Below are 115343 nucleotides of genomic sequence, written 5' to 3'. Positions count from 1 at the left end.
GGCGGCGTAGGCCTGGTACTGCGTGTTCGGTCCGGTCAGGTCGTCGAGGGTGACGGGCTTGACGGCCGTCGTCGTGGTCGAACTCTGCGTCCCGGACACCTGGACCGGGTTGCCGTGGATCGTTCCGCCGGACATCAGGCAGACGAAGCTGTACTGCCCCGGCCCCAGCGTGGCCGACATGTCGGCGCTCGTGGCCGGTCCGATGGTTTCGATCTCGGCGACCACGCCACCGGAGGAGTTGTCGAGGTTGATCTCGCCGGCCTCGGCGGACTTGTTGTCCACCTCGAACGTCTGGGTGCCCGTGTGCCCGGACGCCCACTCACGTCCGCAGCCGTCCTTCGTCACGGTGACCGCCGTCGTCGACGCGGACGCGCTGCCCGTCGGCAGCGCGATGATCACCAGCGCCGCGACCACGATGGGCACCACCACCAGCACGCCCGCCACCGGCCACGGCCGCCCCGCGGCGAGTCGCTCCCACCGGCCCGGACCTCGTGCCTCGCCGCCCTCCGAGGCCCCGGTCGGGGCAGTGCCGGGGTCCAGGTCGGTGCGGAGGAACACAGGGATCACGACGGCCAGGTAAGCGATCCATGCGACCACCTGCAGGACCGTCATTCTCGGCGCCAGGTCGGTGACCCCACTGAGGATCGAGACCCACCACGAGTTCGGGTCCACGCGCCCGGTCAGGTCGAAGGCGACCCAGCGCTGCCCCGAAAGCCAGCCCGCGTCCTGCAGATCGCCGAGCCCGTAGGACAGCACCCCGGCGGCGATCACGATCAGCGCGATCGCCGTCCGGTTGAAGAACTTCCCGAGATCGAGACGGATCGCCCGCTCGTACAGCAGCCGGCACAGCAGCACCGCTGCGGCCAATCCGACCGCGGCACCGATCACAGGTGCCACGGTGGACCCCGACGCCTTCACCGCCGTCCAGATGAAGAGAGTGGTCTCCAATCCCTCGCGCCCCACCGCGAGGAACGCGGTGACGGTCAACGCGCCTGCGCCGACCGCCACCGCGCGTGCGACCTCTCCCCGCAGCTGCGCCGTGAGCGTCCGCGCGGTGCGGCGCATCCACAGCACCATCCAGGTCACCAGGCCGACCGCCAGCACGCTCAGCAGGCCACCGACGGCCTCCTGGACCGAGGACGAGAGCACGTTCGTCGCGTAGGTCAACACCGTGGCGAAGCCGGCCGCGACCATGACTGCACCGAGCACGCCGAGCCATATTGCCGACGATGAGATCCGGCGGCGCCCGGACGTACCGGCGGCGTCGTTGGCCTGACGCAGCGCTGCCAGCAGAATGCTGACGACCAAACCCGCTTCCAGACCCTCTCGCAGCCCGATCAGCAGATTCGGAATAGCGTCGGCCCACATCACGATTTCAGGCTAGCCTCACCTAAATGATCAGCAGCCGCAGCGTCCGTGATGTCGCGCTCAATCCTGATGCCGCACGCAGGGAAAGATCCCGATCGAGCATATTGCATGAATGCGCTACAGAATGACGATTGATTCCGACTCGGCCTGTGCCGGAGGGTGGAGCGTCAGGCGAGGAACGTCCGTTGATCCGGCCCGCTCAGCTCCCCGCGAGGTCGGCCGCAGTCGCAGCCCTGGGCGCGCCGACGAGCCGATCGGAGATCTTGGCCGTGGTGACGAGGGAGATCGCGACCGCGGCGATCAGGACGAGCCCGACGGTGATCACGCCGCTGTCGACGACAGGTGTCGCGGAGCCGGTCTCGGCCCTGGCCGACCCGGTGAGGAATGCGAGCACGAACAGCACGCCGACGCCGAGGATCGATTCCACGGCCACGAGCCGCGGGAACACGCGCACGGCGAGTCGGAACACCGAGTCGCTCGCGCCGGCGGCGCGGGCTCTGGCGATCCGCGGCATCAGGAGAAACTCGTTGATTCCTCCGATTGCGACCATGGTGGATACCAGCGAGACCTTCAGCAGCAGGAGTCGTCCGAACTCGGTGGTGAAAAGGTCGCCGATGCTGCTGACGTACTTCCACGCCAGCCACGACCCGCTGACCACCATGCAGCCCACCGCCGTGAGGGCGACGACGCTGAACCGCGACCAGATCTGCCCCCACACGGCTCCCGCGTCCGGGGTGAGGCGGCGGTGGGCCGCGGCCAGGAGCGCGAGCGTCGCGATCCCGCCGACCCACGTGGATACCGCGAGCACGTGCACGTGGTTCATCACGCCGTCGAGGACGCTGTCGAACGTCTCCGCGGCGGGATCGGTGGGTAGCCACGTGACGGCATACGCGAGGAAGGCGACGACGTACGCCGCGCCGGCCACCCGGCCGGTGCGCGGATGCAGGCGACTGCGCCAGAGGAGGATGAGGAGCGCGGCCGCCACGGCCCATGTTGCGTACTGGGTCGCGGCCTGAGCGCCGACCGACATCCACTCGCCGGGCTGGGCGGGCTTCATCAGGTAGGCGAGGAGCTTCGGCGGGAGCACCGCTTCGGAGAACGGGATCTCCGCGCCCTTGACCCTGGCTGCTTTCCCGGCGAGCTGCAGGTAGAGCCCGATCAGGAACCACGTGCCGATCGTGGCCAGCGTCAGCGCGGCCCGGCGTCGCAGGACGTCGCGGTCGGCAGCGGCCACGGAAGGGCGGGCCAGTACGGGGCCAACCACCAGCACGTACACCAGGCTTCCGCCGAACGTCCCGAACAGGCCGATGAAGTAGACGACCATCGTGACGACCCGCCACGGCGCCGGCGTCGGGTTCGGATCGGCCGCTGCGAGTTGCGTCAACACCTGGGACAGCACCGCTTGCCTCCTCGGGAGTTCGGGTGGAGGCAAGGTAGCCGATGCTACGAAGATGCAACAGGAGTAGTGGCTACTACGAAATCCCCGGCTTCATCGGTGCCCTACGTCAGGGTCGTCACGGTGTCGTGTCCTTCGCTGCGCGCCGCGGACGGCGTGCCGGCCGCTTGCGCGGTTCGGATTGCGTCAGGGTGGAACGCAGTGAGTTGAGCAGCTCGGACGTGTTCGTGGATCGATCGCGATCCCGCGCGGCGACGGCGAGCGCCAGGCAGTCGGTGAGCAGGAGCGCGCTCAGCGCCTCACCGGTGAGGCCGGATCCGGAATGCACGGCGGTCAGGGTCAGTGAGACCCGATCGGCCAGGACCGGCAGCAGGGAGTCGGAGAACAGCATCACGGAGGCGCCCACCGCTTGTGCGTGATCGAGCAGCACGAAGACGTCGTTGATCAACCGGCCGGGCACGTAGAGGACCACGACATCGGACTCCTGGATGCCCAGCAGGTCGTCGGCCAACAGGAACCCCGTGGCGGTGATCTGCCGGGCCTGCCTGCCGAGCCTGCGCATCCGGAGGGTCAGGTACTGCGCGCTCATCTCCGACGGGCCGAGGCCGAAGCTGACGACCTCCCGGGCTCCCGTGAGCAGGTCGACGGCCGCGACGAAGTCGTCTTCCTCGATCAGCCTGCGGGTCTCGAGCAGTCGTTCGGTGGCTTCGCTGAACACGTGGTCCAGTAGGGACGTGGTCTCCTGGCCCGCCTTGTCGATCCGGCTCCTCAGCCGTGCCGACGGTCGGGTCTTGCCGATCGCTTGGCGACCGGCTTCCCGCTTGAGCTCGGGCAGCCCGGAGTAGCCCAGAGCCTTCGCCGTGCGGATGACGGTGGCGTCACTGGTGCCGGTCGCCGCACCGATCTCCTCCGCCGTCGCGAAGATGATCTCCTGTCCGTGATCCCGCAGGTACTCGGCGACCCGCTGCTCGGCGGGAGGCAGGTCGCCCATCTTGCTCGTGACTCGCTCCCGCAGGGGATCGTCGTCAGGCGGAGTGGTTCTCAAAGTGGAGGTTGATTTTCTTCTCGTTGTGGCTACGATCTCCGTAGTTTCCACTACGGACATCGCAACTTGTAGGACACACTACCGTCACCTGGCGGGCGACCGGCGGCGAGAGGATATCGCCCGACATGGCACAGAGATCGGTGCCGGTGCCGACCTCACGTGTGGTCTCACCACCGACTCCGACGATGACCCAGCCCCCCGCAAGGTCATCGCCGAGACGGTGAACGACCACGCGGGACTCCTGGACGACGTTCTGTTTCCGCGCCGACGTCAGTCGGCCCAGGGGAAGCGATCCCAGCGGGAACGACGACGAACTTCTGCCCTTTGTGCTCGCACAAAGGGCCGGTCGGCGATCGCAACAACCCCTGCACGAATGGCAACGAGGAAGACGACGAGGTACGACCTGCCATGACAAGACACCGCCATTCCCGCCGGTTCGCCGCCGGTGCGCTCGGGTGCGCGACGCTCGCGCTTCTCGCCGGTTGCGGCGGCGCGGGCGTCTCGCCGTCCCAGGTGAAGGAGAACGTGAAGCTCGTCGACAGCACGCCCGCTGCCTCCGGCCCGCTCGACAAGGCCACGTGGTTCATGCCCAAGGAACCGGCCACCCTCGACCAGGACAACGACGCCGCCGGCGCCACCACCGACACCGTCATGGGCAACGTGTGCGAACGCCTGGTCCAGTCGCAGCCGGACCTGACGATCGAGCCAGGGCTCGCCGAGAAGTACGAGTGGACGACCCCGAACACGCTGGTCTTCACCATTCGCCAGGGCGTTCACTTCCACAGCGGCAACGTCATGACGGCGGCCGACGTGGCGTGGAGCATGCAGCGGCACGCCGCCGACGGCGCCAACGAGTCCGATGAGTTCGTGAACGTGAGCGCCATCCAGGAGACCGGGCCCAACGAGGTCACGGTCACGATGACGCAGCCCGACGCGGTGTTCCTGAAGGCCCTGGCCGGCACGGGCGGGGTCGTCTTCGAGCGCAAGGCCGTGGAGGCGCAGGGCGACGCCTTCGGTACCCCCAGCGGTGACGACGCATGCACCGGACCACTGGAGGTGAAGGCGTGGGAGTCGGGACGGCAGATCGTCCTGACCAAGTTCGCGGACTACTGGAACAAGGACCGCGTGTCGAAGACCGGCGAGCTCACGATCCGGTGGGCCGATGACGACGCCGTCGTCAACTCACTGCTCACCGGCGAGGCGGACGGCGCGTACCTGGAGAACATCTCGTCCGCGGCGCCGCTGGCCGCTGGGCCGAGCACGACGGTCAGCCAGGGCCCGGACACCCGTGTGTGGAACTCGATGGTCACCGAACGGGGCGGGCTCGCCGACGCGCGGCTGCGCAAGGCACTCGCGCTCGCGCTCGACCGGGACGGCGTCTCACGGTCCGCGCTGGCAGGCCTCGGGGTACCGGCCGCTGAGCCGGTCGGTCCCGGCGCTTGGGGTTACGAGGCCGAGAAGTTCCGCGCGGCGTCGGAGACGCTGACCGCGGGCGCGCCGGCCAAGCCGACCGAACAGAACATCGAGGCGGCGAAGAAGCTCGTCGCCGAGGTCACCGACAAACAGCAGATCGTTGTCGCGAGCGACGGCACAACGGTGCGTGACGTGATCGCGAACGCGATCGTGGACGCAGCGAAGAAGATCGGGCTCGACGCCAGGATCATCCAGATCCCGCCCCAGCAATACGGCGACTACTACAGCGACCCGCAGTTCCGTCAGCAGGCCGACCTGTTCACCGATGACTACTTCATCTCGAAGAACGACCCGGTCGGCTTCTACAAGAACGGTGCCTCCGACTCGACCGTCCAATGGGTGCTCAAGGACCAGGACTACGACGCCCTCGTGAAGCAGGCAAGGGCCGAGCTGGACGACGCGAAGCGGGCTGACCTGGCCGTCGATCTCGCGCAGCGGTGGGCCGAGTCGATGCCGTGGCTCTCCGTGGTGCAGAGCCCGACCACGGTCGTGCTCGCGAGCGAGGTGACCGGCGTTCCTGCGTCCGGCGCGTTCCGGAACTACCCGTGGGCGGCCGACCTCGGAGCGAAGGGCAACTAGGCGTGGCGGCGGCGCTCGTGCGGCGGCTCGGGGCCATGGTCCTCACCCTGGCCCTCAGCTCGTTCATCATCTACGCAGGTATCTATGCCGCGCCGGGCGATCCGGTGACCTTCCTGATCGGCAACCCCGAGAACATCACACCGGAGCGGATCGCGGCGGTACGCGCGGAGTACCACCTGGATCAGCCGCTGGTGGGGCAGTACGCCTCGTGGGCGCAGGGCGTACTCCACGGTGACCTGGGAACGTCCTTCTTCTATCAGCAGCCCGTCTCGGACCTGCTGGCGTCGCGGCTACCGGTGACGCTGACGCTCGTGGCCATGGCCACGGTGCTGTTCGTCGTCATCGGCGTCGCGCTCGGCGTCGCCTCGGCGCTCGGCCGGGGCGGTCCGCTGGACTCGCTCATCACGAGCGCCACCACGTTCGTGAACTCCGTCCCCAACTTCGTGGTGGCGCTCGTGCTCGTGTCGGTGTTCGCGGTGCAGCTGCGCTGGTTCCCGGTGGCGGGTGACGGTGCCGGCTTCGCCGACACGCTGTACCACCTGACGCTGCCCGCGATCGCGCTCGCCCTCGGGTCGCTCGCGCTCATCAGCCGCGTGACCAGGCAGACCATGGTGGAACAGCAGGCGCTGGACCATGTCGAAGCGGCTCGCAGCTACGGGCTCGGCACGCGGCTGATCGTGTCCCGCCACATCCTGCGCAACTCGCTCGGTCCCGTGATCACCATGTGCGGGCTGACCGTCGCCGGAATGCTCGCGGGAACCACCGTGATCGAGAGCGTGTTCGGCCTCAACGGGATCGGCAGCCTGCTCGTCGAATCCATCAATACCCACGATTTCGCTGTGGTACAGGCGGTTCTGCTCTACATGGTGCTCGCGTACATGGTGGTCACGATCCTGGTCGATCTGCTCTATCCACTCCTCGACCCGCGCACAGTGACAAGGAGTGAGCGATCGTGACGATCGATGGCCTCCGCCCGCACTCGAAGTCCCCGGCCGGGATTCGGCTGCGTGGCTCTCGATGGCCCTTTCGGATCTGCGTCGCCATCCTGGGCGTCGCCGTCGTCGCGGCGGTGTTCGCCCCGCTCGTGGCACCGTACGAGCCCGATGCCACCGACTTCGCCGCCATCTGGGCGCCTCCCGGCCCGGCGCACTGGCTCGGCGCCGACCAGCTCGGCAGGGACATCCTGTCCAGGGTGATCTACGGTGCACGGCCGAGCCTGCTCGGAGCGATCGCCCTGCTTGCGTTCGCCACGGTGCTGGGCGTGCTCATCGGGGTGGTCGCCGCGTGGCGGCGTGGCTGGGTCGACACGGTGCTCGCCCGGGTCACCGACGTCATGTTCGCGTTTCCGGGATTGCTGTTCGTGGTGCTCATCATCGCGGTGTTCGATCGCGGGCCGGCCACGGCGATCATCGGAATGGGTCTGGCCTTCGCGCCCGTGATCGCCAAGTTCACCAGGGCGATTGCTCTCGAGGAGCTCGCCAGGCCCTACGTCGACGCCTACCGGCTGCAAGGGGTCGGCGGCGTCCAGCTGCTCGGCAGGTACGTGCTGCCGAACCTGCTGCCCACGCTGGTCGGCTACCTCGTGGTGTTGTTCGGGGAGGGGCTGATGAGCCTGGCCGCGCTCAACTTCCTCGGGTTCGGCGCCCAGCCGCCCAGCTCCGAATGGGGCCTGATGGTGCAGGAGGGCCGGGCCGGTGTGATTCAGGGCTTCTTCGGACCCGCCATCATCCCGGGCCTCACGATCGCGATCGTGGTCGTCGCGACCAATGTCGTCGGGGTGCGTCTCTCCGACAAGCTCACCGTGAGGACGTGACGCGCATGGTGTTGGCGATCGAAGATCTCCACCTGTCGGTACCCACTCCCGTGGGCTTCCGGGAGATCCTGCGCGGCGTATCCCTCGACGTCGCCGATGGCGAGACGGTGGGGCTCGTCGGTGAGTCCGGCTCCGGCAAGTCGACGACGGCGAGAGCGGCGCTGCGCCTGACGCCGGACCGCGCGTCCCTGTCGGGCACCGTGACGGTCTGCGGACACGAGATGGTGGCGGACGACCGTGCGGCGGTGCGGAAGGTCCGGTCGGAGCTGGCCGCGATGATCTTCCAGGAGCCGCGGGCGACTCTCAACCCGGTGCGCCGCATCGGCGACTCGGCCACCGAACGACTTGTCCAGGTGCACGGTATGGCCACGGCGAAGGCACGCGAGCGCATCGCGTCGCTGTTCGCCGAGGTCGGGCTCGACGACACGGACCGTGTGCTGCGGGCGTACCCGCACCAGCTCTCCGGCGGGATGCTGCAGCGGGTGGTGATCGCCGCGGCACTGAGCATCGAGCCCCGCCTCCTGCTCGCGGACGAGGCGACGAGCGCACTCGACGTGACGACGCAGGCGGAGGTGCTCGCGCTGCTGCGGCGGCTCCAGCGGGAGCGGCACATGGGAGTCCTGTTCATCACCCACGACCTGCAGCTCGCCGCCGCCTACTGCGACCGCGTCTACGTCATGAAGGACGGTTCCGTGGTGGACCACCAGCCGGCCGACACGATCTTCGTGAACCCGGCCAACCCGTACACGAAGGCTCTGGCCGACGCCGTTCCCCGGCTGCCGGAGCGAGAGTCCGCCGCACCTGCGGAGGCGCCGGCATGAACGCCGCCCTGAACGATGCTGTGCAGGTCAGCGGACTGACCAAGACCTTTCCGGGACGGCGCGGGGCGGCTCGCGTGGTCGCGGTGAAGGACGTGAGCTTCGGGCTCCGCAAGGGCGAGGCGCTCGGCCTGGTCGGCGAGTCCGGCTCCGGCAAGACCACGGTCGCCCGCATGCTGGTGGGTCTCGCCCGTCCCGACGAGGGCACGATCGTGATCGACGGACGGGCCAGGGAACGGAAGGGGCGCGGCAGGTCGGCGAGGCTGCGCCGGGCCAAGGACGTCCAGATGGTCTTCCAGGATCCCTACGGTTCGCTGGATCGCCGGCTGAGTGTCGAGGGGGCGTTGCGCGACGTCCTGCGCCGACACCTGCCCGAGCCCACCAAGGAGATCGTGCGCGCCCAGATCGCCGAGCTGATCGACTTCGTCGGCCTCTCCGAGCAGCACCTTGCATCGCGCCCCCACCAGCTCAGCGGTGGGCAGCGCCAGCGGGTCGCCATCGCGAAGGCACTCGCAGTGAACCCGTCCGTGCTCGTGCTCGACGAGGCGGTGTCCGCATTGGACGTCTCCGTTCAGGCGCAGATCCTGAGACTGCTGAACGAGATTCGAGCTGAAACCGGCGTGAGCGTTGTTTTCGTCACGCACGATCTCGCCGTGGTGGGTGAAGTGACGAGCGAGATTCTGGTGATGTACAAAGGAGAGGCCGTGGAACGCGGCGCCACGGCAGACGTGTTGCGTCGGCCGCAGCACCCCTATACGGAGATGCTGCTCTCCTCCGCGCCTGGGCCGAACTGGAAACCCGAGCGTGTCGCCGAACTGCGCGCCGCTTTCGCCGGCTCGCGGTGACGAATATTCGGAAAGAGATCTGATCGCCACGATGAAAGTACTCGTACTACCCGGGGACGGTATCGGGCCGGAGATCGTCGGGCCGACTGTGGACGTGCTCGAAGCGGCCGACGCCGCCTACGGTCTCGGCCTCGAGCTCGAGACCGCCGACATCGGCTTCGCCGGCCTGGCCCGGGAGGGCACGACGCTTCCGCAAGCCGTGCTGGACCGGATACCCGAGGTCGGGGGAGTGATTCTCGGTCCGGTGTCGCATTACGACTACCCGCCACGGCACGAGGGCGGCATCAACCCGTCCGCCGAGCTGCGCGTCCGGTTCGATCTGTTCGCGAACATCCGCCCGTGCCGGTCGCGGGCGGATCTGACCGTCCTGCGCGCCCCGATGGACCTGGTCCTGGTGCGGGAGAACACCGAGGGCTTCTACTCCGACCGGAACATGTACGCGGGAAGCGGCGAGTTCATGCCAGACCCCGACAATGCGTTCAGCATCAGGAAGATCAGTGCCCGGGGCTGCGAACGAGTGGCCCGTGCCGCGTTCGAGCTCGCCCGCCTGCGCCGCCGGAAGGTGACGGCGGTGCACAAGGCCAACGTGCTCAAGCTCTCCGACGGCCTCTTCCTCCGTGAGGTGCGCAAGGTCGCGGAGGCGTTCCCCGACGTGCAACTCGAAGAGCTGATCGTCGATGCAGCCGCGGCCGCGCTGATCCGGCGGCCGGACGCGTTCGACGTGATCGTCACCACCAACATGTTCGGCGACATCCTCTCGGACGAAGCGGCCGAGCTCTCGGGCAGCCTCGGCCTCGGCGGCTCGCTCAACGCGGGCCACGACGTGGGAGTCGCCCAGGCACAGCACGGTTCCGCGCCGGACATCGCGGGCCGGGGAATCGCCAACCCGACGTCGCTCATCCTCTCCGCGGCGATGTTGCTCGACTGGCGGGGCCGGCGTGACAGCAACGAGGCTCTGGTCGCGGCGGCGGCCGGCATCGAGTCGGCCGTGGAGACCGTGCTCGGCGAGCCTGGATCCCGCACCCGTGACCTGGGCGGACACCTCGGCACGGCCGAGTTCGCGGGTCATGTCGTGGCGAGGCTGACCAGTGACAGCCGAGCGGCCGCGAGCGGCAACTGACGTCGTTCTCCGCCGATCACCACCCATGAAAGGAGCGGGTGTGTCGTCCCTGCCTGTCCCCGGTGTCAACCAGCAGCCGTCGATCCTGCGTCCCGATCAACTTCCCGCCAAGGACCGCGGAGCGGGTGCGCGCACGGTGCCGCTGGTGACGAGTGCCCGGGGTGCGACGAGCTTCCTCAACGGCATCACGAGTTTTGCGCCCGGCGCTGTGATCGGCCATCACATCCACAACGTCGCCGAATCGGTGATCGTCCTGCAGGGCGACGCCGTCGTCGACATCGACGGGGTGCGGACGCCGCTGCACGTCTTCGACACGACCTTCGTGCCGGCCAACATCCCCCACCACTTCGAGAACGCCTCCGCCTCCGAGCCCATGAAGATCTTCTGGACGTATGCCTCCGTGGACGCGACCAGGACGCTCGTCGAGTCGGGGGAGCATTCCCGGATCGACGAGGAGCACCCGGGAGGGCCGGACGGATCCGTGCGCATCGTGCGTGAGACCGCGCGGATCACGGTGCTCCCGGGCAGGGAAGATGCGTTCGAGGCGGCGATCGCCGAGGCCGCCCCGCTGTTCCAGCGGGCGAAGGGTGCGCGCACGTTCGTGCTGGAGCGTTCGCACGAGAACCCACGGGAGTACCGGCTCGTCGTCGGCTGGGAATCGATCAGCGACCACACCGTGGGATTCCGCGGATCGGCGGACGTCGAGCGGTGGCGTGGGCTCGTCAGCGACTCGATCGCCGGGTTGCCGGAGGTCGCACACTTCCACCACGTCCTGACCGCCTTCTGACGGCGATCCGTATCGCCTTCGCCGAGTTGACCACAACCGGCCGGAGCACAAGAGGAGCACACGCAATGTCCACCACGGAACCCGATTCAGAGGGCGCCAACTTCATCGGCGGGACGCCGTTCTTCGCGTCGCGGCACGACCAGCGCCTTCAGTACGCCCTGTACGTGCCGAAGGACCACACGCCGGACGCGGCTCCGTTGCCGCTCATCGTCATCCAGCACGGCACCGGACGGTCCGCCGAGCTCTACCGCGACCGGTGGAAGAGCTTCGCGATCGAGCACCGCTGCGTCATCCTCACACCGCTGTTCCCCGCCGGGCTGGTGGAGCCACGGGAGCTGCACAGCTTCAAGTTCCTCGAGTACAAGGGCATCCGGTTCGACGAGGAGCTGCTGCACATCGTCGACGAGGTCGGCGAGGGGTTCAACACCGAAACCGAGACCTTCTACCTGCACGGATTCTCCGGTGGCGGGCAGTTCGCGCACCGCTTCTTCTACGCCCGTCCCGACCGGCTGGCCGCCGTCTCGATCGGTGCCCCGGGCCGGATCACGCAGCTCGACGACTCGCTGCCCTGGTGGCTCGGTACCGGAGGCTTCGAGGAGCGCTTCGGGATCGCGATCGACCTGGACGCACTTCGACGCGTGCCGGTGCAGATGATCGTCGGCGGCGACGACGTCGAGACCTGGGAGATCAACAACCCCGGTGGACCCAACTGGATGGACGGCGTCGAGAAGACCGGCGGCACCCGGATCGAGCGTCTCGAGACATTGCGGGCCAACTTCGAGGCCAACGGGATCGACGTGCGCTTCGATGTCGTTCCCGGTGTCGCTCACAAGGGCAGCGAGGTCATTCCCGTGGTCCAGGAGTTCATGGCGGATCAGTTGAGCCGGCGGTGATCCAGGACGCAGACCACACCGGCCGGCTCCGGCCCACCCACAACAGAACGGTGACCATGGCGGAAGACCTGGCGACCATGGGCATGCGGCCCGTCCACACGCTCCTTCAGGATCTGGCGAAACGGGGCATGCGCCTGCACTCGCTGCTCGTCCATTGGCAGGGACGGACACTGCTGGATCTGTGGCAATGGCCGCACGACCCGGACCTCAAGCACAAGCTGCATTCGGCGACCAAGAGCTTCACCGCCTCTGCTGTCGGATTCGCCGAGGCCGAGGGCCTGCTCGGGCTCGACGATCCGGTCGTGGCCTTCTTCGATGGCCGGCTGCCCGCGGTGCCCAGCGAGAACCTGCGCCGGATGCGGGTTCGCGACCTGTTGACGATGCAGACCGGCCACGGCCGCGGGCTGTCCGGTGCGACGACCCGGCTTCGGCGGACCGGGTGGGTCGGGGAGTTCCTCGAGGAGCCGGTGGTCGAACTGCCGGGACGCACCTTCATGTACAGCAGCTCGACGAGCCACGTCCTGTCCGCGATCGTGCAGGAGGTATCCGGTCAACCCGTCGACGAGTATCTGCGTCCGCGGTTGTTCGAACCGCTGGGCATCGTCGACTTCGACTGGGAGCGCGACCCGGAGGGGGTCGCCAGCGGTGGCAACGGCCTGTCGCTGCGACCGCGGGACCTGCTGTCCTTCGGCGTGCTCTACCTCCAGGACGGTGTGTGGGAGGGAAAGCGGATCCTGCCGAGCGGCTGGCCGCAGAAAGCCTCCGCGCTGCACGTGCGGCGCGCTGTCAGCGGCGACTGGAACGGCACGGAGCTCGTCCGGCCGCCTGCGGACGCTGTTGCCGACTCCGGCTACGGCTACCAGTTCTGGACGACGGAGGACCGCATCTACAACGCCTCCGGCATCTTCGGCCAGGAGTGCATGGTCTTCCCCGACCAGGGCGGGGTCGTGGTCGTGACGGGTGCGATGGGTGACGGCACCTACCACGACCTCCCGGAGATGCTCCGCGAGACCTTCCGGGACGCCTTCGACGAGACGATGCGGGACCCGATCGTCGACGCCGCCGAGGCCGAGGCGGTCAGCCACTGGGTTCGGCGTGCTCGCGAACCGGAGCTGCTGCGATCCTCGGCGCACCTGGTCGGCTTTCGGGAGACCTACGACTTCGCAACCAACGTGCACGGCCTGCGTTGCCTGTCGGTCGAGGTGAGAGCCGACGCCGTGGTGCTCGTTCTCGAGGACGACCGTGGCCGGCACACGATCGAGCACGGGATCGGGCAGTGGACTCAGCAATGCACCGGCGTGAGCGTCTGGCGGCTCCACCACTCCTACCAGGACGCTGTCGCCGCCATCCTGGCAGGTGCACGGTGGTCGGTTCCGGGTGAGGCCGGTGCCAGGGCCGACACCCTGTGCCTGACGTGGCATTTCCTCGAATCGCCGTTCATCGACCAGCTCACGCTCCGCTTCGACGCGGATGGCGTCACGGTCGGGCACGAGGTCAACGTCAACTCGGGCCCGACCGAACTCCCGCCTGTCCGGGGGATCCGGCGGTAGGGACGCCGGGGCGCGCCCCTACCGCGCGGCTCTCACGTTCTCCCGGCTCGCAGGTCCGACAGCGCTCGGCGGAGCCCGTCGATGAACACATCGACGTGGGCAGGCTCCCAGACCAACGGCGGGCGGACCTTCAGAACATCGCCGCGCGGGCCGGTCGAGCCCGCAAGCACGCCATGTGCGACGAGCAGGTCGAGCAGGGAACGGGTCAGGGCTCTGGAGGTCGTCTCGCCGTCGGAGCGGATATCGATGCCGGCGAGCAGACCGACTCCGCGAACGTCGCCGAGCAACGGCTCGTCGGCGGCGAGCTCCCGGAGCCGCCTGCGCAGCTGGTTGCCGACCTCCACCGCCTGCTCGGGCAGGCCGGTGAGGTGCAGCACGTCGAGGACGGCGTGGCCGGCGGCGGCCGCGGCCGCCGTGGCGGCGAAGGTGGAGAAGTACTCGTACTTCCGGGCAAGGGCGTCGGCGATCTCGCGCCGCGTGACGACCGCGCCGATGGGATAACCGGCGCCCATCGGCTTGCCCAGCGTCACGATGTCCGGCGTGATGCCGGCGAACGCGAAGCGCCACAGCAGCGGGCCGCTGCGCCCGTACCCCGACTGGACTTCGTCCGCGAGGTACAGGGCGCCGACGGCGTGAGCGCCGTCGACGAGGCCCGCGGCGAATTCCGCGGGCACGTCGAGGATGCCTTCGGAGGTGAACTGCGAGTCGGCCAGCACGAGTGCCGGGCTGTCACCCGCGGAGCGCAGCGCCTCCGCGGCCCGCTCGATGCGCTGTGCCGCGGCGGCTCTGGTCAGCTCGCCCGCGGGACCGTGGGGCGCCGGGAACGTGGCGACGTGGTGCGGCCGATATCCGGGCGGCCACTCGTTCGAGCTCAGGTCGGCCATCCACTTCGACGATCCGTGGTACGCGTGCTCCGCGATGACGGCCGCGGTGGCGCCCGTGTACTCGGTGGCCAGCCGCCAGGCGAGCTCGTTGGCTTCGGTGCCGGACGTGGTGAACAGGCAGGTGTCCAGCTCGGCGGGCATCGTGGCCAGGACCCGCTCGGCGAGGTCGACCACGCCGGCATGGAGGTATCGCGAGTGGGTGTTCAGCACGGCCAGCTGCCGGCCGATCGCGTTGGTGACCGCGGGATGCGCGTGCCCGACGACGGCGACGTTGTTGTACGCATCCAGGTAGCGCGTGCCGCCGGGGGAGAAGAGCCAGGGCCCCTCACCACGGACGAGCTCGAGCGGTTGCCGGTAGAAGAGGGGCGACAGTCCGCCGCCCATCGCCTCGGCTCGGCGGCCAGGAAGGCTGTGGCCCGGTATGGCGTACGCGAGGTCGCGGGTGCCGGCCAAGCGCTCCATCCGGTGCGCGAGCTGCTCCGGACCGAGCTCACCGAGCACCTCCAGGACGCGCTCGCTGCCCCGGTCGTACTGGGTGATGTACCGATGGTTCTCCTGGTGGGGTCCGCGCCGGGTCGCCGACACCGCCAGTGTCGTCACCAAGCGGGCGATGACGAGTTCCCCGAGCAGGGTCACCTCGGCCGGCAGCAGGGCATGATGACGTTGGTAGCCACGGAGCACGGCGTCGGTGAGGCGCCAGATCGTCTCCGTGCCGGCGTCGCCCGTCGTCCGCAGCACCGACGCCAGGGTGGCGGCGAGGTCGCAGGCGGCGGCGGTGTGGTGCATGTCGCCGAAGTCGATCACGGCGGTGACCGTGCCCGAGTCGGCGAGCACGTTGGTGAGGGTGACGTCGCCGTGCTGGACGCCGGACGGAAGGACGCTGGTCGCGTCCAAGGCCGGTGCGACCCGGGCGGCGAGGTCCTGCAACGGGCCCGCTCCGATACCCGAACCGGCCAGCACCGTCGGCATCCGCCTGATGTCCCACATCAGGTCCCGTCCCGCCGCCGGGTGGAAGAAGCCCTGCAGCGCGACGGAGACACGGCCCGCGACGGCGCCGACCTGCTCGGCGAGTGCGGTGTCGATGGGCCGGCCTTCGAGTGGGCTCCCGGGCAGCAGCGTGATCAGCCGGGCCAGACAGTCGCGGCCGGTGTCGTCGGCCAGATGCACAACGGGCGTACCGGACCGCGCGACGACCGTGGTCGGAACCGGCAGCCCGGGATCCGAGGAATGGACGTGCGCGAGCGCGCGGACCTCCATGTCGATGACGTCGGACTGCTCGGCGGGGTTGGAGACCTTGAGGACGAACCGGCCGTCGACGAGGACGTTGAGGTCGCGTTCGCTGTCGAGCGGACGCAGGTCCGGGTCGGTCAGGTTCCAGTGGTCGTGCAGCACGTTCCGGAGACTGTCGGGGGAGAGAATCGGTGGGGGCTCGGTGAAGACATCGGTCGCCGGTTCGTCCGGGACAGCCGTCTCGGTGGTCATGATGCTGCTTCCTTCTTGGTTTCGAGTCCGTGTGCCCGCGTGTTCCGTAGCTGTTCAGCGCCGCTGTTTACGCCGTTCTCGGGCCGCGTCTTCCGGAAGATGGCCATACGATATAACATCGGTGATGCGAGACCAACCGCCTCGCGGCGCGCCGTACCGCGAGAGCGACGACGAGGTCCGGTCGGCGGCAGATCGATTCACGAGCTGGCCGGGCCGCACGAAATTACGTTCCTTCATTCCGAGGAGTTCGAGCGTGGTCACTCTGTTCGAGAGAATAATGGATGCGCACCAAGGCATTCGGCCCGACATTCCCGTGACACCGCTCGAACACAGCAAGCTTCTCTCCCGCGAGGCGGGGTGCGACGTCTGGCTGAAGGCGGAGCATCTGATGCCCACCGGCTCGTTCAAGGTCCGCGGCTCCGCGAACAAGATCCGTGCGCTCGGTGCGGACGCGAAGGGGTCGGGCGTGATCACCGCGTCCACAGGCAACCACGGGCTCGGGGTTGCTCGGGCCGGTGCGCTGTCAGGCGTCGATGTCACGGTCTACGTCAGCAACACGGCGGCGAGGTCGAAGATGGTCGCGATCGAGGCGCTGGGTGCGAAGCTCATCGTGATGGAAGGATCTCCGCTCGACTCGGAGATCGAGGCGCGCCGGCAGTCTGAGCTGCAAGGAAAGCCCTACGTCGCCCCCTACAACGATCTCGACACGATGGCCGGGCAGGGCACCGTGGGTGTCGAGCTGGCCGAGCAGGCTCCCCATCTCGACGCCGTGTTCATGTGTGTCGGCGGGGGCGGGCTCATCGGCGGCACGGGCACCGCGCTCAAGGCGCTCAGCCCCGCAACCCGCGTGGTCGGCGTGTGGCCGAAGGCGTCGACCTGCATGCTCGACTCGCTGAATGCCGGCCACATCATCGAGACGCCGGAGTATGAAACCCTCTCCGACGGCTCGGCCGGCGCGGTGGAACCGGGTTCTGTCACCTTCCCCGTCTGCCAGGAAGTGATCGACGACACGGTGACCGTCAGCGAAGCGGAAATCGCCCAGGCCATGCGCATGGTGGCCGAAGGCGAGCGGTGGATGATCGAAGGTTCGGCCGGCGTCGCGGTCGCCGGGCTGCTCCAGAAATCCTCGCAATACCGCGGCAAGAAGGTGGCGGTCGTGCTATGTGGCCGCAACATCGGGCTCGATATGTTTCTCGCCGCGATGGAGCGCGCACGAAACTGAGGTTATAACCACGAGGTCGCCACACTGACGTGCCTGGCGGGGCGGTCGGGATCGGATCGATCCCGACCGCTTGCCGTATTCGTCACGAGCCGTTGTTCGCTTGCTGGAGCCGTCGCAGAACGAGCTTCATCACTCCGCCGTTGTGGTAGATCTCGCGTTCGCGCTCGGTGTCGAGACGAACGATCGCGTCGAACTCGAGGTCGTCCGCTCGCACCCTCACCGTCGTCGCAGAGCCCAGGCCTGCAACTCCCCGGATCTCGATCACCTCGTGTCCGGTGAGCCCCAGCCGTCGCGCGCTCTCGCCCGGACGGAACTGAAGGGGCAGCACACCCATCCCGATCAGGTTCGAGCGATGGATCCGCTCGAAGGACTCGGCCAGCACAGCGCGAACGCCCAGCAGTGCCGGTCCCTTCGCCGCCCAGTCCCGCGACGAGCCGCTCCCGTACTGCGCACCGCCCACGATCACGAGGGGGGTGCCGGCCTCGCGGTAGGCCATGGCGGCGTCATAGACCGGACGCATCCGGCCGTCCTCCGCGAAGCTTCGCGTGAACCCGCCCTCCACGCCCGGTACGAGCTCGTTGCGCAGCCGGACGTTGGCGAACGTGCCGCGCATCATCACGTCGTGGTTTCCCCGCCGCGAGGCGTAGGTGTTGAAGGCGAACCGGTCCACCCCGTGCTCGGCGAGGTAGCGGCCCGCGGGGGAGTCGAGCGGAATCGCCCCGGCCGGTGAGATGTGGTCGGTCGTGACCGAATCGCCGAGCATCACCAGGACCCGTGCGCCCACGACGTCCGGAACCGGTTCGGGCTCGGCCGACATCCCCTCGAAGTAGGGCGGGCGCCGGAGGTAGTCGCTGTCCGGATCCCAGCCGAACCGATCGCCCGTGACCTGGCCCACGTTCTCCCAGCGAGCGTCACCGGTGAAGATCCCCGCATACGCGGCGGTGAACATCCCGGGCGTGATCACGGTGTCCATGACCTCGGCGACCTCGCTCGAAGAGGGCCACACGTCACTCAGGAACACCGGGGTTCCGTCCGGTGCGTGGCCGAGTGGATCGGCCGCCAGATCGGTCTCCATCGTGCCCGCGAGCGCGTAGGCGACGACGAGTGGCGGCGACGCGAGGTAGTTCATCCGCACGTCCGGGTTGATCCGTCCGGCGAAGTTCCGGTTGCCGGACAGCACCGAGACCACCGTGAGCCCGTCGGTCCTCGCCGCGTCCTGCACCTGCCGGACGAGCGGGCCGGACGCACCGATGCATGTCATGCAGCCGTATCCGGCGAGGTGGAACCCCAGCTGTTCCAGGAACGGCGTGAGTCCGGCGGCAGCCAGGTAGTCGGTCACCACCCGCGATCCGGGTGACAGCGTCGTCTTGACCCACGGCTTGCTCAGGAGCCCGCGCTGCGCCGCGTTGCGCGCGAGCAGGGCGGCAGTCACCATCACCGAGGGGTTCGACGTGTTGGTGCACGACGTGATCGCCGCGATCCCCACGATGCCGTGGCGCAGCTCGCGTTCGGAGCCGTGCAGGATCACCGGGACAGCCATCGCCGGGTCCGCCCCGGGCGACGCCTCGGCGAGCGCCCCGCGGAATCGCGACGGGGCATCGGACAGCGGAACCCTGTCCTGCGGGCGGGACGGTCCGGCAAGCGACGGCCGCACGTCCGTCAGGTCGAGCTCGACGGTCTCCGAGTAGTCGGCCACGACGTCCGGCCGGTGCCAGAGCCCTTGAGCCTGCGCGTACGCCTCGGTGAGCGCCACCCGCTCCGCCGTGCGTCCGGTGAAGCGCAGGTACCGGATCGTCTCCTCGTCGATCGGGAAGTACGCGCACGTCGAGCCGAACTCCGGACTCATGTTCGCGATCGTCGCCCGGTCGGGAACGGACAGCCGCCGTACTCCCTCCCCGTAGAACTCGACGAACTTGCCCACCACCCCGTGCGCACGCAACATCTCGGTGATCGTCAGCACGAGATCGGTTGCGGTGGCTCCGTCCGGGAGGGCGCCGGTGAGCCGGACCCCGACGACCCGTGGCAGCAGCATGTTGACGGACTCGCCGAGCATGGCCGCCTCGGCGTCGATCCCGCCGATGCCCCAGCCCAGGACACCGATCCCGTTCACCATCGTGGTGTGGGAGTCGGTGCCCACGCAGATGTCGGGATACGCCCACCCCCGGTCGGCCACGACGACGCGGGCGAGGTGCTCCAGGTTGACCTGGTGCATGATCCCCTTGCCCGGAGGCACCACGTCGAAGTTGCGCAGTGAGGTCTGCCCCCAGCGCAGGAATCGGTAGCGCTCGGCATTGCGTTCGTACTCGATCTCGACGTTGCGCTCGAAGGCGTCCGGCGAGCCGAACACGTCCGCGATCACCGAGTGATCGACCACGAGCTCGACGGGAATCTGCGGGTTCACCGACGTGGCATCACCCCCGATCTCGTGCATCGCGTCGCGCATGGCCGCGATGTCGGCGATGCTCGGCACACCGTTGGTGTCGTGCATGAAGACGCGGGCCGGGTGGATGTCGACGGCGGCGGAGAACGCGTGCTCGGATCCCCACGCGAGCACGGCCTCCACCTGGTCGCGCGTCACGCGGCGGCCGTCCTCGTTGCGCAGCAGGTTCTCGAGCAGGACGCGGATGGTGTACGGCATCCGAGGGGGCGCGAGGTCGCCGATGCGGGCGATCCGATAGTGATTCGAGCCCACCCGGAGCTCGCCGAACGTGTCGAAGCTGTCGAGGCGGCCGGCGAGATTCCCACACGATGGTTCAGCCACGGGTGATCCGTCGGGACGCGGGTGACGCCCACATGCCGGAGTCGGCAGGGCGTCTCGGTAGGAGGGGACCGGGGGTCACCGGTTCACGACCTGCTCGAGCGCGTCCAGCCCGCGATCGAGCTCCGGCTCGGTGATCACCAGCGGGGGAGCGAGGCGGAGCGTGCGCTCGTGGGTCTCCTTGCACAGCACCCCGCGGCTCATGAGCGCCTCCGATGCGTCCCTGCCGCTCGGCCCGGCCGCCGGCAGGTCCACGCCGGCCCAGAGGCCGCGACAACGCACAGCCTCGACCCCGTTGCCCACCAGCGCGGTGAGCCGGTCGTGCAGGTGCGCGCCGAGCACCCTGGCCCGTTCCTGGAACTCGCCAGTGGCCAGCAGCCGGACGACCGAGCGGCCGACCGCGCAGGCCAGTGGGTTGCCGCCGAACGTCGAGCCGTGCTCGCCGGGGCGCAGGACATCCAGCACGTCGGCCCGGCCCACCAGCGCCGACACCGGCAGGATGCCACCGCCGAGTGCCTTGCCCAGCGTGTAGAGGTCGGCGCGGACGCCTTCGTGGTCGAGCGCGAGCACCCGCCCCGTTCGCGCCAGCCCGGACTGGATCTCGTCGGCGATCAGCAGCGCGCCCGCCTCGTCGCAGAGCCTTCGAGCTTCTGCGAGGTAGCCGGCAGGCGGGATGATCACGCCCGCCTCGCCCTGGATCGGTTCCAGCAGGACGGCCGCCGTCCGCTCCGAGATGGCCTTGGCCAGTGCGGCGGAGTCTCCGAACGGCACGACGACGAACCCTGGTGTGAACGGGCCGAAGTCCGCGCGGGCGGTGCGGTCGGTCGAGAACGACACGACCGTGGTGGTCCGGCCGTGGAAGTTCGACGCCGCGACGACGATCTCGGCCGTGCCGTCCGGGACCCCCTTCACGCGGTAGGCCCACTTGCGCGCGACCTTGATCGCGGACTCCACGGCCTCCGCGCCGGAGTTCATCGGCAGCACCTTCTCCGTGCCGGTCAGCGCGGCGAGCTCCTGACAGAACAGGCCGAACTGGTCGTGGTGGAACGCCCGCGAAGTGAGCGTGACGCGACCGAGCTGCTCGACGGCCGCCGCCACGAGCGCGGGGTGGCGGTGGCCGAAGTTCAGCGCCGAGTACCCGGACAGGAAGTCGAGGTGGCGCCTGCCCGCGACGTCGGTGACCCAGGCGCCCTCGGCGTGGGCGATCACCACCGGCAGGGGGTGGTAGTTGTGCGCGCTCCACCGCTCGTCGAGCGCGATGAGATCAGTGCTGGTCGTCGGCTGGCCGTCGGCGAACGTGGTCATGTCGCCAAGGTTATAACCTCGTTGCCGGGTTCGGCGTGAGCTGTGCGTCATGCGCTGTGGCTTCGCCGGCACATGGCTGCCCCTGCACCGGCGGCGCGATGGCGATCAACTCGGTCGTGGAAGAGACGTTGAACTGCGAGTACCGCCTAAGGAGGGCGTGTCGTCGCTCGCGACTCCGGTGTTCGAGCCGAGGCGAACGGTTCGGCGCGGTCCGGCGCCGAGGGACGAATCTTGTAACGACCCCGTTTCGATCTTCCGTGCCGGAGTCTGTGCTGTCTTAGGTTATAACCTTCCTGACCGACAGAGCGGTCACGACTCCCAGAGGTGTGAGATGTTCGAGCGAGCACGATGGTCCCGGCGGGTGGGCGTCGTCGCGGTGGCTGCGGCGTTGCTCGCGGTGGCCTCCTGCGCGAGCGCGCCCGCTGCGCCGCCCAACCCGATCGCCGTTGAGCAGGTGCCCGACTACTACCCCGCGGACTACCAGCAGATCATCGAGGGGTCCAAGGCCGAGGGCGGCGAGCTCGTGATCAACTCGGGCACCGCGAAGGAGAACTGGGCGCCGATCTTCCGCGACTTCCAGAAGAAGTACCCGTGGGTCGAGTCGATCCTGGCCAAGGAGAGCGGCGCGGAGGGGTACCAGCAGCTGCTCAACGAGATCGCCACCGACTCGGTGCAGACCGACCTCATGGTCGTGAGCTCGTCGCAGGGATGGAACGAGTTCGCCGCGCACGAGGGCGCCCTGGCCGAGTACCGGTCCCCCGAGCTGGGCCACCTGCCGGAGTTCGCCGAGCTCCTCCCGAACGTCTACGCCATGTCGCTCGATCCGATGGGCATGGTCTACAACACCGCGCTGATCAGCAACGACCTGACAAGCCTCGGCGATCTGGCCGACTATGCGGCCGCCCACCCGGGCGAGCTCGACGGGAAGGTCGTGGTCCGGGACGGATCGACCCCGTTCGGGTTCACCGTGGCCTACGCGTGGACGGAATTGAACCCGAAGAACCCCGATGCCAAGGCCACGTTCGAGAAACTCCTGCCGCTCTCGCGCGCGGAGACCTCGTCCGGCATCCAGATCGAGAAGATCCTCGCGGGCGAGTACGCGGCGGGCTTCCTGATCAGCAGCGCGCTCGGATACGAGCAGGAAGAGCGCAGCGGCGGCCTCGTCAAGTTCGTCCTGCCGAAGGACGGCACGCTCCTGCTCGGCCGCGGCGCCGGGATCATCGGGAAGGCGCCCCACCCGAACACGGCACGCCTCTTCCTGGACTTCGTGCTCTCCGACGAGGGGCAGCGCGCCGTGGCCGAAGGCGGCCTCACCGCCTACCGCGACGGCATCGCAGGCACGCAGGGCCTGCGGTCCTACCAGGACCTCGTCAAGGAGGCCGGCGAGGACTCGATCGTCGTGGTGCCGTTCGACATGGTCCCGCAGGCCGAGGTCGAGCAGTACATCGCCCGGTTCGACGAGCTGCTCCCGGGATGAGCCCGAACCAGACGGAGGAGGGTGTCCGGCCCGCGGCCGGGACGCGCCCCTCCTCGTCGCTCCCGCCGCCGCGGTACCGGCGCGTTCTCGGCGTCGACCGGAGCCGGCTGCTCCAGTACGCGACGCTCGTCGTCCTGGCGGTCCTCGTCGTCGCCCCGATCGCGCCGATCCTCTACCAGTCGGTGATCGACCGGCCCCTCCACGAGACCGGGCAGATCTTCACGCTCGGCAACTTCGCCGCCCTCTTCTCCGAGGCCGGATTCGGTGAGGTGATCCTCAACACGGCCGTGCTGGCCGTGCTGACCACGGTGCTGACACTGGTCATCGCGGTGCCGATGGCCGTGCTCGTGGTGCGGACCGCGCTGCCGTTCGGCCAGGTGCTGGGCCTGTCGATGCAGTGGCCGTTCTACATCTCGTCGCTGATCCTCGGGTTCGGCTGGATCACGATGTACGGGCCGGCCGGGTTCGTCAGCACCGAGGTCCGGGAACTGATCGGGTTCGTGCCGTGGAACCTCTACAGCCTGCCCGGCATGGCGTTGACCGAGGCTGTCGCCCTGGCGCCCGTCACGTACGTCTTCTGTGCGAACGCGCTGCGGCAGGCCGACGCCGCGCTCGAGAGCGCGGCTCAGGTGTGCGGCGCGAAGCCACTGAGGATCATCTTCACGGTCGTCGTGCCCATGCTCCGGCCGCCGGTCGTCTACGCAACGATCCTGACGTTCAGCACGTCCATCGAGTCCCTCAGCGTGCCGCTGCTGTACGGCACCTCGACCAACATCAGGGTCTTCTCGACGTTCCTCTACACCAACGGGCTCGAGTCGATCTCGCCCGACTACGGGGTGCTCGGCGCGGCGTCGATGATCATCCTGGTCGTGACGTTCGGGCTGGTCTTCCTGCAGGCCAGGGTCTTGACGAAGGCCCAGCGGTTCATCTCGGTCCGCGGCAAGGCAACGCGTCCGCGCCGCCTCGAGCTCGGGTGGGTGAAGTGGGCGGGGGCCGTGCTCGTCACGATCTATGTCCTCTTCGGCGCAGCGATACCGATCCTCGGGCTGGTGTTCCGGTCGTTCACCCTGGTCTTCACGCCGATGCAGAACCCGTTCCGGACACTGACGCTGGACAACTACGCCGACATCTTCAGCTTCGACGACTACGTCCGGTCCATCACGAACAGCCTGACGGTCGCGGTGGTCGGTGCCGTGGCGGTGAGCGCGCTCGCGCTGATCGCGGTGATCGTCGCCCGCCGATCGACGTTCCGGTTCCGGCGGGCCGTGGAGTACCTGGCGTTCGCGCCACAGGCGATCCCGGGAATCATCGTCGGGATCGGCTTCTTCTGGGCGTTCGCCCTGCTGCCCCACAGCGGACCGCTGGGGGCCATCGTCCAGGGCAGTCTCGTGGGCGTGGTCATCGTGTTCGGTTTCGGCGCGGTGCCCACCGCGTTCAGCTCGATCGCCTCGTCGATCACCCAGATCGGGTCGGAGCTGGACAATGCGGCGCGCACGTCCGGGGCGGACTGGGTGGGGGCGTTCGCCCGGATCCTGTGGAGGCTCCTGATACCCGCCTTCGTCGGCGCGATGATCCTGACGTTCGTCGCGCTTCTCAAGGCGTACGCGTCTGCGCTGTTCATCGCCTCTCCTGACTCCGAGGTCATCGGTACGACGATGCTCGTCCTCTGGACCGAGGGGCAGACCGGATCGGTTGCCGCGCTCGCCACCCTGCAGATCGCCATCACGGCGGCGGTCGTCGCGGTGGCGGGCCGGTTCATGAAGGGACACGCACATGCCTGAGGTACGTCTGTCCGGCGTATCGAAGTCCTTCGGCGACGTGGCCGCGCTGGACGCGGTCGACTTCACGATCCGCGAAGGCGAGTTCTTCACGCTGCTCGGCCCGAGTGGCTGCGGCAAGTCCACCACGCTGAACTGCATCGCCGGGCTCGAGCAGCCCAGTACGGGCAGCATCACGGTCGGCGGGACGCCGTTCGTCGACGTGCAGGGCGGCCTCTACGTCCCGCCGGAGGAGCGCAACCTCGGCATGGTCTTCCAGTCGTACGCGCTCTGGCCCCATATGACCGTCCGGCAGAACCTCGCCGTTCCCCTCTCCATCCGCAGGGTTACACGCCACGACAAGGCCGAGCTCATCCGCGAGGCGCTCGACAAGGTGGGCCTCGCGCACCTCGAGGACAGGTACCCGCACGAGCTCTCCGGCGGGCAGCAGCAGCGGGTCGCGCTCGCGCGAGCCCTCGTGTACTCGCCGTCGGTGCTCCTGCTGGACGAGCCGCTGTCGAACCTCGACGCGAAGCTGCGGGAACAGGCCCGAGCCTGGCTCAAGCGCCTTCAGGAGGATCTCGGCATCACCACGGTCTACGTGACGCACGACCAGGACGAGGCACTCTCGCTGAGCGACCGGATCGCGGTCATGTTCGACGGGCGGATGACGCAGATCGGCACCCCCACCGAGATCTACGACACGCCGGCCACCCCTCACGTGGCTGCTTTCGTCGGGAGCTGCAACTTCTTGATCGGGAAGGTCGTCGAATCGCGAGCCGGAGTCGTGCACGTGCGACTCGAGAGCTCGGGTTCGGTCGTCCACGTCGCGGCGTCGAACGTGTTCGAGCCGGGCCAGGACGTCACGCTGGCGATCCGGCCGGAGCGGCTGTCGATCATCCCGGGCCAGCGCGGGTCCACGGATGCCAACGTGCTCGACACCGATGTGCTCACCCGGTCATACGTCGGTTCCCGGTTCGAATACGACCTACGGCTCGGCCGGAACGTGGTCAAGGTCGTCACGCAGGACGGCACGTTGGCGGGCGACGTGCGACTGGTGTTCGGCCCGGACGACGCCCTGCTGTACCCGGACATCTCCATCCCGTCGGCCGAGGCGCAGCAGCTCTCGACCGTGTCCGCATGATCCATCTGCCACGACAGGAGCAGGCGATGACAGGCAGCGATCCCCGGAGTTCGGCCGAGCACTTCTTCACCGGCGCCACCACCACGATCGCGGCACAGGCGGACCAGCGATTCAGCTACAGCCTCTACATCCCGAAGCGCCAGGCCGGTGACGCCGAGCGGTACCGGCTCGTGGTGATGCAGCACGGCACCGCGCGCATTGCCACGCGGTACCGGGACGCGATGATCGGTTTCGCCGAGGAGCAGCGTGTCGTCGTTCTCGCGCCGTTGTTCCCTGCGGGGATCATCGACCCGGACGACCTGCACAACTTCAAGTTCCTGGAGTACCGCGGCATCCGGTTCGACCTCGTGCTCCTCGCGATGATCGACGAGGTGAGCCGCCGGGTACCGCTTCAGACCGAGCGGTTCCTGCTGCACGGGTTCTCCGGAGGCGGCCAGTTCGCACATCGCTTCCTGTACGCACATCCGCAGCGGCTCCTCGCCGCGTCGATCGGCGCACCTGGCCGCGTGACGTTGCTCGACGACACGACGCCGTGGTGGCTGGGGACCAAGGACTTCGTGAAGATCTTCGGCGCGGCACCCGACATCGCAGAGATCAGGAAGGTGCCGATCCAGCTCGTTGTCGGGGACCTCGACGTCGAGGGCTGGGAGATCAACAACCAGTACGACTCCAACTGGGTCCCGGGACTCGAGAAGCAGGGAAAGACCAGGATCGAGCGGCTGCAGACGCTGCAGAAGAACCTGGACGACCACGGCATCGCCACCCGGTTCGACCTCGTCCCCGGTGCGGCGCACCAAGGACTCAAGATGATCGACGTGGTGTGCGAGTTCTTCGCGTCCGTCCTCGCGAGGCAGTCCTGACCAGCACGGGGCCGGTTGCGGGCGGCACCGGCACGCCGGATGGTCCGCAGACGACGTGCGTGATGCTCTTCGGCGACAGCATGCTCGCCCGCTTCACGAAGCCGCGCATCCAGCATCTCGAACATGAGCTCGGCGGGGCCGCGACCGTCTACAACTGCGCCACGGGCGGCTGGGACAGCTCCGACGGCGCGGCACGGGCGGCGCTCCTCGGCCGGATCGGCTGGGACACCGTGGTGCTGTCGTTCGGTGGCAACGACTGCGCCCCGTGGAAGCGCGTGGCGACCGACCGTTTCGCCGCCAACATGGCCACGATCGCTGACGCCTTCGCCGGCACGCGCCTCGTGGCGTTCCTCCCGCCGGTGATCGAGGAGATCGAGAAGCCCGGGCTGGGTTCGAGGAGCAACCGCGAGCTCGACGAGTACCGCGAGATCCTGCGGTCCGTCGTCGGCGCCGATGCGTGCCTCGACACGGACCGGATCCTCGCGCCGGACGCCGGTGCCCGCGGCCTCGAACCGGACGGGCTGCACCTCACGGAGGACAGCTACACCCTCCTGATACCGACGCTCGCGCGCGTGATCGGGCGCGGGTTCGGCCAACCACAGTGAGACCAGAAAGCTGGACCATGACACGTCACTCGGCTCTCTCACGCGGACGCGGATCGATCGCCAGCCCGCACTATCTCGCCACGGAGGCGGGCGAGGGCGCCTTCCGTGCTGGGGGCAACGCCATCGACGCGGCGATTGCCGCGGCGGTGGTGCTGGACGTGGTGTATCCGAACCAGACGGCGTTGGGTGGCGACGCGGTGGCGCTGGTGCGGACTCCTGGTGGGGCGATCCACTGTGTGAACGCGACGGGTGGGGCGCCGGCGGCCCAGTCGGTGGAGCGGTTGCGGGCGGTTCACGGTGAGGAGATCCCGTTCCGTGGCATCGACACGGTCACGGTGCCGGGCGCGGTTCGCGGCTGGGAGGCGCTGAGGTCGTTCGGTGCCCGGCTGCCGTGGTCGGCATACTTCGATGCCGCCGTCGGGCTCGCGTCGGACGGTGCTCCGGTCGGCCGGTCGCTCGCCGCGGCGATCGCCGAGAAGCGCGATGTCCTGTCGCAGGATGCGGGCTGTCGGGAGGTGTTCCTTGCTGGGGGAACGCCGTTGGGGGAGGGTGACGTCTTCCGCCAGCCTGCGCTTGCGCGGTCGCTGGTGGAACTGCAGGCCGAGGGCCCGGACGCGCTGTATGGCGGGGGTGTGGGGCGGCGCCTGGTCGATGGTCTCGCGCAACGGGGCTGCGTCATGACGATTGATGATCTCGAAGGTTTCAGATCGGACCTGGTGGCACCGCTGACGGCGACCTTCCGTCGGTACGAGGTGATCACCAGTCCGCCCAACACGCAGGGGTTCATGCTGTTGCGGGCGTTGAAACGGCTGGAGCGGATCGGTGACCCGCAGGACGTCCTGGGTGAGCAGGCCGGCGCGCTCGCGGAGATCTTCGAGCACGGCAACGCGATTCGTGATCTCCTGCTGGCCGACCCGAGATTCGCCACGGTGGATGCCGGTGCGCTGATCGATCACGATCCGGCCGCGACTCATCGGCCATCGGAGGGGGCACGGGTCGGGGGCGACACCGTCGGTATCTCCGCGATCGACACGGACGGGTATGCGGTCTCGCTGCTGCAGAGCGTGTACAACGCGTTCGGGTCCGGGGTGCTGGAGCCGGTGACCGGCATCCTCATGCAGAACCGGGGACGGTCGTTCTCCCTGGATCCGCGGTCGCCCAACGTGGTGGCTCCCGGCAAGCGGCCCCGGCACACCCTGATGCCCGTCATGGTCACCGAGGGTGGGGACGTCAGGTGGGTCAGCTCGACCATGGGTGGGCACGGGCACCCGCAGATTCAGGCCCAGTTGCTGCTGCGCTGCATGGCGGGGGAGTCGCCGGCCGACGCGGTCGATGCGCCTCGCTGGATCGTCGGGGTGCAGGATGCCGGGGACACGAACATGACGGTCTACGTGGAGAGTGACCTGCCGGCCGCTGCCACGGACTCGTTGGTCGCTCGTGGATTCGTCCCGAAGGTGCTTCCCCAGCACGACGAATGGCTGGGTCATGCCAACCTGATCAAGGTCGGTGACGACGGCCGTTTCGACGCGGTGAGCGATCCCCGGTGCGACGGCTCGGGCGGCGAGGTCGAACTGCCGTCCCGATGAGGCGGGCCCGCGCCGACGTCAATCCGACTCGTGCGCGTCCGATCCGGCGGACTGCAACCTGGTGAGCCGGGAGGCCGCCTTCGCCCCGAGGCTGCCCCGGATGTGGCGGTGCATGATCGTCGACGCGGCGTCCGCGTCGCCGGCGATCACGGCGTCGAGCAACTGACGGTGCTCGTCCGCGGTGACGGCGCGGTCCCGTTCGTCGGTGCGATCGCGCAGACCGACGAGGCGATAGCGATCGGCCTTGTCCCACAAGTCGTCCAAGGTCGATATGAGGATCTCGTTGTGCGATGCGCGGTAGATGGCGCGGTGGAATCGCCGGTGCGCAACGAGATCGGCGATCGACGGGCGATCGGGTAATGCGTCGATCTGAAACGAAGCCCGCATCTCGGCGATGTCGTCCTTCGAGCGTCGTTCCGCCGCCAACGCGGCAGCGAGGGGATCGACGGCGAGCCGGATCTCGACCAGGTCGCGTGCTTCCTCCGGCGACAACGCGGTAGCTCGCGCATCGCGGTAGGCGTCCAGTTCGACGAGGCCTTCGGACTTGAGCCTGCGCAGGGCCTCCCGGAGGGGAGTGGTGCTGATGCCCAGCCGACGAGCGATCAACGCCTGGTTGAGTATCTCGCCAGGCGCGAATTCATGGCTCACGATCTTGTCGCGGAGCCAGGCGTAGGCGAACTCGCTCTTCGTCGAGTAGTCGTGTTCCGGGCCGACCACGCCTGCCTCCTCTCGTCGTCCGTTGGCTGGTGGCGCCTGCATGCGCAGGAATCTGTTTGCCCCGGGCATCAGGATCGTTGATAGATCACACTTTACTCATCGTGAGACGAGGTCGATGTGAGCGTCTGCGCCGAGCCCTCAGTCGCGCAACACCGTCAGATCCACAGTCCCGCGATCTCGTCGAGGAGCGCGGCCAGCTCGGCGGGACGGGACAGGAACGGGGAGTGGCTGGTCGGGACCCGGCGGATGGTCGTCGCGTGACGGGCCATCTGCTCCTGAATCCGGACCGGGATCGCGGCATCGTTTTCGGTGATGATGTAGGTGGACGGGACGGTGTGCCACGCGGCCCGGGTCACGCGGTCGGCGAACGGCTGGCGGCGCTGGTCGACGAGCCGGCTGACGGCGAGGTCGCCCACCGCCTCGGGGACGTCGGCGTAGAGCTGGGCCCGTGGGTCCGAGCTGATCGGGAACAGTTCCTCCGTCGAGTCGGGGTCGGGAGCGCCGTGCAGGCTGAACAGCGACTCGTCGATGTCGGGGACGTAGGCGGCCAGGTACACGAGCTGCCGAACGTCGGGCAGGCCGGTGAGGCCCTCGGTGGCGGGGATCCCGCCGTACGAGTGGGCCACGACGACGACCGGGCCGCCGATCGCCTCGGTCGCCGCGCGGACCGCCGCGGCGTCCTCCCGTAGGCCGCCTCGTGGGTCGGGGCCGGTGGTGGGCAGCTTCACCGCGCGGCTGGCGTAGCCGAGGGCGTCGAGCTCGCCGCGCAGCAGATCCCAAGTGGACGGGAGGTGCCAGGCGCCGGGGACAAGAACGAGTGTGGGCCGCTGAGCAGTCATGATTCTTTTCCCTGGAGTGGCCGGACAGGGTCTCGGAACCGAAGGTTACAGATCTTGACTGTAATGTATATCGAGTCGGCGACCAGGCCGTGGGCGCGAGCCTCTTTCCGCAGGTTCTGAGCTGTCCGCGGGTCGCTGGAGTAGCTGCGCTGTTGTCTCTCCTAGGGTCTGCCCAATGGGCTGTTCATCATCAGTGCGTCGTCCGGCCGATCTCGACATCGTTCGCGAGTCCTACGACCGCGTCGCGGACAACTATGTGGAGATGGTGGCGACGACCGGCCTCGGAGACGTCCGCACTCATCCGTGGCTACGGGCCGCAATGGACGTGTTCGCCGACGCGGTCGGCGGGCTGGGTCCGGTACTCGACGTCGGGTGTGGCCCAGGCACCGTGACGGCGTACCTGGTTGATCGCGGCGTGAACGCGTCAGGCGTGGACTTGTCGCCTCGCATGATCGAGCACGCACGCCGTCTGTACCCCCAGTGCAGCTTCAGCGTGGCGTCGTCGACCGATCTCGATCTGGCCGACTCGTCGTTGGGTGGAGTGATGGGGTGGTGGTCGTTGTTCAACCTGCCTCGGGACGTTCTGCCGCAGGTCTTGTCGTCGTTCGCCCGGGCCCTGGTGCCAGGCGGGCAACTGATCGTCGCGACGCACGTGGGGGACAACGATGTGGCTCGTACCGAGGCCTACGGCGGTGTCGCGGTCAACTGGACGACCTACCAATGGCGACCGGAACAGCTCGCCGCGCTGATCGAACAGACAGGACTACGACAGGTAGCTGAGCTGCGGCTTCCTGCGGAAGGACAGATCGGCCCGGGCGTGGTGCTCGTGGCTCAACGCGATCACAGTGATCTTCGACGGGTGTACGACGAAGCGCCTCAGGACGTCGATCGCGATCATCGCAGCATGTGACCGGGTCGCCCCGGCCTGGGTATTACGGTCGGAACCATGGACTTCTCCTTGTGGCCCCTGGGCGCGCAGCCGTGGCAGGACACCCTCGAGGTCACCGAGTACGCGGAGCGCACCGGCTGGCACGGCGTCTGGATCGCCGATCACTTCATGGCGAACGGCGCTGAGGGCGTCGGGGTCCCGATGAACGAGTGCATGGCGGTGCTGGCCGCGCTCGCGAGCCGGACCGAACGGGTCCGGCTGGGGTCGATGGTGCTGGGCAACACGTATCGGCACCCGGCCGTCGTGGCCAACCAGGCGGCGACCGTCGACCAGATCAGCGGCGGCCGTTTCGTGCTGGGAATCGGCGCGGGCTGGCAGGTCAACGAGCACGAGGCGTACGGCATCGAGCTGCCGCGCCCCCGTGTTCTGCTCGCCCGTCTCGACGAGGCCTGCCAGGTGTTCAAGGGCCTGCTCACCCAGGACCGCACGGACTTCGATGGGAAGTACTACCAGTTGACCGGTGCGCCGCTGGAGCCCAAGCCGGCCGCGATGCCGCTGCTGATCGGCGGCGCAGGGGAGAAGGTCACCCTCGGCATCGTCGCCAAGTACGCCGACGAGTGGAACCACTGGAGCCTGCCGGAGGTCGCTGTCCGCAAGGGCGAGGTGTTCCGCGAACACTGCGAGAAGATCGGCCGCGACCCGGGCACCGTCCGCCGGTCCACCCAGGCGCTGTTCGAGGTCATCGACCCGGGCGACACCGAGGCTGCGGAGCGCCGCGAACGGTTGGTGGCGTCCGGCCGGCCGGTGGTGATGGGCAGCGCCGAGGAGTTGCTCGACACGTTCGGCCGGTACGCCGAGGCGGGCATCGACGAGGTGCTGGTCCCGGACGTCACGCTCGGCAACGGCCAGCGGCGGATCGACGCGCTCGAACGGCTCCGCGAGGAAGTCTTCGTCAAGCTCGGTTGAGCTATCGGGGCCCGACCACTACCGGCCGGTCGTCAACGGACAGCCACCCGCCCAGGCGCGGGACCTCCTGGCGCTCGCCTTCCCTGCTGACGCCCGCTTCGCGTCCTACCCGGCCGGCCGGAAGACGGGGACGGCGGTGCCGTCGTGGTCCTCCCAGTCGAGCTGCACGCGCTGCCCGACGTGGAGGGTGCCGGGTTCGGCGATCACTTCGGTGAGGATGCGGAAGCCCTCGTCGAGGTCGACATAGGCGACCGTGTAGGGCGCGTGGGCGCGGAAGAACGGGTGGCCGTGCTGGCGCACCACGGTGAAGGTGTAGACGGTGCCGCGGCCGGTGGAGTCGAGTGTCTCCAGGTCGGGGTCGTCGTGGCCGCGGGGGTAGAACACCACCTCGCCGGTGCTGCGGTGGCGCTGGTAGGTGAGCCGGTGCTGGGCGCAGGCTTGCCAGAACGGGCCGGTGTCGGCCTCGTCGAGCACCGGCAGGGGCCGCGTGGGTGCGGAGTCGGTGGTGGCGTTCACGGTGCTCAGTCCTTTCCGAGGATGACGGTGGCGGCGGAGTGGCGGGTGCCCAGCTGTCCGCCGTTGCCGTGTGCGACGGCGAGGCGGGCGCCCTGCACCTGGGAGGTCGATTCGCCGCGCAGCTGTCGGGCGGCCTCGATGAGCAGGAAGATCCCGCGCATGCCCGGGTGGTTGGACGACAGGCCGCCGCCGTCGGTGTTCAGCGCGGGTGCTCCGGGGTGGTCCCAGCGCAGCCGGCCGCCTTCGACGTAGGAGCCGCCCTCGCCCTTCTTGGCGAAGCCGAGGTCCTCCAGCAGTGTCAGCACGGTGATGGTGAACGAGTCGTAGATCATCGCGATGTCGATGTCCTCGGGCCGCACCCCTGCTTCACCGAAGGCGAGCGGCGCGGACTGGGCCCCGGCGCTGGTGGTGAGGTCGCGGGTGTTGCCCGGGTAGCCCACCGCCTCACCGCTGCCGAGGATCCAGACCGGATCCTTGCGGATCCCCGCCGCGACATCGTCGCCGACGATCACGACGGCGCCGCCGCCGTCGGAGACGAGGCAGCATTCGAGCAGGTGCAGGGGGTCGGCGACCATCCGGGAGCCGAGCACGTCGTGGGTGGTGAGTTCGCCGGTGTTCTTGATGCCGAGGTCGCGCAGCCCGGCGATGGCGTCGGGGTTGCGCACGGCGTGGGCGCGGGTGGTGACGGCGATCTGGGCCAGTTGCGCGGGTGTGGTGCCGTACTCGTGCATGTGCCGCTGGGCGACCAGGGCGTAGTTCCCGATCAGCGGCAGCCCGTAGGGGGTCTCCATGTTCAGGCCGGGTGCCGGGTCGGGCGTGCTGCGGGCTCCGGTGCCGATGGCCCTGGCCTCGCTTTTGGCGGTGGAGCCGTAGGTCAGCAGCGCGACGTTCGCCCGCCCGGCTGCGATGTCACGGGCGGCGTGGGCGGCGTGGAACTCGTAGGAGCTACCACCCAGCGAGGTCGTGTCGATCACCCGCGGCGCGATACCCAGGTGCTCGGCGACAGTGATGCCGGACCACGCGCCGGTTTCGCCGGCGTCGTAGAGCGCGTCGACGTCGGCGAAGGTCAGCCCGGCGTCCTCCAGCGCCCGAGCCGCGGACTCGGCCTTGATCTGCATCTTGCTGCGGCCGGGCGCCCGGCGCAGAGGGTATTCATGGATGCCGGCGATCGCCGCCCGTCGCGGTGCCATGTGCATCTCTCCGTTCTCTCGGTGCAATCTCGGATGTGCGCGAAAGCGCGCCCCTCATCTGGCCGGAGCCGATCGACTCCGCCCTGCCGCGTAAGCGGCGATGTTCTCGGTGGTCGATGGGAGATCGAACATGTCGGCGAATACGTTCACGCTGATGTCGACGCTCTCCCGCAGTGAGCAGTTCAACCACGTCTCGAACAGGCCCTTCTGAGCGGTCAGGACCTCCGGTGAGTGTGCGATGATCCGCTCGATGAGCTCCCGGGCCGCGGATTCCAGCGCCTCGTGGGGCACGACACGGCTGACCAGACGGTCGACCCCGAGCTCTTCCAGCGCGTACATGTCTCCGGTGAGGATCAGCTCGCGCGCTTTCGACAGTCCGATGAAATGCGGGAGCAGTGCTGCGTCGACGACCGAGGGCACACCGAGTTTGACCTCGGGCAGGCCGAACCGGACTCCGGGTGCGGCGATCCGCAGGTCACAGGCGAGGACGAGTTCGAAGGCCGCGCCGACGCACGCACCGTTGACAACGGCGAGCGTCGGCACGGAGCAGGTTCGAACGGCTGCGATGCAGCGCCCGACAGTGGCGATGATGCGCTTGCTTTCCTCCCGACCCGCATCGCGGAAGGTATCGAGGTGCATTCCCGAGGAGAAGGCTCGCTCGCCCTGCCCGGTGATCACGACCGCCCGAATCCCTGCCAGCTCTGTGGTGACGGCATCCGCGATGACGTCGAGGTCCTGGACGCGGAGCGCGTTGGCCGCATCCGGCCGATTGAGTGTGATCCAGCGGATCTTTCTGTTGTCGCTGACAGTCGGTGCACTCATGTTCCGGTTCTCCTTGTGGCCTGTGTTCGGCGACCGAACCGATCAGGCGACGATTCCGTTGCGCCGCAGGGCGGCGCCGGCAGATGCGTCGAATCCCAGCTCGGCCAAGATCTCGTCGGTGTGCTGTCCAAGGGTGGGCGGCGCAGATCTCGGCCTGGCCCGCATGTCGTCGAATGACAGCGGGCTCGCGACCTGATCGATGAGTCCCGCCGTCGGGTGGGTCGTATTCGTCACGATTCCCAGCGCCGCGGTGTGCTCGCTCGAGTACACCTGCTCGATCGACAGGATCGGCGCAGCGGGAATCTGCGCACGATCGAGCCGCCCTACCCAATGGGACACCGACTCGGTCACGAACATGCCGTTGAGCAGCTCGGCCAGGTCGGCGCGGTGCTGCACCCGCCGGGAGTTGTCGGCGAATCGCGGATCGTCGAGCAGATCGATCCGGCCGATGGCACGGCAGAGTCGCTCCCAGAGTCGTTCGGTGGCGACGGCCACCACGAAGTCGCCGTCCCGCCCTGTGAACGCCTGATACGGCGCCAGATTCGGGTGCGCCGACCCGAGTGCGACGGGCTTGACGCCGGCGACGAACAGGTCCATCGCCAGGTTGACGTGCAGAGCGAGCTGCGCCTCGAAAAGGGACGTGGTGACCAGCCGCCCCTGCCCCGTTCGCTCCCGTTCCGCCAGCGCCGCGAGCGCACCGATCAGACCGAAGAGCCCGGTCGTGAGGTCGGCGATGGAGAATCCCGCTCGAACGGGCTTCCCGTCCGGATCTCCGGTCACCGACATGAGGCCACCGGTGGCTTGGGCGATCAGGTCGTAGCCGGGCCGGCCACTCCATGGCCCATTCGTGCCGAAGGCCGACAACTGCACGTGGACAGCCCGGGAGTTGACCTCCCGTACCCGGTCGTAGGCGAAGACGTCCCGTAGTTTGCTGCCCGGCCGGAAGTTGTCGACGACTACGTCGGCGTCGGCGATGAGGCGACGGGCCAGCCGGACCCCTTCCTCGGTGTGCAGATCCACGACCATCGACCGCTTGTTGCGGTTCGTCGACAGGAAGTAGGCGCTTTCGCCACCGCCTGCCCTCGGGCCCCAGCCGCGTGTCATGTCGCCACCGCCGGGGTTCTCGACCTTGACGACGCTCGCCCCCAGGTCACCGAAGACCATGCCCATGTACGGGCCGGAGAGGGAGCTGGCGAACTCGAGCACGCGCACTCCCTGGAGCGGGTTCACGTCCGGAACGTGCTGACCGTCGGTCCGGCGAGCCGGTTCCCTGATATCGGAGGTCATGATCACCCAACTAGTGGTCGGTTCTGCGTAATTGACGACAACCCGCGAAGTGCACGCGTCAGCGCCTCTGCGGGGCGTGCCCGACGAAAGCGCCGATTCCGGTCGCCGCGCGCCCGACGACCAGCGTGTTCATCTCCTTCGTGCCCTCGTACGAGTAGAGAGCCTCGGCGTCGTTGAAGAACCGGCCGACTTTGTTCTCCAGCAGAATCCCGTTGCCGCCGAACACCTCCCGCGCCCGGGCAACCGAGTCGCGGAGCATCAGCGTGGCCTGCCGCTTGGCGAGGGCCGCTTGCTCGTTGCGGAACGTGCCGGCGTCCTGCAGCTGCGCGACCCGTACGGCCATGCCGAGCGAGGCGGTGGCGTTGCCCAGGATCGAGACCAGGTGGTCCTGGACGAGCTGGTATGACGCAATCGGCGAGCCGAACTGGATCCGCGTGGCCGCGTAGTCGCGGGCCAGTTCGTAGACCGCGGCCATCGCGCCGACGGCGCCCCAGGCCACCCCGCCGCGCGACACCCGCAGCACTCGGTTGGTGTCGGCGAACGTCCGCGCGCCGGGCAGCCGGTTGGCCTCCGGCACCCGGACGCCGTCGAACGTGAGGTCCGCGTTCTGCACGGTGCGCAGCGCGAGCTTGCCCTCCATCTTCCTGGCGGTGAAGCCGGGCATGCCCTTCTCGACCACGAAGCCCTTCACCTGGTCGTCGGCCGCGTCCCGCGCCCAGACGACCACCAGATCGGCGAACGTGCCGTTGCCGATCCAGCGTTTGGCTCCGTCGATCACCCACTCGTCGCCCTCGCGACGGGCGGTGGTCTCCAGCCCGCCCGCGACGTCGGAGCCGCCGTGTGGCTCGGACAGCGCGAACGCGCCGATCTTCTCCATCCGGCGCATCGTCGGAAGCCAGCGCTCCTTCTGCTCGTCGGACCCGCACAGGTCGATCGAGGAGAGCACCAGCCCGGCGTGTACGGCGAAGAACGTCGCCATCGATGGGTCGACCCGGGACAGCTCCATCCTGATGAACGACGTCAGCAGCCGGGAGTGGGCAGGGCGATCCGGCCAGTCGCGGTCCAGGCCGACGATGTCGAGCTCGGCGAACCCGGGGATCAGTTCGTACGGGAACTCGGCGCGGGCCCAGTGGTCGTCGGCGACCGGCGCGATCTGCTGCTCGGCGAACTCGCGGACGCGGGCGAGGATCTTCCGGTCGGTGTCGTCGAGCAGATCGGCGTAGCCGTAGAAGTCGGCCGGCAGCGGTTCCAGGGTGTTCATGATGCGTCCTCCTGTGCAGCGGAATGCGCGGCCGGGACGGCCTTCTGGACGCGGTCGCGCGTGGTGGCGAGGGCAGGACGGCCGGGGCCGCGGGCGTCCTCGGTGGCGGTGCTGATGGCCCCGGCGGTCCTCACCACGCCGGCGTCGGTCAGGGCGCGGATCTGTGTCTCGGAGCGACCCAGCTCGCGCAGCACGTCGGCGCTGTCGGCGCCCAACCTCGGTGCCGGGGTGCGCAGGCCGGTAGGTGCGCCTGAGAACCGGACCGGGAATCCGATCGAGCGGTAGCGGCCCTCACTCGGGTGGTCGGCCTCGGTGAGCAGTCCGCCGGAGACCACGTACGGATCGGTCTCGGCGTCGTCCAACGACAGCACCGGTGCGAACGGGATCGAGTGCTCGGCACAGAGCCGCGCCCAATCATCGGTGGTCCGGGACGAGGCCAGTTCACTGATCAACGCGTACAGGTCGGGCTGGTGCCGGGACAGCGAGGCCGAGTCGGCGAACCGCTCGTCCGTCGCAAGGTCCTCGCGACCCACGGCACGGAAGAAGTCGGCGATGTCCGCCGGGGTGTAGGGGAGGATGCACGCCCAGCCGTCCTTCGTCGCGACGGCCTCGTGCATCTCCGCCATCGACCGGTTGAACCCGGTCGGCCCCTCCTCCGGGACGAAGGTGTGCCCGGACAGGTGCTCCACCAGGTTGAAGGCCAGCAGGGTGTCGGTCATCGGGACCTCGACCAGCTGGCCCTCGCCGGTGGCCCGCTGCTGGATCACCGCGGCGAGCACCGAGTAGACGATGGTCAGGGCACAGACCTTGTCGGCGAGGATCGTCGGCGCGTACGCCGGGGTGCCGGTGGCCCGGCGCATCAGGTCCACCATCCCGGATGAGGCCTGCACGATCTCGTCGTAGGCCGCCCGGTCAGCGAGCACGGAGTCGCTGCGGAAGCCCTGGGCGCGGACCTGAACCAGGCGCGGGAACCGCGCGGACACACTGTCCGGGTCCAGCCCCAGCCGGGCCAGCGCGCGGGGGCGCATGTTGGTGACGAGCACGTCGGCGGTGTCGAGCAGGTCGTCGAGTACCGCGCGGCCGTCGTCGGTCTTGAGGTCCAGCGCCAGCGACCGCTTGTTGCGGTTGACGTTCAGCGCAAGCGCGCCCATCCCGGCGTTGCGCTGCGGCCGGGTCCGCCGGGTCATGTCGCCCGCCGGTGGTTCCACCTTGATCACCTCGGCACCGAGGTCGCCGAGGATCTGGCAGGCGTAGGGGCCCATCACGACCGACGCCAGGTCGACCACCCGCAGCCCGGACAGGGCCCCTGCGGCGCTCGCGTCCCGAGTCACGTCCTCACGTCCTTCCGTAGCGCTTCAGGGAATGAGTATTGCTAACTACTTTCCATGATCGGGGCTAGAGTTACCCATATGCGTAACCATCACCGAACCGTGGATCGGGTGGCGGGACTGCTGGAGGCGGCCGCCCGCCGGCCCGGCGGCAGCACGTTGTCCGGCCTGGCCCGGGCGGTGGGTGCGCCGGTGTCGTCGGTGCAGAAGCTCGTCGACGGGCTGGTCGCCACCGGCTATCTGGACGAGCGCGAGCGCCACTACACGCTCGGCCCGGCGCCGTGGATGCTGGCGGCGCGGGCCGGGGCGCCGCCGGTGCCTGCCGTGCCGCACGAGGCGCTGACCCACCTGTCCGGGGTCATCGGCCTGCCGGTGCTGCTCGCTGTCCGGGTGGGGGATGACGTCGTCTACGTGGACTGGGCAGGTGCCGACGAGTCGTTCGACGTCGCAATATCCGCGCGGGTGCGCGCGCCGCTGCCGGACACCGCGGCCGGGCGGGTGCTGTTGGCGTTCCTGCCGGCCGCCGAGCGCAAGCGGATCGCGCTGGCCGTGTACGACGCGGACCCGGCTGCGGCTGCTGCGCTGCTCGACGCATGCGCCCGGATCCGGGACACGGGGGCCGAGCGCGGGGAGAGCGGCGCGGTGCTCCCCGGTGCGGTGGCGGCCGCCGTCCCGCTTCGGCATGACGGTGTGGTCACCGGCGCGCTCTCGGTGGCCGAACGCCGCGCCGAGCCGGGAGGGAGGATCCCGGACGCGGTCGTCGCCGCACTGTCCGACGTGACCGAGACCTGGTCGACCTGACCGGCGTGGATCGCCAGGATCCCACGCCGGAGCGTGGGTAGAGCTCCGCTGCTGATCGCGATCGCTCGACGGCGAACCTCCGCAGTACGACGCGTCCGGATTCGCCGCAGTCACTCGGCGCCGGGCAGCACCTCCACCGACGTGCGCAGGACACGGCGCAGGACGGGATCGTCGTCGCCCTGCCGCCAGAGCAGGTAGACGGAGATCGCGGGAGGACCGGCGATCTCGCAGATGTGGACGCCGTCGAGCGGAAGGTGGGCGACCGCGGTCGCCGTCGTGAAGTGCAGACCCACTCCGGCCGAGACCAGCGCGATGCTGGTCCACGAGTCCGGGGCGATCTGCACGAACCGCGGGTCGAACCCGGCAGCCTGGCACCCCGACACGAGGATGGCGCGAACCGACGAACCGAAGGACTCGGGGAATGCGACGAACGGTTCGTCGCGGAAATCGTCGAACCGCAGCTCCGCGGCCTGCGCGAGCCGGTGGCTCGTCGGCACCGCGACGACGCAGCGGTCGCGGGCGATAGCGCGGCTGGACACCCCCGCAGGTGGTTCGGCGAACCGCGCGAGCGCGAGGTCGCTCTCGTGGCGGAGCAGGTCCGACAAGACCGACGCACCGTAGCGCCCCGGCAGGAACACGAGGTCGATCAGCGGGTGCTGTTGCCGGACGGCCCGGGCGAGCTGCCCCACCGCGTCGTGCGCGGACGGCCCGGCGAAACCGATCCGCACCCGCCCGCTCCTCCCCTCGTGGGCCGCTGCGACCGAAGCGCGCGCTTCGTCCCCCATCGCAAGGATGGCCCGCGCACGATCCACGAGGGCCGCCCCCGCCGGCGTCAGCTCGACCCTGCGGGTGGTCCGACGGAACAGCGGGGCGCCGAGGTCCTCCTCGAGCGCGCGGATGGTGCGGCTCAGATACGGCTGGGCGATGTGCAGACGCTCGGCTGCTCGGCCGAAGTGCAGGTCCTCGGCGACGGCCACGAACGCGCGCAGCTGGAGCGGGTCCACCCGAACCTCCATTGATGCGGATCCGCCAACAATAACCAGCGAACTGGTCTTGGAATTGCATCAGCGCCGCGCACACCATCGGGCTATGACCGAGACACAGGTGTCGGGCGAGTACTTCGATTTCATCCGCCGGCGGGTCCGAACATGCATCCGCACGAAGGTGGTCACCCGCGGAGATCGAGATCGACTACGCCATCCCGAAGCCTGTTGCGAAGGAGCCCTCTGATGCCTGAAACCCGATCGACCGAAGGACGCGTCGCGATCGTCACCGGCGCTGCCCGCGGCATCGGCGCCGCCACCGTGCAGCGCCTGGCGGCTGACGGGCTCACCGTCGCCGTGCTGGACCTGGCGGAGTCCGCCGCGGAGAAGACCGCCGACGGTATCGGGGCGGCCGGCGGCACCGCGATCGCTGTCAGGTGCGACGTGACGAACGCCGGCGGCGTCGACGCCGCGGTATTACTCGTGGCGGACGAGCTCGGGCCCCCGACGGTGCTGGTGAACAACGCCGGGATCACACGCGACAACCTGCTCTTCAGGATGGACGAGTCGGACTGGGACGCCGTGATGGGTGTGCACCTGCGCGGGTCGTTCCTCATGACCCGGGCGGTGCAGAAACACATGGTCAGCGCCGGCTGGGGCCGGATCGTGAACCTCTCGTCGACCTCGGCGCTCGGCAACCGCGGTCAGGCGAACTACTCGACGGCCAAGGCCGGGCTCCAGGGGTTCACCAAGACCCTCGCCGTCGAACTGGGCAAGTTCGGGATCACCGCGAACTGCATCGCGCCCGGGTTCATCGCCAGCGACATGACACGCGCAACGGCGGATCGGATCGGCGTTCCGTGGGAGCAGTACGTCGAGGATCGCGCAAAGGCCATCCCCGTCCAGCGGGCCGGCCGGGTCGAGGACGTCGCCAATGCCGTGTCCTTCTTCGTCGACGAGCAATCGAGCTTCGTCTCCGGCCAAGTGCTCTACGTCGCCGGAGGCCCACGGGCTTGATGCGCCGACGGCGGTCGCAGGATCCTGTTTCGCGTCTCTGCGGCTGGGGCTCAGAGCCGCAGAGACGGGTGCCGGGCCGTCAGATCCGCCAGATAGCACGGCACCGACCTGCGCGCGGCGTCGACGAAAGCCGACAGGGTTGCGGACGCGTTGTCGGTCCGCCAGGCAAGGACCAGCGGCCGATCCGGGATCGAGCCGGTGAGCGGGACGAATCGCACCCCGCGTCGGCCGAGGTTCACGAACGACGTGGGCAGGAACGCGACGCCGAGACCGGCTGCGACCAGGGCCAGGACGGATTCGACCCGGGGGGATTCGTCGACGATGCAGGGATCGATCTGGTGACGCCGGAACAGTTCGACGACGTCGGCGTACACGGTGGGTGCCGTGGCCTGTGTCCACAGCAGGGTCGGTTGCCCCGACAACGCCGACGGGGGGAGCCGTTCCTCGCCGGCCAGAGGGTGATCGTCCCAGAGAACTGCCATCAAGGGATCGTCGAGCAGCGGTTCGACGGTCAGTGACCCGTCGTCGATGGGGCCGCGCAGGAAGCCGATGTCGAGCCGGTGCTCGACGAGTTGACGCACCTGCTCGACTGTCCCGAGGTCCACCACCTCCAGCGCGACGTCGGGATGGCTGCGCCTGTGCGCGCGGATGACGTGCGACAGGACGCCGGAGACAGCGGCCTGCATCGCACCGATGCGGACCTGACCCAGCTGGCCGGCGGCCGCCCGTCGCGCTGCGGCAAAGGCACGTTCGGCGTGCACGAGACACAGCCGCGCCTCGGTCAAGAACGCTTGCCCTGCTTCGGTCAAGGCGATCGGCCGGCAAGAGCGGTCGACGAGTTCGGCCCCCAGCTCCTGCTCGAGTTTGCGGATCTGCTGGCTCAGCGGTGGCTGGGCCATCCGCAGACGCTCAGCGGCCCGACCGAAATGGCGTTCTTCCGCCACGGTGACGAAGTAGCGAAGTAACCGTAGTTCGGAGCCCGACATATCTCCACGATATGACGAGGGCTGCAATCTGTCTTGGACGTAGATGTTTCCTGGTGCCTAGCGTGAGATCCACGGGAAACCGCAGCGCGCGCCGGCTCACGGCAGTAGGCGCGTTTGCCGGATTGAGGGAGATTGAATGAAACTCTACCAAGCGTTGGCCGACGCTTTGATCGAGCAGGACGGGGCGCCGGTATTCGGGCTGATGGGCGACGCGAACATGCTCTACGTCTCGGCGTTCCGTGAGCGGGGTGGCAGGTTCGTCGCTGCAGCCCACGAGACCGGCGCGGTAGCGATGGCGGACAGCTGGTCGCGGGCCACCGGCCGGATCGGCCTCTCGACCGTCACCCACGGGCCGGGTGTCACCAACGCCCTCACCGGCCTCGTGGAGGCGGTGCGCAGTCGCAGCCACGTGCTGCTGTTGACCGGCGCGACCCCGGGCGAGCCGACACACTTTCAGCGGCTCGACCTGTCGACCTTCGCAGCCGCGGCGGGGGCCGGGTACGAGCGTGTTCATCGGCCGGAGTCGCTGTACCGGGACGTGAGTCGTGCGTTGCAGAGAATCCTCGCCGAGGACCGGCCGGTACTGCTCGACGTGCCATACGATCTCCTGCTCGCGTCCGTCTCCGTCGATCCTGCGGCGGTGCGGGCGCCGTCCCACCGAGCGCGACTCGTCGCGGGGGAGATGCAGCTCGACTCCGCGCTGGGCCTGATCGCCTCGGCGACACGCCCGGTGATCCTGGCCGGGCGGGGCGCGGTGACCGCCGGGGCGGAGAGGTCGCTGGTCGAGCTGGCGGAGCTGATCGGCGCTCCGCTCGCGACATCGGTGCCGGCCAAGGACATGTTCGCCGGTCATCCGAGCAACCTCGGCATCTGCGGCAACCTCACGCACACTGCCGCATCGACCGTGCTTGCCGAGGCCGACTGCATCGTCGCCTTCGGGTCGAGCTTGAACCTCCACACGACGATGCGCGGCGAGCTCACCGCGGGGAAGAAGATCGTTCAGATCGACTCCGACCCGGGCAGGTTCGGCTGGTATCTGCGGCCCGACGAGGCTGTGGTGGGGGACGCCGACGACGTGGCGAGTGTGTTCATCGCCCGACTGCGCGAGGCAGGACACACGTCGCAGCGAGGATGGCTTGATCGGGCGCAGGGCCTCATCGCTGACTTCGATCCCCGGTCCGAGTTCCAAGACCGTTCGAACGGCAGCACCATCGATGTGCGTGTCGCGGCGGTCGAGCTCGACGAGCGTCTGCCCGCCAGGCGCAACGTCGTCAGCGACCTCGGCCGGTTCGTCCACGCCGCCTGGCCCTACATCCACACCGAGGACGCCTCCCGGTTCACGGCAATGGGTGGATTCGGCGCGATCGGACTCGGGTTGGCGGGAGCGATCGGCATGGCCGTGGCGCGCCCGGACGCCCCGACCGTCTGCCTCGTCGGCGACGGCGGATTCATGATGAATCCCGCCGAGCTGGCCACCGCGGTCCGCGAGCAGCTTCCCGTGATCGTGGTGGTCTTCAACGACGGGGCCTATGGCGCTGAGTACCACAAGTTCCTGGTCCACGGCGTCGATCCCGCGCACTCGTACATGAGCTGGCCGGACATCCAGCGGGTGGCGGAGGGCCTCGGCGCGGAGGCGATATCGGTTGCCAAGACATCCGACTTCGACGCCGTAGCGGAATTGCTCGTGGACCGCACCCGCCCGCTCGTGCTCGACATCCGCCTGGACCCGACCGTCGACATCGTCGCCTGACCATGCGATGGCCCAGGACGAGGTTGCCGTGACGAGCCCGGCGGAAGCTGGGGCGCCGGGCTGAAAGGTCGCCGTCAGAACGAACTCTCGAGCGAATACCGATAGAACGAGGCCGCTGCAGGCTCGAGGCGCCGCTTGTTCGACGTGATCAGCCCGATCTCGCGGTGGCGCTGCGGGCGGAGGCACAGTTCCGCTGCGCCGGCAAGGGGTCCGCCCTCACGGGCCGGCAGGACCGCCACTCCGAGACCGACCGCCACCAGGCCCCGGACGGTCTCCACGTCGTCGCCTTCGAACCCGTGAGCAGGACTGAATCCCGCCGAGGTGAACAGGCTGTCGACCAGGCTGCGGAGCCCGACGCCCGGCCGCAGGCTCACGAACGGCTCGTGGCGACACTCCTCCAGACGGACCTGCCGGCGCTTCGCCAGCCGATGATCGGCTTGCACGACCAGGACGAGAGGCTCCCGATACAACGCCACCGAATGCAGATCCGCCGGCACCGCCAGAGTGGAGCTCAAGGCGACATCGACCGTTCCCGCGGCAACCCGCTCGAGCAGCTCGTTGTGGCCGGCCTGCAGAAGGCTGAATCGCACATGAGGGTATTCGGACCGGAATCCGCGCAGCAGGGCGGGCACGCTGGTCGTGCCCAAGCTGCGGAGGAACCCGAAGACCACATGGCCTCGTGCCGGATCCGCGGCCTCCAGCGCCCGGGCCACCCCCATGGCCAAGCTCTGGTGCGAGGTGACGACCGCATCCGCGAGAGCGATTCCGGCCGCAGTCAGCTCCGATCGCCGCCCGACCCGCCGGGTCAACGCAACTCCGACGGTGCTGCTCAGGTCGCCGATCCAGCGGGTGGCAGTCGGCTGGGGTACACCGGCGGCTTCGGCGGCCGCGCTGAGATGACCGTGGGATCGCATTGCCCTCAACAGAGTGAGGCGTGGTGTGAGGTCTGCGGCAATGATTTCCGCCGTACCCGCCATGACCACATCGTACTCATTTCTGGATCGATTGGCATCCGAAAGCCCATAGGACGGATGGCTCGCGCGTGCCTAGCGTCAATATTGTGGTCAGCGCATCCGACAATCCGATCACGCGCGAGCCCGTGGCCGCCGGCGAGATCGGCCACCGCCGGGGAACCCGCGAGTTCCGTCGCGTCAACCTGGCGCTCGTGGCCGGGGCCTGCGCCACGTTCGCCGTGCTCTACAGCATGCAGGCGCTGTTCCCGGCGGTCGGTCGGCAGTTCGGAGTGAGCCCGGCGATCGCGAGCTTGACGCTGTCCGTACCGACAGCTGTGCTCGCGCTCTCGACGATCCCGCTCGCCGCAATTTCCAACACCCACGGGCGCACGAAGGTCATGTCGATCTCCATCGTCGCGACGGCCGTGATCGGCCTGGCTGTTCCGTTCGCACCGAGCTTTGCGATTCTGCTGGTGCTACGCGGGCTGGAGGGCTGTGCCCTGGCCGGGCTCCAGGCCACCGCGATGTCGTATCTGTCCGAGGAACTCCACCGCAGTTCCCTGGGCTCGGGGATGGGCATCTACGTCGCGGGTACCGCGTTCGGCGGCATGCTCGGACGCACGCTGGCCGGAGCGGTCGCCGATTTCGCCGGCTGGCGCGTAGCGCTCGCCGCGGTGAGCGTCCTGTCGGTGTTCGCGGCCGTGGTCTTCATTCCGACGGTCCTGCCGTCGCGGAACTTCCGCCCCGTCCCGCTGCGTTTCGCCGCAGCGCCAGGTGGCGGGTCGCGAACCTTCGGCGACCGGGGACTGACAGCGCTCTACGTGATCGGGTTCCTGGACATGGCCGGGTTCGTGACCGTCTACAACTATCTCGGGTACCGGCTGCTCTCCCCGGAGTTCGGGCTCTCGCAGGCGTTGGTCGGCGCCCTGTTCGTCATCTACCTCACGGGGGCGGGGGCGTCCGCGGTGGCCGGCCGGCTCGTCGGTTCGTTCAGCTACCGAGCAGCGCTGTGGCCCAGCGCGCTCGTAGCACTCGCCGGGGTGGCTCTGATGCTCAGCTCCCACGTCGTGGTGATCGTGCTCGGACTGGTGCTGGTCACGATCGGGTTCTTCGCCACCCACTCCGTGGCCAGCGGCTGGGTCGGCGCCCGATCAGGACGACTGCACGGCTCGGGCCCCGCGGTGTACCTGTTCTGCTATTACCTCGGTTCCTCGATCGGAGGCACCGCCGGCGGCGTCTGGTACGGCCGAGCAGGCTGGGATGGTCTCTCGATCTACCTTGCGGTCATCTTCGCCGCGATCATCGCCGTCGGAGTTTCCCTACGACACCTACCGCCAATCGCATCTCCGCCCGTCGCTGACAGATAGAAGGACCGCGGGATCACATCTCCTGCGGCAATCGAGCGATACTGATGAACCAGCTCGACGTGAGGGCGGACACGGCTTTCCATCGCCCATTACGGCGGAACCAGAGCGGAAATTCTGTGAGAACGGGGGAATGGATCAGATGAAATTCGAGCGCGATTACGCCGGTGGGCATGGTGACGTATTCGACAGACCGCAAGCCGCCGGCCAAGACTCGGCACGATGACGACGCGGGCTCGTTCCACACTCTTACCAGCCGTCGGCGTCATCTTGCTGGGAGCGAACCTGCGGCCGTTGGTGGTCGCCGTGTCCCCGCTGCTGGGCGCGATTCGCGCCGACACGGGGTTGTCGGTGTCCACCGCCGGGCTGCTGACCACTCTGCCGGTGCTGTGCTTCGGCGTGCTGGCGCCGCTCGCTCCTCGACTGGGTCGACGACTCGGCATCGAACTGACGTTGCTGCTCACCATGGTGCTGATCACGGCCGGCGCGGCGGTTCGCCTGCTGCAGCCACTGGCGGCGCTCCTCGGTGGCACAGTGCTGATCGGCGCCGGCATTGCGGTCGCCAACGTGCTGCTGCCGGGAGTGATCAAGCGCGACTTCGAGAGCAGGGTCGGCCTGATGACCGGGCTGTACACCATGACGATGTTCGCAAGCCCCGCCCTCGCCGCTGGGTTGAGCGTCCCGCTGGAGAGGGCTACCGGGCTGGGTTGGCGCCGCGTGCTCGCGTTGTGGGGCGTGCTGGCGGTCGCGGCGATCATCGTGTGGCTGCCACGGACTCGTCGGCGCACCCGAGTTTCGGCTGCCGACACGAAAGCGGCCGCGCATCCGGTGCGTGGACTCTGGCGCAACCCGCTTGCCTGGGCGGTCACCTGCTTCATGGGTCTGCAGGCGATGACCTTCTACATGGTTGCGGCCTGGCTGCCGACTCTGCTGGCCGACGCCGGAATGAGTGGCGTGACTGCGGGCGTGATGCTCTCGCTGAGCAGCGTCGTGGGCATCGTCGGGGCATTCCTGGCCCCCATGCTCACCGGGGGAGCGGCGCGGACTGCCGCGATCGTGGTGGCCGGGTCGGTGCTATACGTGATTGCCCTCGGTGGATTGTTGGTCGCGCCGATCGCCGGGGCGTATCTGTGGATGTCGTTGCTCGGACTCGGTCAGGGCGCGGCGATAAGCCTGGCCCTACTCTTCATCGTGCAGCGGGCACCGGACATTCGGCATGCGGCGCAGTTGTCCAGCATGTCGCAATGCTTCGGCTATGTGCTGGCAGCGGTCGGTCCACTCGCACTGGGTGTGGTCCATGAGGTGACCGGCGGCTGGACGATTCCGCTTCTTCTGGTCATCACGGTTCTCATACCGCAGACCCTCGCCGGCGTGCTCGCCGCCCGAGGCGGGCACGTCTCCGGCTACCCCGACGAGCCTCGTGCGGGGGCCGAACTGCTGGCCTTTCCCAGTTCAGGCCCACGACAGGGCGCAGGCCCGGCCAGGTAGCGCTGGTCCGGTCGTCATAGCCGAACAGGCATGGTTCAAGCCGGAAAAGGTTCTTGTGTGCACGGTCCTGCGGGCCGACCCTGGCTTCCTGCCCGGCTCACACTCGGCGGACCCGGTCACAAAGTGCGCTGGGAGCGTGCGTGCACATGTGAGGAGTAACCATTCGATGTCGGCGGTGGCGGGATGTCCGGTAGCCCACGGGTTCGATCCTCTTTCCGATGAATATCTGGCCGAGCCGTATTCGATCCTCAACGATCTACGGGAGAGCGGGCCGGTGCATTATGTGCCGTCGATCAACTATTGGGTGGTCACTCGATACGAGGATATCGCGGCCATCCTGTCCGACCCCGCCGCGTACTCCGCGACGGTTGCGCAAGCTCCGCTGTCATCACTGACGGACGAGGCTCAGGACATTCTGAGGCGGGGCCTGCGCAATGTGCCGGTTCTGTCCAACCTCGACCCACCGGCCCACAGTCGGATCCGCCTCCACCTCGCGCCGCTGTTCCTGCCGCGCAAGGTGGCGAAGCTGCAGCAGCGGATCGAGGAGTTCTCGAAGCGCCTGATCGATGACTTCGCGCAACTGGGCAGGGTGGACATCGTGCCCGCCCTGACATTCCCGCTGCCGGCACTCACGGTCTTCCGTCTGCTCGGATTCCCCGATGCGGACGTCGAGCAGCTCAAGCAGTGGTGCGGAGACAAGCTGGAGATCAACTGGGGCCGCCCTGACGCCGACTACCAGCTGCGCGCGGCCACGAACATGGTCAAGTTCTGGGACTACTGTGAGCGCTTCGTCGAGCAGCAGACGCAGGTGCCGGGCGACAACCTGACCAGCCAGTTGCTCCGGCAGCGGGAGTCCGACGACAGCGCGCTGAACGATCGGGAGATCGCGAGCGTCATCTTCGCGCTGAGCTTCGCGGGTCACGAGACGACGACGAACCTCATCGGCAACGCCCTCCGCAATCTTCTCTCCCGCCATGGTCTGTGGCAGCGATTGCACGCGGACCCGGCGTTGGTCGACTCCGCTGTCGAGGAGACGCTGCGGTTCGACTCCTCGGTGATCGCGTGGCGGCGGGTCACGACCAGGGCCGTCACCATCGGCGGTGTCGACATCCCCGGGAACACACGGTTGATGCTCGCTTTCGGCGCCGCCAACCACGATCCGAGTGTGTTCCCCGAGCCCGAGGTGTTCGACATCAACCGCGACAACGCGCGCGTGCAGCTCTCGTTCGGCAAGGGAACCCATTTCTGCCTGGGCCAGCATCTGGGCAGGGTCGAGGTGCGCACCGTGATCGGCATGTTGGCCCGCCGTTTCCCCGACCTCCGGTTGGCGGAGGGGCAGACCGTGACGTATCCCAGGAACATCTCCTTCCGCGGCCCCGAGAGCCTGATCGTCGAGTGGAGCCCGGAGGAGGCTGCGCAGTGGGCATGACCCTCAGCGTCGACCGGGATGGATGCACGAGCTGCGGCGACTGTGCGCTGGCAGCACCTGAGGTGTTCGACCTCGACGACGACGACGCCAAGGTGATCCTGTTGCTGGCGCAGCCGCCGGAGTCCGCGCGCGTGGCCGTCGAGCAGGCGATCCGTGACTGCCCGGCCGGTGTGCTCGCCATGGTCGAGACGTGATCGGTGCGGGCCGCGTCGTCGTGGTCGGGGCCTCTCGGGCCGGGACGACGGTGGTCGGCACGCTGCGCGCACGAGGGTTCACCGGGTCGATCACGCTGGTCAGTGACGAAGACGTCGTGCCGTACGACCGCACGCATCTGTCGAAGGAGGGCATCCGCAACGGGGCTTCGAGCGTCGCGGCCCCGCTGTGCGGCCCCGACGATCTCGTGGGTACCGACCTCCGCCTCGGCACCCGAGCGGTGGGTGTGGACAGCACGAGCCGAACCGTCCATCTCGACGACGGCGGGGAGCTGTCCTACGACGGCCTGTTCGTGGCCACCGGTGCCGCTCCTCGCCGGCCGCATGCTCTGAGCGGCTGCGCTGGCGTCTACGTGCTGAGGACCTTCGCCGACGCGCAACGCCTGCGCACGGCACTCGCTCGTGCCTCGACGGTGTTGATCGTGGGCGGCGGGTTCGTGGGCGCCGAGATCGCCGTGGCCGCCCGCGAGCGCGAGCTCCCCGTGACGATCGTCGAGGCCGGCCCGACACTTCTGGAACGGGGCCTGGGCGAGCAGGTCGGTGCCGAGTGGACCGAGCTGCACCGACGGCGAGGCGTCACGGTCCACTGCGGCAGGACGGTCGTGTCGCTGAGTCAGCGCGATGGGCGCGTCGACGGAGCCGTGCTGGACGACGGCCGGGTCGTCCCGGGGGATCTGGTCCTGGTGGGCGTGGGTGCCGCGCCCAGCACCGACTGGCTTTCCGGCGACGACGCGCTGAAGATCGACGACGGCCTCATCTGCAGCGAGACGCTCTGCGCCGCGCCGGGGATCTACGCAGTGGGTGACGTGGCCCGATGGCGCGACCGGGACACCGGCGAGTTGCGCCGCATCGAGCACTGGACGAACGCTCACGCGCAGGGTCGCGTGGCGGCCGGGAACTTCCTCGGGGACGACCAGCCCTTCGTGGCGGTGCCCTACGTCTGGTCCGACCAGTACGGGCACCGACTGCAGATATACGGGACGACCCGCAACCCCGACACCGTCCGAGTGCTCGATCCGGGCGCGGGTGTGTCTCGCCTCGTCGTGTACGAGGCGGATGGTCGGGTGGTGGGCGCCGTCGGAGTCGATGCTGCGAAGGAGTTGCTGCCCTGGCGCGGCGCCATCGCCCGACAACAGCCCCTGGACGACGCTCTCCGGAGCCTCACTCCGAAGTAGCACGCCCTGCCGCCCTGCATTCCCCGCCGCGCGTCCGATGTCCCCCGTTTCGTGTCGCATGCAGGAGCCATCTCTGATGAACGAGAACCTCGGCCGGGCCGTATCGGTCACCGACGCGCCGATGACTCCCCGCCGGCGCGCCGTATGGGCCGGTGCGATCGGCAACTTCACCGAGTTCTTCGACTGGACGATCTACGGCTACATGGCGCCGGTCTTCGCCGGCCAGTTCTTCCCGACGGGTAACCAGGCCGCGTCCCTGCTGCTCGCGTTCTCGACCTTCGCCCTCGGCTACCTGATGCGGCCGATCGGCGGTCTCGTCCTCGGTCGGCTGGCGGACGCAGGCGGTCGACGGAACGCACTGTCCCTGGCGATCCTGCTGATGGGTGTCGGCAGCCTCGTGATCGGTCTGCTCCCCACCTACGCCACCATCGGTCTCGCTGCGCCGATTCTGCTCGGCCTCATGCGACTGCTGCAGGGCTTCTCCGCAGGCGGTGAGGGCGGCGTGTCTGCCACCTTCCTCCTGGAGTTCGCCCCACCCGGCCGACGTGCCCTCGCCGGTAGCTGGCGGGACTTCAGCAGCGGTGTAAGCCTGTTCGCGGCCCTCGGAGTGTCGACGGTGGTCACGTCGTTGCTGCCCGCCGACGCGTTGTCCTCGTGGGGCTGGCGCATCCCGTTCCTGCTGGGTGCGGTACTCGCCCTCGTCGGGCTGGTGCTTCGCCGCAGCGTGACCGAGACGCCTGCCTTTGCCGCCCATCGCGACTCCCAGGACGACGCTCCCCGGCCGGTGCACGATCTGCTCCGGCGCGACCGCCGCTCCTTGGTGCGGGTGATGATCATCGGTGTACTGCCCAATGTCGCGTTTCTGACCTGGCAGATCTACCTTCCGACCTACATCTCGACGGTCACCGATATCCCGCTGGCCACGGCTCAGCAGATAAGTCTGCTGGGCGCTGTGGTCTACCTGCCGCTGATTCCGGTGATGGCGATGCTCGCCGACCGGTTCGGCCGACGGCCCATGATGATCGCGTTCGCGGTGGCGAGTGCGATCTGGGCGTACCCGACCTACGTCCTGCCCTCTAGCTCGGCCGGCTTCGTGCTGCTCGTGACGATCGTCGGCAACGTCATCGTCGCCATGATGGGTGGCTGTATCTCCGCCACGATGGCCGAGCAGTTCCCGACCGCCACCCGAGGATCGGGAGTGTCGCTCGCCTACGCGGTATCGGTGAGCCTGATCGGCGGGACCTTCCCGATTCTCGTCACCTACCTGGCATCGCAGGGATCGAAAATCATCATCTTCCTGATCGTGGTCGTGGCTGCCCTGATCAGTGGCATCGCCTGCTACCTGATGTCCGAGACCCGGGACACGCGGGTATGACGGGCCGTGCCATGTCTTCTCAGCACAGCGCGATGCCCGTTCATGCATAGGGCGGTGCGGAGCCGTGGCATCCCGTTCACGAGGGACTCGTCGGGCGCGGCGGAACTGGTTCAATGGCCGGCATGCCCGGCGATGACGCTAGCGCTACCGCGGCTGGTGGCAGCGCACCCGCGGGCACGGCGGCACCGGGCCGGTCGCGGGCCGTCGACAACCTGCCCATCGAGCTGACGACGTTCGTCGGCCGGCACAGCGAGCTGGCCGAGACCCGGAGGTTGCTGCGCACAGCCCGCCTGGTGACGCTGACCGGGATCGGTGGGGTGGGCAAGACCAGGCTGGCGCTGCGGGCGGCCGAGAAGGTCCGTGGGAGCTTCCCGGACGGGGTCTGGCTGGTCGAGCTCGGGGAGCTCTCGGACGCGTCGTTGCTGGTCAACGTGGTCGCCGGCACGCTCGGGGTCTTGGCGCCCGCCGACAAGCCACTCGAGGACGCGCTCGTCGACAAGCTCGCCGACGCCGACTGCCTCCTGGTGCTCGACAACTGCGAGCAGATCGTCGACGCCGTCGCAGCATTGTGCGATCGGGTGCTCCGCCGGTGCCGGCGCGTGCACATCCTGTGCACCAGCCGTGAGGCGCTGCGGGCCGCGGGTGAGGTGCTCCTGCGCGTCCCGCCGCTGGCGGTGCCCGGCGCCACCCACGACATCACGCCCGCCGGCCTGGTGGAGTCCGACGCGGTCGCGCTGTTCGTCGAACGAGGATCGGCCGCTGCCGGCGGGTTCGTCCTCACCGACGGCGTGGCCGGCGACGTCGCGGACATCTGCCGGCGACTCGACGGGCTGCCACTGGCCATCGAGCTCGCCGCGGCGCGGCTGCGGACGTTGTCGCCGTCGCAGATCCTCGAACGGCTCGTCGATCGGTTCGCGCTGCTGACCCACAGCGGCCGCGGAGTACCCACGCGTCAGCAGACACTGCGGCTCTGCATGGACTGGAGCCACGACCTCTGCAGCCCAGCCGAGCAACGGGTCTGGTCCCGCGTGGCGTTCTTCGCCGGCAGCATGGACATGGAGGCCGCCGCGGCGATCTGCGGGACGGACGGCCTGCTCGACATCGTGACGTCGTTGATCGAGAAGTCGATCCTCATGCGGGAGGACTCCGACGCCGCGCCGGCCCGCTTCCGGATGTTGGAGACGCTGCGGGAGTACGGGCAGGGGAAGGCGCGCGAGCAGGGGGACGCCGACGAGGTGGTCGAGCGGCTGACCCTCTGGTACAGCGACCTGGCCGGAACTGCCCACGACGAGTGGATCGGGCCCCGCCAGCTGGAGTGGATCGCTCGTCTCGAGCGGGAGCTGCCGAACTTCCGCGACGTCCTCGACCGCGGTGCGCTCCAGGATCCGCAGCGTGGGCTGCGAACGGCGGTCGCGCTGTTCCCGTTCTGGAACGCGCGGGGCCTCTTCAGCGAGGGGCGGTACTGGCTGGATCGAATGCTCGCGCAGGACGACGGGAAGGTCTCCGTCGAACTCGCCACCGGCATCTTCGCCGACTGTGTGCTCACCGCTTCGCAGGGCGATCTCGAGGCGGTTCTCGCACTGGTGGCCAGAGCCAGGGCGACCGGGACGGCGAGCGCGGATCCTCTCGTGCACGGCATCGTGGCGCTGACCGACGGGGTCGCGGCGCTCTTCTCCGCCGAGATCGACCGGGCCAGGGCGCAGCTCGAGGTCGCCGTCGCAGCGCTGGGTGGTCCCGGCGCCGAGGAGATCCTCCATCTCTCCGCGCTGACCATGCTGGCCTTCGCCTACGAGCTGGGGTCCGACAGCGAGCGAGCAGGGCGATGCTTCGAGCAGGCACTCGACATCACGGCGGCACGCGGCGAGTCGGTGTTCCGGTCCTACCTTTTGTGGGGGACGGGTGTCTCGCTCTGGCGCAGTGGCCGGGGGGAGGACGCCGCGGTCCGGCTGCGGGAGGGCCTGCGCGTGGCCGACGACGTCGGCCATCCGCTCGTCGCCGCGGTCTGCCTGGAGGCGCTCGCCTGGATAGCGGCAGGTGACGGGGACTCCAGCCGCGCTGCCGCGCTGCTCGGGGCGGCGGACGCGCTCAGCCACCGGACCGACAGCGTGCCGACCTTCCTGCCCGCGCTGCTGGTCCACCATCGCGAGGCCGAACAGGGCATCCGCGAGGCGGTGGGGAAGCGCACCTTCGCCCGGGCCTACCGCACGGGTGCCGAGCTCGCCGCCTCCGGTGACATGCGGTCGTTGCTGGAGCCGGCGCCGCCACCCCTCGTCGCGGCATCGCCTACGCCTGCGCTCACCACGCCCGCCGGCCCCCGGGCGAGCCCTCTGACCCGCCGTGAGCTGGAGGTCGCCGCCCTCATCGGCCGGGGTCTCACCAACCGGGCGATCGCCCGAGAGCTGGTCATCTCGCAGCGCACCGTCAGCGGACACGTCGAGCGCATCCTGGCCAAGCTCAACCTGTCGTCACGGGTGCAGGTAGCGGCCTGGGTGGTGCGTCACCAGTCCGTCTCCTGAGGCGGTCAGACGCGCAGGTCGTCCCACACGGCGCGCAGCGGTGCGTTGAGATCGCCGGTGGGAGCTGCCACCACGCCCTGCTCGCAGAACACCATGCCGTTCGGGGCGTCCGCTGTGAACGGGGCCCAACCCGCGGTCGCCCCGACAGCGGGATCGCCGTCGCGGGCATAGGCGAGCCATGCGGACCGCATGGCGTCCGTCGCCGTTCGTGAGGTGGCCGCGTCGACGTCGCGGGTCAGCACCGCGTCGCCGCGGCGCATCGCGTCGAACGTGCCGAATACGAACGGGATCTCGAGGCAGTGCGCCCCGCCGAACTCCTCCGTGCTGCCGGACAACGACAGGCCGAACTCGTAGGCGTGAACGGGGAGGCCCCCCGCGGAGAGCGCCGCCGCCCGGTCGAGGCACGGGATCCGGAACATCTCATCGCCCGCGTAGCGGGTGAGAAGCTCCTGCACCGAGTCCGTCCGGTAGAGGTCCCGGTAGCGGTCCAGGGCCTTGTCCGCGGCGTCGCCGAAGCTCCATCGCATCCGCTCGACGAGCCGGGCGGGCGGCGCGTCCTCCGGCCTCGGCTCCCGCCCGAAGAAGAACGCGAACTCCCTGCTCGTCCACCCGATCATGATCTCGGTGTGGGGGGAGTGCGTCGGCACGTCGTCCCAGACCGAGGCGTGCAGGTACCGGCCGTCGACGTGCGGTTGGAAGACCGGCAGGTAGCGGCCCCACTCCGCGGTGCGGCCGATCATCTCCGGCACGGCTGCGACCAGTGCGCCCGCCGGCAGCGCCCGCAGCGCGGCATCGTCACCGACGCCGAGGACGGACCGATAGAGCTCCCGGATCCGGGCCTCGTCGTCGGCGGTCCGCATCGGCGAGCCCAGCGGGGGGCTCTGCAGGATCGCGCGCCGCACCGGAGGTGCGTCCGGCATCCCGAGCAGGGTCAGGATCGACCACGCCCCGCCGGACTGGCCGACGGCGGTGACGTTCCCCGGGTCGCCGCCGAACGAAGCGACGTTGTCGGTGATCCACTGCAGGGCCAGCGCCTGGTCGGTCAGGCCTCGGTTGCCTGCTGACCGGTCGTCCGGGTGGCAGTCGAGGTAGCCGAAGGGACCGACCCGGTAGTTGATCGCCACGACGACCACATCGCCGTGCTCGGCCGGCGAGGACCCGGAGTAGAGGGGCAGGCTGCCGGCGCCGGTGAGGAACCCGCCGCCGTGGATCCAGACGACGACGGGCCGGCGGCGGTCGTCGGCCCCCGGGGTCCAGACGGTGAGGGTGAGGCAGTCCTCGGACATGGCGGCCGGGTCGATCGTGTAGCCGAGCAGGGACGGGACGGGCCCGCGTCCCGGCTGGGGGCAGACGGGGCCGTCGGCCGACGCATCGCGCACTCCGGACCAGGGGACGGCGGGTTCGGCGGGCAGCCAGCGCCGCTCACCGATGGGCGGGCGCGCGTAGGGGACGCCGCGGAAGACCTGCAACCCGTCCTCGGTCCGGCCGCGCACCACCCCCGCAGTCGTGCGGGCGGTCGGTTCGGTGTCGGTCATCGGGAGCCCCCGGAGTGTGGTCGGAACACGGACACCGGTCACGCGGCCGGCTGCGGGGACACGGGTCCGCATGGGCGCGACGGGTCGGGACCGCAGGCGGGCACGACATCCCTGCCGGGACGAAGGGCGCAGGCGGTGGACCGGACTGTAGCGGCGGCCCCGCGGCTCGACAACGCGCCCGGGAAGGCCCTTTTCGTCAAGGGGTAGACATACCTGTTTCGTAGCCGCGGGGGTACCTGATCCGGCCCGGGGGCGTCGGATTACCCGTGTTCTGCCGACGCCCTGTCGATATGGTTCGAAGCACAGGTATCCGGCGTCACCGTCGGGAAGATCGGCGATCGGCCGACGCCGATACCGGCGTCGCGGTCCGCGACCCGGTATCCGCGCACCGCTTCTCTCCAGGAGATATCCATGGCCAAGTACCTCGTGATCCTGCACGCGCCCGGCATCACCCTCGAGCAGTTCGGTGAGTCCGCCCGGGAGATCGTCAAGAACGAGCACGCGACATTCGTGCACGCCTACGCCAACCTCGTCGACGGGACGATCGTGAACATCTACGAGGCCGAGACCGCGGACCAGGTGGAGTTGGAGATGGAGCGGCTCGGCTGGCCGTTCGACGAGATCGCGAAGATCCAGTACGAGACGTCGCTCGCGGATCTGACCGCGAACGTCTGACCCGTTCCCGCTCGGGAGGAGATGACCGCATGACCGTGCAGACCGAAGCGCCCGTCGAGGAGACCCTGGAGTGGTTCGGCGAGGGTGGCCCCACGAAGGAGCCGCGCGCGGCGAACAGTTTCGAGCACATGCTGACTCACCAGGGGATGCAGCAGCAGAAGGAGATGTTCAACTTCTTCGGGCCGGGCGACATGGTGCCGGTCACCGCGTTCTCGTACTCGATTCCCGACATGCCGCGATTTCACTTCTACCATTACAACGACCAGCAGGAGGTCGTCATCAGCATGGCCTCCGAGGGTGCGCCGCTGAAGACGGGGCACGTCCACATCCAGGACACCACGCACGGTGTGACGATGTTCCTCAACAAGCCCAAGGCTCCGGTCATGCAGGCGTACCAGATGTGCATCATCGCCATCCGGATGCGCGACGCCGCGCCGCAGAACGAGGCCAAGATCTTCCGCTGCTCGGAGTGCAACGAGGTGATCTTCCGTCTCGACGTCGACATGCACGTCGGCCCGCCGCACCCGTACTACCAGGAGTTGCCGAACATCCGGCTGTACGCCGATGCGGTCGATGCGTTCAACGAGACCGACCGGATCTGCTCCGCGTGCGGACACCACAACGAGGAGTTCCCGAACTACATCGCCGGCTGGAGGCGATACACCCAGTACATCGAGCTGGCCAACCGGGCACGCGGCGATATCGAGAAGGCCGGCGCCGAGGCGGGCTTCGGCGGGGAGATCGCGCGATGACCGCCGCACGTGAGTATCCCATGCGCAAGAAGACGATCAACATCTTCAAGGAGGGGAAGAAGACCTGGGGCTCCTACGACGACTTCCCCCTCGCCGCGGTGGGCGTCGACCCGGCGCCGCATCTGAGCCGCAACAGCGTCGCCCAGCCCTTCCACCTGGTCACGGCCATGGACGAGCTGCTGGTGACGATGGCCGGCACGGGCACGGTCGAGTTCCGCACGCCGAGCGGCGTGAAGACCCTCGACTTCGAGGCCGGCACCGTCACCTACCTGCCCGCCCGGATGCCGTCACGGGTGCTGCCGGCCACCGAGGCGCTGCAGGTGCGGCTCAAGGCGCCCACTCCCAACCAGGAGGCCGCAGCATTCTTCTGCACCTCGTGCGACGCGCTGGTGCATTCCATCGAGTTCGTCGCGGACGTGCCGCAGCAGAAGTACTGGGACGCGGTCGTCGCGTTCAACGGCTCGGTCGAGCAACGGACCTGCACGAGGTGCGGCACGGTCGCCGATCCCGTCGACCTGTCCGGAGTGGCCTGGAACGACGTCGCCGACGTGCTGAAGGCATGACGCCGGCCGCGGTCGAGGTCGATATCGCGGCCGGATGAGCAGGAGAGGAGGCAGGCGATGCCTTACGTGATCTCTGAGCCCTGTGTCGACAAGATGGACCGCTCGTGTGTCGAGGAGTGTCCGGTCGACTGCATCTACCAGGGCGAGCGGAAGATGTACATCAACCCCGACGAGTGCATCGACTGCGGTCAGTGCGAGACGGTGTGCCCGGTCGACGCCATCACGCTCGACAAGCAGACGCCGGAGCAGCACGCAGCGCACGTCGCCGACAACATCCGTTTCTTCGCCGAGCCCCTCCCGGGCCGCGACGAGCCGATCGGCAGCCCGGGCGGGGCGGCGGACTTCGGTCCCGTGGGCGTGGACACCGAGCTCGTGGCCGCGCTCGAGCCGCGCGATCCCGTCGCCTGAGCATGGCCTATCGCGCGGTGCTGCCCGTACTGGTGATCACGGGGTTCCTGGGCAGCGGGAAGACGACTCTGGTGAACCGGGTGCTGGGCGGGGCCGACGGTGCCCGGCTCGGCGTGGTGGTCAACGACTTCGGCGAGATCGGCATCGACGGTGCCCTGATCGCGGAGAGCACCGACGACGTGATCGAGCTCGCCGACGGCTGCCTGTGCTGCCGCAACACCGGCGATCTCGAGGCGGCGCTGGCTGCGTTGACAGCGCAGGCGCACCGGTTGGACGGCATCGTCGTGGAGACCAGTGGCCTCGCCGATCCGACCGCGGTCGTGGAGGCCGTCGCGAACAACCGGACGGACACCCCGCTGGCGCTGGTCGGGGTCGTCACGGTGATCGACTGCCAGGAGTTCGACGCGAACCTGCGGCACGCGACCGTCGCCTACCGGCAGATCGTGGCCGCCGACCTGTTCGTGCTCTCCAAGACCGCGGTGGCGCCCGCCGCGGACGTCGAGTTGATCCCGTCGCGGCTCGCGCTGATCAATTCGGCCGCGCCCGCGGTCCGGGACGGTGAGGCGGTGGACGCCGTCGCGTCGCTGCTCGCTCCCCAGGCCGCCCCGGACCGCCGTCGCGTCGTGCCCGAACCCGAGGCCGGGGAGCACACGACGCTGCCGGTCGTGACGGTGACGGTGTCGGAGCCGCTCGACCGGATTCGGTTCACGAGCTGGATCGACGGGCTGGATTCGAGCGTCGTGCGGGTCAAGGGCTTGGTGACCTTCGACGGCGGTCCTCCGCTCGTGGTCGACCGGGTCGGGGCACGCACGACGTTCCGGCTCGCCCCGCAGGCGGCCGGGCGCGTGGTGCAGGACAACGACGCGGTTCTCGTGCTGTTCGGCACGGGAGCGGTCGGCGCCTCGAAGGCACTCATCGCCTGCACGACGCGGGCGAGCGGGAAGGACGTGGTGACGTGAAGATCGATTCAGGGCGGCTGGTCCCGGACACGGTCCTGCACGGCGGGAAGATCGTGACCGTGGACGCCGGGTCCTCCGTGGCCGAGGCGGTGGCCATCGCCGACGACCGGATCGTCGCGGTGGGCAGCGACCGCGAGATGCGGGCACTGGCCGGGCGCGGGACGCGGGAGGTCGATCTGCAGGGCGCTTCGGTGATCCCCGGCCTCATCGACAACCACACCCACCCGATGATGGCGGGGTTCGAGGCGGCGGAGGTCGGGGCCAAGGTCGACGTCGCGTCGGCGCGGTCGATCGGGGAGATCCTCGCGCTGATCCGCACCGCGGTGCGCGACGCGAAGCCGGGGGAGTGGGTGACGACGTCGTGCCTCTACCGCGGGGGCATCGAGGACGGACGCTTCCCGAACCGGCACGACCTCGACACGGTGGCGCCGGACAACCCGGTCTACATCGCCGACGGCGGCCGCAACGTCATCGTCAACACGCTGGCGCTGGAGATGGCCGGCATCGGGCCCGACACGCCGGACCCGGACGGCACCGACGAGCTGTCCGAAGGCCACATCGTGCGGGACGACAACGGGGTCCCGACCGGGCACCTGATCGTCGGGGCCGGGGACCTTGCGCGGCGGGCGTGGTGGGTGCGGCTCGGCCAGGAACCGCAGATGTGGGACCTGCTGCAGTACGACCGGGAGACCAGCAAGCGGGCGATCCTCGCGCAGATGCGCAAGCTCAGCGCGGCCGGGATCACCGGGACGCGGGACATGGGCACGTCGGTGGCGGACCTCGATGCGTACGTCGACGTGGCGCGCAGCGGCGACGCGACGGTCCGGATGGACCTGCTGCTCGGGCTACCGGTGCAGCACTGGAGCGTGGAGCGGATCACCGAGACCCTGCGTTCCTACTTCGGCCCCCGGCAGGGATTCGGCGACGAGTGGGTGCGCATCGGCGGGCTCAAGCTCGTCGCGCAGAACTACGGCTACTGGACGACGACCCCGCGCAAGCTCGAAAGCCTCGTCCGGGAGGGCAACCGGCTCGGATGGCGGTTCGCGATCCACGGGACACCCGGCGATCTCGGCGACGACATCACGGTGATCCTCGACGCGCTGGAGGCCGCCGACGCCGAGATCCCGCTGGCCGGGAAGCGCTGGAGCTACGAGCACGCCTTCGGCCTCATCGATCCCGCCCACCACGAACGGCTGCGCAAGCTCGGCGTCATCATCGCGGCGAACCCGATGCTCGCCTACTTCGGCGCGGGCCGGGCCATGGAGATGCACAAGACCATGGAGGCCCTGAAGCTGGTGGCGCACGACGAGGATCTGACGCCGCTGGAGCACACCGTGCGCGAGTGGGGTCAGCCTGTCCGCTCCTGGCTCGACGCCGGTCTGCTCGTGACGGGTGGGACGGACACCCCGGCCATCCCGTACGACCTGCAGCGACCGTTGCTCGGACTGTGGACGACCTTCTCGCAGGACACCCTTGCCGGGGAGCTCATGCCCGAGGAGAAGGTCAGCCGCATGGAGGCGCTGCGCATCTGGACCCTCAACAACGCCTATGCGACCTTCGAGGAGCACCTCAAGGGGTCCATCGAGCCGGGCAAGCTCGCCGACCTGGTGATCCTCTCCGGGGACGTCCTCGACGTGCCGGACAGCGAGTTCCTGGACCTGCGCGTGCTCGAGACCATCGTGGGCGGGCGGACGGTCCACGAGTACTCCACCGCCTCGGCCTGAGCCGTGTGCCCTGCGGACCCCGACCAGCCGGCCCGTCGATGAGCGGCCGGGAGAGCCATCTCCTCGACGGCCGGCTCAAGATCCGCCACCTGGTGCTCGTCCAGACCCTGACCCAACAGCAGAGCATCGTCGCTGCGGCCAACGCCTTGCACGTCACCCAGCCCGTGCTCACCCGGCGGCTGCGCGAGCTCGAGGAGATCCTCGGCGTCACGCTGTTCGAACGCACCTCGCGCGGGGTCACTCCGACCGAGTTCGGCGCGGCGTTCGCCGAGCACGCCCGTGCTGTCCTCGCCCAGATCAGCCAGGCGGCGCGGCACCTCGACGAGATCGCCGACGCGCGTCGCGGCCGGGTGATCGTGGGTTCGCACCTGGTGGGCGCCAACCTCCTCGTACCGCGGGCCATCGCCGCGTTCAAGGTGCAGAGCCCGCTCGTCACGGTCGTCACCCGCGAAGGGACACCGGAGTCGCTGCTGCTGGAGCTCGAATCCGGTCAGGTCGACCTCATCGTCGGACGGCTCACGTCGCCGCCTCCGGCCGGGATGACGCAGCGCCACCTATACCACGAGCCGATCACGGCCGTGGTCGGCGCGCAGCACACGCTGGCGGGCCGGGCTGCGGTGCGCTCGGAGGACCTGAGCGAGCACCCGTGGATCCTGCCCGGGCCCGAGACGGTGCTGCGCCACGAGCTGGAGGAGTACTTCTTCCGCCGCCGGATCAACGTGCCGCAGAACGTCGTCGAGTCGACGGCGTTCCTGACGGTCCGCCAGCTCCTCCTCGACGGGGACTTCGTCGCCTTCCTTCCGACGCTGATCGCCCAGGAGGACGAGCGGCTCACCGTCCTCGACGTCGGTCTCGCGGGGATCAGGCAGACCGTCGGCGCGACGATGAGCACGGGACGGCGCCTCAACCCGGCATCACTGGCGTTCATCTCCTGCCTGGTCGGGGCCGCCGGCCCGCTCGAGGCCGCCCGGGGGACGCAGGAACCCCGGACAGCCGAGGCCGGGGAGCGGATTTCTCCCTGACCTCGCCTGTCCGGGTCGCCGGTCATCCTGCCGGCGCGGCCGCCCGCCCCGACGAGGGCGCGAGCGTCGGGAGCCTGACCCCGAGGAACCGCTCGGCGTTTCCCCGCCGGATCAGCGCACGCTGCTCGTCGTCGAGGAAAGGTGATCGGTCCACCACGGCGCCCACCGGACGTTCTCCCAGCGGGTACGGGTAGTCGCTGCCGACCATCACCGAGCCCACCCCCAGCGTGTCGACCAGCAACCGCAGGGACTCCGGGCGGAAGACGACGCTGTCGACGCTGAACCTGCCCACATAGGACGACGGCGGTGCCTCCGACGTCGCGATGACGTCGGGTCGCTGGTGCCAGGCGTTGTCCATGCGCCCGAGCCAGTAGGCGAACGAGCCGCCGCCGTGGGCGAAGCAGATCCGCAGGTCCGCGCTGACGTCATCGAACACACCGCCGAGCACCAGCGCCAGCATCGACAGGTGGGTCTCGGCGGGCATGCCGACCAGCCACTGGGCCATCCACCGGTCCAGCCGTGGCGACTGCGGCATGTCCCACGGGTGCACGAACACGGGGACGCCGAGCCGCGCGCAGTGCTGGAGGAACGTCCGGATTCCGCCGGCGTCCAGATCCTGGTCGCCGACGTGGTTGCCGATCTCCACACCGACGTGCCCGTCGGCGAGGCTGCGTTCGAGCTCGGCGCACGCCGCGTCGATGTCCTGCAGAGGGACCTGGCAGAAGGGCACGAGCCGCGGGGTCGCGCTCGTGATCTCGAGCGCGAGCTCGTTGAAGATCCGGGCGATCTTCGTTGCTTCGCTCGGGCCCGCGTCGTAGGAGAAGAACACGGGGGTCGGCGAGAGCACCTGCACGGCGACGCCGTCGTCGTCCATGTCGGCGAGCCGGACCTGGGGATCCCAGGCATCGTCGCTGATGCGGCGGAACTCGCGGGTGCCCAGCATGATCATCGCGTCGCGCTCGCTGCGGATCTCCAAGCGCAGCCCGTCCGGTCCTCCGGGCAGCTGTGGCCAGCCGCGCGGGACGTAGTGGGAGTGGACGTCGACGATTCCCGCCGAATCCACCTCAGCCCTTCCCAGCGTGCAGCGCGCCGCACCCGTCGCAGGTGCGGGCCTTCTCGTCGGCGTAGAAGGCGCTGAAGACGGGCGGGAGGTCGGCCACGATGTCGCGGACCTGGAGCTCGACCTCGTGGACGAGCCCTCCGCACTCCGCGCAGTACCACTGGAACTTCTCCAGCGCGCCCTCCTCGCGGACCCGCTCGATCACCAGGCCGATCGACCCTGCCTGCGGGCGCTGCGGCGAGTGCGGGACGAAGCCCGGCAGGAGCCAGGTCTCACCCTCCCGGACGTGCATGGTCCGCGGCCCCTCGTCGGTGATCACGTCGATGTGCATGTCGCCCTTGATCTGATGGAACCATTCCTCGTAGGGGTCCACGTGGAAGTCGGTCCGCTGGTTGGGACCGCCGACCACCTGCACGATGAAGTCCTTGCCGGTGAAGAGCGCCTTGTTGTTGACCGGCGGCTTGAGCGAGGGCTCGTGCTCGGCGATCCACTGTGTGAAGTCCACGGCCGCACCGATGTCGGTCATGGTGTTCCTCCTGTCGGGGGGACGGGCGTCGGGTCGAGCCGGCCGGTGTACGCCACGGCCTGGATCTCGATGAGCAGGTGCGGATGCGGCAGCTGGTGGACCGCGACGGTGGTGCGCGCCGGACCGGTCTCGTCGAAGTAGCGGCCGTAGACCTCGTTGTAGCCACCGAAGTCGTTCATGGTGACGAGGTAGGTGGTGATCTGGACGAGATCGCTCAGATCGGCGCCGCCGGCGCGCAGGACGTCGCGGATGTTCTCGATCACCGCCGCGGTCTGTGCGCGGATGTCCAGGTCGACGGTGCCCATCGCGTCGACCCGAGCTCCGACGATCTCGTTGCCGGGCAGCCGGCTGCTCGTTCCGGACACGAACAGGAACGGGCCTGCTCTCCGGGCGTGTGGGAACCGTCCCCGTGGCCGCGCCTTGCCCGCCACGAGCAGGTGTGACTCGCTCATGTGCGCTCCCCGTCGTCCCGCGTGCCGGTGATCGTGAGCGCGACCCGCCCGAGCCCGGCGACCCGCGCCTCGACGTGCCCCGTGCCGACCGGAAATGCCTCGGTGGCCGCTCCGGCGAGCACGACGTCCCCGGCACGCAGCGGGATGGACTGCTCGGCGGCGATCCCCAGCAGGGCTGCGCCGATCCGGCGCGGGTCGCCGAGGATGGCAGCGGTGGACCCGAAGGCCACCGGCCGCCCTGCGATCGACAGCGTGACCGCTGCGTTCGCCAGGTGCGCCCACAGCCGGGCGTCGAGCGGCACCCAGTGCCCGACGGCGAACGCGGCGGCCGAGGTGTTGTCGGCCACGACGCGCGGCAGGTCGAACGCGAACCCGGAGAAGCGGGAGTCGATCAGCTCGACGGCGGGGGCGACCGCGTCGAGAGCGCTCACCAGATCGGCGCGCGGGTCGGCCGGGTCGAGGTCGCGGGAGAGCCGGAAGGCGATCTCCGGCTCGACGCGCGGGTGGATCAGCCGCGACCGGTCGATCCGGCCGCCCTCGCGCACCCGCATGCGGGCAGTGAGCACGCCGACGATGACGTCGTCCACGCCCATCTGCCGCATCTTGGCGGTGCTGGTGAACCCGAGCTTGACGCCGACGCGCGGGTCTCCGAGCGACTCGCGGTTCCCGACGAGGACTCGCTGCACGGCGTAGGCCTCGGTCAGGTCGAGGTCGGGCAGCTCGGCCCGGGGGGACAGCGGCGTCCGCGTGCGTGCCGCGTCCTCCAGGAGTCGTGCCACGTGCTGCACGTCCGGGACCGTCATTGCGTCGCCTCCCTGTGGCTCGGGCCGTCGTCGACCAGCAGGAGCTCGACGTGCCCCAGCCCGGACAGCTCCGCGCGATAGCGCCCGGGACGGGTGAGATCGGCCATCGGGCCGAGGGCACCGGAGAGCACGACCTCGCCCGCGCGCAGCGGACGTCCCCGGCGCGCTGACTCGCGCGCGAGCCAGGTCACGGCCCGGGCGGGAGAACCGAGGCACGCCGCCCCGACGCCGCTGGAGACGAGTTCGCCGTCGTGTTCGAGCGCGAGAGCCACCTCGGTGAGGTCCAGCCCACGTGGCGACACCGGTGTCGTGCCGAGGACCACGGCGCCGGAGGACGCATCGTCGGCGATCGTGTCGGTGATGGCGATGTCCCAGCCGGCGATGCGGGAGTCGACGATCTCGATGGCAGGCAACAGGAAGTCGGTCGCCCGCAGGACGTCGACCACGGTCGAGTGGGGGTCGTCGAGGTCGGCTCCCAGTACGAACGCCACCTCGCCCTCGACCCGGGGCTGCAGGAACTCCGCGCGATGCACGTGCTCGCCGTCGGCCCGCACCATCGTGTCGAGGATCGGTCCGAAGTCCGGCTGATCCACCCCGAGCTGGGCCTGCACGGCAGGCGTGGTCAGTCCGATCTTGCGGCCGACGAGGCGTCGGCCCGCTGCCGTCCGGCGCTCCAGCACGAGTTCTTGCACCGCGTACGCCGCATCGACGTCGGCGGCGCCGAGCACATCGCGGACGGGGGCGCACGGGGTCACACTCGCCCGCGCGTCCAACAGTCGTTCGGCGGCGACCAGGACGACGTCGCGACTGGTGGTTGTGTCGTAGGCAGTCACAGGGCAACACACACGTTCGTCGTCTCCGTGTAGAAGTCGAGGGAATGGCGGCCGCCCTCGCGGCCGATCCCGGACAGACCGGTCCCTCCGAACGGGGACCGCAGTTCGCGCAGGAACCAGGTGTTGACCCACGCGATCCCCACGTCCATCCGCTGTGCCACGCGGTGGCCGCGGCGCAGGTCACTGGTCCACACAGCCGCGGCCAGGCCGTAGTCGGTGTCGTTGGCCAGGCGGACGGCCTCGTCCTCGTCGTCGAACGGGATCAGCGCGGCGACCGGACCGAACACCTCGTCGCGCACGATGCGGTCGGCGTTGGTGAGTCCGGTCCAGAGCGTGGGCCGCAGCCACCAGCCGCCGCTCAGTGCGTCCGGCATGTCCGGGACGTCTCCGCCGGTGCGCACCTGCGCCCCCGACTCCTCCGCCAGCCGCAGGTAGCGCAGGACTTTCGCGCGGTGGGCGGCGGAGATCAGTGGCCCGGTCGTCGTGCGCTCGTCATCGGGAGAGCCCAGGTGCAGCGCTTCCGCGCGTTCCACGAGCCCGGCGCACACATCCTCGAAGACGCTGCGTTCGACGTACACGCGCTCCGTGCAGAGACAGACCTGGCCGGTGTTGGCGAACACCGACCGCGCGAGGCCGTCGAGCGTGGCGTCGAGGTCGGCGTCGGCGAACACCACGGCGGCGTTCTTGCCGCCGAGCTCGAACGACACGGGCCGCACCCGCGGCGCCACTGCTCGCATGATCGCGGCGCCGGTGGCCGAGGACCCGGTGAAGGTCACCCCGTCGACGGAGGGGTGACCGGTGAGGAACTCACCGGCCGAGCCGGCGCCGCGGCCGTGGACGACGTTGTAGACCCCGGCGGGGAAGCCCGCCTCCTCGACGAGCTCCGCGAGGAGCGTCGCCGATGCCGGGGTCTCGTCGGACGGCTTCACCACCACTGTGTTGCCGCACGCCAGGGCGGGTGCGAGCTTCCAGGTGAGCAGGAGCAGCGGGAGGTTCCACGGGACGATCACGGCGACCACCCCGAGCGGCTTGCGCATCGCGTAGTTCAGCGCCTGGCCCCCGGGGTGGTCGAGCAGGTAGGACTCCATGCCCTCGGCCGCGGCCATGTCGGCGAACGAGCGGAGGTTGGCCGCGGCGCGGGCGACGTCGAGGCTGCGCGCGACGGCCGCCGGCTTCCCCGTGTCCGTGACCTCCGCATGGACCAGGTACTCGGCCCTGGCATCGACGAGGTCGGCCAACTTGCGCAGGAGGCGGCAGCGATCGGCCACTGTGGTGCGTCCCCAGGGCCCCTCGTGAGCCGCTCGGGCTGACAGAACGGCCCGGTCGACGAGTGGGGCGTCTGCCTCATGCACCTCGGCGACGGTGGCGCCGGTGGCCGGGTCGACGTCGGGGAAGGTGCTCACCCCGTCGACGAACCGTCCGCCGACGTAGTTCTTGATCTGGAGCATCATCGCCTCTCGCCGGCTGCCGGGGGACTCGTCGGAGGCCCTTCCCACGCGGCGGAAGAGGTGTGGAGGGACCGACGACGTTCATCGTCGTGTCGACACGCGATGCGGGTCCAATGCGGATTCCGGGCGCGGCTATGCCTGTTCCGGCAAGTCGGCGGCAGGCGTCACGGGACCGGCGCGAGCTCACACGCTCGGCACCTGCGGCCGGGAACTGCCCGCCTGGGCACGCAGATGAACGCCTTTCGTGGTGAAGCCGCCGATGCCCCCGGGGGACCGGGGGCATCGGGCGGTGTCAGATGAGAACGACACGCGATGTGGATCGCCAGGGTCCACTCGACCCGGCCGGGTGGAACATCGCCCGATCTCGGCGGTGTCGTGCTCGTCGATGCCGTGCGTCCATGGCTCAGTGGCCGGCGCTCTGGCCGCCGTCGATGTGCAGGAACTCGCCGGTGACCAGCGGGGACTGCTCGAGGTAGATGACGCCCCTGGCGATGTCCTCGACGGTCCCGGTGCGCTTGTTGGGGTGGAACTGGGCGAGCTGTTCGGGCGTGGCTCCGCCCTGAATCGGGGTGTCGATGAAGCCCGGCGCGACGGCGTTGACGCGGATGCCGCGGGAGGCGTACTCGATGGCCAGGGACTTGGTCGCCGCAGCGAGGCCGCCTTTGGTGACCGAGGCGAGCACCGAGGGAACGTCCGAGCGGGCGGACTCGACGAGAGTGGTGGTCACGTTGACGATGTGGCCGCCGCCCTGCTTGAGCATCGGCTCGATCACGCGCTGGGTGAGGTGGAAGAAGCCACCGAGGTTCACGTCGATGTTGTTCGTGAAGTCCTCAGGCGTGAACTCGGTGAACGGCTTGGCGGTGAAGACGCCGGCGTTGTTGACCAGCGCGTCGATGCGGCCGAACCGGTCCAGGGCTGTGGAGACGATGTCCTGCGCGGTGGCAGGGTCGGCGATGTCGCCGGCCACTGTGACGACACCTGCGTCGTCGCTCGGCTTGATGGATCGGGAGTTCGCCACGACGGCGTACCCGATCTGTCGGTAGGCGGTCACCAGGCCTTCGCCGATTCCCTGGGACGCGCCGGTGATAATTGCAACCTTCTGCTCGCTCATGGGCGTGCTTCTCCTGTTCCGGTGTTGTGTTTCGTGATTTCGGGAGCTCAGCATTGGCGCCGGCTCCCACCTGGACCCGGCCCGCCGCAGTCGCGACGGCCGTGCGCCTGGTGCTTGGGGGCGGCCGTTTTGCCGCGGAGGAGGATGCGGGACGGACGGCTCAGAACGCCGCCGGATCGCCGATTGCGACTTCGCCCGCCCTGACGACTTCGGCGTAGGCGCCCAGGCATGGCTGCATGCCTGTGGCTGGGACGCGGTTGTGCTGCATGAGGGTGCGGACTGCATCGGTGCGGCGCGGAAGGTCGCCGTGGACGAGCGTCGGGACCGCGCATCGTTGGGTGGGCCCGAGGATCCGCAGTACGACCGGGCCTACGGCCAGTTCCCGAGCGGTCCAGTCGTTCTCGGGGTAGGGCGTCGTGCCGGGGAGGTCGAGCACGAGGTTCGGCCGGTATCGCACGAGCTCGGCCCCGACCTGGGCGATAGTCGCCGTGGTGAACACATGGATCGGCGCGAAGTCGACGAACGTCGTGCCGGGCGTTCCTCGGCCGATCTCGAGGTGTGCGTACGGTACGTCTGCATCGACGCCTGCTTCGATGACCGACTCGGGAGCCGGCCGCCCGACCGTTGCATGCTCCGGCCGGGTGGTGAGGAGTCGCACGCTGCGGCCCAACACCTGCGAGAGGGCCTCATCGGCGTCGTCGTCGTCGACGTGCAGCATCCTGCCGTCCGGCATCTGGATCTGCGTTGCCCCGTTGTTCCAGCGGGCGCCGAACTCGAGCAGTCCTCGCCACAGCCTCGGATGCTTGGCGCTGGCCACCATCCCGGTCGCCACGTCCATGACTGCCGTGGCCCGGTCGCCTTCGACACCTTCCTCGGTCACCGCCACTGCGTCGACGTCCTCGCCGAGCATCGACTTCACCGGGTAGCGGCGCAGTGCCACCACCGATCCGGCGCGCTCCATCATCGCTCTCGTTCTCCCCGATCGCCTTGGGCTCACGCCGTCGGCAGGTACCTGGCGACGAACTCGCGGACCAGCGCTGCGACCTCGTCGCCTGCGCTCTCCAGGAGGAAGCGTGAACGCCCTGCGCAGCGCCGCCTCGCTACCACCACACCCACCGTTCTAACCTCCATACGTATCTATGACAGTTACGATGAGAGCACAGACTCTGTAACCCGTCAACGTGCTGATGCGGGTTAGAAGCATGACTGCGGTCACGACGCGGCTCGGGGGGCGCTCGGGCGGAGGGCACCTCGATGACGACCTCGAGTCCCTCCACTCGACCCGCGACACGCTCCAGGTCGCCGCGGCCCGGCGGAGATCACGCGCCGCGTCATTCTGAAATGACCTCTCGGTCTCACGCGATCGAGCCTGGAATGGACGCTGCTGAGGCGGGGAGGTCTCCGACCCTCGCACGTTGACTTGGCCGCGACGGTCCGAACGCGGCGGATGATCGCCGCGCCCTTCGGTGATGTCGCGCGCCCGACGGCCGATCCCGGCCGGCATTGCCGAGGTCGCCCCCGCGGTGTGTCGGCGGACGCCGCCACGTCGGCACGCGCTGGCCGGACCGCGTCATCCGGCATGCCGTGGAAGAGCAGGAATCGGTCGCAGCGGGCCTTTCCGGCCACGTTTCGTTACAGACAAGTACTGTAAACTTCTGAGGGCGGCCCTACGGTGTGAGGAGAGTTCCAGAGTGCCTGTCCGCTCGATTCGCTCGCCGGACGTTGCGGCACGGAGGCTGCGCGCCGCAGGGGTTCGGTGCCATTCGGGGCCGATATCCGACTCGTGCCGATGGGGGGACGCGACGCCGGACGCGCAGGCGATCACGTTCTCCGGGGCCGATGGGTGGTCTCACCTGGGGCATCCATGACCATCCACCTTCGCCGACGGCTTTCTGAGCTGTTTCTGCGCTCCTGAGCGTCTCGTCCTTCGTTTCGAGCAATTCTGAAGGGGGCACTGCCATGTCCGCTGTACCCGAGAGCGGCGTCACTCCCGCGGCCAAGTCGTTTCGACGAATAGGAAGCCGCGCCACCCGGAAGGCGACGATCATCGCCTTCTTCGCCTGGCTTTTCGCGGTGTTCGACTTCATCATGTTCGGCACGCTGCTGCCGCAGATCTCGGCCGGTTTCGGCTGGGACAACACCACGGCGTCTCTCGTGTCGACGCTGGTCTCGGTGGCCACCGCGATAATCGCGCTGGCAGTCGGACCGATCACCGACCGCATCGGGCGCCGCAAGGGCATGATCCTCACCGTCTCGGGCGCCGCGGTGGCATCGGCCCTCTCGTCCGTGACCCCGAGCGCCGCGTATCTCATCGGTGTCCGGTCCCTCGGAGGTCTCGGTCTGGCCGAGCAGGCGGTCAACGCCACGTATCTCTCCGAGATCTACGCGGTCACCGATGACGAGAAGATCAAAAAGCGGCGCGGCCTGATCTACAGTTTCGTGCAGGGCGCCTTTCCGCTCGGTGTACTCCTGGCCTCCGCCTGGGTCGCGGTCTTCCTGCCGGTGCTCGGCTGGCGGGGCTGTTTCCTGCTCGCCGTGTTCCCCGCGGCGGTCATCGCCCTGATGCGACGTGGGCTGCGCGAGAGCCCGCAGTTCGAGCTGGAGCTGCAGTTGCGCAGTCTGCGCAAGCAGGGCCGCACCGCCGAGGCCACCGAGCTGGCCCGCTCCTACGGCGTCGACGAGCGGCCTGCCGCTCCGCTGGCGGCGATCTTCACGGGACGGGCGCGGCGCAACACGCTGGTGCTCGGGTTCGCGTGGTTCATCAACGCTGCCGGTATGCAGTTGTTCTCCGTGCTGGGCACCACGGTGCTCACCGAGGGCAAGCATGTGAGCTTCGCGAATTCGCTGGTGCTGCTCATCGTGGCGAACGCCGTTGGTTACGTCGGCGACGTGGCGCACGGATTCCTCGGCGACCGGCTGGGCCGCCGCAACGTCATCGCGTTCGGCTGGATCATCGCCGGGATCCTGTTCGCGTTCATGCTGACGGTGGCGAACGGCACGATCGCCGTGGTGAGCCTCTACTCACTCGGCTTGTTCTTCCTGACCGGTGCGTATTCGGCGATGTTGTTCTACATGGGCGAGTGCTACGACACGGCGTGTCGCGCCACGGGCACCGGGTTCCTCAACGCTCTGTCCCAGCCCGGCTCGATCGTGGCCGGCGCGATCGTCACAGCGATGCTCGCGAGCGGTTCGACCTGGGCACACGCCACGCTTCTGGTCGGAGCGGTCGGCACGGTCGCCTCCGGGTTCGTCATGTTCGGCGCCCGCAAGGCAGCGCTGCTGCAGGACTGATCGGAAAGCCCATGTCCGTCGATTCGTGTGATCAGGATCAATCTCCGGTGGCGGAAACGATCGACTCTCGGGCGATTTCCCCTCCGGGTGTGCTCCCGCAACCTCCGAGGAGGAAATGTCTCCTCGCTGGGGAAGAAATGCCCGCCCCGATATGGCCCGGTACGGTCAACTGGGGCTCGGGCTCTCAGCAAGAGAGGTTGATGCCGGTCGCTCGCAAGCCGTTGCACGATCGGCAATCGTGGGACGGGACGCATTGCCGAACATGTCTGATCGCGCAGTCCGCAGGCGAGCGCGCGAGAGCGGGAGATATGCACGACGTGACTGCAGCACAGAGAGGCACGAGACGAACATCCATGTTCTATAACAAAGTTCCGATTCCGGACGTCGACTCCGAGGCTGCGCGGGCGATCGTCGCGGAGCGGGCGTCCAGGTCGCTGCCCGACCCTGCAACGCCTGACGGGCTGGCGATGCTGCGGTCAGCGGCGGACCACGCACCGCGAGCCGAAGGCGCTGTGGACAAGCTGATCCCGGGTGCTGCCGGTGATGTGCGTATTCGCATCATCCGGCCGGAAGGAACAGCCCGTGCCGTCCTGCTCGACGTGCATGGCGGCGGCTGGTTCGGTGGCAAACCCGAAGAGAATGACTACGCCAACGAACTGACCGCCCAGGAAGCCGACGTGGCGACGGTGAGCGTCGACTACCGACTCGCGCCCGAACACCCCTACCCGGCCGGCCTCGAGGACGTGCTGGCCGCCGTCGAGTGGTTACTCGACAACGCGGTTTCCGAGTTCGGCACCGAGAAGCTGCTCATCGGCGGGAACTCCTCCGGCGCGCATCTTGCGGCGCTGTCGGTGCTGCACGTTCGCGACAGGCTCGGCGCGATCGACCGCGTGGCCGGGGTCAGCCTCGTCTACGGCGTCTTCGACCCCACCCTGACCCTTGCCGAGCGCCTGACGACTCCCGCCACGCCGGTCGTCAACACATCGTTCCTGCGCGCCACCCGCGAGCTGATCTTCCCGGACACGGCCGCGGTGCTGCGCAACCCCACGATCTCCCCGCTGTACGCCGATCTCACCGGCTTGCCGCCTGCGCTGTTCACCATCGGGGAGCTCGACCCGTTGCTCGACGACGCCCTGTTCATGGCAGAGCGCTGGCGTGCGGCCGGCAATGAGGCCGAGATCGACGTGTACCCCGGAGCCATCCACGGATTCATGAGCTCCGTACCGCCGCTCGGGAAACACGCGCAGGCGCGGATCAACTCCTGGATCAACGGTCATATGTCTGCCTAGTACGTGAAGTGCGACTTGTGAGGTGAATCCACAGAGGAGATCACGTCACAAATGTGGGCCGCATCGCTGATTGCAGGAACGTGTGTGTCCTCAGATACTCGGTAAGGCGTGCGTCCGCCGGTACCCGCACAGAAAGCCTGATACGTGAGTTCTGTGGCTCGTTGTCATGACTTCATCGTCGTCGGTGCGGGGACCGCGGGCTGCGTGCTCGCAGCGCGCCTCACGGAGAACCCCGACGTCAGCGTCCTCCTGCTGGAGGCCGGCTCCGGTACGCCGCTGGAGGCCGTTGCCTCGGCCGATGACTGGCCGGCGCTCATCGGCTCGTCGATGGACTGGCAGGACAAGACCGTTGTCCTCGAGAGCACCGGACGAGCGATGGAGTTGCCGCGCGGCCGCGGGCTCGGCGGCTCGTCGGCAATCAATGCCATGGCGTTTCTGCGCGGGCATCGGTCGAGCTACGACGCGTGGGTCACAGCCGGAGCGGAGGGCTGGGGGTTCGCCGACCTGTTGCCCTACTTCAAGCGCACCGAGCACATCGACGGGCGAGACCCCGCTGTGCGCGGCCAGAGCGGGCCGCTGCGGCCCGGGCCGACCGCTCCGCCGCACCCGATCGCGGAAGCCGCGCTCGAGGCGGCCCGGCAGGCCGGCCATCGGATCGCCGGCGACATCAACAGCGGCCTCGAAGAAGGCTTCGGGGTCACGGACATGAGCATCATCGAGGGCAGGCGACAGAGCGCCGCCGATGCCTACCTGCGCCCGGCCCTCGACCGGCCCAACCTCGACCTGGTCACCGACGCGCTGGTGCACCGCGTCGTCCTGAACGGCGACCGGTGCAGCGGGGTCGAATACAGCATCGGGCAGCAGACGTCCATCGCGCAGTGCGACGGGGAGGTCCTGCTCGCAGCGGGGGCCATCGGTTCGCCGCAGGTGTTGCTGGCATCGGGGATCGGACCGCAACGCCATCTCGACGACGTCGGGATCACGGTGCTCGCCGATCTTCCTGGCGTGGGCGCCGACCTGCACGACCACCCGGCGTCCGGTGTCACCTACTACTCGGCCCGAGCCGTCCCGCCGTCGAACGGCAACATCGGAGAGATCAAGGGCCTGATCCGCAGCAGGGACGGTCTTGCCGGCCCGGATCTGCAGATCATGATCGTGTCGCGGCCCCTGCGTCAGCAGATGAGGCCGGGCCCCGGACCGGGGGAGGGCTACGAGATCATCGTCGCACTCATGACGCCGTTCAGTCGTGGATCGGTGCGGCTGGCCTCCGCCGTACCCGGCGCCCCGCCGCTGATCGACCCGCGCTACTACACCGACACCCGCGACGTCGACGCCATGGTCGCCGGCCTGCGCCGTGCCCGTCAGCTCGGGCGGATGCCAGCCTTCGCGCCGTGGCGGGGCGAGGAGTCGGAGCCCGGAGCCGACCTGCGGCGCGAGGAAGACCTCCGCACGTACGTCCAGGACAGCGCCAGCAGCTATTTCCACTATGCGGGTACGTGCCGGATCGGGACCGACCCCGACGCCGTGGTCGACAGCGAACTGCGGGTGCACGGCCTGCGCGGGCTGCGGGTAACGGATGCGTCCGTGATGCCGTCCCCGGTGTCCGCCAACCTCAACGCAACCGTTTATGCCATCGCCGAACGCGCGGCGCAGCTCATCCGGGGCGAGTCCGGCTCGTGACCCTGCCGAAGGGACCCTCCCGCGTCGATGCCGTAATCGGGTGCACGTAAACGAGGAATTCGAGGACTCCCGGCCCTGCTCCCCGGCAGCTTCGGCTGCAATCGGCGGTGACATTCACGTCGGCGGGCGGGCGCGAGATCGCCGATGACATCGATTCTTTTCTCTCCGTCCCCCGCTCGTGCGTCCTGTCTGTGGACTGTGCGCCGGCCCAGTGTGTAAATTGCGTCTCCGGATGGCACCATCCACGCAAACCGGAATGTGGACAATTGTTGATATGTCGTCCCGCGGGTTAGCCTCGGTCCGTGCAGATTCACGAGTTCTCCAGTAGGGAGTTCGAAGACGTCGCCGACGAGTTCTTCATACCGGTGATCGTCCGAACGGCTCCCGGCGTCCGCGGGCGGATGGCGGTGCAGGAGCTGGGCGAGGGCTTGGCGCTCTCCCAGTTGCGTTCGGGCCCGAGGTCGGCGGACCGGACCGACCGGATGGCGGCTAGGGAGTCGGAAGACGACCGGATGCTCTTCGCCGTACAGGTGGCCGGCCGCGGCCGCTTCTCGCAGCACGACCGTCGCGCCGAGCTGGGGGCCGGCATGGGGTTTTTGCACGAGGCGCGCGCTCCCTTCACATGGGTCTCGCAGATCGAGACGCGGCATCTCGTCTTGTCCTTCTCCCGTGAGTTGCTGCCGCTGCGTGCCACCGAGATCACCGAAGCCTGTGGCCGCAGCATGGACCCTGCATCCCCGGCCATGCACACGGTGGCCGCCTACCTCGGTCGGCTGTTCGAGATCGCCGACGGCCTCACCGTGCCGCAGCGACTGGACGCCGGGCACGCCGCGATCGACCTGCTCGTGATGGCGATGCGAGACGTCATCCCCTCGGTCGCCGGCGGCGACGGCCCGGCGGAGGTGCTGCTCGACATGATGCTGATACACGTCCGCGAACACCTGGCCGACCCGAACCTGCAGGTCGAGGAGCTGGCGCGGCGGCACAACGTGTCGGTCAGCCACGTGTACACCCTCTTCGAACGGGTCGGATCCACGCCTGCTTCGTACCTGCGCGAGCAACGGCTGCTCGCGGCGCAGGTGATGCTGTCCGACCCGAGGCACGTCCGGCTCGCGACGTCGGACATCGCGGCTGCGGCGGGGTTCATCGACCGCAGGACGTTCGAGCGGGCGTTCCGGCGACACTACGGGATGACGCCCGGCAACTGGCGCCGCGAGCATTGCCACTCCGGATCTGCTTCCGTAACGCTGGAGGAAGAATTGCCTTCCCGCTGACGAGAGGGCGCCCTTCGTTGAGATGGTTCGCTGCGGTCCACTGGGCGACCGGTTGGGTTTCAGAAAGACGTTCATTCCGGAGGTCTGCACGCCGCCCAGGCCGTGCCTCGCTCAGAGCCTGATCCTCTGGTTGCTGCGGTCCAGGGCAGGAGTGTTACGGGCAGTTGTCTGGCCGAAGCCCCAGGTGGCGCGAGAGAGCATCGCGTCGGTGGGCCTCGCGCCGGGAGTCAGGATGCCGCGCGGAGCTCGGTCTCGATCTCCTGGTAGACGGTGACGGTGTCGGGGTTGACCACGAAGCTGGTGAGTCTGGAGAGGTCGAGGCCGGGACCGCCGAAGATGAGGTCGGCGTGGTCGGTGCCGGGGGGCAGCTTCTGCTGCAGACCGGCGAGGGCGGCGGGATATCCGAGCGACTGGGTGTCGATGACCTGCGCCTGCTCGGTGAGCTGGTGTTTCAGGAACGCGTAGGCGGCGTTGGTATGCGGGGCGCCCCTCGGGATCGCGTAGCAGTCCACCCACAGCTCGCTCGTCGGCGCCGGCACCACCCAGCGCAGGGCGGGGTTCTGCATGATCGCGCGCCGTGCCTGCGACTGGTCGTACAAACTCATCACGATTGAGCCGTTCACAAGCGGGTCGACCTCCGTGCCTCCGAGCTGCGGTTTCGCACGGGTCGCCCAGTCCTTGAGCCGGTCGCCTGCGGCGCGGATCACCGACTGGTCGGTGGTGTTCCAGTCCTGTCCCTGCGTCCACATGACGACCCCGACGTTCTCCCATCCCGAACTGGACAGCCGGACCTTGCCCTGCACACTCGGGCGCTCGCCGGCGTCGAGGAAGTCCTGCCAGGTGCTGATGTTCCCGCCGACGGCGCGCGGGTCGTAGGTCACGCCGAGGACGCCCCAGTCCTTCGGGATCGAGTACTGGTTGTGTGGGTCGTAGTTGTGGCTCAGCAGCGAGGGGTCCAGCGTGGACAGGTCGACCCTGCTGGTATCAATCTTCTCGATCTGGCCGCGGGAGGCGTAGAAGGGGATCCAGCCGGATGTCGGAATGACGAGGTCGAACCCGGTGGCGGGCGCGCTGCCCAGCTTCGCCGCCAAGGTGTCGTTGTCGGCGTATGTGCTGATCTTCGGCGTGATCCCGGTGGCCGCGGTGAACGCGCTGAGGTTCTCCTGGGCGAAATAGTCGGCCCAGCTGTAGATGTCGATCTCCGAACTGCGGCCCGACGGCGGGGCGCTCGCGGACCCGCCGCAGGCTGCGAGAAACGCGGTGGCCGACAGGGCACCCGCAGCGAGGAAGCCGCGGCGGGTGAGGCGACCCGGCGACCTGAACCGGGCCGATGCCGTGGCGGGCACCAGATCGTGCTGTGTCATGAGGTGACTGCCGTTCGTGCAGCGGATGGACGGGATCGGTCGATGCCGTCGACGACGAGGCAGGCACGGCCGTAGGAGGGCTGACTCGAACCTTCTGTCGAGTACGTGCGAATCAGCCATCTCCGGAGGAGCATGCCCATCTCACGATCAATAGTCATGAAACGGTCATGACGGCTTGCAGAAGCCGGCATGACCACCCGCCGATTCACCCCAGTGGACCGCACCGGTCGGTTAGGGGACGGGCATTTTCTCGTCAAGCGGAACGGTATTTCCTCCCCGAGGGTTGTGCAAGCAGGTCCTCGGCGCGCCGTCCGCGAGATCGCGCGAGTGCTGCGGCCGGGCGGGCGGGTAGTGTTGATCGAAAGCGGACTGGGCAACCTTGCTGGGCGATGAAAGGAATACGATTTTGCAATCGCTTGCCTATGTGATTGACAACCCGGGGAGGTTGACGAAGCCGAGCACCCGTCCAGCGCCTCGTCCTCGCGCGGGGGAGGTCTTGTTGCGCATTCGTGCAACGAGTGTAAATTACAAAGATTATCTGGGGGTGGTGACCGGCGAACTGCCTGACCTGACCTGGCCGCGGGTCCCGTTCGCCGACGCCAGTGCTGAGGTTGTCGAGCTCGGTGACGATGTCATGAATGTTGCGGTGGGCGACCGCGTGATCCCTTCCTTCTTTCCGAAGTGGCAGGCCGGCGATCCAACGGCCGACAGTCTCTCGCTCATCCATGGTGACCAGGTGGATGGGATGCTCCAGACCCATGTGTGCGTCTCGTCGGTCTGCCTGGTGCCTGCACCTGCCCACCTGTCGGACGTCGAAGCGTCAACCCTCGGCTGCGCAGGCGTGACGGCATGGCGCGCCTTTTCCAAGGCGAGCGTGAAGCCTGGACATACTGTCGTGATTCAAGGTACCGGGGGTGTGTCGCTCTTCGCTCTCGGGTTTGCCAAGATGGCCGGTGCTACGGTCATTCTCACATCATCCTCGGACTCCAAGTTGGAGCGCGGACGCGCGCTGGGCGCGGACCACACGATCAACTACAGGCGGACGCCGGAATGGAGCACGGCGGTCGTGGACATAACCGATGGGCGCGGAGCGGACGCAATCATCGATGTCGGCGGTGGTCAAACGCTTGCCCAGTCGGTTCAGTCCGCCCGGATCGGCGGCCACATCGCCTGTGCCGGTTTCGTGGGTGGTCGTGAAAGCGCGGCGTTCCCCAACGTTTTGGTCATGGCCAAGAATATCACCATGGTAGGGTCGACCGTCGGCAGTATCGAGGACACTGCCGACATGTGCCGAGCGATTGATGCTCACAAGTTCCGGCCGTCGATCGACCGAGTATTTCCCTTTGACGAGGCGCAAGATGCGGTTGACCATCTTCTCGCGCAAGGGCACTTCGGGAAGGTGTCGATAACGATTTGAGCGCACCGCTGTCGGTGTCTTCGATGATGTCGAAGCGACGCTGCGGGCCCACCGACGGTCGGGCAGGCGAGCACCCGGGCAGCGGTCAGGCGGGCAGAGTGCTTGCCGTGCGTCGGCGGGCATTCGTATGCGGGCGAGGGCTGCGCAGGCCGTTGAGAACTTCGGTCAGGCTGACCTCGAGGTGGCGGATGTCGCCGGTCGCCCGTAGCAGATGCGCGCCGCCGTTGATCGTGGTGAGGATCGTGGTGGCGGCGAGGTCGGCCTTGATGGCGGGGTCGATCGTTCCCGAGTCCTTGAGAGCCTGGACGCCCGTCCTTCGCCGTGAGCACGCGTTCCATTCCTCTCAGCGTAGGTGACATGTCGAAGCGTCTTGGCCGAGCGTGTGGAATGGTGCGACGAGTCGCAGCGGGGAGCGGTCCATGACCTGGCCGTGTGCGGTGGCCTCGTTCTCGGCGGTGCGCCGGTTCTTTCAGCGCCTCCGCTCATCGACGGCCGTGGACGCCGGCTTTCTTCATTGCGTTCCGTGGCCGGCAACGGGCGTGACGGTGCCGAGGTTCTTGCCGAAGTGGATGCCTTTTGCCTCGGTGCCGAGCAGGGTGAGGGCGGCGACGGCGAAGAGAACGGGGACGATCGTGACGGTCAGGGCGTAGGGGTAGCCGTGGGTGGCGGCGAGGCTTTGTTGGATGGGCAGGTTGAAGGCGGCGAGGCAGTTGCCGAGTTGGTAGGTGACGCCGGGATAGAACCCGCGGATGGTGTCGGGGGACATCTCGGCCAGGTGGGCGGGGATGACGCCCCAGGCGCCTTGGACGATGATCTGCATGAGGAATGAGCCCAGGGCGAGCAGGCCCGCGGTGTGGGAGAGGGCGAACAGCGGGACGATGGGCAGCCCGAGCACGGCACAGAAGGCGATGGTGTGGCGGCGGCCGTAGCGCTCCGACAGAGTGCCGAAGACGAGTCCGCCGAGGGTTGCGCCGACGTTGTAGAGCACGGCGATGCCAGTGGCGGTGGCCGCCTGGAGGCCGGCGCCACCGTCGTGCTTGGCCTGCAGGAAGGTGGGGTAGATGTCCTGCGTGCCGTGACTGAGCCAGTTGAAGGCTGTCATGAGCAGGATGAGGTAGCCGAAGCGGCGGACGACCGCGGGGTTGAGCAGCACGTCGCGGATCGAGGAGTTGGCCATCCGCATCTGCCGGCGGGTGTCGGTCCAGACTTCCGATTCACGGACGCGAGCCCTGATCAGCAGGCTGATCAGGGCAGGGATGATGCTGAGGGCGAACAGCCAGCGCCACGACAGACCGAAGACGGTGAGCACGAGCAGGGAAGCCAGGGAGGCGAGCAGGTAGCCCAGGGAGTAGCCCTGCTGCAGCAGGCCGGAGAAGAAGCCGCGGCGGCGGACGGGAATCTTTTCCATGGCCAGTGCGGCGCCCAGGCCCCACTCGCCGCCCATTCCGATTCCGTAGAGCAGTCGCAGGATCAGCAGCACGGTGAAGTTGGGTGCGAACGCGCAGAGGAACCCGACCAGGGAGTAGAAGCAGACGTCGACGAGCAGCGGGATGCGACGTCCCATGCGGTCGGCCCACAGCCCGAAGATGATCGCTCCGACCGGGCGCATCACCAGCGTCGCGGTGGTGATGAAGGCCACCTGCGTCAGCGAGATGCCGAAGTCCTCGGCGATGTCGGCGTAGACGAACACGACGACGAAGTAGTCGAACGCGTCCATCATCCAACCCAACAGGGCCGCAATGAATGAATTGCGCTGATCGGCTGTCAGTGCGGTCAGCGAATCTCCGGTCTTGGTCACAAGAAGATCCCGAGGTTTTTCGTTCCCAGCGATGCCTGGTCGAGCAGGACTCGCCGCCTGCTGATTTTCAGCTCGCCTGCCACCCACCGCAGATGATCGGTGCGTTCACCGACGATGAGGTCGTAGCGCCCACGGTCGCCTCGGCTACGGAAGAGCATGAGGTTGCCCACCACCCGATAGCCGTCGTCGTTCGCCGTGATCCTGAGATTGGTGACGAACCGGCGGGTCATCGATCGAGGATCCTCGGCCCATGCGACATTGGTGCCCAGCCGCCGCACCCGCAGTCCCAACGACTGGAGATTGTCGTCGAACCAGCAGATTTCCTCGACCACGTCCGGGTTGCCGGCCTTACGAGTGACACGGATCGGGGCCATGTACTCGACATCGTCGGTAAAGAGCGTCAGCCACTCTTCGTAGCGGCCCGCGTCCAGCAATGCTGCCTCGTCGACAAGCAGATCATGGACCGCCATCCGGGTCTCGATGTCGACGCGGGACGGCGTGGCGGTCATTCGAACTCCCGTCCGACCAGGTAGTCCAACCATGTGCGGTAGAACGTGCGCCCGGCCGCCTCGTTGAACTTGCCGTCATAGACGTCTCCCGGGCCGGGGAAGTCCTGCAACGGCTGCATGCCGAGGCCCATCTCGTAATGCAGGAACACCTCGTCCGCGCGGCTGAGCGACGCCGTGGCGTTGTGGGTCTGGGCTTCCCAGTTCTCCGTGTCGTCCTGGTCGAACATGCCGGACGCGCCGAAGGTCTGGGTGTACATCTTGCGCCCGAGGGTCTTCCACCAGGCCGGCGCGTTCTTCTCCACCAGGTGCCACGACCACACCTGCGCCTGACCCGGGCCGATCGGTTGCCAAGACCGCAACATCATCCCGCTGACCAGGCGCCCGTCGATGTCGATGAAGCTCGGGATCAGGAAAGAGAGGTTCGGGAAGACATTGCCGTGGACGTTTTTCACCCGCGTCAACAGGCTCAGCTGATGAGGACTCAGCCTGCTGGCGTACTCGTCCGCGAGTTCGGCGGGGAAGTACGAGCCCTCCTCGTCGCCGTGCACCCCGACCCCCAGACCGTGCCCACCACCAGGGTCGACGTGGTAGCCGTCGCGGCCGAAGTCCACTTTCTCCACCAGTCCCAACCGCGCCAGGAACGAGTGTGCGGTGGCTGTGTGATAGGCGTCAGCGGTGAAGTTCTCGGACGGCAGTTTCCAGCCGGTCGGAACCACCCATTTCTGGGGGACCCCCACGACCTCCATGTCGGCACGCCCCACCACGAGGTCCAGGTACCAGGCGACATTGCCGAGATAGCTGACGAGCTGAGGAGGGTGTTTGCTCCACGTGGCGAAGACCAGGCCCTGGTAGATGTCGACCTTCGCCTCGATGAGGTGCAGTGCGTCGCGATCCAGGCCGCCCGGGTAGGCGACTCGCTCATACGGCGCTCCGACCAGCGTGCCGAGGAACTCGCCCTTACTGCCGTAGGTGAAGCCGTGGTATGAGCACCGCCACACGTTCGTGGAGCCGAAGTCCTCACATGCCAGACGCATGCCGCGGTGCCGGCAGGAGTTGAGGAAAACCCTGACCGTCCGATCGTCGCCGCGAGCGACGATAACCGACTCCTCGCCCATGTCGCGAATCACGAACGAACCCGCCTCGGGCAGCTCCGACGCGTGCGCGACGAACAGCCACGCCTCGCGGAATACGGTCGACATCTCGAGCCGATAAACATCCGGGTCGGAGTAGATGAACATGGGAATCCGACCGTATTCAGGATGAACGGTCTCGATCAGCCGAGAACGGACACGGTCGATGGCAGGCGCATGCATCATCGAATACCTATTGTGCCTCGGCGGTGGCGTGGCGGTTCGGTTGGACTGTGCATGGACTCATCGTCATCTCTTTGCATGCAGCATGGCGATAACCCCGGCGAGGCATATTTTCGAGGAAGTGGGCGGTTGCGGCCCAGCGGATAGCTTTCGAGCGAGGGATCAAAGTCCGTCTCGCTTGCTCTGAAGGTAGCGGAGAGCATCGAGACGGGATCGCACACCGATCTTGTTGAAGATATGCTTCATGTGCTGCTTGACGGTGTTCGTCGCGATCCCCAGGTCGATGGCGATCTCGGCGTTCTGCAGGCCGCTCATGGCGAGGACGAGCACTTCGCGTTCGCGCTTGGTCAGTACCTCGGTGACATCGCAACCGGCGCCGACGGCGGGGTCGTGGTCGCCGGTCTGCAGGCCGTCCAGTCGAAGGGTATGGGTGTCTCCGTCCGACCAACTGGGCGGGGTCAAGGGCTCCACCACCGGTCTGCCGCGTGAGTGAGTGACCGCGTTGGCCAGCGCGATCGAGAGGAAGCCGCCCAGCCGGTGGGCCACGGTCAAGTCTTGCGGAGTGAAGGGCGGACGCCCGGTCCGTCGTGCAACGGAGGCCGTCCCCACCGGCCTGCCGCTGCGGAGAAGCAGCGCGAACAGGCAGTGCTCGAAACCGTACCGCGACAGAACGATGCCTACCGGAGATTGCTGGTGCTCGCCTGCTTCGTTGTGGATCATTGCGTCGTGCACGGGAAACCGCGTGGCGAACGACCGTTGCCGATAGACGTCCGTGTGACGGGAGATCGACTCGAAGTCGACGAGCATGCTCACCGGTGCGCCTTTGATCGTGGCGACCAAGCCCCGATGGCGGTGATCGATCAGATGGATCGCGCCCGAGTCGGCTTGCAACATGCGAATGAGGTCCGGCAATGTCCGCCGCTGGACGGTGACAGGATCGAGCGAGCCGCACGCCCGCTCGCCAAATAGGGCAACGTCCTGCCAGTCAATGCCGCTCATGCGGATGGTGATTCCTCCCGGGTGCATCGAGACGCGATTCCGCTCGCCACGGTGTGGCCGCCCCGAGAGAGGAGGTTTCATGGGTCGCGTCGTGTTCGTACGTCGCCGCACTGGACGGTTCACGGTCGTTGGGCATGTGCTCAGACCCGCGCGGCTGCGTGGGCACGGAGAAGGTGGGCGGCACGCTCGGCGATTCCGTAAACGGTGGCGTTGGTGTTGGCGTTGACAGGGGTCGGCATGATCGAGGCGTCGCTCACCCGCAGTCCCTCGATCCCGCGCACCCGCAACTCCGTGTCGACCACGGCGTATTCGTCGGTGCCCATGCGGCAGGTGCCTGCGTAGTGGAAGTAGGTGTGCACGCTGCGGCGTAGCGCAGGTGCGCCTGCGGGCCGATCCCGGAGCGCATCAGCAGCTGGGGCGAGCCGATCGCACCGGCGGCCAGAACGACGTCACGGTCGCACGTCACGCTCACGACCTCCGAGCCGACCTCGTACTCGAGACCCGTGCATCGCTCGCCGCTGAAGAGGAGCCGGTGCACCAGTGCGTCGGTGACGACATCGAGGTTGGGCCGTTGCAGCGCCGGCCTCAGGTAGGCGTCCGCCGCGCTCTGTCGCCTGCCGTCGAGGATCGTGAACTCCGCCCAGCCGAACCCTTCCTGCACGCCGCTGTCGATGTCGTCGACGAGCGGATGACCGACCTGTCGGGCGGCCTCCAGCATGGTCTCCGACAGTGGATGCGGCGGGGCCACCCGCCACAACCGCAACGGACCGCCGTTGCCCCGCACTGCAGGGTCCCGGCCCTCGACATGCTCACTGCGTTTGAAATACGGCAACAGGTCGTCGAACCCCCAGCCCTTCGCCCCGGCCGCGACCCACGCGTCATAACTCTCCCGGTGGCCCCGGATGAACGACATCGCATTGATCGCCGAGGACCCACCCACACCGCGACCGCGCGGCAACCGCACCCGCGGGCTGCCGGGCGCACTCACCGCCACGTCTCCCCAGTCCATCGAGGAGCCCGCCAGAGACGGCCAGGCCTGGGGATCGGCAGCGGCAGGCAGCGGATCCCGATTCCCTGCCTCCACCAGCAGCACCCGCGTGCCGGCGTCCTCGGTCAACCGGGACGCGAGCACACAACCCGCCGTTCCGGCACCAACGATCACCACGTCGTACGGACCTGAATGAGTAATCAATTAATGGACTCCCACGCAGGCGTCGTAGCGACCACGCAGACACGCCGTGCTGATGCCGCTGATGCCAGAGCCTGGACTCTCATTGTCGAGATCAGGTCCCCACCGTGGATCACGCGGGGGTCACGCGAGATCCACGAACGTCCTGTCGCGCAGGTCGGCGACGAAGTCGCGGTGGGCAGGGATCTACGTCTGCGCTCGACCACCGACGACCCCGTTCGAACGTGCCGCAATGTTCTCTGCAGGAGGAGGTCTGCATCGTCGGGTGGACCGTCCAGCAAGACTTCGGGGGGTACCCCGGCCGGCAACTCTGGAGTTCGCGGAGCGCATCGACTACCTTCCCTGCATTCGGTGCAGGTCTCTAGGTGTTGTTCGAGCGCGATATTCGATGTCATTTCCCCTCCTGTATCCCGTCCAGACGCCCGCCACCCCGCGGGATACTCCCGGGCAAACCGACTCCGCGCGCCGATTCGGCGCTCATCGGCGCGGAAGCATTACCCCGGAAATTTCGGTACTCACAGACAGAAGCGCTTCCGTTCCGCGCCGGCCGGTCACGCCGCTCCAGTGGGGGTGACCAGCCGGCCGGCGGGGGAGCGGCAGGGCTCGGACTAACGAGTCGGGGCCTGTGGGGGCGACTGTCGGGCGGCGGCATCCACTCGTCCACCGAGGCGAGCAGTGCGTGTGCCAGGGCAGGCCCCGGATCGAATGCGACGGTCATGACGGCACGAGCACCGGCTTGATCGTGGTGCCCGCCTTCATGGCCTCTGCGGCCTTCTCGATGTCATCGAGGGGAAAGGTGCCGACGAGCTTCTCGACCGGCAGCCTGCCCGTCGCCACCAGAACGGCCAGCCGAGGCAGGAAAACCGGTGGATTGCTCCGTCCCTCGACGACACCGACGACCCGTTTGCTGCCGTTGACCAGGTCGGCCACGTCGAGCGGAGCGGTCACGCCGAACGGGGGCACGCCGACGACGGCGGCGGTGCCGCCGATCGCGAGGCTCTGGATCGCCTGAGCCAGCACGGCGGGCACCCCGCTGCTCTCGACCAGGTACTGCGGGCCGCCACCGGTGATCTCCGTGACCCGCTCGCGGGCGTCCTCGGTGCGGGAGTTGACGACATCGGTCGCGCCCAGCGTGCGGGCGACATCGAGGCGCACGTCCTGCACGTCGACGACGACGATCTTGCTGACCGGCAGCATCGCCGCCGCCATCACCGCCGACAACCCGACCACGCCTGCCCCGAAGACGGCCACCGTGCCGCCCGCCTCGGGGGCCAGCGTGTTGAGCACTGCCCCCGCGCCGGTCTGGATGCCACAGCCCAGCGGCCCGAGGACCGAGGACGCTACGTCGGCTGCCACATCGGGGACCCGGATGGTGTTGCGCTCGCGGGCCAGCGCGTAGTCGGCGAAGGATGACTGACCGAAGAAATTGCCGTGCACCGGCGCGTCGCCGTCCCACAACGTGGGTGTGCCGTCCGGGCGCGCACCGTTCGTGAAGTTGTAGGCCACGAACTCCACGCAGCGCGACGGTTCGCCGGACACGCACCACACGCAGTGTCCGCACGAGTCGAAGGTCAGCATGACCCGGTCGCCGGGACGCACCGAGGTCACCCCGGCCCCGACGGCCTCGACGCGTCCGGCGCCCTCGTGGCCCGCGACACCGGGTAGTGGGAACGGGAATTCCCCTGCCCGAACGGCGAGATCGGCGTGGCACATTCCGACGGCCTCGACGCGGACGAGCACCTCGTCGGCGGCGGGCTCGTCGATCGTCAGATCCCGGCGGTTGAACTCCGTACCTGCACTGCTGACCACCATGGCGGTGGTTCGGCGGCTCATCGTCGCACTGCTCCAAATCTCGTCGGCCCGGGGCAGGCCCGCTCGGGCCGATGCGGGGTCAGCTCTCCCGGGTGGTCTGGAGCTCGAGGCTGATGTCGGTCGCGTCACCGATGAGTAGCGGACCGCCCACCTTCGAGACGTTGCCGTTCACGCCGAATGCGGACCGTGAGACGCGCCCGGACGCGGTGAAGCCCATCCGGAAGGCGCCGGTCTGATCCTCGCCATCGCCGGAGAATCGGACCTCGAGTTCGACGGACCGGGTCGTGCCCCTGATGGTCAGGTCGCCGGCCACCAGGAACCGGTCGCCGTCCGGGACGAGGCCGCTCGATGCGAACGTTGCCACCGGGTGGTTCGCCGCGTCGAAGTAGTCGGCCGAGCGCAGGTGGTCATCACGCGCGCCGACGCCGGTCGAGAGGGTGGTCACGTCGATCTGCGCCTGGACGGAGGACTTGGTGAGATCCTCGGCGATCTCCAGGCTGCCGGACAGCCCCCTGAATGTCCCCCGCACGCGCGCGCCCACGAAGTGGGTGGCGAACTGGAGGAACGAGTGGACCGGATCGAGGGCGTACCGACCGGCAGGGATGTCGATGCTCATTGTTACTCCTTCGCGCAGGCCTTATGAGGCCGTCGACGTCACGGCTCACGATTGTTCGGCTGAACATGTTGGCGATGATCGACACCCACGCCCCGCATTTCTCAACCGATCGAGGGCAGGGCGAGGTTGATGATGGTGGTGTCCGGGCCGACGGGGAGCGGCCCGATGCAGGAGACGGCCAGAATCGCCGGATTTCGACGTCGCCCGAGCTCGGAGGCGTTCGTCTTCTGCGTTTTCATTGTCCTGCGGCGGGCATCGCGGTGCGACTCAGCGCACTGGTGTTGGTGAGGTGCGTGGCGAGTCGGGCGGCTTGGTTGCGGATCTCGGGGACGGATATGGCTTCCCAAGCGGTGCCTCTGGTGGGTGGGCCGAGGGTGTAGATGCCCGGCACGACCTCGCCGCGGTTGTCGAGGAGTTCACCATTTTCGGTGCAGGCGACGCCGAGGCCGAGTGGGTCCGGGGTGATGGTGCCGCGGTCGAGCAGGGCTCGCAGGAGCGGGTTGGTGGTCATCGTGACGTCGCTGAGGGGACCGGTGCAGTTGACGAGTGCGTCGACGTCGAGCGTGGTGTCGGCGAGGTGCACGCGGCAGTGGGTGCCCAGGTCGTCGACGTGGCGGAGCCCGCCGGCGTGGAGGGTGAGTCTCCCGGTGTCGCGGTGGGCGGTGATGCGGGCGGCGATCTGGGGGGCCATGCGGTTGCGGTGCACGTGCCAGGTGTGTTCGTAGGTGGTGAGGAAACGCCGGCGCTGGGTGTGGTCGAAGCGGCGCCAGATCGACTGGGATTGTGGGCGTAGGCCGTCGAGGACGGCGCGCCAGTCGACGCCGTGGTTTTGGGCTGCGGCGATCTGGTCGTAGACGAGGTCGGCGACTCCGTCGGCGGTCAGGGGGCCGGGTGGGATGGGGGTGGGCCAGTCGGGCAGTAGGTGTTCGAGGTGGGTGCGGGGGAGTTGGCCGTGGCGGCTGACCATTGCCACCCGGCGCTGGGGTGTGTCGTCCAGGAGGGTGATGGCTGCGTCGATGGCGGTGAGGCCGCTGCCGGCGAGGACGACGGTGGCGTCGTTGGGTACGCGGGTCAGTGTGTTGAGGTCCCAGGGGCTTTGCAGGTGCCATGAGGCGTCGGGGAGCGGGCCTGTTGCGGTGGCCAGCCGGCGGGGAGCGGAGACGCCGTGGGCGAGCACGATTTTTCTGGCCTGGGAGGTCCCGCAGTCGGTGCTGATCTTGAAGCCACCGCTGTGGGGCGCGATGTCCTGGACGGTGGCGGTGACGGTGGTCAGTCGGTGGCCGCGGAACTGGGTGATGAGGTCTTGCAGGTAGTTGCCGTAGATCATGCGTGGCAGGAAGTCGGTGGGTGTCCATCCGTGTCCGGCGTGTCGGGCCCAGTTCGCGAAGTGGTCGGGTTCGTCGGGGAATGCGCTCATGATCTGTGCGCGGAGGTTGAGCAGATGCCGGGGATCGGTGGTGCCGTAGGCGACGCCGAGGTGCCGGCGGCGGGGGTCGGGCTCGAACAGTTTGATGCGGAGATCGGGGTCGCTGCTGGTGCGCAGCAGGTGAAGTGCGGTGAGCGTGCCGCTCGCGCCCGCGCCGACGATCGCCACAGTCGTCGCCTGCACGCGGTTCCGATCCGCCGAAGCGATATCCACGCCGTCACTCACACTGCACTCCCATCTTCCCGGGCCCGACATGTGCACGCCGGCGGGTGGGGTCGACCGCGTAGCGGCTGCCCCCGGGTGTCGGCGCCCTGTCCGGTTCAGCGCTTGGTGTAAGAGTCGGCGATCTGGCCCACGAGCACGGCGAAGGGCATGTCGAGAGCGGCGTAGACGTCCGCTGCGAGCGGGTCGGCATTGTCGGCGAGGATTTCGACCATCACGTTCGAGTAGTCGACCGGGATTACCCCTGCCTGCGCCATCCGCGCCAAACCAGCTTCCCTCTTTGCCTGCCAGAACGTTCCCGACGCGTCGATAGCGGCGTAGGTGTCGAACCCTTCGGCCGTCGCGGCCAACGCCGGAAGCGCGAGACATACTTCGGTCGACACTCCGGTGATGATGAGCTTCTTTCGACCGGTCGCCCGGATGGCGCCGACGACACGTTCGTCGTCCCAGGCGTTGACGGTGGACCGGTCGATCACCCCCAGGTCCGCAGGCAGTGCCGCGGCCAGTTCCGGGATGAGCGGGCCCCACATACTGTCGGCTGCGGTCGTGGTGACCACCAACGGCAGCCCCAACACCTGGGCGGCCTTGGCCAGCGCCACGACGTTGTGCTTCAGATCGCCGACCGGGATATCCCGGACGCCGCTGTAGAGGCCGACCTGGTGGTCGACGAGCACTACCGCGGCGTTGTCTCGGGTCAGCCGCTCGGTGAATCTGTTTGCAGACATGACGTCTCCTCATATCGGGAACGAATAGGCATGAATCGGGCGATCCGAGCGGCCAACGCCGACCATTCGACCGATATCAGGAGTCCTAAGGCCGGGCCGAAGTAGTCATACTCCACGACTATCACAGGGCTGGACTCGCCGCAAGGTTGCGGAGTGCGGACTGCCGCTGAGTAGCCGCGTGTTCATCAACGCGTCACCGGACGCCGGGGTCTTGATTCGATTATCGAGCGATCATATAGGCAGGTCGAAACGATCAACTCGGAATATTTCGGGCGATCCCACATCTCGGCCGACACGGCCGAACGCTCCTCCATGAGGGGGCTTCGGGTGGGCGGGGCCACCGCGGATCTCCCGCCTTCTCACGCTCCAGATTTAGTCATAGATCTGGACTAACATGCGAGGTGGCGCATGAGCGGTCCCCTTGACCCTCCCGCCTGCGCCCCGACGATCCTCCAGGACGTCGACCGGGCGTCAGTCCTTGATGTTGAGCAGCCGTGACGCGGTCTGGCTGCGGATGAGCTCCTTGTCCTCGTCGCTCAGCCCACGCACGCCCTCGAGTTGTCCGAGCGGGTCGTAGTACCCCATGTCGAAGGGGTAGTCCGTGCCCAGCACGACGTGAGCGGCCCCCATCTGCTGGATCAGGAACTCCAGGTGCACGGAGTCGAAGACCATCGAGTCCACGTAGACCTGCTTGAGATACTCGCTCGGGAACCGCGTGATGTGGTGGCGGCCCTCCGGGCGCAGCTCGTAGGAGTGGTCGATCCGAGCGGAGTAGAACGGCAGGTACCCGCCGCCGTGCACGAAGCAGAGCTTCAGTCCCGGGTACTCCTCCAGCACCCCACCGTGGATGATCCGGTTGAGGGCGATGGTCGTGTCCAGCGGATTGCCGATCACGTTGGACATGTAGTACTTCTGAAACCGCTGGCCGTGGGTGAATCCGTTGGGGTGCACGAGCACCACGACGTCGAGCTCCTCGGCCTTTGCGAAGAACGGCCGGTACCGGGGGTCGTCGAGGTCGAGCCCGAAGACGTTCGTGTTGATCTCCGCGCCGCGGAAGCCGAGATCGCGCACGCAGTACTCCAGCTCCGTGACGGCGGAGGACACGTCCTGCATCGGCACGGTGGCCAGCCCGACGAATCGGTCCGGGTGGTCGTGGACCATCGAGGCCAGGTTCTCGTTCTGCATCCGCGCCAGCCGCCGGCCCAGCTCAACGTCGGTCCAGTAGTAGAACTGCGGGGGTGCCACCGAGAGGGCCTGGATGTCGATACCCATCTTGTCCATGTCGGCGATCCGGACGGCGGGGTTGGTCATCATCGGTGCGATCTCGGCGACGTGCCGCGCCTGGTGCTCCTTGGTCTCGGCACTCGTGTAATAGGAGAACGGCTCATACTCAGGTTCCATGAGGCCGGCGACGAGTTCCTGGCAGGCGGGGGTGAAGACGTGGGCGTGGATGTCCACGGTGCGGCCGCGGAAGCGGGTCATGCGCATGTCCTCTCTATGAACAGATCCCCATGGGACGGCTTTCAGTCGTGTTCCCCGTCGCCGGCCGGTGCCCGACGTGCGACCGCCGTCGCCGGGATGTGGAGCGGGCCCCGGGATGTGTCGAAGTGCAATGGGTCACATGAGCTTTCCATTTGTCGCCGGACGGTCATGCCGACCGTAAGTAATGCACGCGTCCCCGCGACATACCTCTTGCGGGTCATATCCGCGGGTTCGGTGTGCGGCGGGGAATATTTCTGCGCATCCCGTCGAATGGTCGAGAGTGCCGGTTACGGAACGGTGCGCATGAGATTGGGCCGGTGCGAAGAAGTGACGTCCTCCAGGGCGGGTCGACTCACTGCCGGCCCGATCAATCCGGACGGTTCAGGGCGAAGCAGGCGGCCGTCGAGATACCGATGGGGATCCGACTGGAGGTCCATCTCCGATGCGCCGGCCGCGATCAGGCGTGTGCCAACACCCGGGAAGGGCGAGTACGGGCGCCGGCCACCCGAGGATTCACGACGAGATGGGATTTCTCCACATGGGATACAGGCTGGGGCCACCGGGAATGTCTATGGTGACGGCAAGGCGACGGTAGCCGAAGCGCTCGTACAACTTCGCGCTCCGCTGGTTGCTGGCGGTCAGGTAAGCGGCCCTGCCGCGCTCGTCCAGCGAGGCGTGCCGATGATCGAGTAATGCTGCCCCGCGTCCGGTACCCTGCCATTCAGGGCGAACCGCAATCAATGGCAGATAGTCGTGGTCGATCGAAGTGGGATGGATTGCCGCGGAGCGTTCCCCGAGCGCTCCGATTCGAGCAGCACTGCTCGGCCCCACGGAGTTCTCGAACATCCTGGCAATGTCCGGAGTCCGGGTGCGGCGCGCCGATACATCGACAGGGAGCCACAGCGCCGCTCCCGTTCGATCGCCGGTCAGATAGACCTCCCCATGGGCGTAGGCCACCTCGACAAGTGGCCAGAAGAAGGGAGGATGCTGGGTCTCCCGCTGTGCTTCGTCGGGAAAAAACCAGCGGCATACAGGATCGTCGAAGAAGGCGGTCGACAGGATGTCCACGACCTCACCGACGTCGGACGTGTCCGACCGCACGACGCCGACCTTCGACAACTCGTCCGACCGCCTGGCCGGGGTCGCCGGGCTGGTCACCGCTGGAGGAGCCCGGCGTCCACCGGCAGCGACACACCCGTGACGTAGCGGGCCTCCTCGGAGGCGAGCCACACGATGGCATTCGAGACGTCCACCGGCTCGACCATCTCCACCGGCAACGCGTTCTGCAGGTTGATCGCGCCGTCCGCGCTGGATATCGCCTGCGCCATGAAGTCGTTGACGATCATCGGCGTGTTGACGCCCGTCGGGTGCACGGTGTTGACCCGGATGAAGTGCGGGGCCAACTCGTTGGCCAGAGTGCGCATCAGACCGACCAGACCGTGCTTGGCCGCCACGTAGTGCGCCGCACCCGTCATCCCCTTCAGCCCCGCGGCCGAACTGGTGATCACGATCGAGCCGCCGTTGCCGGCCTGGATCATCGCCGGCACCGCCGCCTTCACGGTCTTCCACGCTCCCGTGAGGTCGACCGCGATCATCTCCTCCCACTCCTCATCGGTCAGCGACCAGGCGTTCTCCGCAACCCCACCGATGCCCGCGTTGGCACACACCACGTCCAGGCGGCCGAACTCGCGCACCCCCTCGTCGACCAGGGTCTGCACCGCCGCCGAGTCACGCACGTCCGCCTCACGCGCCATGATCCGGCAGTCGAGGTCCTCCACGAGCTTGACCGTCCGCTCGAGATCCTCGGGCGCCGCCATCGGATAGGGCACCGTGTCGAGCTGACGGCAGATGTCGAACGCGATGATGTCCGCGCCCTCCTGCGCCAGCCGCACCGCGTGCGACCGTCCCTGCCCCCGCGCCGCGCCGGAGATGAGAGCGACCTTGCCTTCGAGACGGCCTGCCATGCTGATCTCCTCCTCGTCCGTTGTCAGGGCGCCGAACAATCGCGTCCGTGTCCTTGCGGGTGCTCGCTCCGCCGGCGGACAGGGCTGCGCGCGAATCGGACGTGTCCGGGGAGCACGTTCGATCTCACGATCGCTGGTCATGAACCGGCGGCGGCTTACAGGCGGTCGGCATGAACGTCTTTGGAGCCCACCAGAGCCACCCCAGTTGACCGCACCGGGCCTTCTCGTGGGCGGGCGTTTTCTCGTCAGCGGGGAGGCATTTCCTCGTTGGGGATTGCGGCAACAGGCCCGGAGTGGCAATGCTCACTGCGCCAGTTGCCGGGCGTCATCCGTACTGCCGCCGGAACGCCCGCTCGAACGTCCTGCGGTCGAGGAACCCTGCCGCAGCGGCGATGTCCGACGTCGTGAGGCGGGCGTACCTCGGGCCGGGCAGCATCACCTGAGCCGCGAGCAGCCGTTGCTCGCGGAGATAGGCACCGGCGTGGTCCCGATCCGTTCGAACAGGGTGTACACGTGACCGATCGAGACATGGTGCCGCCGCGCCGGCTCGTCCACCTGCAGGTGCGGATCGGCGAAGCCGTCTCAGCTCGGTGCCGAGGGGATGACGTCCCGCAGCGCCATCACGAGCAGGTCGATCATGGCTCGCCCGGCGTCCATCCGTTGCGGCGCGGTGAGACTGTCGGCGGTCTCGGACAACAGGCCGAGGTAGGCGGCGAGTATCCGCCCTCTGAGAGATTGCCGGTATGAAGAACTCGTCGACGGTGTCGTCGAACTTCTCGCCGGAGTACTCGAGGATCTGGACGGCCGTGAGGCTCGACGTCCCGCAGGACCGTGGGCCTCACCGGTGATGGCGGGGAAATCGTCCTGAATGTTCGTTTTGGGCCGCTGCTCGCGGCCGGCATCCACCGGGACGTGCAGCTCGACGTGCCGAAGCACTCGCTGCAGCTCCTCCGGTCTGCCCTGTCCCGAATCGGGACCGAGCGCCGAACTTCCGGTAAATATATGTCTCATACGCTGTTTGACCGGATTGATCATAATACTCGACTCGCCGGCGATCTCCATGTTCGCCGGCGCGCCCACGACGAGATCCAATACCTCGATCTCGCGGGCAGTGCGAACGTCGTCGATACCGGGCGACAAACCGGGCAAGCCGAGAAGGAGAACCCCATGACAGAGCTGAGGTTCGGCGTCGCCTTGATCCCGACGCTCGATCTCGAGACCACGCGGCGGCTGGCCGTGGTGGCCGAGCAGGCGGGACTGGAGTACATCGGCGTGCAGGACCACCCCTACGCCCCGCAATACCTCGACGCATTCGTCGTCATCGGCGATCTCCTCGCCCGCACCGAGCGGATCCAGCTGTTTCCCGACGTCGCGAATCTGCCGCTGCGCCCACCTTCCGTCCTGGCCCGCACGGCGAGCGCGCTGAGCCAGGTGTCCGGGGGCCGCTTCCAGCTGGGGCTCGGGGCAGGCGGCTACCGGGATGCGATCGAGTCCATGGGGGCGCCCCGGCGCACCTCGCCCGAGGCGCTGCGGGCGCTCGACGAGGCAATCACGATCATGCGCGGGCTGTGGCGTGCCGATTCCTCCGTCGACCACGACGGCGAGTTCTATCGAGTCCGCGGGATCGGCGGGCAGCAGCCGGGACCGGGCGGCGTGGAGATCTGGGTCGGCGCGCAGGGCCCACGCAGTCTCGTGCTGACGGGACGCGTCGCCGACGGCTGGGCGGCGCCGATCCCCGCGTACCTGCCCTACGATCGCTGGGCCGAGAGCAACGAGGTCCTGAACCGGGCAGCGCGCGACGCCGGCCGTGATCCCGCCGGCATCCGGCGCGTCGCGCAGCTCGTCGGGACCATCGAGACGGCGACACCGGCGTCGAGGCCGCTCGCGCAGTCCGGCGCCGATCCGGTCCGCGCTGATGTCGCCGGCTGGGTCGAGCTGTTGACCCGCCTGGCCACCGAGCAACCGTTCACGACGTTCGTGCTGTGGCCGGAACAGGCGGACGAGCAGCAGATCCGGCTCTTCGCCGAGGAGGTCGCGCCCGGGGTCCGGGAGCGCATGGGTGAGAGGTCCGTCGTCTGACGCCGCCGAGCGTCCCGGGAGTTCGAGGAGGACACCATGCAGTTCGGAATCTTCACCGTCGACGACCTGACAGCCCGCTCCACGACGGGCCGCACGCTGCCGGAGCACGAGCGGATCCGCACCACCGCCGAGCTGACGGTGAGTCCAGGACGAATGGCGGCGTTCGCCACGCCTTCAGCACGTTGTACCTCCGCCGAACGCCGTCCGCGCCCGCGGGCCGGTGCCGGGTGAGCGCCCGAGGAGGAGCGATGCCCCGCATTCCCCCCAACATATTCGGCACCGCGTTCGGGTTGTCCGGGCTGGCGGGCACCTGGTCGGCGGCGGCCGGCGCCGGGCTCGCCCCACAGTGGATCGGGCAGGCGCTCCTGGCCGTCGCCGCAGTCACCTGGCTGGTCGCGCTCGTCGCGTACCTCGCGTCTGCCCTCGGGCGTGGTGGGTCGCTTCGTGGCGACTTCACCCACCCGATCCTCTCGCCGTTCATGTCCCTCGCCCTGATCTCGCCGATGGTTCTGGCCTCCGCAGGCATCGCCCCACACGCTCCGGCGGTCGGCACCGCGTTGACGGACCTGTTCATAGCCCTCACCGTGATCCACGGGGCGTGGTTCACCGGGCAGCTGATCTATGGCGACTACGCGTTCGATCAGCTTCACCCTGGCTACTTCCTGCCCACGGTCGCCGGCGGGCTGGTCGCTTCGATGAGCGCTGCGGCGGTAGGGCAGCCAGGGCTCGGCCACGTGATGTTCGGCTACGGCGTGGTGTGCTGGTTCGTCCTCGGCTCGATCCTCCTCGCCCGGCTCGTCTTCCGCCCGACGCTCCCGCCCGCGCTGACGCCCACGCTCGCCATCGAGGTCGCGCCCGCCGCCGTCGCCAGCCTGGCCTGGTTCGGCCTTCATGACGGGGCCGTCGACGGGGTCGCGCAGTTCCTGGCCGGCTACGGGGCGCTGTTGGTCCTCGCCCAACTCCGGCTGCTGCCCATGTTCCTGCGGCTGCGATTCTCGATCGGTTTCTGGGCCTTCACCTTCTCGTGGGCGGCCGTGGCCTCCGTCGTGCTGCACTGGCTCGTCGTCACGAGGCCATTCGGTTACGTCGCCTGGGCGTGGATCGTTCTGGCTGCCATCACGGTCCTGATCGGCGGGATCGCCGTGCGATCGATCGTGGCCCTCGTGGCAGGCACGTTGTTCCCGTCAAGCCCCGCAGCGCCGCCGCCCGCCGGACGGTCTCAGGAGTCGTCGGCGCCCACAAGGTCCACTGACCGCGGTTCTGCAGGTCGAACTCAGAAAATTGGAGCTGAGTAGTGTCAGTCATCGAACTCACGACGTTCATCGTGGCGAACGACAACGTTGCCGATATGGTGAAGGCGCGCCATGCCATGATCGAGGCGTTCCGCGCCGACAGGCGCGGTTTCGTGGCCGCCAAGCTGATCCGTCTGGACGAGCGGACGTGGCTCGACGCCGTTGAGTGGACCGACGACGCGGCTTACGACGAATCGTCCGCCAAGGGGGGCAACCTGCCCGAGATCGCGGCGTTCTTCGCGACGATCGAGTCGCTTGTCGAGGCCCGCCGCGGGACGCGCTACGACGACGCCGAGGACGGGCCGCGCGCGGTGCGGACCGTCGCCTACGGGCCGCATCCGTCCCAGGTCGGCGAGCTGTACCTGCCCGAGGGCTCCGGACCGTTTCCGGGCATCGTGCTGGTCCACGGCGGGTTCTGGACCGCCATGTGGGACCGGAGGCAGATCCTGCCGGTGGTCGTGGATCTGTTGTCCCTCGGGATCGCGGTCTACAACGTCGACTACCGCAGGGTGGGCGAGGAGGGCGGGGGGTGGCCGGGCACGTTCGCCGACGTCGCCGCCGCGGTTGACACGATGGCCGGCATCGATCCGGCTGTCGACGCGGAGCGGATCGTGCTCGTCGGGCACTCGGCCGGCGGGCATCTCGCGACGTGGGCCGGGTTGCGCGAGGCGCTGCCGGCGGGGGCGGTGGGCGCGGACCCGGTCGCGCGCCCGGTCGGGGTGGTGTCGCTGTCCGGGGTGCTCGATCTGGTCGCGGCGGACGGCGAGAAGTTCGGCACCGCCCTCGAGGACATGGACGCCGAGCCCATCTGGGGTGCCCCGCCGCCCGCCCGGCCGGAGGTGTGGCCTGCGGTCGCCGCGGCGGTGACGGGCGGCATCGTCCCGTTGCTGGTGGGAGCGCACGCCGATGAGGACTCCGAGCGCTTCGCCGTCACCTCGCCCGCACAGATGCGCGCGAGCGGGGTGCCGGTACTGGCCCTGCACGGCGACGCGGACGAGGCGGTCCCCGCCGGCTACAGCCGTGCCTTCGCCGAGGCGCTCACGGCGCAGGGCGGTCGGGTCGAGTTCGTGGAGTACGCCGGGGCGCGCCACTTCGACACCGTGGATCCGGCCAACCCCGAGATCTGGCCCGCGGTCCGCGCGTGGATCACCGAGCGGCTCGGGATCACGCTGCCGAAGACCCGCTGACCCCGATGCGGACGGGGCCGGGCGCGTGAGGATCGCACCCGGCCCCGAGGACGAGGCATGATCAGCAATGTCGTCGGGCTTCGGATCCGTCGGCTCGCTGGTGGACACGCCGGATCTGCTCCCGTAATTCTCGACGAGGAAATGCCTCCCGGCTGACGATGAAACGCCCGTCCCCGAGATGGCCTCTATGGTCGACTGAGGTGACCGAGTTGGGCTCGAGAAAGATGTTCATGTCGGCCGCCTGCAAGCCGTCGCGACTGTTTCATGATCGGCGATCGTGAAAACGGACGTGGCGGGACGGATGTACTCTGCCAGCGTCGAACAGGAGAATTCATGACATGCTCGGGAGCGGTATTGCGGCGGCCCGAGAACTGATCACTCGTCGGGGAGATGGCGAATGTAGCCGCGCTGGTTCTCGGTGACCTGAAAAAAGACGTGCTTGAACCGCTGGTACTCCTCGCGTCCCACGATCTGCGCGTGTCGCCGCTGCATGGCGGCCAGGATGAGGTCGGCCGCGCGCATCTGGGCCAGCCCACGCTCGGTCGGAAAAACGAGCTTGGCCCGGCCGTCGCTCGGGTCCGGCCGCCGCTCCACGTATCCCAGAGCTTCCAGCTCGTCGATAAGTGTCCCGATGTTCTGTTTGTACTGATGGGATAGACGAGACAGCTCGGATGGGCGCACTCCGTCGGCATCGAGGTACGCCAGAACGGCTCCGTGTCTGTGCTTCAAATCATCAAAACCCAGCTCCGCCAGCGCCGTGAACAGCTCGCGCTGCACCCCGAACAACAGTCGGCCCGCGAGCACCCCTAGATCTGGATCGGTTGAGTTCCGCTCCGCGCGGGTCACCACCGGCCGTGCTCCTATCGCTTGTCGGACATCACCCGTCACTCATTTAACAACCGTCGCGGCTCGTTACGATAGGCGGCCCTCACTGCGGGGCACCCCGAGATCACGTACTGCCTTGTCGAGATTGCCCCATCACAGCGATCCGCTCGGGCTCGACGCCGAGCAGGGGCGGCGGTGTCATCGCCGGGAGCGGCTCGGTCATCGGCCCAGCACGGCGTCCTTCCGGTAGCGCGATGGTGACGTTCCCAGCGCGGCACGGAACGCCTGCGTGAAGGCGGACTCCGAGCGGTACCCCACCTCACCCGCCACCCGGCCCACCGAGTGGTCCGAATGCGCCAGCAGGTCAGCGGCCACCATCATCCGGATAGCCGTCACCAGCGTCGCGACCGTCGTACCGGTGCGGGCGGTGAAGCGGCGCAGGAACGTAGCCCGCGACATGGCCGCTCCGGCGGCCAGGCGCTCGATCGTCCACATTTCGCCGGGGCGGGCGACGACCTCCGCGATCACCCGGCCCAGCGCGTCGTCGCCCATGGCGGTCCAGAGGCTGGGCGTGCCGAGGCGCTGATCCGGGCGGCTGCGCAGGGCCATGGCGAGCAGTGCGTCGCACAACGCGGCGACGACGGCCCCGGTGCCGGGGCCGTCAGCGCGGGCCTCGCCACGCAGGACCTCCGCCAAGGTGAACGCGGGGGCGTCGAGCGTGACGTGCACCAGTTGCGGCAGCAGGCGGAACAGCAGTTCGCCCGCGCCGGACCCGGCGCGATAGTGGCCGCAGAACAGGTCCAGCTCGGGTTCGGCGCCGACCGTCCGCCGGGTCGGGAACGCCGCGCCCGGCTCCTCCACGAACTGGCGCCGCAGGCCCGTGGTCGCCGCCACGCGGTGCGCATCGCCGTGCGGAAGGAGCACCAGGTCCCCGGGGCCCATGTCGACGGCCGACGCGCCCGAGATCACGCAGCAGCGGCCGTCGAGCACCAGGTGGAACGGCACCTCTCCCGGCCCGGCCGGCGCGTTGTCCAGCGTGATGCGCCCGGCCAGCAGACAGCGCACGTCGACCCTGCCCTCGAGCCGCGCCATCCGGACGATGCGGCTCACGCCGTCCATGAGCCGATCCCGACGAAAAGTGAGGCGTCAGCGCGTGGTCGTCTCGCTTTCGGAGGTGGACCGTGCACACATGGAGACTACGCACTTCGATGTCTTGGTCATCGGGTTCGGCAAGGGCGGCAAGACGCTCGCGGCGACGATGGGGCGGCTCGGCAAGCGCGTCGCGATGGTGGAGCAGTCGTCCAAGATGTACGGCGGCACCTGCATCAACATCGGTTGCGTCCCGACGAAGTCGCTCGTCCACCACGCCGAGCGCCCCGGCGCAGGCAGCCCTGGCGAACGGCACCGGACGGCTGTCGAACAGACGCGTGCGCTCACAACGGCCATGCGTGGCAAGAACTACGCCATGCTCGACATGCTCGACTCGGTCACCGTGATCACCGGGCGGGCGTCGTTCCTCGACCCCAAGACCGTGCGCGTCACCGCCGGTCAGGTGGACATGCTCGACCTCACCGCCGACATCATCGTGATCAACACCGGGGCCGTGCCGGTGCTCCCGCCCATCCCGGGCCTGCGGGAGAGTGCGCGCCTGCTCACCAGCACCGACCTGATCGATATCGACCACCTGCCGAAGCGCCTGGCGATCCTGGGTGCCGGCTACGTGGGTGTGGAGTTCGCGTCGATATACGCCCAGTTCGGCAGCGCCGTCACGATGCTCGACCCGGCGGCGCGAATCATGGCGCGCGAGGACGAGGACATCACCGATGCGGCCACCGGCATTCTGCGCGGAGCCGGTGTCGAGTTCATCCCCGGAGCTCACGTCACGCGAGTGCGCGATATCGACAACGGCGTCGAGATCACCTACGAAGCAGATGGAGCGACGCACACGCTGGCAGCCGACGAGGTTCTCGCGGCGACCGGTCGCAAGCCGGCGATCGAGGGCCTCGGCCTGGACCGCGCCGGCGTGCGCACCACCCCGTCGGGCGCCATCGAGGTGGACGAGGTGTTGCGCACGAGCCAGCCGCACATCTACGCGATCGGCGACGTCAACGGAGGCCCGCAGTTCACCTACATCTCCCTCGACGACAACCGCATTGTCGCCGACCAGCTCATCGGTCGCGGCGAACGGTCCACCGCGGACCGGAAGTTCGCGCTCTACACGGTGTTCATGACCCCGGCTTTCGCCCGCGTCGGCCTCACTGAGCGCGAAGCGCGCGAGCGCGGGCTGTCGGTGAAGGTGGTCGAGAAGGCGGTTGCGGACATCGCCACGATGCCGCGAGCGAAGATCGTCGGAGAGACGCGCGGGCTGATGAAGTTCGTAATCGACAGCGAGACGAACCTCGTGCTCGGCGCCGCGCTGCTCAGCGTGGACTCGCAGGAGATGATCAACGTCGTCGCGCTCGCGATGCGCCACGGCGTGACCGCGAGCGAGCTGCGCGACACCATCTACACGCACCCGTCGTCCACCGAGGCGCTCAACGAGGTTCTTGCCGGTCCGCCCGTCCGCTGACCGTGCGCGGCCGGGCAACGGCGCGGTAGGGAGAATTTCCGGTCGGTCGGATCTCGAGACTCCGCACGGGTGAGTGGAGTGTGGCAATTGCGTCGACCGGCTGATGCGAAACGCGGTTGGCGCCGTTCCGGCGTGCTCATCGGTGTGGCCTCCGGTTCATCTGCGGGTATCCCAGGCCTGACGTTCGCGCGTTTTGTGACCTTGTCCGGAATGGTCAAGGTCATACAGCTGGGAGGTTCTGCTGATGATCCGCGCTCTACCCGGCCCGGCCCGAGATCTTGCGCTCCTGCTGGCTCGGCTGGCCCTCGGCATCGTCCTCATCGCTCATGGGTGGCAGAAGCTCATGACCAAGGGCATCGACGCAACCACCGAGGGTTTCATCGAAAACGGGATTCCCGCCGCTCCTGTCTCGGCGGTGTTCGTCATGTCGGTCGAACTTCTCGGCGGTCTCCTGATCCTGGCCGGCGCAGCGACAGCGGTGGTCGGTGTCCTCGTCGCACTGGTGATGCTCGGGGCCGTGTTGTTCGTGCACGTCGGGTCGGGGGTGTTCGTCTCCAACGGCGGCTGGGAGTTGGCCGGGCTGGTCGGCGCCACCGCACTCGCGCTCGCTGCGGCGGGTTCCGGGCGGTTGAGCGTCGACCACCTGGTATCGAGGCGGCGTCGACCGGCCATGGCCGCAGCCGACTAGGTCGTCGTCGAGTGACGTAGCCCGAGCGAGCTCGGTCCGGTTCGGGGTTCTTGCCCTTTCTCTCTGGGACGCTCGATCATGAGTGCCGATCCGCTGCGCTCGCGCGGGTCTCACTCCCGGCGCGGGGGAGGTGGGGCTGTGTTCCGTCGTCTTTGAGCCGTCCCTGTCAGCCGTCCGGTCGGGCGGTGCCCCTACGGTCGCGGCGGCGTACCTGGATCGAGCTGAGCTCTCCGCTCCGTCGTGACCGCCCTGCGGTCCATCGAGGAGCTTGTGTTGCCTACCGCTGTCACTTCACCCGCACCCGCGCTGGTCGACGTGGTCGAACGGACCGTCGCGCCGTCGGCCGCCGAGGTCGATCGCACCGGCGCGTTCCCCCGAGCAGACATCGACGCGTTGGCCGGCGCCGGTGTTCTGGGCCTGCTGAGCGCCTCCGAGGTCGGCGGCGCCGGTGGCTCGCTCGCCGACGTCGCCGTGACCCTGGAGCGGATCGCCCGTGCGGACGCCTCGGTCGCGATGGTGGTGCTGATGCACTACGCCGCCGTGTCGGTGATCGAGAGCCACGGCCCGGACGACGTCCGGCGGGCGATCGCCGCCGGTGAGCACCTGAGCACGCTGGCGTTCTCTGAGCGTGGCTCACGCAGCCATTTCTGGGCGCCGGTGAGCACCGCGACCGCCGCGGACGGCCAGGTGCGGCTGGACGCCGCGAAGAGTTGGGTGACCTCGGCCGGTGAGGCCGACAGTTACGTCTGGTCGAGCCGCCCCGTGACTGCGGAGGGCCCGATGACGCTGTGGCTGGTGCCCGCGAGCACGCCGGGCGTCGGCGTCGTGGGCGAGTTCGACGGGTTCGGGCTCCGCGGCAACGCCTCACGCCCCATGGCCGCCGACGGTGCCCTCGTCGACACCTCGGCGCGGCTCGGTGAGGACGGCGCCGGGCTGGACGTCGCGCTGGGGGCCGCGCTGCCCACCTTCCTGGTGGGCAACGCCGCGGTGTCGCTGGGGCTGATGGAGGCCCTCGTCGAGGAAGCCGCCGCTCACCTGACGAGCACCCGGCTCGAACACCTCGACCAGAGCCTGGCCGAGCAGCCCGCGAGCCGCCTCGCCTATGCGGCACTGCGTACCCGGGTCGACCTGACCCGCGCGTTCCTGACCGACACCCTCGCCGCCCTGGGCAGCGGCCGAGAGGACGCGACCCTGCGGGTACTTCAGGTCAAGGCCGTCGCCGCCGAGGCCGCGGCCGAGGTCGGCGACGGGGTGATGCGGCTGTGCGGCGGCGCTGCGTTCCGCAAGGAACTGGGCATCGAGCGCCGCTATCGGGACGCCCTCGCCGCGCGGGTGATGGCCCCGACCACCGAGGCGCTGCACGACTTCGTCGGTCGCGCCACGCTCGGGCTGCCGCTGTTCGGGGGTGCCTGATGACCCTGATCATGGGCGGGGTCGCCTACGACCCCAAGGTCGCCACCATCTGGGACGGGTTCCGGCGGTGGTTGCGCGGTCAGGGCCTGGACTTCGACTACGTCCTCTACTCGCACTACGAGCGGCAGGTCGAGGACCTCGCCGAGGGCCGGATTCACGCCGCCTGGAACTCGCCGCTCGCGTGGCTGCGCTCCGAGCGGCTGGCCGCCGCGAAGGGACGCGCGGTCCGCTCGGCGGTCATGCGTGACACCGACCAGGACCTCACCTCGGTGGTCGTCGTCCGCGCCGACTCTCCCGCGTCCTCACTCGCCGATCTCGCGGGCCGCACCGTCGGCGTGGGAGCGGTCGACTCGCCACAGTCGACACTGATCCCGCTGTCGTTCCTGCGCCACGCCGGTGTCGACGACCTGCGCGTCCGCCGTTTCGACGTCGGGGTGGGCCTGCACGGCGACCACATCGGCGGTGAACGCGACGCTGCCCGCGCGCTGGTTGCCGGCGAGGTCGACGCCGCGTGCATGATCGATGGCAACCACCTGCTGTTCGGCCAGGAGGGCACACTCCCGGCCGGGTCGACCCGAATTCTCGGTCAGACCGACGTCTACGACCACTGCACGATGGCGATCGTCGACACCGCGCCCGCTGCCGAGGCCGACGAGTTCGTGCGCCTGCTGGAGTCGATGTCCTACGCCGACCCGCAGGTTCGCCCGCTGCTCGACCTCGAAGGGCTCAGGCAGTGGGTGCCGGGCCGCACGAGCGGCTTCGGCCAGCTCACCCGGGCCGTCGACGAGACCGGGTTCTACGACGTGACGGGCACGGTCACCGCCCGGGAGTACGACCCGTGATCCACGGGCATCGCTCGGGTGCCCCGCTCGACCTCGGCTTCCTGGGTTTCGAGCGGGGCGCCCATCTCCTCGTGCGCAGGTCGCTGCGCGAGGTGCCGATCGGCGGCCGGGTCACCGTCACCGGAGGTGATCCGGCCCTCGGGGTCCACCTGCGGGCCTGGGCCCGCCGGGAGGGCCACGGTTTCGCCACCGTCCCCGACCGCACGGCCACCTGGGAGCTCGTGCGCGGCTCCGCGGAGGCCGACCGGTGGGCGGGCGCGGAACGCGCAGGTGGGCCCGGACCGGAAGGGATCGTCGCCCGCCCACCGGCCCACTGGGGTCTCGCCGCCCGCGGCGCGCTCGTCGAGGCCGGCGGGCCCGAGGGACGATTCGACCTCGACGACCGCGACGTCGTCTGGGCCGACCTCGCACCACGGCTCTACGCGCACGCCGCTGCCGCGCAGTGGGACCCGGCCACCGCGGTCGACTGGGACGCGAGCGCCGACGTGCCCGCTGACGTGGAGTCCGCCGTCGTGCAGGTCATGACCTACCTCGTGGAGAACGAGCAGGCCGCACTCGTCGTCCCCGCAGGGCTGCTCGCTCGCGTGCATCCACATTTCCGGGAGGTCCAGCAACTGCTCGCCGTGCAGGCAGCGGACGAGGCTCGACACATGGACGTCTTCACCCGCCGGGCCCTGCTGCACGGCGGAGAGATGGGTACCTCCTCGGCGGGCGGCCGCTCGTCACTGGCCACGTTGCTCGCCGAACCGGACTTCTCGCTGGCGTCCTTCCTGCTGTCGGTTCTCGGAGAGGGCAGCTTCCTTGCGTTGCTGGCCTTCCTCGAGCGGCACGCACCGGACCCGGTCACCGCGCAGATCACTCGCCTCGCTCGGGTCGACGAGGCACGTCACGTCGCGTTCGGCGTCGCCCACCTCGAACACCAGGGCAGACGCGACCCGTCACTGCGCGGCAAGCTGCGCACGGCGATCGAACGCCGACACGACGCCCTGGTCGACACCGCCGGTCTCAACGCCGACGTGTTCGACGCGCTCGTCGTACTGGCCGCAGGCTCCTGGACCCCCGCCGCCATCGCCGGCGGCCATGACGCGGTACAAGAACTCCACCACGCCATGGATGACGGTCGCCGACAGCGGCTGGCCCGGCTCGGCTTCCCACCCGACGAGGCCGCCGAGCTCTCCGCCCTCCACACGCGCAATTTCATGTGAAGCATCGACGATCACGCGTAGCGCGAGTCCTGCGATCGACGGTGACGCGAGTACGGCGGTGTCTCGATGCGCCAGCGGCTTATATTGAACGCACACTTCACAATTCGGAGGCGGTTCATGGCGAGGGGGCGTCCGCGCGAGTTCGACGTAGACGAGGTCCTGCAGGCGGCGCTGAACGTCTTCTGGGGCAAGGGCTACGAAGGCGCCACCATGGCCGACCTCCGCGAAGCGACCGGCCTCCAACCGGGCAGTATCTACGCCGCCTTCGGCTCGAAGGCCGGACTGTTCGCACAGGTCGTCGACCGATACGTCGCCACCTCTTTCTCCTACGGCGCGCACAGCCTCGAGGCCGACAGCGTCCGGGAGGTGGTTCGCCGCTGGCTGACCGGAGCCACGAAGAGCTCGACCGGAGAGGCCACTCCTGCCGGCTGCCTCCTGGTGCAGGGCGCGCTCGTCACCGGAGACGCGGCCCGTGAGGTCGGACAGGACCTGTGTGATCGGCGCAAGGCCGCCCAGGTGATGCTCACCGAGCGCTTCGCGCAGGCCCAGGAGAGCGGCGACCTCGCTTCGGACGTCGAACCGCGCGATGCCGCACGGTACGTGGTTGCCCTCGCGGAAGGCATCGCCGTCGAGGCGGCGTCCGGAGCCGGCCGCGAAACGCTGCTCAGCCTCGTCGATCTGACCATGCGCCGCCTGCCCTGGGAGGCGTGAACGTCAGGGCGACAACCCCCGCGGCTCCAACTGCCTGTTTGACAGGACCGGTCGTCGGCCCTATATATTGATCGCACGATCAACAAAGTAGGGGAAGTCCCCGCGAGCGGTGCGCAACCTGCGACTTCTCCCACGCTGTGCCGACCGTCGAGGACGACGGGTGGAGGTGCTCGCCCCGACGGCGGTGTGGATCCGCGCCATCGGGCGGGCTGTCATCGGCCGGAGACCGCAGTGCTTCACGCGCGGGCCTCCGTCTCGTCGGGACAGGCCTTTCTCTCCATCCGGTCAGGCGTGCGGTTGCCGCGAAGAGGATCACGAACATTCATTCCGATGACCGGCCCGATGTGCGGCCGGAACTGGAGGACTCATGGCCGAGAAGGCGCTGGCCGGCAAGGCCGCCCTCGTCACGGGTGGATCCCGTGGCATAGGCGCGGCGACGGCTGTTCGGCTCGCAAGCGAGGGCGCTGACGTCGCCATCAGCTATCGGTCGTCGGCTGAGCAGGCCGAGGACGTGGTGAAGGCGATCGAGAGGTTCGGGGTACGCGGGGCAGCTTTCGTCGTGGACCAGTCCGATTCGGAACAGGCGGCGCGCCTGGTCGGCTCGGTGATGGATGCGTTCGGCCGGCTCGACATCCTCATCAACAACGCCGCCGTGTTCGTGACCGGAACGATCGACGCGGAGGACGCCGATATCGCCTCGTTCGACCGTCAACTTGCCACCAACATCCAGGGTGTCGCCGCCACCACCCGTGCCGCGGTGCGGGTGATGGGCGAAGGCGGTCGGATCGTCTCGATGAGTTCGACGGCCGCCGACCGGGCGCCGTTCCTCGGACTCGGCGACTACGCGGCGACGAAGGCCGCGGTGGACGCCTACACCCGCGGCTGGGCCCGGGATCTCGGACCTCGCGGCATCCTCGTCAACTCCGTGCAGGTCAGCTCCATCAATACCGACATGAACCCCGACACGGGGCCGTTCGCGGACACCCAACGGTCGATGAGCCCATTGAGCCGTTACGGCCGGCCCGAGGAGGTCGCAGGTGCGATCTCCTTCCTCGTCGGCCCGGACGCGACTTTCGTGACCGGCGCGACGCTCCTCGTCGACGGAGGCTTCATGGCGTGAGGGCCGGGAATTTTCGTGACCGCGCAGGTGAAGGCAATGGGCGCGGCACACAGTCGAGATTCGCAAGAGAGTCCGGGATACCAGAGGCCGGCGACGCGATCGCACCTTTTCAGCTGCACGTACCGGACAGTGCTCTGAGCGACCTGCGACACCGGCTTGCCGAAGCGCGGTGGCCTGAGCGCGAGACCGTGCGGGACGCGGCCCAGGGCGCGCGGTTGGCCCACGTGCGGGCTCTGGTGGATCACTGGTTGCACCGCTACGACTGGCGACGAGTGGAAGCCAGACTGAACGGCTTCGGTCAGTACTGCACCCGGCTGGACGGGTTGGGCATCCACTTCCTGCACGTACGGTCCCGCCACGCCAACGCCATGCCGTTGCTGCTCACGCACGGCTGGCCAGGATCGTGCGTCGAGTTCCTCGACGTGATCGGCCCGCTGACGGATCCGACCGCTTTCGGTGGGCGCCCCGAGGACGCATTCGACGTGGTCGTTCCATCGCTTCCGGGTTTCGGCTTCTCCGATCGGCCGTCCTCGACCGGTTGGGCGCCGGATCGGATCGCACGGGCGTGGGCGCAACTGATGTCCCGGCTGGGCTACGAGCAGTACATGGCCCAGGGCGGTGACTGGGGCGCAGCCGTCGCAACAGCGCTCGGGCACCTCAGAGTTCCCCAGCTCGTGGGCATCCACCTGAATTTCTACTCGCTGTCGTTCAACCTGCCCGTGAGCGACGAGCCCACCCCTGAGGAACAGGCTGCGTTGGCCCGTGTGAGCAAGTTCTTCACGGATGGCCGCGGCTACTTCGCGATCCAGTCCACCCGACCACAGACCATCGGCTACGGCCTCACCGACTCGCCCGTCGGCCAGGCCGCGTGGATCTACGAGAAGTTCACCGACTGGTGCGATGGCCCTGCGGAAGAGGTCATCGGCTTCGACAAGATGCTCGACGACATCATGCTCTACTGGTTACCGGCGACCGGAGCGTCCTCGGCTCGCATCTACTGGGAGAACACACGCGCTCCAGTCGGCGCCGACATCGGAGTCCCCGTCGGATTCAGTGCGTTCCCTGGTGAACTCGTTCAGATTCCCCGGTGCTGGGCCGAACGTGCCTACGGCGCCAGCCTTGCGTATTTCAACAAACCCGCACGGGGTGGCCACTTCGCCGCCTTCGAACAACCCGAACTCTTCACCGAAGAAGTCCGAGCCTTCGCCCGTCTTCTGCGTTGACGGCCGGCGACTGCCCGGCGTCCGACCCCTACTACAACGGAGAGAACTCACGCATGAACTACGGCTTCATCGGAGCGGGTGCGATCGCGCTGGCACTCGTACGACGACTGACCGCTGTCGGCGAGTCGGACATCGTTCTCAGTAACAGCCGCGAGCCGGCGACCCTTGCCCCATTGGCTCGGCGTTTCGGGGTGCGGGCGGGGACGAGAGCGGACGCCGCGGCGGCCGAGGTCGTTGTGCTGGCGGTGCAGTGGAGCCGAATTCCGGCTGCTCTGAACGGGCTCGACCTCGACGGTCGGGTCCTGATCGATACCACCAATCCGCTCGAGGCCCCGACGTTCCAGCCCTTCGACCTCGGCGGACTCACCTCGAGCGAAGTCGTCGCCGGTCACGCGCACGGCGCCAGGGTGGTCAAGGCGTTCAACACGCACAGTCCCGAGAAACTCGGGTCGAATCCGGAGGTCGACGGCGGTCGGCGGGTCATCTTCTACTCCGGCGACGAGGCCGGCGCACTCACGACCGTGGGCTTCATGATCCAGCGTCTGGGTTTCGCTGGCGTACCACTCGGTGACCTGGCGACGGGTGGGCGGCTCCACCAGTTCCCCGGCGGTCCCCTGCCGTCGCGTGACTTCATCGAGCGCCGTTAGGGCGTGCTTCCGGCACGACATCCGAATTCCGCGAACAGTGCTGTTCCGTCGATGAGGACCCCGACAGATCCGCTATCGAGGGAGAAAGTGATGCCCGAATCGGGCGTTACGGGAGAAGGTTTCACGAAGCCGGCCCGGTGGGCTGCTTTTTTCGCGGTCGCGGTCGGCGCGTTGCTCGGGCTGCCCATCGACGTTCTCGTGCTCGGCGGCACGATGCCTGCGGTGGCCGTCATCGCAATGGTGGTCTGGGGATTCGCGTTCGGTGTCCTGCCGGTCGCGCCGCAGACGTTCATGTTCAGTGCCGCACCCGGCCGTCTTGAAAGTGCCTCGGCGATCTTCGTCTCCGTCTTTCAGCTGTCGGTCGGCGCAGGGGCATTGGTCGGAGGCCTGATCGTCGACCACTCGGGGCTGGAGGTCACGTTGTGGGCGGGGGCCGCCTCCACGCTCCTGGCCGCTGTCCTCGTCTGGATCGTTCGGCAGAGATCGTCCACGGCGGAACCGGTCGTTCCGGCCTGACCCGACTGAACGGGGAAGCTGACCCGGCTCCGGTCAGTCGATGGTCTCGGGTCGCTGGCGGCCACCGGTGGTCAAGGCACGCCGTATCTCCGGCGGCAGCGGGATGGCGCCGGGATTGTCAGGGGCCGCCATGGCCATCACCAGGTTGCCGGTGGCAGCCACCGTGTCCCCGCTGCGCACCACGAAGGCGTACCGCACGGACTTCGTGCCGACCCGCTGCACAGCCAACTCGATCTCCACGACGTGGCCGTAGTACAGCCGGTGGAGGTAGTCGACCTCGTAGTGCACCCGGGGGATGCGGCCGTACAACGCCGTCGCGTGGCGGCGGTGCAACAGCACCGACTCCGCCGACTCGACCCACCGCAGCACCGCCCCGTGATGGTGGTGGCCCGCCGCATCCGTGTCGTGCCACTCCACCCTGCGCTGCACGACCACGCTCGGCAGCTCATCGTGATCCTGGTCCGTGCGCTTCACCTGCTCGGCGGTGGCCATCAGCCTGCCGCCGTCATTCGGGCCCGCACGTCGGTCTTGAGCACCTTGTTCATCAGGGAACGGGGCAGGTCCGACCACACCACGATCTCCTTGGGTGCTTTCACACTTCCGATTAGCCGCTTCATGTACTCGATCATTTCCGCGGTGGTCACCTCCGTGCCGGGCTGCAGTACCACCACCGCGGTGACGCGCTCGCCCCACTTGTCGTCGGGCATCCCCACGACCGCGCAGTCGCGGACGGCCGGGTGCGTCATCAAGGCCTGCTCGACCTCGACCGAGTACACGTTGAACCCGCCCGTGATGATCATGTCCTTGGCGCGGTCCACGATGAACAGGTATCCGTCCTCGTCGAGGTAGCCGATGTCACCGGTGTGGTGCCAGCCGAACCGCGACGCCTCGGCCGTGGCCTCCGGGTTCTTGTAGTAGCCGGGCGACACGCCCGGGCCGCGCACGACGATCTCGCCCCGTTCGCCTCGGCCCAGAAGCCGACCCTGGTCGTCCATGATCGCCAGCGTGGTCAGCGGACCGGGCTTGCCAGCCGACGTCAGGCGCGACCGGGCCACGGTGCCGTCGGTGTCGAAGTGATCGCGCGGCGGCAGCATCGTCATGTTCGGTGACTCGGATTGCCCGTAGACCTGCCCCAACACCGGGCCGATGGCGGTCAGTGCCTCCTCGAGCCGCGTGGCGGAGATCGGGGCGGAGCCGTAGATGATGCACTGCAACGAGGACAGATCCGCGGCCGCGAGGCCCTCGTGCTGCAGCAGCATGTAGATCAACGTCGGAGGCAGGAACGAATGCGTCACGCGGTGACGCTCGATCAGCCTCAGGAACACGGTCAGGTCCGCTTTCGGCATCACGACGATCTCCGCCCCGAGCGACAGCATCGGCAGGCAGAACATGCCCGTCGCGTGTGTGAGCGGGGAAATCGCCAGGAACACCGGGCGCCCCTCGAACGGATAGCCCCACAGCGTCATCGCTGAGCGCACCTCGAAGTTGCGCGCGGTCAGCATGACGCCCTTGGGCCTGCCGGTTGTGCCGCTGGTACCCATGATCACCGCGATGTCGTCGGGTGGCGCGGCGAGCGCCGGACCGATCGGGTCCGCCGCGGCGGCGGCCAGCCAGTTCTCGAACGACACCGCTACATCGAGTTCGGCGTCCAGGCACACCAGCAACGTCAGGGTGGGCAGTGCGGCCACGATGCGCTCCACCAAGGGCGCGAACCTGCTCTGGAAGATCAAGCACGAGCAGTCCATCAGGTCGAGCAGATCCCGGTTCTCGTCCGCCTCGTTGCGCGGGTTGATCGGGCACCACACCGCGCCGCGGCGAGCGATCCCGAACACACAGACGTAGGCGATCGCGTCGTTGGCCGCGAGGATCCCGACCTTGTCGCCCGGCTGCACACCCGAGCGGTGCAGGGCTCGGGCAACCGCAGAGCTCAGATCCTGTGCCTCGCCGTAGGTGAGGCTCGTGCCGTCGAGCGTCAGGCAGGGCTCGTCACGACCGAGCGACGCGCCTTTGTCCAGATAGTCCGCCAGCGAATTCATCACGCGGCAGATCCCTTTCTCGCGAAGTTGTGGAATGGGCGGGAGATGCTCACCGCAGCAACGGGACCACGTGTTCGCCGATGCGCCGCATCTGTTCGCGCTGGTCCGGCGAGGCGCACATGAGCTGGAAGATGGTGACGCCGCGGTGCTGGTAGTCCGCCAGCTTCTCGGCGACCTCCTCTGCGGGGCCGGTCACGATCCACCGGTCGGCGACCTCGTCGGTGATCATCGTGTGCCACTGGTTCAAGTAGCTGATGGCCGCGTCGCGCGCCCTTTCCCGGTTGTCGTCCACGTGGACGAAACAGTTGTAGGCCGCCGCCATGGCCTTGCCGGGGTGCTTCTCCGCGGCGTAGGCTTTGATCTTCGCCCAGCCCTCGTCGAACTCCTCCGGCATGGTGTGGTTCGCGATCCACCCGTCGCTGTGGTTCACGACACGCTTGTACCTGCCGAGCATGAACTTCCCGGCATTCTCCTTCTTCCACATGTGCGAGGCGGGGCCACCCCATTCCTTCGGTACGTAGATGCCCGAACCCATCAATGTCGGTGGCGGGGTCTGCGGCCGTGCCTCGCCGAGGGTCACCTCGTCGAAATGGTAGAACTCGCCGTGATAGGAGAACTTGTCCTCGCGCCACAGCCGGTTCATCACGTCCATACACTCGGTGAAGAGCCGGCCGCGTTCGGCGTAGAGCACGTCGGGATCGAGATCGGTCTTGTGGCGGAGAGCCGCGAGCGCCGAGTACTCACGCTTGACGAGCGTGCCCTTGCCTGCACCCGTGCCGACCCCCATCACCAGTCGACCCTCGGAGATCCCGTGGATGGTGGCCCAGGTGAGCGCCAGCGCCACCGGGTTGCGCAGATGCGGCTGCAGGATCCCTGTGCAGAGCTTCAAGGTCCGTGTCCTGGTTGCGACCGCCGCGAGGATCGACGGACTGTCGTAGGACGCCATGGTCCGGCGGCCCAGCGGGGCGTCGTGCACCCAGACGCCGTCGAAACCGAGAGCTTCCGCCTCCGACGCCGCGTCCAGCATCTGGCCGAGTCCATAACGATGACCGGTGATCCCGGTCAGATTGTTGATCGACACCCCGATCATGCGATCGTCGGAAAACGCCACGTCAGATCCTCCACGGTCCGGGTTCGCGATCGGTCGCCTTCTACAACCGGCGGCGGGAGCCTGCGGGTATCGGGCGGCTCAGGCAGCTTGGACCACGCCGCGCAGCGAACCAAGGACCGCTTTCGTTCAAGGAGCAACTCGTGCGGCAACCGCGCGAGGGCGTTATGGAGCCGTAGAGCTGCGGGGCCGCGGTCCTGACACCACTACGGCTCCACAGTTCGGTTCAAGCCGGAGTCTTGGATTGCTTTTGCTAGTGGTTCCAGCACGCTCGCGTCCAGGGGTGGTCGCAAGTAGATGATCGCCAGTTCCAGACCTTCTTCGCCGAAGGCGGCCGCCTTGTCCATCACCCTCCGGCAGTCGCGCTCGGCGTCGAGCCAGATGTGCGCCGACAGCCTGATCTCTCTGGGGTCACGGCCGATGTCCGCGCAGTGGCCGGCGAGTACGTCGCGTTTTCGTGCGAACTCTTCCGGGGTGCCGATGACGAAGTTCCAGTGGTCGGCGTACTTCGCGGTGATCCGCAGCGTGCGCTTCTCGCCGCTGCCGCCCATGCATATCGGCGGGTGCGGTCGCTGCGGCCCCTTGGGCTCGTTACGCGCCGACTGCAGTCGATAGAACCGACCGTCGAAATCGGTGACCTCCTGGCTGAGGAGCCCGATCAGAACCTGGCACGCCTCCTCGAAGCGATCCATGCGGTCTTTCACCGTGCCGAGCTCGATTCCGTACGCGCTGGATTCTCGTTCGTTCCAGCCTGCGCCGATACCCAACTCGAGGCGACCGTTCGAGATGATGTCGAGGGCTGACACCATGTTGGCGAGAACCGCGGGGTGGCGGTAGTGGATCCCGGTGACCAAGGTGCCCAGCCGCAGGCGATTCGTGGCCTGGGCCAGCGCGGTCAGCGTGGTCCAGCCTTCCATGCACGGCCCTGACGAATCGCCTTCGATGGGATAGAAGTGGTCGAAGGTCCATCCCGACTCGTAGACGTCGATGTCGTCGGCTGCCCGCCACATCGACAGCATGTCGGGCCACGTCGTGTTCTGTGGTGAGGTCTTGAAAGCGAATCGCATGGTCTTCCTTGTGCCTCGCTGTGAATCATTGCTTTTCGGGTCGGCGCGGGGAGTCAGGCGGGCCGACCCCGTGCCGGGAGCGCGTCTTCCGTTGAGTTGCAGCTCCATGTTTACGAGCGTAGACCGCAGTGTCCGGCGAAGTCTACGGACGTATATGTGAGTCTCGACGTCACCGCCGACCGCGCGGCGTTCACCGGCGCGAGGCTGTCACCTGCGCCATCCTGCGGGATACCACGCGAATCGACGGGTGGAGGCAAGGCCGAAGGCGCGCGGAAGGGTCCGGGGGGCCTGCGGCTCCGCTGCGGTGGGATCACAGCGGGTCCAGGGGCCGCAGCACCGCGACCTTCTCGGCGTGTTCGCGTTGGACGATCGCCGCCTGCTCCACCATCTCCGCAGCGCGGAAGGTGCAGGCCTTCGCTGGGCGCATGGCCCACGCACTCGTCGCGCAGCGGGTCGACGGGCATCACCGTGACGTACGCCGGCGGCGGGCAGGCCGGATCGGTGACGCGTGCCGGTGCTGCGTACACCGGGACGTGGGTGCGCTGCCGCCGGCGCGATCGCTTCAGGAGGTGCAGTTTTCCGACTGTGCCGGAGTCACGGCCGCCGGTGCGGTCTCGGCTCGCGCGCCGACCTCGGTGGCGGGCCACATCCTGGCCATCGCGGCGACGAGGACGAGGCTGATCACCGCGAGCCCGGCCGCGAGGAACCCGACCCCTGGCAGCCCGGCGCCGTCGAGCGCGACGCCGCCGAGCCCGGCCCCCACGACGATCCCGATGTTGAAGCCGGACACCACGAACGAGACCACGAGGTCACCGGCCTGTCCGCCGGCGCTGTAGAGAGCGGCCTGCGCCGCGGGAACGAACGACCACGCCGCGATCTGCCAGACCGCGACCAGCACGATGGCACCTGCGGGCGTTCGGAAGGCGGGCAGCAGGGCGAACAGGGATGCCGTCGTGATCGCGGCGGTGACGAGCACTGTCGCCCGCGGCCACCGGTCCGCGCCCCGTCCGCCGAGCACATTGCCGCAAACGGCGCCGAGTCCGGCGATGAACAGCACCACGGTGACCAGGCCTCCGTGGACACCAGCGCGGTTCTCCAGCATCGGGACGAGGTACGTGTAGGCGGTGAACGAGGCCGCCCAGAACAGCGCGACCGCCGCGAGCCCCACCAGGACGGGGCGGGCGAGCAGGGCGGTCGAGCGCTCGCGGAGCGGCGGGCCGTTGTCTGCTCCCAGGGTGGGCACCGTGAACAGGACGAGCGCCAGTCCGACAACGGCCAGAGCCGCGATCGCGGCCAACGGCACCCGCCATCCGGCGTGTTGACCGAGCAGGGTGCTCGCGGGCACGCCGAGGGCGGTCGCTGTGGTCACTCCCGAGACGACGGTGGCCATCGCCGCGGCCCGGTTGGCGGGTCCGGCCAGGCGTGCGGCGACTGCCAGCGCGGTGGCGATGTAGAGCCCGAACGATGCGCCCGTGAGGACCCGTGACGCCAGGAGGACCGTGAAGTCGGGCGCGGTCGCGGCCATGAGGTGAGCGGCCACGAAGACGGCGAGCGAACCGATCAGGACGCGCCGCCGATCAACGCGCGCGAAGGCGGCGGCCAGGACCGGAACGCCGACGGCGAACGCCACCGCGTTGACGCTCACAAGCTGCCCGGCTGCGGCCTCCGTGACCCCGGTGTCGGCCGCGATCTGGGGCAGCAGGCCTACAACGATGAACTCGGTGCTCCCCACTGCGAACGCGCCCACGAACAGGGCGAGCTTCCACCATCTCACGCGCAGCTCCAAGTCGACTCGGGAGTTCGGTGCAGAAACGTACGAATGCGGCATCCTCGATCTCGTGCGGTCGAGGTAGCTCCAGGTGATCTCAAGGGCGATCGTTCCGCCGTCAATTCCCGACACTTTGTCGGTGAGCAGCGGAGCGGCGTCGACGAGAAGGATTGCC

General features: G+C 68.5%; 103 protein-coding genes (1 of these 103 cut by a window edge). 54 read left to right on the top strand and 49 right to left on the bottom strand.

The window, feature by feature from the left end:
- The 4 genes from efeU to ACQPZQ_RS31320 all read right to left on the bottom strand — a co-directional run.
- Positions 1-1368: the 5' portion of an iron uptake transporter permease EfeU gene (efeU, locus tag ACQPZQ_RS31335; RefSeq protein ID WP_433299442.1), read on the bottom strand. 711 nt of this gene lie to the left of the window's left edge; 1368 of the gene's 2079 nt are visible here — the first part of the coding sequence; it begins with the start codon at positions 1366-1368; its stop codon lies beyond the left edge, outside the window.
- Positions 1369-1567: 199 nt separating this feature from the next.
- On the bottom strand, positions 1568-2767 hold the full coding sequence (locus ACQPZQ_RS31330) for a CopD family protein (RefSeq protein WP_433286792.1): 1200 nt from the start codon (positions 2765-2767) through the stop codon (positions 1568-1570).
- Between the two features lie 115 nt (positions 2768-2882).
- Complete coding sequence (locus tag ACQPZQ_RS31325) at positions 2883-3809, bottom strand: MurR/RpiR family transcriptional regulator (protein WP_433286790.1); 927 nt, start codon at positions 3807-3809, stop codon at positions 2883-2885.
- Positions 3790-4041, bottom strand: coding sequence for a hypothetical protein (locus tag ACQPZQ_RS31320; protein WP_433286788.1), 252 nt, complete (start codon positions 4039-4041; stop codon positions 3790-3792). The genes ACQPZQ_RS31325 and ACQPZQ_RS31320 overlap by 20 nt, the downstream gene beginning before the upstream one ends.
- A 176-nt stretch (positions 4042-4217) precedes the next feature.
- Between ACQPZQ_RS31320 and ACQPZQ_RS31315 the strand changes: the two genes are divergently transcribed.
- The 9 genes from ACQPZQ_RS31315 to ACQPZQ_RS31275 all read left to right on the top strand — a co-directional run bounded on the left by ACQPZQ_RS31315 (position 4218) and on the right by ACQPZQ_RS31275 (position 13687).
- A complete protein-coding gene (locus tag ACQPZQ_RS31315) occupies positions 4218-5861 on the top strand; it encodes an ABC transporter substrate-binding protein (RefSeq protein ID WP_433286787.1) in 1644 nt (547 codons plus the stop codon).
- Between the two features lie 2 nt (positions 5862-5863).
- Positions 5864-6817, top strand: a complete 954-nt coding sequence (locus ACQPZQ_RS31310) for an ABC transporter permease (protein ID WP_433286785.1) — start codon at positions 5864-5866, stop codon at positions 6815-6817.
- On the top strand, positions 6814-7674 hold the full coding sequence (locus ACQPZQ_RS31305; protein ID WP_433286783.1) for an ABC transporter permease: 861 nt from the start codon (positions 6814-6816) through the stop codon (positions 7672-7674). Before ACQPZQ_RS31310 ends, ACQPZQ_RS31305 begins: the two co-directional genes overlap by 4 nt.
- A gap of 5 nt (positions 7675-7679) precedes the next feature.
- Complete coding sequence (locus ACQPZQ_RS31300) at positions 7680-8495, top strand: ABC transporter ATP-binding protein (protein WP_433299440.1); 816 nt, start codon at positions 7680-7682, stop codon at positions 8493-8495.
- Positions 8492-9337, top strand: coding sequence for an ABC transporter ATP-binding protein (locus ACQPZQ_RS31295; RefSeq protein ID WP_433286781.1), 846 nt, complete (start codon positions 8492-8494; stop codon positions 9335-9337). Before ACQPZQ_RS31300 ends, ACQPZQ_RS31295 begins: the two co-directional genes overlap by 4 nt.
- A 31-nt stretch (positions 9338-9368) precedes the next feature.
- On the top strand, positions 9369-10457 hold the full coding sequence (locus ACQPZQ_RS31290; RefSeq protein ID WP_433286779.1) for an isocitrate/isopropylmalate dehydrogenase family protein: 1089 nt from the start codon (positions 9369-9371) through the stop codon (positions 10455-10457).
- A gap of 40 nt (positions 10458-10497) precedes the next feature.
- A complete protein-coding gene (locus tag ACQPZQ_RS31285) occupies positions 10498-11244 on the top strand; it encodes a cupin domain-containing protein (RefSeq protein WP_433286777.1) in 747 nt (248 codons plus the stop codon).
- A gap of 65 nt (positions 11245-11309) precedes the next feature.
- Positions 11310-12137, top strand: coding sequence for an alpha/beta hydrolase (locus tag ACQPZQ_RS31280; RefSeq protein ID WP_433286775.1), 828 nt, complete (start codon positions 11310-11312; stop codon positions 12135-12137).
- Entirely contained in the window at positions 12134-13687 is a 1554-nt protein-coding gene (locus ACQPZQ_RS31275; protein ID WP_433286773.1) for a serine hydrolase domain-containing protein, read from the top strand. Before ACQPZQ_RS31280 ends, ACQPZQ_RS31275 begins: the two co-directional genes overlap by 4 nt.
- A 32-nt stretch (positions 13688-13719) precedes the next feature.
- Here the strand turns inward: ACQPZQ_RS31275 and ACQPZQ_RS31270 are convergent, their stop codons facing one another.
- Positions 13720-16053: an aminotransferase class III-fold pyridoxal phosphate-dependent enzyme gene (locus ACQPZQ_RS31270; protein ID WP_433286771.1), complete on the bottom strand. Its 2334-nt coding sequence runs from the start codon at positions 16051-16053 to the stop codon at positions 13720-13722.
- 253 nt (positions 16054-16306) lie between these two features.
- On the opposite strand from ACQPZQ_RS31270, the gene ACQPZQ_RS31265 reads away from it, so the two are divergent.
- Positions 16307-17275, top strand: coding sequence for a threonine/serine dehydratase (locus tag ACQPZQ_RS31265; protein WP_433286769.1), 969 nt, complete (start codon positions 16307-16309; stop codon positions 17273-17275).
- Positions 17276-17357: 82 nt separating this feature from the next.
- Here ACQPZQ_RS31265 and acnA read toward each other — a convergent pair whose 3' ends face one another.
- Both acnA and rocD read right to left on the bottom strand, forming a co-directional pair.
- Positions 17358-19913 carry an aconitate hydratase AcnA gene (gene acnA, locus ACQPZQ_RS31260; protein WP_433299438.1) on the bottom strand — a complete coding sequence of 852 codons (2556 nt, stop codon included), beginning with the start codon at positions 19911-19913 and terminating at the stop codon, positions 17358-17360.
- A gap of 198 nt (positions 19914-20111) precedes the next feature.
- Complete coding sequence (gene rocD / locus ACQPZQ_RS31255; RefSeq protein WP_433286767.1) at positions 20112-21338, bottom strand: ornithine--oxo-acid transaminase; 1227 nt, start codon at positions 21336-21338, stop codon at positions 20112-20114.
- A gap of 331 nt (positions 21339-21669) precedes the next feature.
- Between rocD and ACQPZQ_RS31250 the strand changes: the two genes are divergently transcribed.
- From ACQPZQ_RS31250 to ACQPZQ_RS31225, 6 genes are read left to right on the top strand one after another with little or no spacing between them, the layout of a single operon-like run.
- On the top strand, positions 21670-22815 hold the full coding sequence (locus ACQPZQ_RS31250; protein ID WP_433286765.1) for an ABC transporter substrate-binding protein: 1146 nt from the start codon (positions 21670-21672) through the stop codon (positions 22813-22815).
- Positions 22812-24596: an ABC transporter permease gene (locus ACQPZQ_RS31245; RefSeq protein ID WP_433286762.1), complete on the top strand. Its 1785-nt coding sequence runs from the start codon at positions 22812-22814 to the stop codon at positions 24594-24596. Before ACQPZQ_RS31250 ends, ACQPZQ_RS31245 begins: the two co-directional genes overlap by 4 nt.
- Positions 24589-25716 carry an ABC transporter ATP-binding protein gene (locus ACQPZQ_RS31240; protein ID WP_433286759.1) on the top strand — a complete coding sequence of 376 codons (1128 nt, stop codon included), beginning with the start codon at positions 24589-24591 and terminating at the stop codon, positions 25714-25716. The genes ACQPZQ_RS31245 and ACQPZQ_RS31240 overlap by 8 nt, the downstream gene beginning before the upstream one ends.
- Before the next feature lie 26 nt (positions 25717-25742).
- Positions 25743-26576, top strand: coding sequence for an alpha/beta hydrolase (locus ACQPZQ_RS31235; protein WP_433286756.1), 834 nt, complete (start codon positions 25743-25745; stop codon positions 26574-26576).
- Positions 26537-27181 carry an SGNH/GDSL hydrolase family protein gene (locus ACQPZQ_RS31230; RefSeq protein WP_433286753.1) on the top strand — a complete coding sequence of 215 codons (645 nt, stop codon included), beginning with the start codon at positions 26537-26539 and terminating at the stop codon, positions 27179-27181. The genes ACQPZQ_RS31235 and ACQPZQ_RS31230 overlap by 40 nt, the downstream gene beginning before the upstream one ends.
- A gap of 17 nt (positions 27182-27198) precedes the next feature.
- Positions 27199-28767 (top strand): gamma-glutamyltransferase family protein, encoded by a 1569-nt coding sequence (locus ACQPZQ_RS31225; RefSeq protein WP_433286751.1) that lies wholly within the window; start codon positions 27199-27201, stop codon positions 28765-28767.
- 18 nt (positions 28768-28785) lie between these two features.
- On the opposite strand, the gene ACQPZQ_RS31220 is transcribed toward ACQPZQ_RS31225, so the two are convergent.
- Both ACQPZQ_RS31220 and ACQPZQ_RS31215 read right to left on the bottom strand, forming a co-directional pair.
- On the bottom strand, positions 28786-29526 hold the full coding sequence (locus ACQPZQ_RS31220) for a GntR family transcriptional regulator (protein ID WP_433286748.1): 741 nt from the start codon (positions 29524-29526) through the stop codon (positions 28786-28788).
- Positions 29527-29639: 113 nt separating this feature from the next.
- Positions 29640-30323 carry an alpha/beta hydrolase gene (locus ACQPZQ_RS31215; protein WP_433286746.1) on the bottom strand — a complete coding sequence of 228 codons (684 nt, stop codon included), beginning with the start codon at positions 30321-30323 and terminating at the stop codon, positions 29640-29642.
- Positions 30324-30498: 175 nt separating this feature from the next.
- Here ACQPZQ_RS31215 and ACQPZQ_RS31210 point away from each other — a divergent pair, with 175 nt between their 5' ends.
- Positions 30499-31233 (top strand): class I SAM-dependent methyltransferase, encoded by a 735-nt coding sequence (locus ACQPZQ_RS31210; RefSeq protein ID WP_433286744.1) that lies wholly within the window; start codon positions 30499-30501, stop codon positions 31231-31233.
- A gap of 36 nt (positions 31234-31269) precedes the next feature.
- Complete coding sequence (locus ACQPZQ_RS31205) at positions 31270-32178, top strand: TIGR03560 family F420-dependent LLM class oxidoreductase (RefSeq protein ID WP_433286742.1); 909 nt, start codon at positions 31270-31272, stop codon at positions 32176-32178.
- A 105-nt stretch (positions 32179-32283) separates the two neighbouring features.
- Here ACQPZQ_RS31205 and ACQPZQ_RS31200 read toward each other — a convergent pair whose 3' ends face one another.
- From ACQPZQ_RS31200 to ACQPZQ_RS31175, 6 genes are all read right to left on the bottom strand, one after another.
- Positions 32284-32694, bottom strand: coding sequence for a Zn-ribbon domain-containing OB-fold protein (locus tag ACQPZQ_RS31200; RefSeq protein WP_433286739.1), 411 nt, complete (start codon positions 32692-32694; stop codon positions 32284-32286).
- A 5-nt stretch (positions 32695-32699) separates the two neighbouring features.
- A complete protein-coding gene (locus ACQPZQ_RS31195; RefSeq protein WP_433286737.1) occupies positions 32700-33884 on the bottom strand; it encodes a thiolase C-terminal domain-containing protein in 1185 nt (394 codons plus the stop codon).
- 54 nt (positions 33885-33938) lie between these two features.
- Complete coding sequence (locus tag ACQPZQ_RS31190; RefSeq protein WP_433286735.1) at positions 33939-34706, bottom strand: enoyl-CoA hydratase/isomerase family protein; 768 nt, start codon at positions 34704-34706, stop codon at positions 33939-33941.
- A gap of 42 nt (positions 34707-34748) precedes the next feature.
- Positions 34749-35936, bottom strand: a complete 1188-nt coding sequence (locus ACQPZQ_RS31185) for a CaiB/BaiF CoA transferase family protein (protein ID WP_433286733.1) — start codon at positions 35934-35936, stop codon at positions 34749-34751.
- Positions 35937-36051: 115 nt separating this feature from the next.
- Positions 36052-37254: an acyl-CoA dehydrogenase family protein gene (locus ACQPZQ_RS31180; RefSeq protein WP_433286731.1), complete on the bottom strand. Its 1203-nt coding sequence runs from the start codon at positions 37252-37254 to the stop codon at positions 36052-36054.
- Positions 37251-38585, bottom strand: a complete 1335-nt coding sequence (locus tag ACQPZQ_RS31175) for a CaiB/BaiF CoA transferase family protein (protein WP_433286730.1) — start codon at positions 38583-38585, stop codon at positions 37251-37253. Before ACQPZQ_RS31175 ends, ACQPZQ_RS31180 begins: the two co-directional genes overlap by 4 nt.
- Positions 38586-38693: 108 nt before the next feature.
- Here ACQPZQ_RS31175 and ACQPZQ_RS31170 point away from each other — a divergent pair, with 108 nt between their 5' ends.
- On the top strand, positions 38694-39383 hold the full coding sequence (locus tag ACQPZQ_RS31170) for an IclR family transcriptional regulator (protein WP_433286728.1): 690 nt from the start codon (positions 38694-38696) through the stop codon (positions 39381-39383).
- Between the two features lie 110 nt (positions 39384-39493).
- Here ACQPZQ_RS31170 and ACQPZQ_RS31165 read toward each other — a convergent pair whose 3' ends face one another.
- The gene (locus ACQPZQ_RS31165; RefSeq protein WP_433286725.1) at positions 39494-40387 is read right to left on the bottom strand and encodes a LysR family transcriptional regulator; all 894 of its coding nucleotides are present in this window, start codon (positions 40385-40387) and stop codon (positions 39494-39496) included.
- Between the two features lie 225 nt (positions 40388-40612).
- Between ACQPZQ_RS31165 and fabG the strand changes: the two genes are divergently transcribed.
- Positions 40613-41383, top strand: coding sequence for a 3-oxoacyl-ACP reductase FabG (gene fabG, locus ACQPZQ_RS31160; RefSeq protein WP_433286723.1), 771 nt, complete (start codon positions 40613-40615; stop codon positions 41381-41383).
- Positions 41384-41433: 50 nt separating this feature from the next.
- On the opposite strand, the gene ACQPZQ_RS31155 is transcribed toward fabG, so the two are convergent.
- Positions 41434-42369, bottom strand: a complete 936-nt coding sequence (locus tag ACQPZQ_RS31155) for a LysR substrate-binding domain-containing protein (RefSeq protein WP_433286721.1) — start codon at positions 42367-42369, stop codon at positions 41434-41436.
- Between the two features lie 136 nt (positions 42370-42505).
- Here ACQPZQ_RS31155 and ACQPZQ_RS31150 point away from each other — a divergent pair, with 136 nt between their 5' ends.
- Entirely contained in the window at positions 42506-44119 is a 1614-nt protein-coding gene (locus ACQPZQ_RS31150) for a thiamine pyrophosphate-binding protein (protein WP_433286719.1), read from the top strand.
- 74 nt (positions 44120-44193) lie between these two features.
- Here the strand turns inward: ACQPZQ_RS31150 and ACQPZQ_RS31145 are convergent, their stop codons facing one another.
- The gene (locus tag ACQPZQ_RS31145; RefSeq protein ID WP_433286716.1) at positions 44194-45096 is read right to left on the bottom strand and encodes a LysR family transcriptional regulator; all 903 of its coding nucleotides are present in this window, start codon (positions 45094-45096) and stop codon (positions 44194-44196) included.
- A gap of 83 nt (positions 45097-45179) precedes the next feature.
- Here ACQPZQ_RS31145 and ACQPZQ_RS31140 point away from each other — a divergent pair, with 83 nt between their 5' ends.
- The 7 genes from ACQPZQ_RS31140 (at position 45180) to ACQPZQ_RS31110 (ending at position 54631) form a co-directional block, all read left to right on the top strand.
- Positions 45180-46439 (top strand): MFS transporter, encoded by a 1260-nt coding sequence (locus tag ACQPZQ_RS31140; RefSeq protein WP_433286714.1) that lies wholly within the window; start codon positions 45180-45182, stop codon positions 46437-46439.
- 219 nt (positions 46440-46658) lie between these two features.
- Positions 46659-47924 carry a CynX/NimT family MFS transporter gene (locus tag ACQPZQ_RS31135; RefSeq protein ID WP_433286712.1) on the top strand — a complete coding sequence of 422 codons (1266 nt, stop codon included), beginning with the start codon at positions 46659-46661 and terminating at the stop codon, positions 47922-47924.
- 166 nt (positions 47925-48090) lie between these two features.
- Positions 48091-49353: a cytochrome P450 gene (locus ACQPZQ_RS31130; protein WP_433286709.1), complete on the top strand. Its 1263-nt coding sequence runs from the start codon at positions 48091-48093 to the stop codon at positions 49351-49353.
- Positions 49350-49547 carry a ferredoxin gene (locus ACQPZQ_RS31125; protein ID WP_241042599.1) on the top strand — a complete coding sequence of 66 codons (198 nt, stop codon included), beginning with the start codon at positions 49350-49352 and terminating at the stop codon, positions 49545-49547. The genes ACQPZQ_RS31130 and ACQPZQ_RS31125 overlap by 4 nt, the downstream gene beginning before the upstream one ends.
- A complete protein-coding gene (locus ACQPZQ_RS31120) occupies positions 49544-50740 on the top strand; it encodes an NAD(P)/FAD-dependent oxidoreductase (protein ID WP_433286706.1) in 1197 nt (398 codons plus the stop codon). The genes ACQPZQ_RS31125 and ACQPZQ_RS31120 overlap by 4 nt, the downstream gene beginning before the upstream one ends.
- A 76-nt stretch (positions 50741-50816) precedes the next feature.
- Positions 50817-52115: an MFS transporter gene (locus ACQPZQ_RS31115; protein WP_433286704.1), complete on the top strand. Its 1299-nt coding sequence runs from the start codon at positions 50817-50819 to the stop codon at positions 52113-52115.
- Positions 52116-52237: 122 nt separating this feature from the next.
- Complete coding sequence (locus ACQPZQ_RS31110; protein ID WP_433286702.1) at positions 52238-54631, top strand: LuxR C-terminal-related transcriptional regulator; 2394 nt, start codon at positions 52238-52240, stop codon at positions 54629-54631.
- A 5-nt stretch (positions 54632-54636) separates the two neighbouring features.
- Here ACQPZQ_RS31110 and ACQPZQ_RS31105 read toward each other — a convergent pair whose 3' ends face one another.
- Positions 54637-56166 carry a carboxylesterase/lipase family protein gene (locus ACQPZQ_RS31105; RefSeq protein WP_433286700.1) on the bottom strand — a complete coding sequence of 510 codons (1530 nt, stop codon included), beginning with the start codon at positions 56164-56166 and terminating at the stop codon, positions 54637-54639.
- 411 nt (positions 56167-56577) lie between these two features.
- On the opposite strand from ACQPZQ_RS31105, the gene ACQPZQ_RS31100 reads away from it, so the two are divergent.
- Genes ACQPZQ_RS31100 through ACQPZQ_RS31070 form a run of 7 tightly spaced genes read left to right on the top strand, consistent with a single transcriptional unit; the run spans position 56578 to position 62269 of the window.
- Positions 56578-56841: a hypothetical protein gene (locus ACQPZQ_RS31100; RefSeq protein WP_433286698.1), complete on the top strand. Its 264-nt coding sequence runs from the start codon at positions 56578-56580 to the stop codon at positions 56839-56841.
- 29 nt (positions 56842-56870) lie between these two features.
- A complete protein-coding gene (locus ACQPZQ_RS31095; RefSeq protein ID WP_433286696.1) occupies positions 56871-57593 on the top strand; it encodes a hypothetical protein in 723 nt (240 codons plus the stop codon).
- The gene (locus tag ACQPZQ_RS31090; protein ID WP_433286693.1) at positions 57590-58156 is read left to right on the top strand and encodes a hypothetical protein; all 567 of its coding nucleotides are present in this window, start codon (positions 57590-57592) and stop codon (positions 58154-58156) included. The genes ACQPZQ_RS31095 and ACQPZQ_RS31090 overlap by 4 nt, the downstream gene beginning before the upstream one ends.
- A gap of 57 nt (positions 58157-58213) precedes the next feature.
- Positions 58214-58564: a ferredoxin gene (gene fdxA / locus ACQPZQ_RS31085; protein ID WP_433286691.1), complete on the top strand. Its 351-nt coding sequence runs from the start codon at positions 58214-58216 to the stop codon at positions 58562-58564.
- A 2-nt stretch (positions 58565-58566) separates the two neighbouring features.
- A complete protein-coding gene (locus ACQPZQ_RS31080) occupies positions 58567-59523 on the top strand; it encodes a CobW family GTP-binding protein (protein ID WP_433286689.1) in 957 nt (318 codons plus the stop codon).
- A complete protein-coding gene (locus ACQPZQ_RS31075) occupies positions 59520-61247 on the top strand; it encodes an amidohydrolase (RefSeq protein ID WP_433286687.1) in 1728 nt (575 codons plus the stop codon). The genes ACQPZQ_RS31080 and ACQPZQ_RS31075 overlap by 4 nt, the downstream gene beginning before the upstream one ends.
- Positions 61248-61285: 38 nt before the next feature.
- Entirely contained in the window at positions 61286-62269 is a 984-nt protein-coding gene (locus tag ACQPZQ_RS31070; RefSeq protein WP_433286685.1) for a LysR substrate-binding domain-containing protein, read from the top strand.
- A gap of 22 nt (positions 62270-62291) precedes the next feature.
- On the opposite strand, the gene ACQPZQ_RS31065 is transcribed toward ACQPZQ_RS31070, so the two are convergent.
- From ACQPZQ_RS31065 to ACQPZQ_RS31025, 9 genes are all read right to left on the bottom strand, one after another.
- Complete coding sequence (locus ACQPZQ_RS31065) at positions 62292-63332, bottom strand: amidohydrolase family protein (protein WP_433286683.1); 1041 nt, start codon at positions 63330-63332, stop codon at positions 62292-62294.
- Position 63333: 1 nt separating this feature from the next.
- The gene (locus tag ACQPZQ_RS31060; RefSeq protein ID WP_433286681.1) at positions 63334-63855 is read right to left on the bottom strand and encodes a 3-hydroxyanthranilate 3,4-dioxygenase; all 522 of its coding nucleotides are present in this window, start codon (positions 63853-63855) and stop codon (positions 63334-63336) included.
- Positions 63852-64307: a RidA family protein gene (locus tag ACQPZQ_RS31055; RefSeq protein WP_433286678.1), complete on the bottom strand. Its 456-nt coding sequence runs from the start codon at positions 64305-64307 to the stop codon at positions 63852-63854. Before ACQPZQ_RS31055 ends, ACQPZQ_RS31060 begins: the two co-directional genes overlap by 4 nt.
- The gene (locus tag ACQPZQ_RS31050) at positions 64304-65110 is read right to left on the bottom strand and encodes a 2-keto-4-pentenoate hydratase (protein ID WP_433286676.1); all 807 of its coding nucleotides are present in this window, start codon (positions 65108-65110) and stop codon (positions 64304-64306) included. Before ACQPZQ_RS31050 ends, ACQPZQ_RS31055 begins: the two co-directional genes overlap by 4 nt.
- Entirely contained in the window at positions 65107-65943 is an 837-nt protein-coding gene (locus ACQPZQ_RS31045; protein WP_433286674.1) for a 2-keto-4-pentenoate hydratase, read from the bottom strand. Before ACQPZQ_RS31045 ends, ACQPZQ_RS31050 begins: the two co-directional genes overlap by 4 nt.
- Positions 65940-67394 carry a 2-hydroxymuconic semialdehyde dehydrogenase gene (locus ACQPZQ_RS31040; RefSeq protein ID WP_433286672.1) on the bottom strand — a complete coding sequence of 485 codons (1455 nt, stop codon included), beginning with the start codon at positions 67392-67394 and terminating at the stop codon, positions 65940-65942. Before ACQPZQ_RS31040 ends, ACQPZQ_RS31045 begins: the two co-directional genes overlap by 4 nt.
- Before the next feature lie 400 nt (positions 67395-67794).
- Positions 67795-68502: an SDR family NAD(P)-dependent oxidoreductase gene (locus tag ACQPZQ_RS31035; RefSeq protein ID WP_433286670.1), complete on the bottom strand. Its 708-nt coding sequence runs from the start codon at positions 68500-68502 to the stop codon at positions 67795-67797.
- Between the two features lie 160 nt (positions 68503-68662).
- The gene (locus ACQPZQ_RS31030) at positions 68663-69466 is read right to left on the bottom strand and encodes an MOSC domain-containing protein (protein WP_433286668.1); all 804 of its coding nucleotides are present in this window, start codon (positions 69464-69466) and stop codon (positions 68663-68665) included.
- Between the two features lie 29 nt (positions 69467-69495).
- Positions 69496-69618: a hypothetical protein gene (locus tag ACQPZQ_RS31025; protein WP_433286665.1), complete on the bottom strand. Its 123-nt coding sequence runs from the start codon at positions 69616-69618 to the stop codon at positions 69496-69498.
- 843 nt (positions 69619-70461) lie between these two features.
- Here ACQPZQ_RS31025 and ACQPZQ_RS31020 point away from each other — a divergent pair.
- The 4 genes from ACQPZQ_RS31020 (at position 70462) to ACQPZQ_RS31005 (ending at position 76036) form a co-directional block, all read left to right on the top strand.
- Positions 70462-71793 carry an MFS transporter gene (locus ACQPZQ_RS31020; RefSeq protein WP_433286663.1) on the top strand — a complete coding sequence of 444 codons (1332 nt, stop codon included), beginning with the start codon at positions 70462-70464 and terminating at the stop codon, positions 71791-71793.
- Between the two features lie 353 nt (positions 71794-72146).
- Positions 72147-73082 (top strand): alpha/beta hydrolase, encoded by a 936-nt coding sequence (locus tag ACQPZQ_RS31015; RefSeq protein ID WP_433286662.1) that lies wholly within the window; start codon positions 72147-72149, stop codon positions 73080-73082.
- A 144-nt stretch (positions 73083-73226) separates the two neighbouring features.
- Positions 73227-74762: a GMC family oxidoreductase gene (locus ACQPZQ_RS31010; protein ID WP_433286659.1), complete on the top strand. Its 1536-nt coding sequence runs from the start codon at positions 73227-73229 to the stop codon at positions 74760-74762.
- 302 nt (positions 74763-75064) lie between these two features.
- Complete coding sequence (locus ACQPZQ_RS31005) at positions 75065-76036, top strand: helix-turn-helix domain-containing protein (protein ID WP_433286657.1); 972 nt, start codon at positions 75065-75067, stop codon at positions 76034-76036.
- Between the two features lie 227 nt (positions 76037-76263).
- Here ACQPZQ_RS31005 and ACQPZQ_RS31000 read toward each other — a convergent pair whose 3' ends face one another.
- Positions 76264-77400, bottom strand: a complete 1137-nt coding sequence (locus ACQPZQ_RS31000) for an ABC transporter substrate-binding protein (RefSeq protein ID WP_433286655.1) — start codon at positions 77398-77400, stop codon at positions 76264-76266.
- Between the two features lie 424 nt (positions 77401-77824).
- On the opposite strand from ACQPZQ_RS31000, the gene ACQPZQ_RS30995 reads away from it, so the two are divergent.
- Positions 77825-78817, top strand: coding sequence for a zinc-dependent alcohol dehydrogenase family protein (locus ACQPZQ_RS30995; protein ID WP_433299436.1), 993 nt, complete (start codon positions 77825-77827; stop codon positions 78815-78817).
- A 511-nt stretch (positions 78818-79328) separates the two neighbouring features.
- Here ACQPZQ_RS30995 and ACQPZQ_RS30990 read toward each other — a convergent pair.
- The 13 genes from ACQPZQ_RS30990 to ACQPZQ_RS30930 all read right to left on the bottom strand — a co-directional run bounded on the left by ACQPZQ_RS30990 (position 79329) and on the right by ACQPZQ_RS30930 (position 92872).
- On the bottom strand, positions 79329-80615 hold the full coding sequence (locus tag ACQPZQ_RS30990) for an MFS transporter (RefSeq protein ID WP_433286653.1): 1287 nt from the start codon (positions 80613-80615) through the stop codon (positions 79329-79331).
- A complete protein-coding gene (locus ACQPZQ_RS30985; protein WP_433286651.1) occupies positions 80612-81124 on the bottom strand; it encodes an aromatic-ring-hydroxylating dioxygenase subunit beta in 513 nt (170 codons plus the stop codon). Before ACQPZQ_RS30985 ends, ACQPZQ_RS30990 begins: the two co-directional genes overlap by 4 nt.
- Positions 81121-82323: an aromatic ring-hydroxylating dioxygenase subunit alpha gene (locus tag ACQPZQ_RS30980; RefSeq protein WP_433286649.1), complete on the bottom strand. Its 1203-nt coding sequence runs from the start codon at positions 82321-82323 to the stop codon at positions 81121-81123. Before ACQPZQ_RS30980 ends, ACQPZQ_RS30985 begins: the two co-directional genes overlap by 4 nt.
- 276 nt (positions 82324-82599) lie before the next feature.
- Complete coding sequence (locus tag ACQPZQ_RS30975) at positions 82600-83436, bottom strand: LuxR C-terminal-related transcriptional regulator (RefSeq protein WP_433286647.1); 837 nt, start codon at positions 83434-83436, stop codon at positions 82600-82602.
- 140 nt (positions 83437-83576) lie between these two features.
- Entirely contained in the window at positions 83577-83759 is a 183-nt protein-coding gene (locus ACQPZQ_RS30970) for a GMC oxidoreductase (RefSeq protein WP_433286644.1), read from the bottom strand.
- Positions 83690-84601 carry a GMC family oxidoreductase gene (locus tag ACQPZQ_RS30965; RefSeq protein WP_433286641.1) on the bottom strand — a complete coding sequence of 304 codons (912 nt, stop codon included), beginning with the start codon at positions 84599-84601 and terminating at the stop codon, positions 83690-83692. The genes ACQPZQ_RS30970 and ACQPZQ_RS30965 overlap by 70 nt, the downstream gene beginning before the upstream one ends.
- 738 nt (positions 84602-85339) lie before the next feature.
- On the bottom strand, positions 85340-86458 hold the full coding sequence (locus ACQPZQ_RS30960; RefSeq protein WP_433286639.1) for an NAD(P)-dependent alcohol dehydrogenase: 1119 nt from the start codon (positions 86456-86458) through the stop codon (positions 85340-85342).
- 58 nt (positions 86459-86516) lie between these two features.
- A complete protein-coding gene (locus ACQPZQ_RS30955; protein ID WP_433286637.1) occupies positions 86517-87053 on the bottom strand; it encodes a YceI family protein in 537 nt (178 codons plus the stop codon).
- Between the two features lie 235 nt (positions 87054-87288).
- Positions 87289-88662, bottom strand: coding sequence for an FAD/NAD(P)-binding protein (locus ACQPZQ_RS30950; RefSeq protein ID WP_433286636.1), 1374 nt, complete (start codon positions 88660-88662; stop codon positions 87289-87291).
- Positions 88663-88799: 137 nt separating this feature from the next.
- Positions 88800-89375, bottom strand: coding sequence for an isochorismatase family protein (locus ACQPZQ_RS30945; protein ID WP_433286634.1), 576 nt, complete (start codon positions 89373-89375; stop codon positions 88800-88802).
- 522 nt (positions 89376-89897) lie between these two features.
- Positions 89898-90908, bottom strand: a complete 1011-nt coding sequence (locus tag ACQPZQ_RS30940) for an amidohydrolase family protein (protein ID WP_433286632.1) — start codon at positions 90906-90908, stop codon at positions 89898-89900.
- 513 nt (positions 90909-91421) lie between these two features.
- Positions 91422-92009 (bottom strand): GNAT family N-acetyltransferase, encoded by a 588-nt coding sequence (locus ACQPZQ_RS30935; RefSeq protein WP_433286630.1) that lies wholly within the window; start codon positions 92007-92009, stop codon positions 91422-91424.
- A 53-nt stretch (positions 92010-92062) separates the two neighbouring features.
- On the bottom strand, positions 92063-92872 hold the full coding sequence (locus ACQPZQ_RS30930; RefSeq protein WP_433286628.1) for a mycofactocin-coupled SDR family oxidoreductase: 810 nt from the start codon (positions 92870-92872) through the stop codon (positions 92063-92065).
- Between the two features lie 831 nt (positions 92873-93703).
- On the opposite strand from ACQPZQ_RS30930, the gene ACQPZQ_RS30925 reads away from it, so the two are divergent.
- The 4 genes from ACQPZQ_RS30925 to ACQPZQ_RS30910 are packed head-to-tail and all read left to right on the top strand — an operon-like array spanning position 93704 to position 97430.
- The gene (locus tag ACQPZQ_RS30925) at positions 93704-94951 is read left to right on the top strand and encodes an LLM class flavin-dependent oxidoreductase (protein ID WP_433286626.1); all 1248 of its coding nucleotides are present in this window, start codon (positions 93704-93706) and stop codon (positions 94949-94951) included.
- 36 nt (positions 94952-94987) lie between these two features.
- Positions 94988-95182 (top strand): hypothetical protein, encoded by a 195-nt coding sequence (locus ACQPZQ_RS30920; protein WP_433286624.1) that lies wholly within the window; start codon positions 94988-94990, stop codon positions 95180-95182.
- 17 nt (positions 95183-95199) lie between these two features.
- Complete coding sequence (locus ACQPZQ_RS30915) at positions 95200-96246, top strand: hypothetical protein (RefSeq protein ID WP_433286622.1); 1047 nt, start codon at positions 95200-95202, stop codon at positions 96244-96246.
- The gene (locus ACQPZQ_RS30910; RefSeq protein ID WP_433286620.1) at positions 96246-97430 is read left to right on the top strand and encodes an alpha/beta hydrolase family protein; all 1185 of its coding nucleotides are present in this window, start codon (positions 96246-96248) and stop codon (positions 97428-97430) included. Before ACQPZQ_RS30915 ends, ACQPZQ_RS30910 begins: the two co-directional genes overlap by 1 nt.
- A 375-nt stretch (positions 97431-97805) precedes the next feature.
- On the opposite strand, the gene ACQPZQ_RS30905 is transcribed toward ACQPZQ_RS30910, so the two are convergent.
- Together ACQPZQ_RS30905 and ACQPZQ_RS30900 are read right to left on the bottom strand one after the other, a co-directional pair.
- The gene (locus tag ACQPZQ_RS30905; RefSeq protein WP_433286618.1) at positions 97806-98276 is read right to left on the bottom strand and encodes a MarR family winged helix-turn-helix transcriptional regulator; all 471 of its coding nucleotides are present in this window, start codon (positions 98274-98276) and stop codon (positions 97806-97808) included.
- A gap of 198 nt (positions 98277-98474) precedes the next feature.
- Complete coding sequence (locus ACQPZQ_RS30900) at positions 98475-99374, bottom strand: cupin domain-containing protein (protein WP_433286616.1); 900 nt, start codon at positions 99372-99374, stop codon at positions 98475-98477.
- A 70-nt stretch (positions 99375-99444) separates the two neighbouring features.
- On the opposite strand from ACQPZQ_RS30900, the gene ACQPZQ_RS30895 reads away from it, so the two are divergent.
- The 10 genes from ACQPZQ_RS30895 to ACQPZQ_RS30850 all read left to right on the top strand — a co-directional run bounded on the left by ACQPZQ_RS30895 (position 99445) and on the right by ACQPZQ_RS30850 (position 109189).
- Complete coding sequence (locus tag ACQPZQ_RS30895; protein ID WP_433286614.1) at positions 99445-100824, top strand: FAD-dependent oxidoreductase; 1380 nt, start codon at positions 99445-99447, stop codon at positions 100822-100824.
- Positions 100825-101068: 244 nt separating this feature from the next.
- A complete protein-coding gene (locus ACQPZQ_RS30890) occupies positions 101069-101512 on the top strand; it encodes a DoxX family protein (protein WP_433286612.1) in 444 nt (147 codons plus the stop codon).
- Between the two features lie 273 nt (positions 101513-101785).
- Positions 101786-102925: an acyl-CoA dehydrogenase family protein gene (locus tag ACQPZQ_RS30885; RefSeq protein ID WP_433286610.1), complete on the top strand. Its 1140-nt coding sequence runs from the start codon at positions 101786-101788 to the stop codon at positions 102923-102925.
- On the top strand, positions 102925-103767 hold the full coding sequence (locus ACQPZQ_RS30880; RefSeq protein WP_433286608.1) for a phosphate/phosphite/phosphonate ABC transporter substrate-binding protein: 843 nt from the start codon (positions 102925-102927) through the stop codon (positions 103765-103767). Before ACQPZQ_RS30885 ends, ACQPZQ_RS30880 begins: the two co-directional genes overlap by 1 nt.
- Positions 103764-104972 carry a ferritin-like domain-containing protein gene (locus ACQPZQ_RS30875; protein WP_433286606.1) on the top strand — a complete coding sequence of 403 codons (1209 nt, stop codon included), beginning with the start codon at positions 103764-103766 and terminating at the stop codon, positions 104970-104972. Before ACQPZQ_RS30880 ends, ACQPZQ_RS30875 begins: the two co-directional genes overlap by 4 nt.
- A 117-nt stretch (positions 104973-105089) precedes the next feature.
- Entirely contained in the window at positions 105090-105683 is a 594-nt protein-coding gene (locus ACQPZQ_RS30870; protein ID WP_433286604.1) for a TetR/AcrR family transcriptional regulator, read from the top strand.
- Positions 105684-106050: 367 nt separating this feature from the next.
- A complete protein-coding gene (locus tag ACQPZQ_RS30865) occupies positions 106051-106803 on the top strand; it encodes an SDR family NAD(P)-dependent oxidoreductase (RefSeq protein ID WP_433286602.1) in 753 nt (250 codons plus the stop codon).
- Between the two features lie 77 nt (positions 106804-106880).
- Positions 106881-108026 (top strand): epoxide hydrolase family protein, encoded by a 1146-nt coding sequence (locus tag ACQPZQ_RS30860; protein WP_433299434.1) that lies wholly within the window; start codon positions 106881-106883, stop codon positions 108024-108026.
- Positions 108023-108673 (top strand): NADPH-dependent F420 reductase, encoded by a 651-nt coding sequence (locus ACQPZQ_RS30855; protein WP_433286600.1) that lies wholly within the window; start codon positions 108023-108025, stop codon positions 108671-108673. The genes ACQPZQ_RS30860 and ACQPZQ_RS30855 overlap by 4 nt, the downstream gene beginning before the upstream one ends.
- A 90-nt stretch (positions 108674-108763) precedes the next feature.
- On the top strand, positions 108764-109189 hold the full coding sequence (locus ACQPZQ_RS30850) for a hypothetical protein (protein ID WP_433286598.1): 426 nt from the start codon (positions 108764-108766) through the stop codon (positions 109187-109189).
- Positions 109190-109222: 33 nt separating this feature from the next.
- Here ACQPZQ_RS30850 and ACQPZQ_RS30845 read toward each other — a convergent pair whose 3' ends face one another.
- The 5 genes from ACQPZQ_RS30845 to ACQPZQ_RS30825 form a co-directional block, all read right to left on the bottom strand.
- A complete protein-coding gene (locus ACQPZQ_RS30845; protein ID WP_433286596.1) occupies positions 109223-109681 on the bottom strand; it encodes an acyl-CoA thioesterase in 459 nt (152 codons plus the stop codon).
- Positions 109681-111225 (bottom strand): AMP-binding protein, encoded by a 1545-nt coding sequence (locus tag ACQPZQ_RS30840; protein WP_433299432.1) that lies wholly within the window; start codon positions 111223-111225, stop codon positions 109681-109683. The genes ACQPZQ_RS30845 and ACQPZQ_RS30840 overlap by 1 nt, the downstream gene beginning before the upstream one ends.
- A 49-nt stretch (positions 111226-111274) precedes the next feature.
- The gene (locus ACQPZQ_RS30835; RefSeq protein WP_433286594.1) at positions 111275-112336 is read right to left on the bottom strand and encodes an LLM class flavin-dependent oxidoreductase; all 1062 of its coding nucleotides are present in this window, start codon (positions 112334-112336) and stop codon (positions 111275-111277) included.
- A 203-nt stretch (positions 112337-112539) separates the two neighbouring features.
- Complete coding sequence (locus ACQPZQ_RS30830) at positions 112540-113400, bottom strand: LLM class F420-dependent oxidoreductase (protein WP_433299430.1); 861 nt, start codon at positions 113398-113400, stop codon at positions 112540-112542.
- A gap of 562 nt (positions 113401-113962) precedes the next feature.
- On the bottom strand, positions 113963-115174 hold the full coding sequence (locus ACQPZQ_RS30825) for an MFS transporter (protein WP_433286592.1): 1212 nt from the start codon (positions 115172-115174) through the stop codon (positions 113963-113965).
- Between the last annotated feature and the right edge of the window lie 169 nt (positions 115175-115343).

It is taken from the genome of Pseudonocardia sp. CA-142604 (assembly GCF_050948475.1).
In the GTDB taxonomy this organism is placed as follows: domain Bacteria; phylum Actinomycetota; class Actinomycetes; order Mycobacteriales; family Pseudonocardiaceae; genus Pseudonocardia; species Pseudonocardia alaniniphila.
This window is presented reverse-complemented; position numbering and strand designations above follow the sequence as displayed.

Coding starts and splice junctions, on each gene's coding strand:
- ACQPZQ_RS31040 (WP_433286672.1), bottom strand. CDS start 67,394: ATGATGCTCCAGATCAAGAACTACGTCGGCGGACGGTTCGTCGACGGG.
- ACQPZQ_RS31000 (WP_433286655.1), bottom strand. CDS start 77,400: ATGACACAGCACGATCTGGTGCCCGCCACGGCATCGGCCCGGTTCAGG.
- ACQPZQ_RS31195 (WP_433286737.1), bottom strand. CDS start 33,884: ATGGCACCGCGACGGGCGGCGATCGCCGGCATCCATGAATACCCTCTG.
- ACQPZQ_RS30930 (WP_433286628.1), bottom strand. CDS start 92,872: ATGGCAGGCCGTCTCGAAGGCAAGGTCGCTCTCATCTCCGGCGCGGCG.
- ACQPZQ_RS31090 (WP_433286693.1), top strand. CDS start 57,590: ATGACCGCCGCACGTGAGTATCCCATGCGCAAGAAGACGATCAACATC.
- ACQPZQ_RS31110 (WP_433286702.1), top strand. CDS start 52,238: ATGCCCGGCGATGACGCTAGCGCTACCGCGGCTGGTGGCAGCGCACCC.
- ACQPZQ_RS31095 (WP_433286696.1), top strand. CDS start 56,871: ATGACCGTGCAGACCGAAGCGCCCGTCGAGGAGACCCTGGAGTGGTTC.
- ACQPZQ_RS30970 (WP_433286644.1), bottom strand. CDS start 83,759: ATGGGCACCGACGAATACGCCGTGGTCGACACGGAGTTGCGGGTGCGC.
- ACQPZQ_RS30870 (WP_433286604.1), top strand. CDS start 105,090: ATGGCGAGGGGGCGTCCGCGCGAGTTCGACGTAGACGAGGTCCTGCAG.
- ACQPZQ_RS30980 (WP_433286649.1), bottom strand. CDS start 82,323: ATGTCGACCGTATTCCGCGAGGCGTGGCTGTTCGTCGCGCACGCGTCG.
- ACQPZQ_RS31210 (WP_433286744.1), top strand. CDS start 30,499: ATGGGCTGTTCATCATCAGTGCGTCGTCCGGCCGATCTCGACATCGTT.
- fabG (WP_433286723.1), top strand. CDS start 40,613: ATGCCTGAAACCCGATCGACCGAAGGACGCGTCGCGATCGTCACCGGC.
- ACQPZQ_RS31315 (WP_433286787.1), top strand. CDS start 4,218: ATGACAAGACACCGCCATTCCCGCCGGTTCGCCGCCGGTGCGCTCGGG.
- acnA (WP_433299438.1), bottom strand. CDS start 19,913: ATGCCGTACACCATCCGCGTCCTGCTCGAGAACCTGCTGCGCAACGAG.
- ACQPZQ_RS30865 (WP_433286602.1), top strand. CDS start 106,051: ATGGCCGAGAAGGCGCTGGCCGGCAAGGCCGCCCTCGTCACGGGTGGA.
- ACQPZQ_RS31130 (WP_433286709.1), top strand. CDS start 48,091: ATGTCGGCGGTGGCGGGATGTCCGGTAGCCCACGGGTTCGATCCTCTT.
- ACQPZQ_RS31295 (WP_433286781.1), top strand. CDS start 8,492: ATGAACGCCGCCCTGAACGATGCTGTGCAGGTCAGCGGACTGACCAAG.
- ACQPZQ_RS31050 (WP_433286676.1), bottom strand. CDS start 65,110: ATGACGGTCCCGGACGTGCAGCACGTGGCACGACTCCTGGAGGACGCG.
- ACQPZQ_RS31105 (WP_433286700.1), bottom strand. CDS start 56,166: ATGACCGACACCGAACCGACCGCCCGCACGACTGCGGGGGTGGTGCGC.
- ACQPZQ_RS31135 (WP_433286712.1), top strand. CDS start 46,659: ATGACGACGCGGGCTCGTTCCACACTCTTACCAGCCGTCGGCGTCATC.
- ACQPZQ_RS30830 (WP_433299430.1), bottom strand. CDS start 113,400: ATGCGATTCGCTTTCAAGACCTCACCACAGAACACGACGTGGCCCGAC.
- ACQPZQ_RS31070 (WP_433286685.1), top strand. CDS start 61,286: ATGAGCGGCCGGGAGAGCCATCTCCTCGACGGCCGGCTCAAGATCCGC.
- ACQPZQ_RS31115 (WP_433286704.1), top strand. CDS start 50,817: ATGAACGAGAACCTCGGCCGGGCCGTATCGGTCACCGACGCGCCGATG.
- ACQPZQ_RS31240 (WP_433286759.1), top strand. CDS start 24,589: ATGCCTGAGGTACGTCTGTCCGGCGTATCGAAGTCCTTCGGCGACGTG.
- ACQPZQ_RS30880 (WP_433286608.1), top strand. CDS start 102,925: ATGACCCTGATCATGGGCGGGGTCGCCTACGACCCCAAGGTCGCCACC.
- ACQPZQ_RS31030 (WP_433286668.1), bottom strand. CDS start 69,466: ATGATGGAGCGCGCCGGATCGGTGGTGGCACTGCGCCGCTACCCGGTG.
- ACQPZQ_RS31055 (WP_433286678.1), bottom strand. CDS start 64,307: ATGAGCGAGTCACACCTGCTCGTGGCGGGCAAGGCGCGGCCACGGGGA.
- ACQPZQ_RS30840 (WP_433299432.1), bottom strand. CDS start 111,225: ATGAATTCGCTGGCGGACTATCTGGACAAAGGCGCGTCGCTCGGTCGT.
- ACQPZQ_RS31145 (WP_433286716.1), bottom strand. CDS start 45,096: ATGGCGGGTACGGCGGAAATCATTGCCGCAGACCTCACACCACGCCTC.
- rocD (WP_433286767.1), bottom strand. CDS start 21,338: ATGACCACGTTCGCCGACGGCCAGCCGACGACCAGCACTGATCTCATC.
- ACQPZQ_RS31150 (WP_433286719.1), top strand. CDS start 42,506: ATGAAACTCTACCAAGCGTTGGCCGACGCTTTGATCGAGCAGGACGGG.
- ACQPZQ_RS31290 (WP_433286779.1), top strand. CDS start 9,369: ATGAAAGTACTCGTACTACCCGGGGACGGTATCGGGCCGGAGATCGTC.
- ACQPZQ_RS30940 (WP_433286632.1), bottom strand. CDS start 90,908: ATGACCCGCTTCCGCGGCCGCACCGTGGACATCCACGCCCACGTCTTC.
- ACQPZQ_RS31020 (WP_433286663.1), top strand. CDS start 70,462: ATGTCCGCTGTACCCGAGAGCGGCGTCACTCCCGCGGCCAAGTCGTTT.
- ACQPZQ_RS31270 (WP_433286771.1), bottom strand. CDS start 16,053: ATGACCACCGAGACGGCTGTCCCGGACGAACCGGCGACCGATGTCTTC.
- ACQPZQ_RS31125 (WP_241042599.1), top strand. CDS start 49,350: ATGACCCTCAGCGTCGACCGGGATGGATGCACGAGCTGCGGCGACTGT.
- ACQPZQ_RS31180 (WP_433286731.1), bottom strand. CDS start 37,254: ATGAACACCCTGGAACCGCTGCCGGCCGACTTCTACGGCTACGCCGAT.
- ACQPZQ_RS31190 (WP_433286735.1), bottom strand. CDS start 34,706: ATGAGTGCACCGACTGTCAGCGACAACAGAAAGATCCGCTGGATCACA.
- ACQPZQ_RS31250 (WP_433286765.1), top strand. CDS start 21,670: ATGTTCGAGCGAGCACGATGGTCCCGGCGGGTGGGCGTCGTCGCGGTG.
- ACQPZQ_RS31215 (WP_433286746.1), bottom strand. CDS start 30,323: ATGACTGCTCAGCGGCCCACACTCGTTCTTGTCCCCGGCGCCTGGCAC.
- ACQPZQ_RS31155 (WP_433286721.1), bottom strand. CDS start 42,369: ATGTCGGGCTCCGAACTACGGTTACTTCGCTACTTCGTCACCGTGGCG.
- ACQPZQ_RS31280 (WP_433286775.1), top strand. CDS start 11,310: ATGTCCACCACGGAACCCGATTCAGAGGGCGCCAACTTCATCGGCGGG.
- ACQPZQ_RS30900 (WP_433286616.1), bottom strand. CDS start 99,374: ATGGACGGCGTGAGCCGCATCGTCCGGATGGCGCGGCTCGAGGGCAGG.
- ACQPZQ_RS31220 (WP_433286748.1), bottom strand. CDS start 29,526: ATGCAGGCGCCACCAGCCAACGGACGACGAGAGGAGGCAGGCGTGGTC.
- ACQPZQ_RS30920 (WP_433286624.1), top strand. CDS start 94,988: ATGCAGTTCGGAATCTTCACCGTCGACGACCTGACAGCCCGCTCCACG.
- ACQPZQ_RS31100 (WP_433286698.1), top strand. CDS start 56,578: ATGGCCAAGTACCTCGTGATCCTGCACGCGCCCGGCATCACCCTCGAG.
- ACQPZQ_RS31245 (WP_433286762.1), top strand. CDS start 22,812: ATGAGCCCGAACCAGACGGAGGAGGGTGTCCGGCCCGCGGCCGGGACG.
- ACQPZQ_RS31015 (WP_433286662.1), top strand. CDS start 72,147: ATGTTCTATAACAAAGTTCCGATTCCGGACGTCGACTCCGAGGCTGCG.
- ACQPZQ_RS30955 (WP_433286637.1), bottom strand. CDS start 87,053: ATGAGCATCGACATCCCTGCCGGTCGGTACGCCCTCGATCCGGTCCAC.
- ACQPZQ_RS30915 (WP_433286622.1), top strand. CDS start 95,200: ATGCCCCGCATTCCCCCCAACATATTCGGCACCGCGTTCGGGTTGTCC.
- ACQPZQ_RS30985 (WP_433286651.1), bottom strand. CDS start 81,124: ATGACCGCCACGCCGTCCCGCGTCGACATCGAGACCCGGATGGCGGTC.
- ACQPZQ_RS31080 (WP_433286689.1), top strand. CDS start 58,567: ATGGCCTATCGCGCGGTGCTGCCCGTACTGGTGATCACGGGGTTCCTG.
- ACQPZQ_RS30975 (WP_433286647.1), bottom strand. CDS start 83,436: ATGAGCGGCATTGACTGGCAGGACGTTGCCCTATTTGGCGAGCGGGCG.
- ACQPZQ_RS30895 (WP_433286614.1), top strand. CDS start 99,445: ATGGAGACTACGCACTTCGATGTCTTGGTCATCGGGTTCGGCAAGGGC.
- ACQPZQ_RS30890 (WP_433286612.1), top strand. CDS start 101,069: ATGATCCGCGCTCTACCCGGCCCGGCCCGAGATCTTGCGCTCCTGCTG.
- ACQPZQ_RS31035 (WP_433286670.1), bottom strand. CDS start 68,502: ATGAGCGAGCAGAAGGTTGCAATTATCACCGGCGCGTCCCAGGGAATC.
- ACQPZQ_RS30845 (WP_433286596.1), bottom strand. CDS start 109,681: ATGGCCACCGCCGAGCAGGTGAAGCGCACGGACCAGGATCACGATGAG.
- fdxA (WP_433286691.1), top strand. CDS start 58,214: ATGCCTTACGTGATCTCTGAGCCCTGTGTCGACAAGATGGACCGCTCG.
- ACQPZQ_RS30850 (WP_433286598.1), top strand. CDS start 108,764: ATGCCCGAATCGGGCGTTACGGGAGAAGGTTTCACGAAGCCGGCCCGG.
- ACQPZQ_RS31225 (WP_433286751.1), top strand. CDS start 27,199: ATGACACGTCACTCGGCTCTCTCACGCGGACGCGGATCGATCGCCAGC.
- ACQPZQ_RS30960 (WP_433286639.1), bottom strand. CDS start 86,458: ATGAGCCGCCGAACCACCGCCATGGTGGTCAGCAGTGCAGGTACGGAG.
- ACQPZQ_RS31060 (WP_433286681.1), bottom strand. CDS start 63,855: ATGACCGACATCGGTGCGGCCGTGGACTTCACACAGTGGATCGCCGAG.
- ACQPZQ_RS31300 (WP_433299440.1), top strand. CDS start 7,680: ATGGTGTTGGCGATCGAAGATCTCCACCTGTCGGTACCCACTCCCGTG.
- ACQPZQ_RS31205 (WP_433286742.1), top strand. CDS start 31,270: ATGGACTTCTCCTTGTGGCCCCTGGGCGCGCAGCCGTGGCAGGACACC.
- ACQPZQ_RS31235 (WP_433286756.1), top strand. CDS start 25,743: ATGACAGGCAGCGATCCCCGGAGTTCGGCCGAGCACTTCTTCACCGGC.